Below are 115,343 nucleotides of genomic sequence, written 5' to 3'. Positions count from 1 at the left end.
CATGCGCTTGATCGATACCGCCGAGATGTATGGCAACGGGCGCTCCGAGCAACTGATCAGCCAGGCCATCGGCAGCGCGCAGCCGCCGTATCTGGTGTCGAAAGTATTGCCAAGCAACGCCAGCGCGCGCGGCATTGCGCGTGCCTGCGAAGCCAGCCTGCAACGGCTGGGCGTTCGCACGCTGGATCTGTATCTGCTGCATTGGCGTGGCGGCAGCGATCTGCGCGAAGTGGTCGATGCGTTCGAAGCCCTGCGCGATGCCGGCAAGATCCGCGACTGGGGCGTGTCGAATTTCGATGTCGAGGATATGCAGGAGCTGTGGGACATTGAGGGCGGACAGCATTGCCTGGTCAATCAGGTGCTGTACCACGCCGGCAGCTGCGGTATCGAATTCGATCTGCTGCCGTGGTGTGCACAGCATGAGGTCACGGTGATGGCGTATTCGCCGTTGGGAAGCCGCGCATTGCTGGATCACCCGGTGCTGCACGCCATTGGCGAACGACGTGGCGTGGCCGCAACTGCGGTGGCGTTGGCGTGGGCGATTCGCAGCGGCAAGGTCATCGCCATTCCCGAATCGGGAACACCCGCACACGTGCGTGCCAATGCAGCAGCGTGCACGTTGCAACTGGATGCCCAGGATCTTGCCGAGCTGGACCATGCATTTCCACCGCCAACGCGCAAACAGCCGCTGGATCTGCTGTAGCCACCTCACAACAGTCGGGCTCGTTAGATATGAGCACGTGCACTGCATCGGCACCTTGCGTGACACAGGCAACATCTCGCTGCGATGCATCGCAAATTTCTGGCTGCATGTGAGCATTCGTTCGCATGCAGACACGTGCAATTAACAGCGCCGCTCCCAAGCTCGTTGATCAGCCCGCATCCCAAGAGCGACTAACAAGCTACTGCGCAGCCGTCAGGCGGGCGCGGCCGGTGCTCTGAATCGGCATGTACCACTCGTACATTCCGGTTCTCCGCGCCGTCCGCATCACCTGACGAACGCTCGCTACCTGTTGTTGGTCGCTCTAGCCCGCCAGAGTGGAGTCCCATGCCCAAGTCCCCCAGCAAGCCCGCGCAAGTTCCTTCCATTGCTCCCGTCAGCGCAACACCCGAAACATTGCGCGGTACGGGCGATGAGTTGCATCAGAAAGCTGGTGGCACGCATCCGCAACTGACCACCAACCAGGGCATTCCGGTTGGCGACAACCAGAACTCGCTACGCGCAACGCCGCGCGGCCCGACGTTGCTGGAAGACTTCATTCTGCGCGAGAAGATCACCCACTTCGATCATGAACGCATTCCCGAGCGCATCGTGCATGCGCGCGGTAGCGCGGCGCACGGCTATTTCGAGCTGACCAAGTCGTTGAGCCAGTACACCACGGCCAAGATCTTCACCGAAGTCGGCGAAAAGACCCCGTTGTTCACGCGTTTTTCCACCGTCGCCGGCGGCGCCGGCTCGGTGGACACGCCGCGCGATGTGCGCGGATTCGCGGTGAAGTTCTACACCAAGGAAGGCAACTGGGATCTGGTGGGCAACAACATCCCGGTGTTCTTCATCCAGGATTCGATGAAGTTTCCGGACCTGATCCATGCGGTGAAGATGGAGCCGGATCGCGGTTTTCCGCAGGCCGCCAGCGCGCACGACACGTTCTGGGATTTCATCTCGCTGACGCCCGAATCGATGCACATGATCATGTGGGCGATGAGCGACCGCACGATTCCGCGCTCGCTGCGCATGATCGAAGGCTTCGGCATCCACAGCTTCCGTTTCCTCAACGAAAACGGCGACAGCACCTTCGTCAAATTCCATTGGCGTCCCAAGCTCGGCCTGCAGTCCACGATCTGGGATGAGGCAGTCAAGATCGCCGGTGCCGATCAGGATTTCCACCGTCGCGATCTGTTCGAGTCGATTCAAAGCGGCGATTTCCCCGAGTGGGAACTAGGCGTGCAGTTGTTCACCGAGGCCGAAGCGGAGGCATTCCCGTTCGACCATCTGGATTCGACCAAGGTCATTCCCGAAGAACTGGTACCGCTGCAAATCGTGGGCCGCATGGTGCTGGACCGCTGGCCGGACAACTTCTTCGCCGAGACCGAGCAGGTCGCTTACTGCCCGGCCAATATCGTGCCCGGCATCGACTTCAGCAACGATCCGCTGCTGCAGGGCCGCCTGTTCTCGTATCTGGACACGCAGCTGAGCCGCCTGGGTGGACCGAACTTCCACCAGATCCCGGTCAATGCGCCCAAGTGCCCGTTCGCCAACAACCAGCGCGACGGCCATATGCAGATGGGCGTCCCCAAGGGCCGTGTTGCCTACGAGCCCAGCTCGTTGCAGGCCGATGCGCCGCGTGAGGCGCTGCGTGGATTCCCCAGCCACGCAACACCGGCCGAAGACGGTGCCAAGGGCCGCGTGCGCGCAGCAAGCTTTGCCGATCACTACAGCCAGGCACGCATGTTCTTCCGTAGCCAGACCGCACCGGAACAGGCGCATATGGCATCGGCGCTGGTGTTCGAGTTGTCCAAGGTAGAGACCGCGCACGTGCGCGAAGCCATCGTCGGTCACCTGCGTCACATCGACCCGACGCTGGCACAGCGCGTGGCCGATGGCATGGGCATGACCACGTTGCCGCCGGCACCGCCGACTGCGGTCGCACCGACCGACATGCCGCTGTCGCCTGCCTTGCAGCTGATCGGCAAGATGAAGGACACCTTGCAGGGCCGCACGGTCGGCATCCTGATTCACGATGGCTCCGATGCAGCGACGATCAAGGCGGTGCGCAAGGCCGCCGAAGCCGCCGGTGCCACGGTCAAGATCGTTGCGCCAAAACTGGGCGGCGCCAAGCTCAGCGACGGCAAGCAACTGGCTGCCGATGGTCAATTGGCCGGCACACCTTCGGTGGTGTTCGATGCGGTGGCGGTGGTGTTGTCGTCGGAAGCTGCCAAGGCGCTGACACGCGAATCGGCGGCGCTGGATTTCGTCAGCAATGCGTGGGCGCATCTGAAGGCAATCGCCTTCGACGATGGCGCGCAGCTGCTGCTGAAGGCCGGCAATGTCGGCAAGGACGCTGGCGTGATCGCGGCGGCAGACACCAAGGCATTCATCACTGCCGCCAAGACCCGCCAGTGGGCACGCGAACCGAAGGTGCGCATGCTGGCGTAACCGCACTTGGTTGACGGATGCAGACTTGGGCGCTCGCGACGTTCTACACGTCGTTTTGCGCGCAAGTTGTTATGTGTATCGCGAAGAGGATGCCGTGCCGACGAAGTCGAGCCGGGTGGCAGCACGTTCTTGATCATGGACGCACAGAGCGTAAGGAACAACAATACGGCGGGTCAGAAAGGCTATGACACGGGCAAGAAGGTGTCGGGGATCAAGCGCCACATGCACTGGATACTCCAGGATTTCCGCCTACCGTTGCTGTGACCAAGGCGGAGGTCACTGATTGTAAAAGACTCGCTGGAAGCATTGAATCGCCGACAATCGGGTTTGGCGCGGGCTTTTCAACCAGTTAGAACTGGTGACGGAGAAACGCCATGTCGGGCGGATAATGCCCTGGCGCGCAGTGCATCCAAATACGCTCAACAGTGCGGACGTCTCGGAACCGCTGATTCCACAAGAACGGCGTTCAGAACATCCCATCCAAGTGCTATTTTCCACTAGTTCGGAGAAAAGCTACAGCTTACCCTCCATGGGCACGGGACGCATCGCTACTGTTCAAATGAGGAAACGTGATGGACACTTCTCGCCGTGCAAGAACACCTCGTTCTGTTATTTGCGATCTGGCCGCAACGACCACTCTGCTCATCGCCGCAGTCCTAACAGGTTGTGTGAGCGACTCAGCCCGGTCCATCGGTGCTACACGCCCGGAGTGTCTCGTTAACGAGGATCCCATATCGACTGCGCGTGACACAGGAATGTCCGCACGTGAGCGAGAATGCACCTTGCGTCAAGAATCTCAAGATCGAGCACAGGGTAAAGGCATGGAACTGCGATTTGATAGAAAGAGCGACTAGAGCATGTTATGAACTTTAGCCTTGTCACGCTAACGTATACGGATGAAGCCTCGTAAGCCATATCCGACCGATATTTCCGACGAAGAATGGGCCTTTGCTGTGCCGTATCTGACACTGATGGATGCGCAGGCACCGCAGCGCAAGTACGCGCTACGCGCGATGTTCAATGCACTGCGTTGGATCGCACGCGCCGGCGCACCGTGGCGATTGCTTCCCAACGATTTCCCGCCTTGGAAGGCGGTGTATCAGCAAACGCAACGCTGGCTACAGGCTGGCTGCTTTAAGGCCATGGTCAGCGATTTGCGCTCACTCCTGCGTGTGGCGCACGGGAAGAAAGGCCAGCCGAGCGCGGTCATTTTCGATGGCCGGACGCTGCAGTCCACCTGTGAAAGCGGACCGCGCGCCGATACGATGGCTACAAACGCAAGAAAGGGAGCAAGGTGCACATGGCGGTCGATACGCTGGGACACCTGCTCGCCGTCTAAGTCACGCCAGCCAATGAGCAAGAGCGCGCGCAGGTCCAATCGTTGGCTCAAGAGGTACAACACGCGACCGCTGAAACGATCAAGATCGCGTTTGTGGATCAAGGCTATACCAGCGAAGAACCGGCGCAGGCGGCCAAGGACGAAGGCATCGAGTTGCACGTGATCAAGCTTCAAGAAGCGAAGAAAGGCTTCGTCTTACTGCCGCGCCGATGGGTCGTCGAGCGCAGCTTCGGATGGGTCAATCGTTTCAGGCGGCTGGCACGCGACTATTAGGGAACCTCTGAACAACGCACCACAGATACGCGACACTACCCGCCTGATGTTGAGGAGTGATCCATGCAACTGACGTTCGGTGACGCTGAGGGCCTGGGCAAGCGCAAGCAGACCCGGCGCGAGATCTTTCTGGCCGAGATGGAGCAGGTGGTTCCGTGGCAGCAACTGCTCGGTCTGATCGCGCCGCACTATCCGGTATCGGGCCGGCCAGGTCGGCAGCCGTACGCACTGGCGACGATGTTGCGGATTCATCTGCTGCAGCAGTGGTATGCGCTGAGCGATCCGGCGATGGAAGAAGCACTGCACGAGATCCCGACCTTGCGGCGGTTTGCCCAGCTCGGTGGCTTGGACAACGTTCCGGACGAGACCACGATTCTCAACTTTCGGCGCCTGCTGGAGACCCATGGCCTTGCCGCGCGGATGCTGGAAGCGGTCAACGCGCATCTGGCGCGCAAGGGCCAGAGCCTGCGGTCGGGCACGATCGTCGATGCGACGCTGATCGCGGCGCCCAGTTCGACCAAGAATGCCGACAACGCGCGCGACCCTGAGATGCATCAGACCAAGAAGGGCAATCAGTGGTATTTCGGGATGAAGGCGCACATCGGCGTGGATGAATTTTCCGGGTTGGTGCACCACGTCCATTGCACAGCCGCCAACGTCGCCGATGTCACGGTGATGCACACGTTGCTGCATGGCAAAGAAGACAGCGTGTTCGGCGATAGCGGCTACACCGGTGCGGACAAACGCGAAGAACTGCAGGCCTGCAAGGCTGCATTCTTCATCGCCGCCAGGCCCTCGACGATGCAAGCCCTCGGCAACAAACGCGAGCGTGCTCGGGAAAGACGTTGGGAACACTTCAAGGCCAGCGTGCGCGCGAAGGTGGAGCATCCATTCCGGGTGATCAAGCGCCAGTTCGGCTACACCAAGGTCCGCTATCGCGGCCTGGCCAAGAACACCGCGCAGGTGCTGACCTTGTTTGCGCTATCGAACCTGTGGATGAAGCGAAAGCAGTTACTGCCGACGATGGGGAACGTGCGCCTGTAACCCGGGCAACACCCTGCAAACGCGCCGGAAACGGCAAAAAAATCGAGGATCTGAGCGCCGTCAGCCTGGTCGATGTGGTTAGGCTCATCCTCCGATGCCGTTGATCAGACCATCCCTAGCGATTGCCGGAAACCTTGGCCGGTTTGCACTTCGTTGTCTTCACGATTCTGATGCTTGGAAATGCAGCTACGCTCTTTCAAGGTTCATAACACGCTCTAGCGCATCACGTAACGATTAGGTAAACCACCTCCAATGGTAGACATCTAGCTACTGTCCCTTTCCCCTGCATACCAAGCTATACGCCTCCATGTAACTCTTATTGAGGCATGACACTAGTCCATCGACGACATCCGCGTTCACGGGCCACCGCATTTTAACCTTTTTTCCATTATCCATCGACATCTCTATGTAGCCATCTTTGACCGGCGGCAGTTCCGGCGAAGCAGGTACCGCATTTAGCTTTTTCTGTGCCGCTACCAGCGCGGATGCATCGTGCCGAAGGAATGCTACCGTTGCGTCAACATAGGGATTCCAGCCGGCAAGATCCTTTTCTGTGGGCTGTCTGGATGCCTCCATTAATGGAATCGCATCCTCATAATGCCCAGCAAAAGCCCGTAGCTGCCCCTCGTGCCAAAACAGCAGACTGGAACTATCGGAATGCACTTCTCGGTATTCTTTGATCAGGTCTGCAGCTGCGACCTCACACCCAGGCTTGGCAGCAACAGCGCGCCAACCACCACCACCGCTGCTTACATCTTGGTCGAATTTATCTTGCTCCAGAGCGAGCATTTTCACTTTATCAAAGCCACATTCCGCTGGCTGAGCCACTGCATCTTCTGAAATTAGAAGCGCCAAGGCTAGGGTGATCGACCTAATCATGTACATGAAAAGTCTCCTAAACTAGTACGAAACCTCGACTTCTTTATAGACGCATGAACTTGTAACAAGTGTCCCTTTACGGCTAACCATTTCCTCAAACTCTTGGCTTCTCTCGAATTGAGGGAGCCCAATTTGGTCATGCTGAACCAATGAAAAATCCATCGTCTGCGATTGCAGCATAATTGCAAATGCCGCAAGCATCGGAAACTCCTTAACCATGCTTTCAACAAATAGAAACTGTCCTCCAGGATTTATTTCAAGAAAATAGACGTCCCCTCTTGGATCCACAATAAGATCCACGCAACCGTATTTGAGATTAAATACTGCTATAAGCTGCCGGATACGCGCCTCAGTGGATGGATCGAGATAAACCGACTCCACCAAAGACTCATGACTACCGATACCGAATCTCCAATCGACAAATGCCCCTCCGTCGACTCGGCTGATTTTGGCGGCGAATATATAAGTTCCGATTACCGTGACACGCAGTTCGTACCGCTTCTCGATGTATCGCTGATATATCGCGGGGCAGACCTCAATTTGAGCTGACTCAATCTCTGCCGTTCCGTTCAAGACTGTCGTTGAAGCGATACGGTATGTTCGCTCTTCCGCGTGATGCCAGAAATATGGATTAAATGGCTTCACGGCGACCTTTCCCATTCGACGCACAAAGTTCGCCACCTCATCATAATGCGTTGAGATCAGCGTCTCCGGGACAAGAAAACCTAAGGCAGCCGCCGTGTCTAGTTGCAATGCCTTGCACTGAGTTTCATCTGCGAATGGATTACCAACCACAAAACTGGCAGCGGCACGAACAGATACCGCAAGGTTCAGATGACCAAACCTCAATTCATTTTCTACAAACTCAACCGCGTCTCTGTCAACGTCTTTTATCGGCGCATGCTTTACTATTCTACGGAACCAGACACTGTCCAATTCTTTCATCATCCTAGTTCCCATTCGAATGCAACCGGGCAACGCACCGGGCGTTAGGGATATCTGAGCATCCTCGGTCGCGCCCAGGCCATCCCATATAAAAACTTCTGCTCCTAGCTTGCGCATAGCCCAGGCGACCGCTACCGCATGATAATCCTCACTATTGCCATAGATCAGGTGCATTTCGATACGCACTCCTATGTTTTCTACGCTAATGAGGGGGCAGCGGCAGCTGCCCCCCCCTCCCACTAACCAGCATAAATCAGCCGAAATCGACCGAGACGTCGCCATCCGGCTGAACACGGATGGGGTTCGGAATACCGCCGCCCCCGCCGGTCAAGGTAGCATGCGAGGTGCCACCACCGCTGACTTCCACCAATTCATCTTCGGTCAGTACGCGGCTGTTCGCGTAGCAGACTGGTTTGATTTCCTTGTTGTGAGACATAGCACTTCTCCGATTGATTGTTAATGAATGATAATGACGGTCCTTTTCGCCACAAACGGCGCTTCCGCGCGGCACTACAATGTCCCAGCTTCCATGCAAGAACATTTCCATACCTAAACAGTTACAATCCCGCCCTTTTGACAGGTGCATACCTCCCTAACATGGCCACCTTCGATCTGAAGAACGCGATCGGCCATAGCCACCGTGCTCGGTCGATGAGAAATGATGATTCTTGAGATATCAAGTTGCCGTATAGCTCGATCAATTCGTGCCTCGCACGCCTGATCTAGCTGACTTGTCGCTTCATCCAGAATCAATATGCGCGGAGTACGGTAAAGCGCCCTAGCTAGAACTAGTCGTTGCCGCTGTCCACCAGAGAGCGATGAACCCATGTCTCCAACCAACGACTCGTAACCCATCGGCATTGCAACAATATCGTCGTGCAACTCAGCTAGTTTCGCGGCCGCTACGACCTTTTCTAGTGTCGCACCGCTATCGAAAAAGGCGATATTGTCAGCAATCGTTCCAGCGAACAATGAATCCTCCTGCATAACCGCACCAAGTAGGTCGCGGTACTCAGCCAAGCCATGTCTGCGGATGTCCATACCGTCTATCTCGACAGCGCCGTCGGTAGGCGTCAGCAACCCAAGCAAGAGTTTTACTAAAGTGCTTTTTCCAGACCCACTAACTCCAGTAATCGCCACCACCTCGCCCGGTTCAATCGCAAAGTTGAGGTTAGATAGGATTAATGGCTCGCTATCGGAGTAACGGAAGCCCAGATCTCGCACCGCAAGCGCATGTCTTTGATGCAGTTCCCCACTACGCCAACCTGGAGCATCTTCTTCTGCGTCACTAGAAACTATATCGGCAATTCGGTTACAGTGCATGCGAACCATCCGCAGCTCCACCACTTTGTCTATGAAGCTAATAGACTTTTGCGAAAAGTTGTCAGCGTACGCTAAAAACGCAACGATCGTACCGGCAGAGAGCTCACTGCTTATAATAAGATAGGCTCCAATTCCAATTAAAATTACGCGCTGCATTCCGAATACGAGCTGACTTACAGCTTGGAACGCAATCGTGACGCGCTGGGCTACCATCTCTCTATCGGCCATCTCTACGGTTGCATTACGCAGACGTATGGTTCGTTCGACCTGCTTGTTAGCTAACTTTATGGCCTTAATGCCCCTAACCGACTCCATCAATTCAGTCTGTTGGCGCGCACTAAATATTAGCTGCTCCTCGTTCGCCTGCCGCAGACGCTTATAGGAGGCAGCACGAAGTGCTCCATAGATAGCGAAAGCTGAAACGACAACGAGCGTAAGGGGTATGCTGTACAGAGCCATCATCAATAGCGATAGCCCCCCCAGAATCCCGTCCAATAAAGCAGTGACCAAGCTTCCCGTCAGCGTCGATTGAATGATGGCTGCGGAAGAAAACCGGCTTACAATATCGCCCATATGCCGTTTTTCGAAAAAATCTACAGGTAGACGCAGAAGGTGCGCAAAAAGATTCCCTATCCATTGCGATATTAACGAGGCTCCGATCCAGCTAATAACCCAAGCCCGAACTACCGCGATACCTGCCTGAAATATGACTAGAGCAGCAAACCCTACGGTGATAAGAAAAAGAAGATCCTTATCTTGCGTAACCAGGACGCTATCCATTACCCACTGAATCTGGAAAGGTAAAGTAAGTGCGAAAAGCTCAATGACAAGAGCCAACAGTATCAATTGCGTTAACGAACTTGCGATCCCGCGATGGCTACCAATAAGGCGCTGCCATGGAATTTTCGCAACTATTTTCTCTTTTTTAAAATCTTCGTTTGGGGCCAGTTCTAACAAGATTCCCGTGAAATGACGACTAGCCTCAGGCACCGTCATTTCAATACGTCCACGAGCTGGATCGTGCATTACCAATCGCTTGGAGTTCATCTCGCAGAGCACTACAAAATGGCTAAGATCCCAATGCAAGATACAGGGCTTCGGAGCTTCAGCGAGATAAGAGAGTTCACCTTTGACAGGCCGTGCGGTGAAACCCATTGAGTGCGCGATGGTCACAATTCTGGCTAAAGTGATGCCTTTCATCGAACTGCCAAAGCGCCTGCGCATAGCATGCAAGTCGATCTCGCTTCCGTGATAACCAGCAACCATAGCGAGGCAGGCCAAGCCGCATTCCGCCGCCTCCATCTGGTGTATCAACGGCACGGCGCGACGCCGCCCTAGACTTCTCCAGCTGAACTCAATCATTTTTGGACGCCCCATGTCCCGGTTCGCCCCAACGATGCACTGCTCCGTAGATAGGTTCAAATAGCCATTCGGCGAGTGTACGACGGTCAAGCTGTATGGACGCGTCGACGTCTAAGCCTGGCTTCAAGGGCAGTCTGCCAGTAGTTGATGCAGAAACGTACGGATACTCGAGGGATACCAATACGCGATAAGCCGCCGCCTTTGGAACCTCTACGCCGACCGCTCTAATATTTGCAGGGTCGATCGGTGTACTCGATATAGAGCGCACTACTCCTGCGTATTGCCCGACACGCTCATATGGAAAGGACTTGTAACGAAGCAAAACTTGCTGTCCAGCACGGACAAAGCCACCTGACTTGGGTGGCACCCATAGCTCTGCCAGTAATGGAGCCGTCGGTGGGTACAGGCTAAGCAAGGGCTGCCCAGCTTCAAGAGATTGGCCTGCGTTCGCGTATATGGGTCCAACGATGGCTTCAGCCGGGGCTTTAATAACCGCGTCGCGGGTTTCAGAATTTTCATAAATGGCTTGATCCACATCAGCCAGTTGCTTCTCTAAAACGATTTGTGAGGAGTTGGCCTCGGGAGATCGCTGTTGCTGAACGCTCCGAACCTCCGCCATGCTTCTTTCTATCAACAGGCGCTGCCGTGACAGATCTGCAATTTGCGCATTCACCTGCAAAACCGCGTCATGCTGTTGGGCTAATTGCATCTTGCTTATGACGCCGGAATCAGCTTGTTGCCACATCCGATAGATCTCTGTAGCGTCCCGCAGCCGCTGCTGTTGAATCTCCAATTGCGCCGAAATCTGCGCCTTTTGAGCCACAAGAGAAGATGCATGGAGGTTACTGTCTTTTTCTTGCAAAGCGCGGAGGCGCCGTTGCTCGCCTATTTCTTCCTGGATCCGCATGCGCTTGCTCAACAACTGCTTTTCAATCTCTAAGCTCGTATTCCCCCAGCGGACACTGGCGTGTGGCTTGACGACTTCTGCCAACGTCTCACCAGCCGAAACACGCTGCCCTTCATGGACTATCACTCGAACCAAAACTCCTGGAACCGGAGCAGGCACTGCTGTGATACCGCCATCGGGCACTAAGGAACCTCTGAACAACGCACCACAGATACGCGACACTACCCGCCTGATGTTGAGGAGTGATCCATGCAACTGACGTTCGGTGACGCTGAGGGCCTGGGCAAGCGCAAGCAGACCCGGCGCGAGATCTTTCTGGCCGAGATGGAGCAGGTGGTTCCGTGGCAGCAACTGCTCGGTCTGATCGCGCCGCACTATCCGGTATCGGGCCGGCCAGGTCGGCAGCCGTACGCACTGGCGACGATGTTGCGGATTCATCTGCTGCAGCAGTGGTATGCGCTGAGCGATCCGGCGATGGAAGAAGCACTGCACGAGATCCCGACCTTGCGGCGGTTTGCCCAGCTCGGTGGCTTGGACAACGTTCCGGACGAGACCACGATTCTCAACTTTCGGCGCCTGCTGGAGACCCATGGCCTTGCCGCGCGGATGCTGGAAGCGGTCAACGCGCATCTGGCGCGCAAGGGCCAGAGCCTGCGGTCGGGCACGATCGTCGATGCGACGCTGATCGCGGCGCCCAGTTCGACCAAGAATGCCGACAACGCGCGCGACCCTGAGATGCATCAGACCAAGAAGGGCAATCAGTGGTATTTCGGGATGAAGGCGCACATCGGCGTGGATGAATTTTCCGGGTTGGTGCACCACGTCCATTGCACAGCCGCCAACGTCGCCGATGTCACGGTGATGCACACGTTGCTGCATGGCAAAGAAGACAGCGTGTTCGGCGATAGCGGCTACACCGGTGCGGACAAACGCGAAGAACTGCAGGCCTGCAAGGCTGCATTCTTCATCGCCGCCAGGCCCTCGACGATGCAAGCCCTCGGCAACAAACGCGAGCGTGCTCGGGAAAGACGTTGGGAACACTTCAAGGCCAGCGTGCGCGCGAAGGTGGAGCATCCATTCCGGGTGATCAAGCGCCAGTTCGGCTACACCAAGGTCCGCTATCGCGGCCTGGCCAAGAACACCGCGCAGGTGCTGACCTTGTTTGCGCTATCGAACCTGTGGATGAAGCGAAAGCAGTTACTGCCGACGATGGGGAACGTGCGCCTGTAACCCGGGCAACACCCTGCAAACGCGCCGGAAACGGCAAAAAAATCGAGGATCTGAGCGCCGTCAGCCTGGTCGATGTGGTTAGGCTCATCCTCCGATGCCGTTGATCAGACCATCCCTAGGTATCCAGACACCGTTTCGTGCCTTACATAATGACCAAAGACTAAGAAAAGTATCGCCGCAAGTATGAAACAGCCGGATAGCACCAAAAACGCCCAGCCTATCCCCGGTGGACGAAGGATGATCGACCCTGCGGACTGGGATTGCCGGTGCTCATAGATTTCCTTTCGATAGAGGCTGTTCATCCTTGCTGTGTCCGTCTTATTCCGCAGCGCCACCCCATATGGCGAGCATTCTTACGGTACAGTCCGGTTTAAAAAAGTGATGTGTGTATCAAATTGAACATGAAGTGGATTACTTTATTTGTTCCCGGGGCTTTGCTGTAGAGCGAGGTCTGCAGCTATGCAGGTCCATGACGGCGTGCTTCTGGGCGTCTGTACGCAGGAGATGCACTGGCAAAAGCAGATTAAGGCGGTCCTGAAACGCACTGCTTTGCATCGTTGACGTGTAAGCGGTGCTATCAACCTGCAAACATGGAACGGCATATGCCAATTGCTGATGACAACTGCGCACACGCACCAGCTGCGCAGTTTTTTTATCAACCGCTTACAAGGCTTCGACAGGAAGCCGCTGCGCATTTACCAACGCACGATACTCGCGTGGCGTCATGCCGACCGCCAGCTTGAACTGCCGTGCGAAGGCGCTTTGATCGCTGAAACCGCAGGCATGCCCGATTTCGGTGAGGCTCTTGTTTCCGTGCAGCAGATGCATCGCCATCTGCAGGCGTAGCTTGGCCAGCACCTGTTGCGGGGTGAGTTGGAACACCTTGCGGAACGAGCGTTGCAGCTTGGACATCGAAAACCCGGTGATCTCCACCAGCGCCTGCATGCGCACGTTCTGCGCGTAGTTGGCGTTGAGGTACGCCAGCGCGAGCCGCAGTTTTTCGTACTGCGATTCGTGCCCGTCCTGCGGCCCCAGATCGCGCGAGATGCCGATGATGCCCTGCACCTTGCCGTCGACCAGCAGGGGACGTTTGCAGGTCAGGCACCAACCCGGTTCGCGGTTGGCGAACAGATGCAGCTCCAGCAGGTTGTCGATCACTTCCCCGGCCAGCACCTGCTCGTCCTGATTGGCGTAGTTGGCGCCCAGCCCGCTGGGATAGACCTCGGCAACGCGCTTGCCGATCAGTTCCTTGCGCGATTTCAGGCCCAGGCGCCGCAGCATGGTCTGGTTGACGTGGGTATAGCGGCCCTCGCGATCCTTGACGAAGAACAGCACGTCCGGCACCGCATCGAACAACGCTTCCAGATCGGCAGGATCGATGCTCTTCATGGAGGTCATGCGGGACTGGACTCGGGATCAGGAAAGACGCAGCTGGCGCTGACGCGCGCCACCGGTGCAGGCCGCAGCGCGTGCAGCGCCATGATACGCCGCGCGTCTCAGACGCCGGCGCACTGCGCTCAACGCGGGTTGTCCGCCACCTTGGACGCGGCCGGCGCAGCCTTGCTGTCCACCGCCGCTGCGGTGGGGTTGCCGATGCGATCCAGCGGCACCTGCTGCGCGCGCCAGCCACTGACCACCGCCGCACCGGACTGCGAGCCGACCTGCACCTGCAGGCGCGCACTGCCGCCGGGCGCGATGAACTCGACGGCGCAATCGCCGGCGGCCATGCAGCTGTCGGCGGCAAGCGGATCCACGAGCTGCCAGCCCTGCTCCATCACCGCCTGCGCAAACGCGCGGTAGCCCATGCCGGACTTCAGCGTGGCCGGCAGTGGCACAGCCGGATCGCTGGCCACCGCATCGGTGCCAACTGCGGCAGTCGCAGACACCGGCGCGCGCGCAGGCACGGCCGTGGGCCGCGATGCGGCATTCAGGGCAGGACTACAGACGAGGGCGAGCGCCCACAACGAGGGGCGGAACAAGGTGCGCATGCAAACGGTCCTTGCGATCCTGGCAGGGAGCTGAGGAAGTTAAAGAATCGCTATTTTGACATGGCTTGCGTGCACTGCGGCACTGCTGGCTCATGCTGGCATTCAGCCAGATGCGTCGATCCAGGCCATCTCCGTGCGCCGCAAGCGGACTCATCCAGGCGTGGACGCTGCCAGCACGCAACACCGCACCTGCGAACATCGTCTGACGGGCGAAGCGTGATTGCGCAGACCTCGGGTCGAACGCCGGACCAACCCCGGCATGGCCGGCACGGCGCAGAGTCGCCATCTCCGCAAGCGCATTGCATCATTGTGGTTTGATCGTGGAGTACCCGATGCCCGACACCACCTCCCCCGTCTATGCGGTCGGCCAGCTCTGGCGCTGCCGTGGGCGCACCGCGACGGAGACGCCGCTGCTGCTGATCAACCAGATCGATGTGCATCCCCACGGCGGCCAGATCCTGCACGTGAGCATCAGCGACATCCAGGTACGTCACACAGGATTGCCCGATGGGATCCTGGACGCGCTGCCGCACATCCCGGTGATCGCGCAGACCCTGGAGCGCAGCGCTGCCGAACATGTCGGCAATGCCGCGCCCAATCAGGATTACCTGCCGGGCTATGCAGAATGGAAGGCCGCCTTCGACGCCGGCAATGCCGGCTCGTTCGGCATCGCAGTGGCGGAGATCCTGCAGATCGTGGAAGGCCAGTTGGCCAAACGCGATCAGTTGCCGAACTGAGCAAACCGAACAACCGTGCGACCCGTATTAAAGGCCGGGGTCTCACGCGTCATCGCCGCACCAACCGGCACGCCGCTCCAGGCGGCGTGCCGGTCGCGACCTCACTGGCCGATATGCTGCTTCAGCCAGCTGTTGACGGTGTCGTGCCACAGCACGCTGTTGTCCGGCTTGAGCACCCAGTGGTTCTCGTCCGGGAAGTACAGGAACTTGGAGTCGATGCCCTTGCGCTGCAGCGCGGTGAACGCGGCCAGGCCCTGCTCGACCGGGATGCGGAAATCCTGCTGGCCGTGGATGACCAGCATCGGCACCTTCCACTTGTCCACGTGCAGCACCGGGTTGAACTTCTCGTAGCCGGCCGGGTTCTGCCACGGCGTGCCGCCGTTTTCCCATTCGCTGAACCACAGTTCCTCGGTGGCGTAGCCCATGGTGCGGTTGTCAAACACGCCATCGTGGTCGACCAGGCACTTCCACGGCTGATTCCAGTTGCCCGCCATCCAATAGACCATATAGCCGCCATAGCTGGCACCCAGCGCGCAGGCCTTGTCGCCGTTGAGGAAGCCGTACTGCTTCTGCGCGGCGGTCCAGCCCTTCTGCAGGTCTTCCAGCGGGCGGTCGCCCCAATGCTGGCTGATCGCATCGGTGAACTCCTGGCCGTAGCCGGTGGAGCCGTGGAAGTCGATCATCACCACCGCGTAGCCCTGCCCGGCGTAGGTCTGCGGATTCCAGCGGTTGCTCCAGCCATTGCCGAAGCTGCCCTGCGGGCCGCCGTGGATCAGGAACGCCACCGGATAGGTCTTGCCTTCCTGATAGTTGTAGGGCTTGACCACGTAGCCGTGCACGGTGTCGTTGTTCCAGCCCTTGAACTGGAACTGCTCGTAGTCGCCGAACTGCACATCCGGCAGCAGCTCGCCGGCGCTTTGGGTAATCGCACGCAGGCCCTGGGCTTGCACATCGCTGACAAACACCTGATCGCCGCTCTTCAACGAATTGCGTGTAAACGCCAACGTGTTGCCGGCCAGCGTCGGCGCATGCACGCTGCCCTCCCCCACCAGCCTGGTCGCCTCGCCGCTGGCAATATCGATCTTGAACAATGGGTGCTCGCCGAGGTCGTCGGCGCTGGTGTAGAGGCTGGCGCCGTCATCGCTCAACACGATCTCGCCGGCCGAGCGATCCCATTTTGGCGCGATTTCGCGGGTCTTGCCGCTGGCGACGTCCATCGCGATCAGGCCGAAGCGGTCGGCTTCGAAACCGGGGCGTTTCATTGCGCGGTAGTACAGCGTCTTGCCATCGGTGCTGAACACCGGGCCGGCATCCCAGGCCGGGTTGGACGCGGTCAGATTGACCGGTGCGGACTTGCCGGCCGCATCCAGCCGGTACAGGTCGAAGTTGGTCTGCCACGGCTCGTCGTTGCCGGTGGGCTTGGCAACGGCCTTTGCATTCTTGCCCGCCTCAGGACCATGCGGCTGCGGCACGCGCACGCTGGCCACCACGCTGCTGCCATCGGGCGACCAGGTGTAATCGTCATTGCCACCGAACGGCTTGGACGGCGCATCGCCGGCCAGCGTGGCGCTGATTGCCGAGGCACCGATCACGGCCTTGGCGCCGGCGGCAGGCAGGTCTGCGACGAACAGCGTGTTGCGGCGGCCGTCGTTCCAGGTGTCCCAATGCCGCACGAACAACTGGTCGTACACCACGCCGCTGGCCTTGGCGTTCTTGACGCTGGCGAGCTTGGTCTTGGTGCAGCCCAGATCCGAGCCGCAGTCCTGGAACACGCCGGCACTGAAGGCAATGCGCTTGCCATCGGGCGAGAGCTTGTAGCTGTCCACATCCACCGCAAACGCGGTGAGTTGCTGCGGGGTGCCGCCGGTCAGCGGTTGCGCGTACAGCTGCTGGGTGCCGGATCTGCTGCTGAGGAAATACACCGTCTTGCCATCCGGCGACAGCGCCGGGCTGTTGACGTTCCAGCCTTCCGGAGTCAGCCGCTTGGGCGGCGCTGCATCGCGGGTCCGCAGGTTGCGCATCCACAGGCCGGTGGCCGGCTTGCCGTTACTGCTCTTGGCCTGCCGCTTGGCGAACACCAGCACGCTGCCATCGGGGCTGAGCGTGGGTGCGGACACACGGTCCAACGCCACCATGTCGCGCACATCGAAACCGCGCGCGGCGGCAAGACTTGGCAAGGCGGCCAACAGACACAGGGGCAGCACGGCGTAACGAAGCTTCATCGAGAGTTCCCGCAACGGCAAAACGTCGATGGTAGGCGTTGCTGCAGCGCACGCGCAAAGGTAGGAGGTCATACGCCGCAGGCGCCGCACGTTGCCGCGTCCTGCAGGGGCGCAATGCGCGCCGTGCGCATTGCGCGGTTTGGCAATGGCGCACCACGCCACAGCGCAGGTCGCGCTCAGAACGTGAGTTTGGCCTGCAGCCCAACGGCCAGTGCGTTGTGCGTGCGGGTATAGGCGTAGGTTCCGGGGTTGACGATGTATTGCACGTCCGGACGCAGCATCAGCCACGGCGTGATCTGCGCGCTATAGGCGAGTTCGTAGAGCTCTTCGGCAGCGCTCAGGCCGGCCAGTGGCGAATCGGCCACCACGCCGGCATCGATCAACGCGACGCGGCGTGCATCGAGCAGCCGATGATTGATCCTGCCGGCCACATAGCCCAGCGCGATGCGGTCCTGCGTGCGTGCGCCGATGCCCTGGTACACCCCGCCGACCGAATACCAACGTGTCATCAGCGCACTGTCGTGGTCGCTGGCCATGTATTGGGCGAATCCGGTCAGGCCGATGCTGGCGTCCGCTCCCGGAGTGAACAGTTTCTGTTCGGCCAACAGATAGGCGCCGTCGCGTCCGGTGCTGCGGCTGGTGTCCAGCCCGCGCCTGGCGACAGTTGAGGAATCGTAGTAGCCACCGAACTTGTACACGCCCGGATAGCGCGAGGCGGCCGGCTTCCAGGTGAATTCGAGCGGGAAGATCGCACCGGTGGTGCCGCTGGCGAACGGCTTGAACGCGTAAGTGTCGCGGGCACCGAAACCCAGATTCGGATTGACCTGAAACCAGCCGGCATGCAGGTTGAGCTGCGGGGTCAGCTGCTGCGCGCCTTCGATGCCCCAGCGCGCGGCCGGGTAGTTGTACCAGCCACTGTTGGCCGAAAACGCCAGCGGATGCGCGCAGAATGCGGCATTGACGAAGTTCACCAACAGCGTGTGCGAGGCGAACTGGTTGCCCATCGCATAGAAGCCCAGTTTCAGATACGTCCTGCCCTGGTGGAAGCTGCGGTCGTAACTGAACTCGCTCAAGCGGGTGTACTGGCCTCCGTACACTTCCTGGATGGAGAAGCGATTGCCGACCAGGTCGGCGGAGGTGCTGCGGCCGCGGCGGTCGTTGATGGTGACATGCAGGCTGCCACCGTCCCAGCCGGCGAGTCTGGCCATGTCCAGATCCACGCCCACCCGCAGTTGCTGCGCATAGCGCGCACTGTTTTTCTCGTAGCCGCCGTCCACTACTCCGAACGTCTCGGACACGTAGTCGCCGCGAACGCTTACTCCGTGCTCGGCCCAGGCGGACCGACGCCCACCCCAATCGCCAGTCAGCGTGGTGTCGCCGGCGGCGACTGCGGTGGCCGGCAGTGCCAGCAGCAAGGCGTAGCCCAGCGCACTGCGGCGCGGGAAGAAATACAGACGATGCATTGTGGTTCTCTGATCAGGGCAGCGTGCACAGCCAGCGGTGGCGATGCATGGCGGTGAGGCCAAAGCGCCGCTGCGGTAACGGGACCGATGGCCGGATGCGCCAGGCACCCGGCCATCGGGTTGCAGTCAACAACGGCTGACAAACCAGTGCGCAGCCGTCAGGCGCGCGCTTGCTACGTTTGTTGGCCGCTCCAGGACCACGCCGACGCAGCTGGCGACGTGGTCCTGCGTGGGCGGTGTGTCAGCGCGCGTCAGGCAAGGTGTAGGCGATCACGTCATCGCCACGATCGGGCGACTGCCGCGCACCGCCGGCACTGATCACCACGTACTGTTTGCCGGTCTTGTGCGAGACGTAGGTCATCGGCCCGCCCTGGCTGCCGACCGGCAGGCGGCCCTTCCAGAGCTCCTTGCCGGTGGCACTGTCGAACGCGCGCAGGTAGTAGTCCTGGGTGCCGGCGATGAACACGAGCCCGCCCTGGGTGGACAGCGTGCCGCCCAGCGTCGGCATGCCGATCGGGATCGGCAGATGCATCTTGATGCCGAACGGGCCGGTGTCCTGCACCGTGCCGACTGGTACCTGCCAGGCGATGCTGCGTGTTTTGAGGTCGATCGCGCTGAGCGTGCCGTACGGCGGCGCCTGACACGGAATGCCCAGCGCCGACAGGAAGCGGTTCTTGTTGACCGCATACGGCGTGCCCTTCAGCGGCACCGCGCCCATGCCGGTATTGACTGCCTCGCCACCACCGGCCGCCTCGGCCTTGCGGGTGTCGGCAGGAATCATCTGCACCCACAAGCCCAGGCGCATGTCGTTGGCAAAGATGACGTCATGCACCGGGTCGGTCGACAGGCCTCCCCAGTTCATGCCGCCCAACGAACCGGGAAAGCTCAATGAGACATCGGTGCCCGGCGCGGTGTACAGGCCTTCATACCGCATCTGCTTGAACGCGATGCGGCACAGCATCTGGTCGATCGCAGTGGCGCCCCACATGTCCGATTCGGTCAGGTGCTTGGTGCCGATCTGCGGCATACCGACCGACAGCGGCTGGGTCGGCGCGTACTGCTCGTGTGCAATATCCGAGCCTTTCACCGGCACTTCCCTGACCTCGGTCAGTGGTTTGCCAGTGGCGCGATCGAGCACGTAGATCTGCCCGGCCTTGGTGCCGATGACCACAGCCGGGGTGTGGCTGCCGTCCTGGTTGGGGAAGTCGATCAGGCTGGGCTGCATCGGCAGGTCGAAGTCCCACAGATCGTTGTGCACGGTCTGGTAGACCCACTTCTCCGCACCGGTGGTGGCATCCAGCGCCAGCACCGAGGCGCCGTAACGGTGATCGAGCGCGGTGCGCTCGGCGCCGTACAGATCGGTCGACGGCCCGCCCAGCGGCAGGAACACGGTGTTCATCGCCGCGTCGTAGGACATCGGTGCCCACACGTTCGGCGTGCTGCGCACATAGCTGCTGCCGGCAGCCGGCGCCTGGCGATCGTGCGGATTGCCCGGGTCGAAGGCCCAGCGCTGCGCGCCGGTGACCACATCGAAGCCGCGCACCACGCCACCCGGCATGTCGGTCTGCACGTTGTCGGCCACGCGTCCGCCCACCACCACGGTTGTGCCGGCCACCAGTGGCGGCGAGGTCAGCTGGTAGAACGGATCAGGCGCGGCGCCCAGGCCGGCCTTGAGATCGACCTGACCGTTGCTGCCGAAGCCCTGGCAGAACGCACCGGTGTCCGCATCCACCGCGATCAGGCGGCCATCGATGGTGTTGGTGAACAGGCGGCGACGGCAGTTGGCATCCTGCGCCACCGTCACTGCGGCGATCGGCGAGGGATTGGCCACGCTCGGCGCCGGCAACGCGGCATCGGCGTCGAAGTAGCCCAGGCCACGGCAGCGCTGCCAGACCGACGAGGTCGCATTGATCTCGCGCCGCCACAGCTGTTTGCCGGTGCTGGCGTCGAGCGCGATCAGATTGTTGTGCGGTGTGCACAGGAATACCTTCTCGCCCACCTGCAGCGGGGTCAGCTGGTCTTCGGCACCGTTGCCGTCGCTGTGGGCGATCTCGCCGGTGTGGTAGGTCCAGGCGACCTGCAGCCGGTCGACGTTGCTGCGGTTGATCTGGTCGAGCGCAGCGAAGCGGCTGCCGCCATCGGTATTGCCGTAGGCGGACCAGTTTTGTTGCATGCTTCCAGGCGGCACCGCTGTCATGCCGGGCCCCGCGTTGCCTGCAACCGGCGGATGCGGCACGAACATGCCGCCGATACCGGCCAGTACCGCCAGCGCCAGCACCGTCGCCACGCCATAGGCTGTGCGCCCCGTCGGCAACGCCCGGCTACGCCGCAGCGCTGGCCATGCCAGCGCCACCAGCACAGCGAACACCGCAGGCAGCATCAGCCGCGAGATCAGCGGCCAGAAATCCAGCCCCGCATCCCACAGCGCCCATACCAGCGTCAGCACGAACGCGACGCCGTACAACAGCGCACCGGCCGGCCGACGCAGCACGATCAGCACACCGGCCACGGCGGTCGCCAGGCCCATCAGCAGGAAGTACCAGCTGCCGCCCAGGCTGGCCAACCTGGCGCCACCCAGCAGAAAGATCACACCCACCAGCGCGATCAGCATGCCCAGCACCAGCAGCAATGCCCGGCCCGGGACCGGCAACTTCGATTTCGTTTCCACGTTGCAACACCTCGATCAGGAGATTCCGCCCTGCATTGCGCCCGGCATTCCGATCTGGATGCTGCAAGGCGCTGGCAGGACGAGCAGTAGAGGCAGCATGACTGCCCACTTTCTGTCACTCCCCTCCCCGGCCCACGTACCTCTGGCGAGACCGGCACCGGCATGCCCGGCAGACTGACGGCATAGTGTCGCACCGCAACGGGTATTTATTACATATCTGAAGCGATTACCTGCGGAACACTGCAGTCCGCACAGGCGCGGACCGCAGCGGCTTTTGTGTGCGCAGTGCGCGTTGCGCGCATCAGAAGCGGTGCGACATCCCCACATACACCTGCGCGTCCGGGGTGCGGTCGTTGAGGCCGAAGTTGGCGCCCACATCCAGTTGCAACAGCGGGTTGATCAGATACGCAGCGGCGATGTCGGCCGAATACTGTTCGATGGTTTCGGCGGGGTCGCGATTGATCGAGGACCACACTTCCACCGCCATCGACAACTTCGCGGTAAGCGGATGCGCCAGGTTGATCGCATTGACGATGGCGACGTGGTTGCCGCTGCCATCGCTGTCGGCCAGCCAATCCACCTCCGGCCCGAGGGTCAGCGAGAAACTATTGGGCAACACGAAATTGATCGGCAACGCGACGCCGCCTTCCCACTCGTCGTTGCCCAGGCCGGTACGCGCGGTCGGTGCCTTGACGAACGGCAGCAACGCCACGCTGGCGGTGTCGCTTTCGTAGAAACGCGCCTTCATCCGTAGAAAGATATCGCCGCCGCCGCTCAGGCTGCTGCGTGCACCGGTAGCGCGATCGGTGGTTTTGATCTGCAGCTGCGGCGCCCAGTTGAGCTGCAGATCGATGCGGTCGCTGACGCCGTACTTGAGCGTGGGATTGGTGAAATAGGAGGTTTCGATGCGCGTGCCGGGCTGGCTGTCGCGGGTGTAGCTGCCGATATCGGTTTCCAGCTGCCAGGCGCCGGTTGGCACGGTGCAGGTGGAATTGGCCTTGGTCGGGCGATCGGTACACAGCGCCGCCTCGGTGGCGTCTTGTGCCTGTGCCTGCAGCGCCAGGCTGCACAGCACGCCGGTCAGTGCGATGGCCAGCAACGGTGCGCGTGGTGTGCGGGTGGAGCGCTTGGAGATAGCAGTCAGCATTGCAGTGGTTCCATGGCAAGACGCTGGACAGATCGTGTGAACGGTCAGCGTTAGGGAGGGGGAAATGCACGTGGAGGTAGAACGACTGCATGGCCGCCGAACGGACGACGTCCTGCCAATCGATCTTATAGGCGTCTGCAGGCCCGTAGGGGCCAACCATGACAAAAGCGACCGCAACCGCAAGCCGATGTTGCACAGCGTGATGTGAGTGGCACTTTCACTGCCGTCAAGCGCAGCGTCACGCAGTGCGAGAACTCGCGTCGCTGGGTGTCACCGGATCGATCGAGGCATGCAGTAGCCGTGGCGCACCATCCATGCGGGAGACGGCACGATACGGAGCAGCGGCATAAAGTCGCTATGCATGGCGCCTGTGTAGCGCGTAAAGCCAACGCAAAGACGACGGAAGACCGAAGCGGCGCATCTCGCCGCGCGTCCGGCGCAGCGGCACTGGATCGCAACGCCGCAACGAAAAACGGACACGCATCCAGCGATGCGTGTCCGTCGGGATGAGGCGTGCAAGCGCATGCCTCAATGCTGCATCACGCTCAGGCGGTCTGTTCGCCGCGCTTGCCGACGCGATACAGCAGCCAGCCGACCAGGGCCAGGATCGCCAGGCCAAACCACTGGTTGAGCTGCAAGCTGGCCGGCAACGCCAGCACATCGGCGCGACTGGAAAGCACGATCGGCACCGCGATGGCGATCCCCATCAACGCCTCGCCGGTGATCAGGCCGGCGGCGAACAGCACGCCCGGTCGATGCACACGGTCGCGGCCGTCTTCGTCGTCGGCGCGGATCTTGTGGAAGCGTTCCACCAGGTGCGCGATCAGGCCACCGATGAAGATCGGCACCATCAGCTCCAGCGGCAGATAGATACCGATCGCCGCGGCCAGTACCGGCACACGGAAGCGCTTGCCAGTCTTCTTCAACCACTCGTCCAGCGCGATGATCGCCGCGCCCACGCCGGCACCGATGGCGATCATCGCCCACGGCAGCTCGCCGCCGAACAAGCCCTTGGCGACCGAGGCCATCAGCGTGGCCTGCGGTGCAGCGAGCGAGTTGGGATGCTGCGGGGTGGCCGGGCCGATGCCGTACGCCTGCGCGAGCAGGTTCAGCACCGGCGCCATGATCAGCGCGCAGGAGAACGCACCGATGCCCAGCATCAGCTGCTGCTTCCATGGCGTGGCGCCGACCAGATAACCGGCTTTGAGATCCTGCAGATTGTCGCCGCCCACCGCCGCCGCGCAGCACACCACCGCACCGATCATGATCGCCGCCACCGCGCCCAGCGGCGCGCCGCCGATACCGGCCGGCACCAGACCGTCCTTGCCGAGCAGCAGCACCAGCACCGCCGAGGCGAACAGGATGGTGGAGATGGTGATGCCCGAAACAGGGTTGTTGGATGAGCCGATCAACCCGGCCAGATAACCTGACACCGACACGAACAGAAAGCCGGCCACGATCATGATGATGGTCATCGGGATCGACACGTGCCATTGCTGCACGATCGCCTGATACAGGCCCAGCAGCGGCAAGGTGCACAGCACCAACGCCACCAGCATCCACTTCATCGGCAGGTCGCGCTCGGTCTCGGCGACCACACCGCCACCGCTCTTGCGCGCGGCGGCAAAGCCGCTCTTGACGCCGGACAACAGCGACTTGCGCAGCGAGAACAAGGTCCACACGCCACCGATCAACATCGCGCCGACGCCGAGATAACGGATCTTCGCGCCCCAGATGGCGAATGCCGCGTCGGCCGCCGGTGCATCGATCAGGCTCTGCGCCAATGCCGGATCCGAGCCCATGAAGAATTGCTGATACAGCGGGATGGCGATATGCCAGGACAGGATGGCGCCAGACAACACCACGATGCCGACATTCAAGCCGACGATGTACCCCACGCCCAGCAGCGCCGGCGACAGGTTGGTGCCCAGATACCCCACCAGCCGGCTGCTGCCGAGGTAGGTGGCCTGCGCCCAGGTGTCCGGGATCACCCGCAGGCCGCTGGCCGCAGCCAGCTTGACCAGTGCGCCGATGGCACCGGAGATGGCCAGGATCTTCAGACCCGGACCGGGGTTTGCACCGGCCTTGAGCACTTCGGCCGCGGCCTTGCCTTCGGGGAACGGCAGCGGGTCTTCGACGATCATCGAGCGCCGCAACGGCACCGAGAACAGCACCCCGAGCAACCCGCCCATGCCGGCGATGCCGAGCACCCACCAGTATTTGAAGTCCGGCCAATAGCCCATGATCACCAGCGCGGGAATGGTGAAGATCACCCCCGCCGCGATCGACGACCCCGCCGAGGCACCGGTCTGGACGATATTGTTTTCCAGGATGGTGCCGCCGCCGAGCAAGCGCAGCACGCCCATCGAGACGACCGCTGCCGGAATGGCGGTGGCGATGGTCAGGCCGGCAAACAGGCCCAGATAGGCATTGGCGGCCGAAAGCACCACCGCCAGCACGATGGACAACACGACGGCACGAAAGGTGAGCTGGCGCGGTTGCGCGTCATGGCTCATGGGCAGTTCCCCTGTGGCAAAAAATCCGGACCACGCTAGCGCCTGTGCGCGGTTCCGTCCAGCTGCGTCGCGGCGTGACAGTGTGCCTGTTATGGCGGGTGGAGTAGGCGCGACGTTGCGCCGGGAGAGTCAGCAGCGCGCTGCACGATCGAATCGACCGCAGCACGCGCCTGGCTTGCAAGACGCGTACTGCAGTGACTGGTGGCTGCTTGCAAAAACGACCGCGTCTTGATCAGGCGAACGCGGCTGGCGATCGGCGGCGCATGGATCACTCGGATACCGGCGCGCTTGTGTTGCGTGCGCGCGCCGGTCTGATCGCAGTGCGCCTTACCGCATCACTGCAACTGCTCGCTCAACGCAGCGCTTCGGCAAACGCCAGGTAGGCCTCAATCACCTCCGGCAGCTCGGCGAACAACGCGTCAAGATCCACCGTGTCCATCAATGGCCCGCGCGCCGATTCCAGTGCCGCCGGAATGTCGCCGTCGTGCGCGCGCAGTGCGTCTGACACATGCACGGCCTGGGCAAGCAGCAGCGGCATCAACGCGCCTTCCGGTGCGGCGGCCGGGCGGACCTGATAAGCGATGGCTTGCTGGATCACCGCAGGCAACTGCCAGCGACGCACCAGCTCGGCGCCCACTTCCGGGTAACCAAACCCCAACTGCAGGGTTTCTTCGGCCGCATGACCGGCGGAGGAGGTGTCGTGATTGATGCGGCTGGCGTATTCCGGCGCGCCGGACTGGATCAGCAGCTCGCCGATGTTGTGCATCATGCCGCAGGTAAACGCGGTTTCCGGATCGAGCCCGTGCTGGCGCGCCAGCAAGCGGCAGATGCCGGCCACGCCGAAACTGTGCCGCCAGAAGGCGTTGAGATCGAAACTGGGGCCGGCATGAAACGCGCCGGTCATCGACGAGGCCAGCACCAGCGTGCGCAGCGTGTTGAAGCCCAACCGCATGGCCGCGTCTTCGACGCTGGTGGAATCGCGCAGGCCATGGAAGCGCGCCGAATTGGCCAGCCGCAACACCTTGGCGGCGATCACCGGATCGCGCTCGATGGTGTGCGCCAACACATCGATGTTGGTGTTCGGATCATCGAACTGACGAATCAGGTCCTGCGCCACCTTGGGCACCGTGGGCAAGGTATGTAACTGGTCAAACAAAACCTCCAACTTCATAATCGCCTCGTGGAAAAGGAATGGGTCAGCGCAACTGCGCCCGCCATGGTGTCGTACAGGCCGCTTGAAAGTCACTAGCCCGCTGCATGCCCCGGCGTGACCACGCCATCGCCATCACTGGGCGCCAAGCCACAGCGCCATTGGATTTTGCGCGCCTGCGCAGGGCGCTGCGCGTCGCGCATGGAACACTGCAACGCCACAGCGAACACAGCGCCATGCGGCGATGCTGGCAGCTGGGCAATGTGGTCGAGGACGGCCACAACTGCGGATGATGGATGCCGATAGACCTGGTCTGGAATCGTGACCGTAACGCGATGCCGGTGTTGATCGATTTACCGGCAAATACTCAATGAAAATCGCGCGAGGGCAGTTGCATTTCGCCGAGTAGCTCGCTGAGGTCGTACAGATCGCCGGCGATGAGATGCTCCACGCCGTCCACGCGTTCCCAGCGGCCACGCACCGCCATCAGGCGCGATTCCAGCAGTGCGCGGCGGCGGCGCAGCGCCAGGTGCGACCAGACGATGACGTTGATCATGCCGTGTTCGTCTTCCAGGGTGACGAAGATGGTGCCCTTGGCGGTGGCCGGGCGCTGGCGCTGGGTGACCAGGCCAGCGACATGCACGCCGCTGCCATGACGGCGGCCCTGCAGCTCGCGCAGGCCGAGGATGCGCCGCTGCGCCATCTGCGGGCGCAGCAGCGCCATCGGGTGCTGGCGCAGGCTCAGGCCGACCGAGCGGTAATCGGCCAGGATGTCTTCGCCTGCGCGCGGCGCCTCGAATTCCACCGGGCGCTCTTCGGGGCTACCAGGCAGCAGCGGCCGCCGCGCTTCCACGCCGGCCATCGCCCAGCGCGCGGCATTGCGATTGCCTACCATGCCTTGCAAGGCGCCAGCCTCGGCCAGGGCGAGTCGCGCTTTTTCGTCGAGTGCGGCGCGCAGGCATAGATCGCCGATATCGGCGAAGGCTCGCTGCACGCGTGCAGCGACAATGCGATCTGCCACCACTTCCGATAATCCAGCGACCTGGCGCATGCCCAGACGGATCGCCGGTTGTTCGCCGGGGTCTTCGTCGCTACACCATGGCCGGCCACCGACCAGCGTGTTGTCCCAGACGCTATGCAGCACATCCACCGGCAACACTTCCACGCGCGCACGCTCGGGGCTGCCGCGGCGCGCGTCCTGCACGATCTGGCTGGCCGAGTAAAAGCCCATTGGTTGCGCATTGAGCAGCCCGCAGGCGAAGGCTGCAGGTTCATGCCGTTTGAGCCAGCAACTGGCGTAGACAAGTTTGGCGAACGAGGCGGCGTGGCTTTGCGGGAAGCCGTAGGAGCCGAAGCCTTTGATCTGCTCGAAGATCTGGTCGATGAAGGTGGAGGCGTAGCCTTTGTTCTGCATGCGCTCGCGTACCCGTGCGCGGTGTTGTTCCATATCGCCGCCGCGACGCCAGGCGGCCATCGAACGGCGCAGATTGTCTGCCTCGCCCTCGGTGTAATCGGCCGCGTGCATCAGCAGCTCCATCACCTGCTCCTGAAATAGCGGAACACCGAGGGTCGGCCTGAGGATGTCTTCCACCTCCGGCGATGGATAGTTGACGGCTTCGCGACCCTGCCTGCGACGCAGATACGGATGCACCATATCGCCCTGGATGGGGCCGGGCCGCACGATCGCCACTTCGATCACCAGATCGTAGAACACCGCGGGCTTGAGCCGCGGCAGCATCGCCATCTGCGCGCGCGATTCGATCTGGAATACGCCCACGGTGTCGGCGCGCTGGATCATCTTGTAGGTCGGCGTGTCGTCGCCCGGCAGCGTGGCGATGCTGTAATCGCGCCCGCGGTGGCCGCGCACCAACTCCAATGTCTTGCGGATGCAGGTGAGCATGCCCAGCGCCAGGCAATCGACCTTGAGCAGCTTCATGGTTTCCAGATCGTCCTTGTCCCACTGGATGATGGTGCGATCGGCCATTGCCGCGTTTTCCACCGGCACCAGCAGCGACAAGGGTTCATCGGAGATGACGAAGCCGCCGACATGCTGGGACAGATGACGCGGGTGATCGCGCAGCTGTTCGGTCACCGCAAGAATCTTGTCGATGAGTGGATTGGCCAGATCGAATCCGGCCTCTTCGATGCGCTGCTCCATCGGCGTTTCGCCATTGCCCCAGCCATAGCAATTGGCCAATAGCGCGATCTGGTCTGGTGGCAGACCGAACGCCTTGGCCACGTCGCGCACCGCGCTCTTGCCGCGATAGCAGATCACCGTCGCCGCCAGCGCGGCGCGTTCGCGACCGTATTTGGTGTAGACGTATTGCAGCACTTCCTCGCGCCGCTCGTGCTCGAAATCGACGTCGATATCCGGTGGCTCGTCGCGTTTTTCTGACAGGAAGCGCGCCATCAACAAACGGGTTTCATCCGGATTGACTGCCGTGATGCCCAACGCATAACACACCGCTGAATTGGCCGAAGACCCACGGCCCTGGCACAGGATATGCCGCGAGCGTGCGAAATGCACCACATCGCGCACGGTGAGAAAGAAGGCCTCGTATTTCAGTTCGGCGATCAGCGCCAATTCTTTCTCGATGTCGTCGCGTATTTTCTCTGGCGTTCCATCCAGCCACCGCTCACGCATGCCTGTTTCGGTGAGCTGCCGCAGATAACTCGCCGGCGTATGTCCTTCCGGCACCAGTTCGCGCGGATAGGTGTATTCAAGCTTGGAAATATCGAAGGTACAGCGCTGGGCCAGGTCGACCGTGGCCTGCAACAGCGCATCCGGATAGATGTTGCCCAGGGCCCGGCGCGTGCGCAAATGGCGCTCGCCGTTGCGGAACAGGTGCGCGCCGCACTCGGCCAACGGCAAGCTGTGGCGGATGGCGGTCAAGGTGTCCTGCACGATGCGCTCGCGCCGCTGCGCCATATGCACATCGCCGCTGGCCAGTGCGGTCATGCCCAGCTGCTGCGCCAGCAACTGCAAGGCAAGCAACCGCGCGGCATCGTCCTGTTCGCGATGCAGTTCCACCGCAAGGAATGCACGCTCGGCGAAGACCTGTTGCAACCAGGCACCCTGCTCGGCCTGCGGCTGCGCGCCGGGCAACCACACCGCGAACACGCCGGGTGCGACATCGCGAAACTGCGCTTCCACCTCGGCACGCCCCAACCGATAGGTGCCCTTGCTTGCTGCACGGCGCGCGGTGGTGATCAGCGCGCACAGTTGCGGATAGCCGTGCGCGTTTTCCACCAGCAGCACAAAGCGGGTGCCATCGACCAGGGTGAATTCGCTGCCGACGATCAAGCGCACGCCGGTGGCGCGCGAGGCTTCCAGGCCGCGCACGATGCCGGCCAGCGAGCATTCGTCGGTGATGGCCAGTGCGCTGTAACCGCAGTGCTGCGCGCGTGCGAACAACTGCTCGGCACTGGAGGCGCCGCGCAGGAACGCGAAATCCGACAGGCAATGCAGTTCGGCATACGCGGGCAGGCCATCGGCAACCGCCGCATGGGTGATGTCGTCGTTGGCAGCGCGCAGACGTGCAGCCACGTTCCAGGCGCGTGGCATGCGCCCGCCGGGCGTGTCGCGGTCCACGCCGTCGACGGCGTCGTCCCAGCTCATGGGCGCACATCTTCAATATCGCGCTGCCACCCACCCGTCCTTCCAGTGCGCCGCAGATCGCCTCGTTGCAGATGCTCTTTCACTGCGTGGCATCGGGTGCTTGCGGCGCCGCTGCGATGACCAGCCCGGCAAACAGTGCTCCGATGCCGCAGGGGCATGCGTGGGATCATGCGAACCACCCATGCAGCATCCAGCCTTCGACACGGCCCGGCGCGGCAAATACCCAGGCCCGGCGTCCGCGTGCGGTCTCCACCACGTAGTAATCGCGACGCGCTTCATCGTCGTCCCACCAGCCGCTTTCCAATCGCTCCGGGCCGGAGACGATGCGTAACTGCGCATCGTGCAAGGGCACCGGCTGTGGCAACAACCAGGTAGGGCGCGGCGGGCGGGGTGGCGCATCGGTTTCGCGCACCGTATCGCCGATGGCGCGCCGCCATGCGCGTTCCGGGCGCGGGTCGTCGGCCGGCAGCACGCGATACACCGCCTCATCGCCGAGCCGCGCACGCAAGCGCTCGCGCAGCTGCGGCCACTCCACCGATTGCTGCGCACGCTGATCGAACAGATCGCGCATGGCCGGCACGAACGGCGGCAGTTGCCGCGCCAGCAGGCGCATCGCCACTACCGGGCGCGGAATCTCCACCCGCTCCAGCCGGTTGCGTGCAAGCTCGAACAACAGCGTGGGCGCACGCTCCGGCGTCAGCAGGCCGATCTCGACATCGGTGGCGCCTTGTTCGTGCTCCAGTCGCAGCAAGAACCGTTGCACGCCACCATCGCGAATGGACAGATACGTGCACAGATCGCCGATCAAGCGACGCAGCGGGAACAGCAGCGCCGGATGCATTTCCACCTCGTAGCCCAGTTCCACACGCTGGTCGAAATGATCTGGCGGTGCGTAACACTCCAAGGGGTCGTCGACCTGGCCGTAGAGGCGGTCCAGGTGATCGAGCAGTCCTGCACCGAAACGCCGGCGCAGCCCATCGCGCGGCAACGCACGCACCGCAGCCAGCGTACGCACACCCATGTGCTGCAGGCGCTCACCCACATCGTCAGGCAAGGCGGCACGGCGTACCGGCACTTTGTCGAGCGTGCTGTGCAAGGCCGGCAACTGCGTCACGACCATGCCATCGCGTAAGCCAGCCAGCACGCGCGCGGCGCGCGGTGTAGGCGCCAGTGCAAGCCGGTGCTGGAAGCCCAAGGCCTGCAGTTCATCGCGCAGGCGGCGCTCGAAACGTGGCCACGGACCGAACAACCGAAAACTGGCACCGGCTTCCAGCACGATGGCGCGCGACCATTGCTGGCTCACCAACGAACTATGCCGGTACGCCCACGCCGCGAGAAACCGCTGCGTGCGCGCCTCACTCTGCGCGTCGTAATCGATGGTGCGCACATTGGCCATCAGCGCATGCGCCGCCGATAGCCGCATGCCGGCTTTCAGACCGGCGGCAGACGCCGCTGCGTTGACCGAATGCAGGCTACGTAACTGCGCCGGCCCTTCGACCAGCACCAACGGCGCGTGCGGCTCTTCCAGACGCCGAAGGACGGCGTCCAGCGCCAGCTGCGGCAGCAGTATGCAGGCCCACAACATGCGCGCGCCTCAATGGGCCAGCCGCAACGGCTGCGAGGGGACCTGCCCACCGCGGCATTTGCGCACCTGCCAGGCATCACGCTCGGGCAGAAATTCCAGCCGCAAGGCGGCCGGCGATGCATTGACCGCATGCTTGCGGTCGCGCAGCGCGAATGCGCAGCAATTGCCGCTGTCGGCGGCGACTTGCAGCCGCCGCAACGCGCGCGCATCGCCGGTCTGCGGCCAGCCCAATACCGCCGCGCAGGCACCGCTGCGCAGGCATTGTTCGAACGCCCACAAGGCCTCGCGCGGCCCGGCCTGCACCACTTCCAGATGTTCCAGCACCACCCCGCCCGCCTGCCAGGCCGGTGCGTAGGGAATGAACGGCGGCGCCACGAGCACTACGCGGCTGCTGGCGCCGGTCATGCGTGCCAGCGTGGGCAACAACAATGCGATCTCGCCTACGCCGTGCGCGGGCAACAGCAATTCGGTCAGCGCCCGCCGCGGCCAGCCACCATCGGGCAGCAGCGCATCCAGTGCGGCATGCCCGGTGGATTCGCCGCCATGGACAATGGCCGTGCCATGACCTGCGCGCCACACCGTACGCGCGGCCAGCAGGGCGTCCAGCGGCAATGCGACTGCCGCGCTGCCGTCCTGCCTGATGCGCGCGGGCTCCTGGCTCATCTCAACCCTGCCGGATCAGACCGCAGTACAGCCCTTCGATCGCGAAGTCGGCATCGGCCGCCACCACGATCGGCGCATGCGCGCGGTTGCGCGGCAGCAAACGGAGACGCTCGGCACCGCGTTCCAAGCGTTTGATGGTGATTTCGCCATCCACACGTGCCACCACGATCTGCCCATCGCGCGCATCGTTGCTGCGATGCACGCCAACCAGATCGCCGTCCAGAATGCCGTCGTCGATCATCGAGTCGCCTTGCACCTGCAACAGATAATCCGGGCGCAGCGAGAACAGCGCGCGGTCCAGCCACAGCTGACGATCCAGCCCGATATCCGCCCCGATCGGCACACCGGCCGCCACCCGCCCCAGCACCGGCAAGGCCAGCACCGCATCGCGCGCCGGATCAGGCCTCATCCGGCCTGGCACCCGGATACCGCGCTTTTGATTGGGCAGCAGCTCGATCAACCCGGCCTCGGCCAGTGCCTGCACGTGCTTTTGCGCGGCATTGCGCGAGGCGAAGCCGAATGCCTGCGCAATCTCGGCCAGGCTGGGCGACACCCCTGCGCGGGCCTGTTCCTGCAGGAAGATCAGCACCGCCGCACGTTTGGGAGAGAGAGGTTCCATGGAAGAAAACGGCCAGCCGGGACTAGGTGTACATTTGTACACCCCTCGGTCGCAGCAGGCGAGATTGGCCGACTCAGCTTGCTGAGCCGATTCAGCGGGCGAGCTTGCGACAGACCGGGCACCGAGTTATAACTTACGTAATAACAAGGGGCGCCGCCATGAAACTCAAGATCACCTCCATCGGCAATTCCGCCGGCGTCATCCTGCCCAAGGAACTGCTGGCCCGCCTGCGCCTGGGCAAGGGCGACGAACTGTATGCGCTGGAAACGCCCGACGGCATCAAGCTGACCGCGTTCGACCCGACCCTGGCCGCGCAGATGGAGGTGGCCGAGCAGGTGATGCGCGAGGATCGGCAGGTGCTGCACAAGTTGGCCAAATGAACACGCGCATGGTCGTCTGGATCGAGCGCGCGCTTGCCTTGGCAATACACGAACGTCAGTTGAGCGAGCACGGTGGCGCAGCTGGCGTGCGTAATGAAGCCTTGCTGGATTCGGCGCTGGCGCGCCCGCAACAGTTGTTCTCCTACGGCGATCCCCCGCCCGACCTGGTGGAACTGACTGCGAGCCTGGCCTATGGGCTGGCACGCAATCACCCGTTTGTGGATGGCAACAAGCGCACCGCCCATGTCTGCTATCGCGTCTTTCTGGTGCTCAATGGTGCCGAGCTCATTGCCTCGCAGGAAGACAAGTACGTCGCCATGATGCAATTGGCCGATGGCGCGTGGAGCGAGAAGCAGTTTGCGCAGTGGCTACGGGCAAGGGTGCGCTTGCGTGACGACCGGCATATCCATGAGACACGACCCACCTATGGCTGAGCATCCCTCCGGCTGATAGCACTCTGCTTTGCGCTTGAGCCGTGCAGCCGTGCAGCGCGTTTCTACTTCCGTGATCAGCGGTCTCGTTGCACCGTGCACAGTGAAGAATGCAAGCAAGCAGGGCGTCAATATCGCTGAAGCCTGGGCGTGCAGCCGCTCACGCAACACTGGCCATCCCTGGCCGTGCCGCTGCTACGCAACGCGTTACGCTCGTTACGCAGTCTGTTGCGTCAGCTACGCTCAGTCCTTCGCATACACCACACCCAACTTGTCGATCTCGTCGCCGGCGCGGCCGGTGAAACCGGCGATATGCCAGCCGCTGGGCGCAGTCAGCGTATAGGTCTCGCTGCTCGGGGTGCCCACCTGCACGCTGCGGCCTTTGTTGGTGCGCAGGCTCAACGAAAATACGCGGGTGCGGTCGTTGTACTTGCCCACCGTGAATGTGGCCGAGGACAACGTTTCGTTGGCACCCAGCGACAACGTGGTCGCCTGCCCACCACTGCCGCCATGCGCGAGCAGCTTGCCGCTGTCCAGGATCACACCCAGGCCATCCAGGCGCGCGCCGCCGCGCAGGGTCACCCCGCTGAGCGGGCGACCGCCGGTGTTGCCAGCCAGATCGTTGAACGGAATGCCATGCGGGCCACCGAACTGGTCGCTGGTGCGCAGTCGATCGCCCACTGCCCAACCGAACTGGGCATGTAGCGGGTAGTGGTCGGACAAGGGCTTGCCGGCGCTGTCATAGAAGCCGCCGCCATCGAGCTGATAGCGGTTGGCTACCAGGGTCAGTTGCGGCGCATCGCGGTACAGGATCTTGTCGACCACTTCGCAGCTGTTGGTGGGTGGCGTGCCGCACAACAGCGGTGCGGCGCCGGCCGCCGGTGCTGTGCCCTTGATCAATTCCAGCCATGGATCGGTCAGGCCGTTGGAGGCGATCAGCTCGCGGATATTGTCGTCGCTGCGGGTGTAGCGCGTGTTGGAATCCATCATCACCAACACCGCGTTGCCGGACGACCAGGTCTGGATGAACTGCGAGAGCTGACCGATGTTGGCGCGGCGTGCGGACAGATCGCCCGCTTCGACACCGGCATTGGGATGCGCGTTGTAGACATCCAGCAACACGCCATCGGCCAGGCGTACACGCATGTAACTGAAACCCTTCGGGGTCAGGCAGTCGGTGCCGTTGCACTGATTCCACTTGATCCGCGTGAAGTCGCTGAAGGGATAGTTGCTGAGCGTATTGAGCCCGTCGCCGAAGGCGGCACCACCGCTGGTGGCGGTGCGGTACGGATGCGCATCGCCGGCGTACAGCGCGGCGTGGTAGTTGAAGTCTTCCTGCACATTGACCAGGCCGTAAGGTGCCAGTTTCGGCGCCAGCAGTGCGGTGTTGGTGGCCGGCGTTCCGCTGGACAGCCCTTCGGGCAGGCCGGCGACGTTGTAGGTCAGCACATCTAGGACGCCGACGTTTGTTTGCGCCTGGGCGATGCCGGCACAGGCAAGACTGAGAGTGATTCCGAGACTGACGAGAGTACGTAGCTGGTGGAGCATAAATCGCCTCTTGCAGTGATAAGAAACAGCGGCTGGCACGGTGGCCAGAGAAACGGCGCTCATGCGCCGATGCAACCACACGCGCCGGTCGTGGCCGGCGCGTGCAGCGTCATTCGCTCAGGTAATGCGGGTCGATTGCGGTGCCGATCAACGTGGCCAAGGCCGGCAGTGCGCAGTCGTACTCCGGTGTGGCGCTGCTGCAGCCGGGAATGAACACAGGCGACGAGGGCGGCGGCGCCTGTGGCGTCAGCACGCGGCGTTCGCGCAGTTGCGCCAGGGTCTGCGCGGTGTAGCGCAATCGGATCACGCGCTGCCCATCGGCACGGCGCCAACGTTCGAACACCAACGCGCCGCCGGGCACGGTCTGGTCGGGCTGGTAACCGGGCAACTGCCAATGCAGATCGAACATGCCGGCCAGCAAGGTCAGCGTGCCGTCGTGCCCGGATAGCACTACCAGCCGTGCATCGCCACCGATCGGCGTGGGGTGCGGTGCATTGCTGTTGCCGCTGGCATTGCCGTTGCTGTGAGTATCAGTGCCAGCGTCGGCAGTGCTGCCTTGCTGCAAGGTCGCCAGTAATCGTGCGGCCAGCGGCGAACTGGCCATGCGCGCCACCGTCGGCGCACGCAGACGCAGCGCGAACTCGGCCTGATGCGGTGCGAATGCGCGCAGCAGACTGGCCTCGTTCACGCCTTGCCACCCCAACGCGGCAAAGTCCTGGCCATCGGCCCAGCCCATCAGCAGGCTTTCGCTGATACCCGATGCAGATGGTGCCGGGCCTTCGACACCGGCGATTCCATCGTGGGCATCGCCCATGCGCGAGTGCACCGCATCCAGGCGTTGTTTGCCGGCACCGGCCTGCGCTGGACACGGCCGCTGCGCGCACTGCAGCAGCAGTTGCTGCAGGCTGTCGATCGCATCGTGTTGCGCCGCATTCCAGGCCGCAACATCTCCACCGACGCGGCCGGCGATGGCCGCACGCATCAATGCAGCGGCAGCTGGCTGCCGCAATGCCGGGGCACCGTCGAACAGGGGATCGGACGCGTCAGCGGCAACGTGGTGCACCGTGTTCGTGCACCCCGGCGTGAGCGTGCTTGCCAGTGCGCGTGCCGAGGCGATGGTGCGCTGGGTGCGATTGGCCCAGTAGTAGACGTTGGCGCAGCCATCGCCATCGAACACACCGAGCGGCGCGTAATGCGCGCGGTAATAGCTACCGAATAACGCCTCCAGACGTGCACCGTTTGCGGTCAGGTGCCCGGCCGGCACAGCGAAGCGTGGCCAGGGACGTGCGGAATAGCGGCCCAGCTGCTCCGGGCTGGACATCGCCGCACGCACGCCGTGGCGCTTGAGGATGACGACTTTTTCGAGCGTCTCCGGCGCCGCAGCAGCGGCATGCGCCACTTCCAACGCAGCCAGACCGGCAACGAACAGCACAAAGAAACACATACAGATACGAGGCAGTAATGACATGAGTGGTCTCAAAACGTGGTGCACCCACTGCATTGCGCGAGATCTCGCGCAATGCAGCTGGCAACAGCGCCAACGCGGGCGATGCTGCCTTGCATGCGGCGCCCTGCAGTAGGCGCCGAGTAGCGGCAGTGGCTGACGCCGACAACCGTGGAACGGCGATCAACGCAACTGCGCAGCTGTCAGGTGGGCGTGGCCGATGCAGGAGCGGCATGCACCGCTCCTACGCTCGAACCACAAGCGCACCGTCCGCAGCCAGCTGACGACTGCTCGCCAGGCGGTGTCAGCCACGCTCAAAAACGCGCGCGCATCCCCACCGACCAGGTGCGGCCGTAGTCGGTATAGCCGCCGAACAGGTGATCGCCGACGAACTGGCGCTGCACTTCGCCGGTGAGGTTGATCGCGTTGACGAATACCGACAGCGTGTCGTTGACCTTGTAGGCCACATTGGCATCCAGGCTGCCGAACTGGTCGCTGTTGAGCGTGGCCACATTGGCGGTGCCGACCGCGTTGAGAATGTCGTCGCTCCAGCTGTAGCTGACGCGCGCCATCAACGGCCCCTTCTCGTAGAACAGCACGGCGTTGTAGGTGTTCTTGGCTACACCTTCCAGGCTGTCGGTGAAGCTGTTGCTGCCGTCGTGATAGGTCGCCTTGCTGTCGGTCCAGGTGTAGTTGAGCTGCATGCCCAGGCCATCCAGCGGCGACGGCAGGCCAGTGAAGACCTGCTGATACGCCACTTCCACGCCCTGCACCATCGCCTTGCTGCCGTTGGTCTTGGACGACAGCAGATAGGTCTGACCTTCGTAGACCAGGTTGGACATCTGGGTCTGGATAAAGCTGGAAATATCCTTGTAGAACAACCCACCGGTCAGGGCCGAGGTGCCATCGATATACCACTCGAAGGTCAGGTCGTACTGCCATGCCTCGAATGGCTGCAACGCAGGATTGCCACCACTGGCGGTGAAGCGTTCGCCACTGGAATTGAAGGTGAGCTTGGACGACAGATCGGTGAGGTCCGGGCGCGTGATCACCTTGGCAGCGGAGGTGCGCAGCACCATGTCCTCGCGCACATCCCAGGCTGCGTTGAACGAGGGCAGCACGTTGGTGTAGCTGCGCTCGAAGTGCACCGGTTGCGCGCTGCCGTTGACATCGGCATGGCCATCGGTGGCCTGTTCGGTGCGCACCACGCGCGCACCGAGATTGCCGCGCAGCTCGCGGCCGGCCAGTTCGGTGCCGAAGTTGGTCATCGCGTAGGCCGAGGCGATCTTTTCCTGCACCTCATAGGAGTTCTGCAGGTCGGCGCTATTGGGGGTATTGCTGAGATCGGCGCTGGTTGGCCAATTGCCCCAAAACGTGGATTCGATCGGCGCCAGCCATTGCCGCGGCATGTTGCCGTTGGCATCGGCCAGCATGTCGCTCACCGGCAATGCAGTGAAATTGCTGCCCGGGAAGCGCACGCCGGCGATGCTGTTGAGCAGCAGGTCGGCACGGTCGTAAGTGCGCGAGCGCTGGCGATACTTGACGCCCAGCTTGAAGTCGCGGAAGAAGCCGCCGTCGAGCGCACGCTTGGCATCGAACTGCAGTGCGTCTTCCTTGTCGCGTGCGTCGATCTCGCGCCATTCCAGCCGGCGCCCTGCCACGGTGGCCGGGTTGGTTGGATCGAAGCCGTTGGTAAAGCTCCAATCGGGCACGTTGTCGCCGTCGGCTTGCGGCATGTCCACGCGCATCGACAGGTCGGTGCCGCTGCGCAGCCGGGTGCGCCGGATCGGGTCCGAATCGTAGCTGTGCGCCTGCGAGTGGAAGGCCACTGCGCCCAGCGTCCAGCGGTCGCCGCTCCAGGTGCTGGACAGGCGCGCACTGCGGTTGTCGTCGGTGATGCCGGAGGTCTCGCGCGAGATCTGTACTTGCCCGTTGCGGTAATCGAAACCGGTGATGCCGCCGTTTTCCACGCGCAGATTGCTCAGCTTGGCCAGGCTATCGAAGCCCACGCCCATGCTGTATTCATCGTAATGCACGGTCTGCTTGGCGTAGAGCAGATCGAGATTTGTCTCCCATTGCGCGCTGGGCTTCCACTGCAGCGAGGCGGCCACGCCGGTGCGTTCGCGCTCTTCCAGCTCCAGCGTCGGGCGCAGACCGGTGGGCACGTAAGTGGCGCCAGGCACACCCGGCACGCCGTTGCGGTAATAGTCCCAGCTCACCTCGTTGACGCGGTCCTGGCGCAGCGTGCGTTGCGCATACGCGCCTGAGATCAACATACCGAAGGTGCCTTCGGCGTTGACCCAGTTGAACAGGCCGGAGACGCGCGGATCGTTGGCCTGGGTGCGCTGGGCCTGGCTCGATTCCAGCGATACGTTGGTCAGCGTCTTGCCCAGTTCCAACGGGCGGAACGTGCGCACGTTGATGATGCCGCCGATCGCACCTTCGTCCAGATCGGCGGTGGGACTCTTGATCACATCCAGCCCGGAGACCAGTTCGGCCGGCAGCGTGTCGTAACGGAATTGCCGCCCGGTCTGGCCGGAGGTGCGCACATTCTCGTTGACCGCCATGGTCTGGCCGTTGAGCGTGGTGACCTGGAAGTTCGGGCCCAGGCCGCGCACGCGCACGTACACCCCTTCGCCGCGATCGCGCACGATCGACACGCCGGGCACGCGCTGCAGCGCTTCGGCCACGTTCTGCGCCGGCAGCTTGCCGATGTCTTCGGCAGCGATCACATCCACCACGCTGTCGGCGTAACGCTTCTGCCGCAATGCGGCGCTGAGGCTGCCGGCGTAACTGCCAAGCACCTGGATGCTGTCCAGTTCCTGCACCGGTGCGTCTGCGCGCGGCATTGGCGCCGTTGCGGTCGTTGCGACTGCCGCAGTTGCAGGAACCGCCTGCGGCATGCCGGGTGCTGGCTCGGCGGTTTCGATCGTCACCGTGGTCGCATTGAGATAGCGGTAACGCAGGCCGGTTCCATCGAGCAATTGCTGCAAGGCCTGCTCAGGTGCAATGCCGGCAGCGGTGGCGCGGGTCTGCGGGTTGCCGGCCACGCCTGCGGCATAGACAAACTGCAGCCCGGTCTGACGCGAGAGCGCATTGAGCGCGCGTGCCAGTGGCTGGGCAGGAATCGCATCGACCGCGATGGTGGCTGGAGCCGCCTGGGCGCCGGCAGTGCCGGCATGCAGGGCGAGAGCGATCGAAAGAAACAACGTACGGCGCATCGTGGAATCCAGTAGGGGAGGAAGCAATGCGCAACACCTCACGCGAGGCGGGATGCTGCGTTGTACCCGGACTACGAGGATCGACGGCGACGATCGGGCACCGTTTTTTGATGAATTTTCTGTGACACCTGCGGGGGTGCGAGCGCTGAGCGCGCGCAGGCGATGCACGCATCGATACGTCACTTGGCACCACGGCTATCGCGTAAGCGTGTCCTGCGTAGGCCGGCTGCGCACACGCAGAACTCCCGGCGCGCTGACCACGCGCAGGTTCGGCTGGCCGTCGAGGAAAGCACGCAGTGAAGCGATATCGTCGCCGCGCAGATTGCCGGTGAGCCGCAGCGCACCGGCGCCAGCGTCGTCGATCAACAAGCGCGTGCGATTGAGCCGATTGAAGTCTTCGGCCACCGTGGCCAACGGTGCGTCGCGGAACACGATGCGCCGCTTCCGCCAGGCATGCATCGTGGCCACCTCTTCGCTGGCGAGTTCGATCCGGCCAGTCGCATCGTCGATACGCGCGCTCTGCCCTGCCCCCAGATTGGCGAGCATCGGTCGCCCAGCGCGCTGCTCGTGCCACACATGTACACGGCCCTCGGCCACCTCGATACGTGCCTGACGCTGATACAAGGCAATGTCGAAGGTGGTGCCGATATCCTCCACCCGCAGATGGCCTGCGTGCACTTGCAAGGGGCGCCGATCCGGTGCGACCACAAAGCTGGCCTGGCCGCGCAACAGCTGCAGGTGACGGCTCCACGGCGTCATGGTGGCGCGCACGCTGCTTTGCGCATTCAGATGCACCACGCTGCGATCGGCCAACTGCACGCTGCGCTGCTCGCCGTGCACGGTGGCGTAGGTTTGCGTGCGCGGCCAGGCCCAGCCAGTCAGCACTGCCACCCCGCAGAGTGCTGCGGCAAGCCCCATGCTCCAGCGGCGCACGCGCGCACTGCGTTGGGCTGCGGAGCGGCGCGACTGGTCCGCATGTTGCGACGTCAATCGTGGCGGCAACGGCAGCGCGATCACGTTCCGCGCCACTGCATCAGTGCTCTTGCGCCGGTCGGCGTCGAGTAGAGCATCCACGTCCAGCTCCATGCCGCGCAATGCATCACCCAGTTCGCCAGACACGCGCAGCACGGCCATGTATTCGCGCACGTGCAGCGGCGATGCCGTCAGCCATTGCAGAAAGCTGGCCTGTTGCCCCGCATCCAGCGCCTGCATGCGTTGCAGCGCATGCCAATGCGCGGCCTCAGCGACAGCGCTGCGGCTTGGCACTGCAGACTTGCTCACCAGCTTTCTCCGCTGTCGGCCACTGCCCGTCTGCACGCCGACAACCCGCGCACCACGTGTTTCTTGACCATATGCGCAGACACCCCCATGCGCTCGGCGATCTGCTTGTAGCTCAGCCCATCGCGGTATTGCATCACCAATACCGCACAGGTGCGCTCCGGCAATGTCGCCAGCAAAGCCTGCAAGCGTTGCTGGCGCTGCTGCCGGTGCGCGGCGTCTTCCACGTCGTCGCCTGCGGCCAACACCTGCGAGAACTGCTCCATCTCTTCGATGCGCAGCGGCGCCTGTTTACGTCGCACGGCCTGCTCGCGCGCCAAGTTCAGCGCCACCGTATACAGATAGGCCTCGGGATTGGCGATCGCCTCACCCTGATCCTGATGCGCACGCAACAGGCGTAGATAGGTCTCCTGCACCAGATCCTCCGCCTCTTCTTTGGCACCACGGCGCACGAAAAAGCCACGCAGCACCGATCCATGCTGGGTGAACACCTGCGTCCACGCGCGGGCGGCGTTGGCTTTCATAGTGGGCGCTCCCCTTGCGCTGGGCCGGCTAGCCTGGCCAATGCAGGTGACACCACGATGACGCGCGGCTGCATGGCGTGCGCCCGCGCATGCAGCGTCGTGCCGCGCCGCTCCAACACGCGTGTCATCCACACAAGCGACGTCATGCGCAGCAAGCGCGCCCCGCTGCACGCGCAAGCATGTTGCGACATCGCTTACGTGTGAAAGATGCATCACCCACCTACACCACACCTTGACCAGGCAGGCATCAAGGTAAGCGTCCTCCTCTCAGCCATCGCCACGGGGTCCGCATGAATGCCACGCCCGCCACTGCCACTCATCTGGCGCCGGCCAACGCTACCACTGCTGCGCCGACCTACCCGGTCAACCTGCGCATCAACGGTCAGCCCTACCAATTACAGCTCGAAGCCTGGGTGAGCCTGCTCGACCTGTTACGCGACCGGCTCGATCTCACCGGCACCAAAAAAGGCTGCGACCACGGCCAGTGCGGCGCGTGCACCGTGCTGGTGGATGGTCGCCGCATCAATAGCTGCCTCACGCTTGCGGTCATGCAGGACGGGGCCGACATCACCACGGTCGAAGGCCTGGCCGATGGCGAACAACTGCATCCGTTGCAGCGCGCATTCATCGAAAACGATGCCTTCCAGTGCGGCTATTGCACGCCTGGGCAATTGTGTTCGGCTGTCGGCCTGATCAACGAAGGCAAGGCGCACGACCGCGATCAGGTGCGCGAATTGATGAGCGGCAATCTCTGCCGCTGCGGTGCCTATCCGCAGATCACCGATGCGGTGATGGAAGTGCTAGGCAAACCCAGCGACAGCAGCGAGAGCGCCACCACACCGTGGACGCCAGGGACGGTGCCGGCATGATTCCGCTTACCTATACGCGCCCGGACAACGTCGATGCGGCGCTCACTGCACTTGCAGTGCGCGGCAGCGACCCACAGCCGGTGCCTGCCGAAGCCCCCGTGCGTCTGATCGCCGGCGGCACCAATCTCACCGACCTGATGAAGTTGCAAGTGATGCGGCCCAGCCGCCTGGTCGATATCAACCGGCTGCCGCTGGACAGCATCAGCACGCAGCCCGATGGCGGACTGCGCTTGGGCGCGCTTGCGCGCAATGCCGACACCGCTTATCACCCGGAGGTGGAAACACGCTACCCCCTACTGAGCGCTGCGATTCTGGCCGGTGCTTCGCCGCAGATCCGCAATATGGCCAGCAATGGCGGCAACCTGTTGCAGCGCACGCGCTGCGTGTACTTCTACGATCATGCCACGCCGTGCAACAAGCGCGAGCCAGGCACGGGATGCTCGGCCATCGGCGGGCTGACCAAATATCACGCCATCCTGGGCGCCAGTGCGCACTGCATCGCCACGCATCCCTCGGATATGTGCACAGCCTTGGCGGCGCTGGATGCGGTCGTGCATGTGCAAGGCCCCAATGGCGAACGCGATATTCCCTTTGCGCAGTTCCATCGTTTGCCGGGCGATCACCCGGAGCTGGACAGCACCCTGGCGCCGGACGAGCTGATCGTGCACATCGATCTGCCCGATGCGCAGCGCTTCGCCGCGCATAGTGCTTATCTGAAAATTCGCGAGCGCCTGTCGTATGCCTTCGCGCTGGTCTCGGTGGCCGCAGCGCTGGAATTGGCAGAAGACGGCAGCATCCGCGAGGTGCGCGTTGCACTGGGCGGCGTGGCGCACAAGCCCTGGCGCAATCCCGAGGCCGAAGCACAGCTGGTGGGCAAGCCGGCCACGGCAGAGAGTTTCGGCAGCCTGGCCGATGCGTTGCTACAAGGCGCGCAATCGCAAGGCGAAAACGCCTTCAAACTGCCGCTGGCCCGCCGCGCGATCGTGCGTGCATTGGACGTCGCCCGCGAGGGCACCATCGACAACCGCGGGCGAACCAGCGCGCTGGAGGAATCGCCATGAACGCACGCAGCACCGATCTATCCAACAGCGACCTGACCCCACCGGTTGCCGACAGCGGCACCGGCTATCGCCCCACCGGCACCGGCGTCACCCGCATCGACGGGCGTGCCAAGGTCACCGGCCAGGCGCGCTATGCCGCCGAATGGCCGGTGCCGGATCTGGCCTATGGCGTGGTGGTCAACAGCAGCATCGCCAAGGGCGAGATCGTCGCCTTCCATCTCGCCGCCGCGCGTGCAGTGCCCGGCGTGCTGGAAATCGTCACCCATGAAAACCGCCCGCACATGCGCGGCATGGACCTGTTCTACAAGGACATGACCGCACCTGCCGGTTCGCCGTTCCGCCCCTTGTACGACAACAAGATCCTGTACAGCGGCCAGCCGATCGCGTTGGTAGTTGCCGACACCTTCGAAGCGGCGCGCCACGCGGCGCATCTGGTGGAAGTGGAGCTGCTGCAGGACCCGCACGAAACCAACCTGATGACCAATCTGGACCGTGCGCACAAACCCAAGGCCATGAAGGCCGGTTTCTCGCCGCCGCCCAAGGACAAGGGCGAGCCGGAGACCGCGTTCGTCAATGCCGCTGTCCAGGTCCAGGCCGACTATTACAGCGGCGTGGAGCACCACAATCCGATGGAGTTGTTCGCCTCCACCGTGATCCGCGAGGACGATGGCCACTTCACCATTTACGACAAGACCCAGGGCTCGCAGAACAGCCGTTGGTATGTCTCGCATGTGTTCGGTTTGAGCAAGCGCAAGGTCACTGTGCGCAACCCGTATGTGGGCGGTGCCTTCGGCTCCGGGCTGCGCCCGCAGTATCAATTGCCGCTTGCGGTGATGGCCTCGATCCTGCTGGACCGCTCGGTGCGCGTGGTGCTGACGCGGCAACAGATGTTCACCTTCGGCCATCGCCCGGAGACATTGCAGCGGCTCAAGCTCGGTGCAGACCGCGACGGTACCTTGCGTGCGATCTGGCACGAAGCCATTGCCGAAACCTCACGCATCGAGGATTACGTCGAGGTGGTGGTCAACTGGAGCGGGCAGCTGTACGCCTGTGACAACGTGCATCTGGGCTACAACCTGGTGAGCCTGGACCAATTCAGCCCGATGGACATGCGTGCACCCGGCGCCGCACATGGTGTGCATGCACTGGAAGTGGCGATGGACGAGTTGTCCTATGAACTCGGCATGGATCCGCTGGCGCTGCGCCTGAAGAATTACGCCGAGGTCAATCCGGCCGACGAAAAGCCTTTTTCCAGCAAGGCACTGCGCGCGTGCTACCAGCAAGGTGCCGATCGCTTCGGTTGGGCGCAGCGCCCGTTGCAACCGCGCGCGCGCAAGGAAGGCAATGAATGGGTCGGCTGGGGCATGGCCACCGGCCAATGGGATGCGATGCAGATGTTTGCGCGCGCGCACGCCGTGCTGCATGCCGATGGGCGGCTGGTGGTCAGCAGTGCGGCCAGCGATATCGGCACCGGCACCTACACGGTGATGGCGATGATCGCCGCCGAAGCGCTGGGCTTGCCGCTGGAACAGGTCACCTTTCAACTCGGCGATTCCACACTACCGGTCGCACCGATCGAAGGCGGCTCGTCGCATGTGACCACGGTGGGTTCGGCGGTGGATGGCGCATGCGGGAAACTGCGCGCGCGGCTGCTGCGGCTGGCGCAGGCGTTACCGAATTCGCGCTTTACCAAGGCCAAGCTGGACGAGGTGGTTTTCGCCGATGGCACGCTGGCATTGCGCGCCGATGCCGGTACCACCATCGCCTTGACCGCGCTGTTGCGTGCCGCTCAGCTGGAACAGATCGAAGACAAGTTCCTGCTGCTGCCCAATGTACTCAAGCAACGCAACTACACCCGCGCCACCCAGGGCGCGGTGTTCGTGGAAGTGCGCGTTGATGAAGAGCTGGGCACGGTGCGGGTGACCCGCGTGGTCAGTGCGATTGCGGCCGGGCGCATCCTCAACCCGATCACTGCGCGCAGCCAGATCGTCGGCGGCGTGGTCTGGGGCATCGGCCAGGCGCTGCATGAGCACACCCAGTCCGATCACCGTTTCGGCCGTTTCATGAATCACGATTTTGCGATGTATCACGTCTCTGCCAATGCCGACATCCACGACATCGATGTGATCTTCGCCGACGAGGACGACCGCATCGTCAGCAGCCTGGGCGCAAAAGGCGTGGGCGAAATCGGCCTGGTCGGCGTGTCGGCGGCGATCTGCAATGCGATCTTCCATGCCACCGGCAAGCGCATCCGCAGCACGCCGATGACGCCGGACAAGGTGATGGCGGACTGAGGCCTGCACCGCAGGTGCCCGTGCGCCCCTCAGGTGGAGCCATCTGCCTGAGGGCGGACGCGCCTGCAGCGTGTTATCGCTGCAGCGTCCGCGGCGACCGCTGGCGCAACAATCAGATCAGCCGCGTGTCCGTGGTGCCGAACCAGCGCAGACGGCGCGTCTAGCTGACTGGAAGATGTGTCTTCGGAGGATCGAGCGGCAGCGGCACGAAACCTGTGCCGCTAGCGGCCGACGCAGCGCGTCCAACAAACCATCACATGCACTCAGGTGCGCGTGGCCGCCATGAAGTGCGCACGGTCCTGCTGGGTGCGTCGGCGGATTTCCGCCAGTGCATCGCTTTCGGTCGCTTCCAGCATGGATTCGAACAGGCGCTGGAAGTGGTTGCGCATGGCCGTGCGCGCCGCCACCGGGTCGCGTTGCTGCAGGGCCTGCAAGATGGCGGTGTGCTCGTCCACGCGGGTGGCGCCGTCGTCGTGGCAGACCCGCGCGTACACCTCACGCACGCGCGGCAATTCGTTGCGCATGCGCCAGATCAACTGCACGCAATGCGCCACCACCGGGTTGCCGCTGATCCGCGCGATCGCCAGGTGGAATGCGCGGTCGTATTCGGCAGCGGCCGCATCGCTGAGCCCCGGCGCCGACAGCGCCTGGATCATGCCGCGCAATTCGTCCAGTTCCGCATCGGTGATGTGGCTGGCCGCCAATGCGGCCGCCTCCGCCTCGATCACCGCGCGCGCGGCGGTCAGCTCGAACGCGCTGACATCCGGCAACGCGCCCTCGTCCGAGGCCAGGCGTGGCTTGACGTACACGCCCGAGCCGATCTTGATCACGATGCGGCCCTGCGCCTCCAGTGCGATCTCGGCCTCGCGCACGGTCACCCGGCTGACGCCGAAGCGCTCGGCCAACTCGCGCTCGCCCGGCAGGCGCGAGCCGACCGGGAACTCGCCCGTGTCGATCAACGCGCGGATCTTGGCGGCAACGGAGTGGTACAGGCGGTTTTCGGACATCGGCGACTCAAACCCTCAAGGTGATCGGCCCGGCACGCGGGTGCCGGACAGGTGGCGCAGCAAAAGCCGCGCCGGTAAGCGACGCTAGAACCGGTAGCGCACCCCCAAATAATAGCGTCGCCCGTAAGTGTTGTACTCACGGAAGCTGCCGGGCACCGGCATGTCGGAGATGCGCGGCTCGTTGGTCAGGTTGGATGCCTCCAGCGACACCGACAGCTGCGCATTGAAGCGGTAGCTGGCACGCAGGTCCAGGGTGCCGCTGTCGCGCACGTAGCGGTTCTGCGCCGGGGCGCCGACGAACTTCTGGAAATACTCGGAGCGGTACTTGTAGATGGCCTGCAGGTCGACCGCGCCGATGGCGTAATACAGCTGGCTGGAGAACACGTGCCGCGACAGGCCGAAGATATTGGCCGGCGCGACGATGCCGCTGCTCACCAGGCCGGTTTCCGGATCGACCTGGTCGCCCAGGCGCAGATCCTGGGTCTTGTAGTTGGAATCGGCGTAGTTGTAGCTCAGCTTGACGCCCAGGCCGTCGAACGGCGCCGGCAGGTAGGAGAAGCGGTGGGTGCCGGTCAGCTCCAGCCCGGTGAGATCGCTCTTTTGCCGGGTGGTGACGTCCTGTACCACCGGCACCACCACCGACGTGCCGTCGATGACGAAGCGCTCGTCCACCACCGTGGGCACTGCGCCACCGGTGAACTGCTTGTAGTACACCGCGGCGCTGAGCAGGGAGTCGGCATTGGGATACCACTCCAGCGACACGTCCGCATTGGACGACAACAGCGGCCGCGTGCGCGGGTTGCCGGTGGCGGTGATGCTGCCGATCGCCTCGCCGACGCTATTGAATTCTGTCCCCGGTTCCAGGATGAAGGTGCGCCCGGCAGACAGCGCCACCAGATCCGGGCGCGCCATGGCCCGGTACAGCCCGAAGCGCAGCTGGGTCTGTTCGGTGAGGCCGATGTTGGCATTGAAGCTGGGCAGGAACACGCGGTTGGACGCACGCACCGTCTGCGCGGCGAAGCGCCCGGTTTCCACCAGCTGGATGGTGCCGTCAGGGTTGTCGACCACGTCCAGCTCGCCGCGCAATCCCACCGAGCTCACATCCGTGCGCACCCAGCGCACGCCCAGGTTGCCATCCAGCGGCAGCCCGAACAGCGTGCTGGCGAACTCGCCCATCACATACAGCGCGCGGGTCTTTTCTTCCACATCGGCGTCGGCGGTGCCGCGCGAGTCGGCATTGCGACCGGTGTCGTCCACGCCGGTGATGGCGCTAAACAGACAGCGGCTGTCGAAGGTGGCCCACTGCTGGATGGTGTTGCCGCTGGCGCCGGAGAGGAAATCCTCCTGCGGAAACGGTTGCCGGCAGGCCAGGTTGGCGGCGCGGATCGTGGCCGCATCGGTGACGTTGCGCTCGACGCGGTCGTCCAGGTCGCGGTAGGTCGCCTCGGACAGGCGCACGCCGCCCTTGATGGAGGTGAGCAGCCCGCTTTCCGGGGTGAAGGCGCCATCGAAACGCCAGGCCCGGATGGTGTGCGCGCGGCGCAACTCGTCGCGGCGCGCGCGCGCGGCCGCGCTGAAATTGTCCGGGTTGTTCAGGTCGAACGCAGGATCGACGACGATCCCCGGCACATCGCCGGCATAGGTATAGGTGTAGTCCACGCGTTGCCCGTTGATCCCGGGCACGCGGTTGCCGTTGATGTCGGTGGCGTTGGAGCGCAGCCGCATCAGGCGGTCGATCTCGCTGCGCTCGGTGCGCGAATACGACAGGTCGGTGGACAGCATCCAGGCCGCGTTCGGGCGCCATTCCACGCGTAGCCCGCCACCGCGATACTGCTCGTCGCGCACCTTGTAGTCGGTGGAGGACTCCACCGTGCTACTGCCGGTGTGGCCGAGCAAGGCGCCGTTGTCGCCCACCTGGCGGTTGTTGAGGTTGCGCAAGGTCTCGGAGAAATTGAGCTCGGCGCGGTCTTCGGTGACGGTGCGCTGCGAGTCCTGGTAATCCAGTGCCACATCCAGGCCGTCGAACGGCCGCCATTGCAGCGCGGCAAAGGCCGCGTCGCGTTGATCGTGTTCGCTGATCTGGCGGTATACGCGGCTGCCGGGCGCCAGATAATACGGCGTGCCCGCCCGCACCTGCGCCGGGGTTACGGCGGTGCAGTTGCGGCTGGCGCCCACCACTTCATTGGCGTTGCAGGCCGTCCAGGTGGAGCTGCTGCTCATCACTTCTTCCGGGTTGGTGCCCTCCAGCCGCTGCAGGCCGAGCGAGACCCCGAGTTTGCCGGCTCCGCGCAGGTCGAACTGGTCCAGGTAGCTGACGGTGCCGCGCCAACCCACGCCATCGGCGTCGCGCAACTTGCTGTCGCCATCGGCATAGGTCGCCCGCCCGTCCAGCTGCACACGGCGCTTGCCGAATTCCAGCGGCCGCACGGTCTGCATGTTGACCGTGCCGGCGATGCCGCCTTCGACGAAGTCGGCGCGCTGGGTCTTGTAGATCGCCACGGTGTTGATGAGTTCGGAGGGGAACTGGTTGAAGTTCACCGAGCGGTCGCCGCTGCCGTTGCTGGCCTCGCGCCCGTTGAAGGTGGCCGAGCCCAGGAACGGCCCCAGGCCACGGATGGAAATCTCCGAGGCGCCGCCTTTTTCGCGGTGCGTGGCCGCACCGGTGATGGTCTCGATCGCCTCGCCGATCGACAGCGCCGGCAGGTCGCCGATGTCCTCGGCCGACAGCACGTCGGCCACCACCGTCTGCTCGCGCTTGCCGTCGATGGACGACTGGATCGAGCTGCGGATGCCGGTGACCTTGACCTGGTCCAGCGTGGTGGGTGCTTGCTGCGGCGGCGCCTGGGCAGCATCGGTTTGCTGGGCAGCCGCTTGTGCACTTGCCAATACAAGGGCGCCCAGCAGCGCCTGAGCCAAGACGTTACGGCTAATTGGTCTAGATGATTGGACTATTTTTAAATACCACACAATTCCTCCTCCCAAAGGATGCCCGAAATCGGGCATTGCGGAGACTCCACGCGGATAAACGCCAAGTCAATCATTTCCTCGATTTGCCGAGCGGGCCACCTGATTAGGCCAATTTTGCGAAATAATTTGTGCGCACGCAGCATGACATCCGACGTTACACGCGCTTCAATAGCAAGCAACTGGACTACGATTTTGGTTTACGATCCAGCCTGCACTGTTACCCTCGGCCATCACCGACGCGCCAGCGTCCAGGAGCATCCCGATGCGATCCCCCGTCTCCCTTGCCTGCCTGTTGCTGCTATGTGCGCCTGCCTGGATCGGCTCGGCCCAGGCCACCGCGTACCTGGTGCACGACCAGAGCGAGTACGCCGTGGCGGCGGCCGCGCTGCGTGCCGGCGATCGCATCGTGCTGGCCGATGGGCAGTGGCGGGATTTCGCCATCGTGCTGCGCGGGCAAGGCACCGCCGAGCAGCCGATCACCCTCACCGCGCAAACGCCCGGCAAGGTGATCATCAGCGGCACCTCCGACCTGCGCATGGCCGGCACCTACCTGGTGGTGTCCAACCTGGTGTTCCGCGACGGCCACAGCCCGGGCGATGCGGTGCTGTCGTACCGCATCTCCAGCAAGGAACGCGCGCGCCACAGCCGCATCACCGGGGTGGTGGTGGACGGCTTCAGCAAGCCCACTCGCAGCGACTCGGACAACTGGGTGGCGCTGTACGACAGCGACAACCGCTTCGACCACAACCAGCTGGTCGGCAAGACCAATGCCGGCCCCACCCTGGTGGTGGTGCGCGACGCCACCCAGGGCCTGGACAACCGCCATCGCATCGACCACAACTGGTTCGGGCCACGCCCCAACCTGGGCGCCAATGGCGGCGAGACGCTACGCATCGGCACCAGCAGCGATGCCGACAGCGCCTCCAACTCGGTGGTGGACAACAACTGGTTCGAAGGCTGCGACGGCGAGGTGGAGGTGGTCTCCAACAAGTCCGGCGGCAACACCTACCGTGGCAATGTGTTCAAGCAGTCGCGCGGCGCGCTGGTGCTGCGGCATGGCGATGGCAACCTGGTCGAGCGCAACGTCTTCTTCGGCGACGGCAAGGCCGACACCGGCGGCATCCGCGTGATCAACCGCAAGCAGACCGTGCGCCACAACTATCTGGAAAACCTGGCCGGCGATGGCTATTCGTCAGCACTGAGCATCATGTACGGGGTGCCCAACTCGCCCGCCAACCGCTACGTGCAGGTGGACCAGGCGCGCATCGAGCGCAACACCTTCGTGACCGTCAACCAGCTGTTCTTCGGTGCCGGCATGGATGCCGAGCGCACCGCCGCACCGATCAACAGCCGCTTTGCCGGCAACCTGATCGTCGCCGCCAACGACCCGGTGCGCGTGCTGGGCGATCTCTCCGGCATTGCGTTTGCCAGCAACCTGCAAAGCCCGCTGGCCTCCACCCGCCTGCCCGGCGGCGTCAACAGCCGCCAGGTGACGATGACCCGCGCCAGCACCGGCTTGCTGGTGGCCGACAACGCCACTGGCGTCGGTGCCGACCCGGCGCTGAGCTACATCGCGCGCGCACAGGTGGGCGTGAGCTGGTACCCCAAGCAGGCGCCGCAAGCGGTGACCGACAGCGGCCGCCGCACGCGCGTGCGACCGGGCCCGGCCAGCCTGAGCGACGCCGTAGCGCAGGCCGGCCCCGGCGATCGCCTGCAACTGGATGCAGGGCGCTACCAGGTCGATGACATTCTCGACGTGGACCGCCCATTAACCTTGGAAGGCCCGCCACACGGCCGCGCGCGGATCCGCTTTTCGCAACCGGCGCTGTTCCAGATCGCACCCGGCGGCTCGCTCAGCCTGGCCCGGCTCGAGATCGACGGTCGCGCCGCGCCCGCGCGGCCGGGCAACGCGGTCATCCGCACCAAGCCCGGCACCGCCGTGGCGCAGTACCAGCTCACGCTGCGCGACACCCACCTGCATCATCTGGACGCGCACCCCGGCTTCGATGTCATCGCACTCGGCAAGGGCAGCCTGGCCGACCACATCCTGCTGGACCGGCTGCTGGTCGAGGACGTCTCCGGCCGGGTGCTGTCCGCGCACGCCGAGACCGACGACCGTGGCACCTACAACGTCGAACAGGTGACCGTGCGGCAGTCGCAGTTCCACCGCGTCGCCGGGCCGGTGCTGGACCTGTATCGCGGTGGCCGCGACGAAAGCACCTTCGGCCCGGTGCTGCAGGTGAGCGACTCGCACTTCGTGCAGGTCGGCCACCCTGCGGGTGCGTCGTTGCGCCTGCACGGCGTACAGCGCATTGCGCTGCGCAATAACCGGTTCCTCGACAGTGCCGCGATCCTGGCGCAGCACACCACCGGCACGCCCAACCTCATCGCCAGCGGCAACCAGTTCGTCGGCACTCCGGCGTTGCGCGCCGACGCAGCGGAGCCCCTGCTATGACCCGTTCCACCCGCCTGTTGCTGCTGGTCCTGGTCGGCGCCGGCAGCGCCCTGCCCTGCATCGCCGCCCCGTCACCTGCGGCCGAGCAAGCGGCGCAGCCGCAACAGCGCGCGACCGATGCCGCACCGGTGCTGGTGACCGCACAGCAATGGCGCGACATGGCCAGCGATGGCGCCAGGCTGCCGTTGTTCGCCCGCGAACAGGCGCGCGCCGAAGCCAGCGTGCGCGCGGCGATGAAGGCAGGCGTGGACGTGCCGGTGCCCAGGGATCCCGGCGGCGGCGCCAGCCACGAGCAGCACAAACGTAACTACCAGACCATCCAGGCGGCCGGCGCGCTGTACCGGCTCACCGGCGATCGCGCCTACGCCGACTACGCGCGCGACGTGCTGCTGGCTTACGCACGCCTGTATCCCACGCTGGGCACACACCCCGCCGGGCGCGGCCAGGTGCCGGGGCGGCTGTTCTGGCAATCCTTGAACGACTCGGTGTGGCTGGTCTACGCAAGCCAGGGCTACGACGCCATCCGCGACACGCTCAGCGCGCAGGACCGCGCCACCATCGACCGCGATGTGTTCGCGCGCATGGCGCACTTCCTGTGCGACGAAAGCGCCGACAACTTCGACAAGATCCACAACCACGCCACCTGGGCGGTGGCCGCAGTCGGCATGACCGGCTATGTGCTGCGCGATCAGGCGTTGGTGGACAAGGCGCTGCGCGGCAGCAAGCGCGATGGCAAGGCCGGCTTCCTGGCGCAGGTGGACCAGCTGTTCTCGCCGGACGGCTACTACGCCGAAGGCCCGTATTACCAACGCTATGCCCTGGCGCCGTTCGTGCTGTTCGCCAACGCGATCGCACGCAACCAGCCGCAGCAGCGCATCTTCCAGCGCCGCGACGGCGTGCTGCTCAAGGCCGTAAATAGCCTGGTGCAGAGCAGCTACGGCGGCTATTTCTTCCCGATCAACGACGCCATCCTCGACAAGGGCCTGGATACCGAAGAACTGGTGGCCGGCATCGGCATCGCCTACGCGCAGACCCACGATGCGCAGCTGCTGTCCATCGCACAACGCCAGCGCCGCGTGCTGCTCACGCCCGAAGGCCTGGCCGTGGCCAGCGCGCTCGCGCAGGGCCGCGCCCAACCGTTCGCCTTCGGCAGCGTGTTGCTGCGCGATGGCGCACAGGGCGACCAGGGCGCACTGGCGATCCTGCGCGGCGGCGGCGAAGACGGCCAGACGCTGGTGATGAAGAACACCTCGCAAGGCATGGGCCACGGCCATTTCGACAAGTTGAACTGGCTGTTCTACGACAACGGCCAGCGCGTGGTCACCGACTATGGCGCGGCGCGCTTCTTGAACGTGGAAGCCAAGGCCGGCGGCATCTATCTGCCGGAGAACACCAGCTGGGCCAAGCAGACCGTTGCGCACAACACGCTGGTGGTGAACGAGACCAGCCACTTCAACGGCGACTGGAAGGTGGGCGAGCAACATGCGCCGACGCAGCTGCTGTTCGCCAGCACTGCCGACACCCAGATCGTGTCGGCGCGCATGCAGCAGGCCTACGACGGGGTCAGCTTCACCCGCACCCAGGCGCTGCTGTCGCACCCGGAGCTGCGCCTGCCGGTGGTGGTCGACCTGCTGCGCGTCACCGCCAGCGCTCCGGCACGTTACGACCTGCCGCTGCACTTCAACGGGCAGATCATGCAGGTCGGCTTCACCGCAGAGCGCGCACTGACGCAACGTGTGGTGCTGGGCAAGGCCAACGGCTACCAGCATCTGTGGGTGGACGCCTCCAGCGACGCGAGCACCGACACGCGCAGCCTGAGCTGGCTGCTCGCCGGTCGTTTTTACAGCTACCGCTTCGGCAGCAGCGCGCCTGCGCGTGCGTTGCTGGTGGAAAGCGGCGCCAACGACCCGAACTTCAATCTGCGCCGCGAGCCAGCGCTGATCCAGCGCGTCGATGGGCAGGCCAATGTCAGCTTCTTCGGCGTGCTGGAACCGCATGGCGAATACAACGGCACTGCCGAATACGTGCATGGGGCCAACAGCCGCATCCGCGCCATCGAGCGCGTGCGCGGCGACGATGCCGAGGTGATCGTGCTCACCCTGGTCGGCGGCCAGCGCATCGCGCTGGCGGTGGCCGACGACGCCGATGCACAACGCAGCCACCAAGTACAGGCCGCCGGTCAGCGCTACAGCTGGCGCGGCGGCTACGCGCGCTTCGATCGCGCCGCAGGTGCGCAATGAGCACCGCCGCCACTTCCACCCGCACCGGCCCCGCGGGCAAGCGCTCGGCGGTGCGCTGGCTGATCGTGGCGCTGATCGCGGTGGCCACGGTGATCAACTACATCGACCGCAACGCGCTGGCGGTAATGTGGCCGGCGATCTCGCGCGACATCGGCGCCACCAAGGAAGACTACGCGCTGCTGGTCACCATCTTCATGCTGTTCTATGCCGCCGGGCAGTTCGTGTTCGGGCGGCTGTTCGACATCATCGGCACCCGGCTCGGCTTTGCCCTGTCCATCGCGGTGTGGTCACTCTCCATCGCGCTGCATGCGGTCACGCACTCCATCATGGCGTTCTCGGTAGTGCGCGCACTGCTGGGCATCAGCGAAGCCGGCGCCTGGCCGGGCGCGGTCAAGGCCAATGCGGAATGGTTTCCCGCGCGCGAGCGTGCGTTGGCGCAGGGCATCTTCAATGCCGGCGCCTCCATCGGCGCGATCGTCTCGGCGCCGCTGATCGCGCTGCTGTTCCTGTCGTTCGGCTGGAAGGGCACGTTCGTGCTGATCGGCGTGCTCGGCATGCTGTGGTTGCTGCCGTGGCTGGTGATCTACCGCGCCGGGCCGGACCGGCATCCCTGGGTCAACGCGGCCGAGCGTGCCTTGATCCTGGATGCGCCCGAGGCCGGCAGCGCGCCGCCGCCGGCCTACCTGCCCACGCTGCGCCAGCTGATGTCGCACCGGCAAAGCTGGGGGATCGTGCTGGCGCGGTTCTTCCTGGACCCGATCTGGTGGCTGTTCGTGTCGTGGCTGCCGATCTACCTGGCCGAGACCTTCCACTTCGACATCAAGCAGATCGGCGCGTTCGCCTGGGTGCCGTTCGTCGGCGCAATGCTGGGCAGCCTGTGCGGCGGCTGGCTGTCCGGGCGGCTGATCGCGGCCGGCTGGAGCGTGGACCGCGCGCGCAAATGGACCATCACCCTGGGCGGGGCCATCATGGCGCCGGCGCTGCTCGGCGCCGTGCAGGCGGCCGACCCGCGCATGGCGGTGCTGACGATTGCCGCGGTGCTGTTCGGCTTCCAGATCGCCATCGGCAATATCCAGACCCTGCCGGGCGATCTGTTCGCCGGTAAATCGGTCGGCTCGCTGGCCGGCATCGGCGGCATGGCCGCGGTGGCCGGCACCTTGATCACCACCTGGCTGGTCCCGGTGATGACCGCCACCTCGTATGCCCCGATGTTCATCCTGGTCGCCGCGCTGGTGCCGGCCTCGCTGGCCGCGCTGTGGCTGGTCACCGGCCGCATCCACCGACTCGACGCACCGGGCACCTGACCGTGCCCGCTGCCTTCTCCGTTTTCCCCACACCAACAGGACACACCCGCATGCACTTCCACGACAAGGTCGCCATCGTCACCGGCGGTGGCCGCGATATCGGCCGCGCCATCTCGCTCAAGCTGGCTGCGGCCGGCGCCAAGGTCTGCATCAACTACGCCAACGACGACGCCAGCGCGCGCGACACGCTGGCGCAGCTGCAGGCCGCCGGCGGCCAGGGCATCCTGCACCGCGCCGACGTCACCGATGCCACCGCCGTGGCCGGCCTGCTGACCGCCACCCGCACCGCATTCGGCCAGCACATCGATGTGCTGATCAACGTGGCCGGCGGCATGCTGGCGCGCAAGCCACTGGCCGACATCGACGAGGCCTTCTTCCATCAGGTGATGGACCTCAACCTCAAATCGGTCTACCTGACCACCCAGGCAGTGGCGCCGCATATGCGCGAGGGCGGCGCGATCGTCAATTTCGCCTCGCTTGCCGGGCGCGATGGCGGCGGACCGGGCGCAGCCATCTACGCCACCGCCAAGGCGGCGGTGATGACGTTCTCGCGCGCGATGGCCAAGGAACTGGGCCCGCGCGGCATCCGCGTCAACGCACTGTGCTGCGGCATGATCTCCACCCGCTTCCACGACGACTTCACCAAGCCGGAAGTGCGCGCCTTCGTCGCCAATGCCACCCCGCTGCGACGCGAAGGCCGCCCGGACGAAGCCGCCGATGCGGCGTTGTACCTGGCATCGGATGCGGCCAGCTTCATCAATGGCGCCAACCTGGACGTCAACGGCGGCGTGTTCTTTTCCTGATCGACAAAGGAGTCTTGCGCATGGCCTGGCGATGGATGATGACTGCGACACTGGGCGTCTTGCTGGCGGGCCCGGCCACTGCGCACCCGGCACCACGCTGGGTGCCGGCCTGGATCGCCTCGGCGACGCCGGACCGGCTCGACGGCGGCGCCGACACGCCGCTGCAATTTGCCGATGAAACGGTGCGCCAGGACATGCGCCTGGGCAGTGCGGCAGTGGCATTGCGCGTGCGCATCAGCAACGAGCTGGGCACCGCACCACTGACGATCGGTGCGGGCACCGCGCGCCTGCTGGGCGGCGCCGGGGACGCGCAACCGCTGCGCTTCGATGGACGCGCCAGCGTGACCGTGCCGCCCGGTGGCGTGCTGCTCAGCGACCCGGTGCCGCTGCGCGCGCCCGCATTGGGCGAGGTGGCGGTCAGCCTGTATTTCCCCACGCCGGCGCGTCCGGCAGTACGCCGCACTGCACTGCGGGTGGTCAAGGGCCAGGCCGAGGTGCCGGACAGCAAGGCGTTGGCGTATCGCCAGAACGTCATCTCCGCCCTTTACGTCCAACCGCCGCATCTCCGCCAGACCGTGGTGGTGGCGCTGGGCGATTCGATCACCGAAGGCGCCACCGCCACGCGCGGCGCCAATGGCGATTGGCCGGCCCTGTTGGCCAGGCGGCTGGAGCAGCGTTGCCCCGGCAGCGTGGTGGTGCTCAATGCCGGCATCAGCGGCAACAAGCTGCTCGACGATGGCCGCAGCCCCAGCGCGCTGGCGCGGCTGGATCGCGACGTGCTGGCGCTGCCCGGCGTGGACCAGGTGATCCTGTTCGAAGGCATCAACGACATCCGCCACAGCGGTCCGCCGGATGCGATTCCCGGCCGCAATGCCGCCGACATGGTGCTGGGGTATCGCCAGATCGTGACCCGGCTGCAGCAACACGGCATCGCCGTGATCGGCGCCACGCTGACGCCGTTCGGCAACTCCGATCGCTACGAGCCGGTGGCGGCGGCCACACGCCAGACGCTCAACGGTTTCATCCGCGATGGGCAGGCATTCGATGCGGTGATCGACTTCGACGCCGCGCTGCGCGACCCTGCCAGGCCGGAGTGGCTGCCCGCCGCACTGACCCGCGATTTCCTGCATCCCAACGATGCCGGGTATCAACGCATGGCCGCGTCGGTGGACCTGTCGTTGTTCTGCAAGGCCCGCTGAGCCGCCGGTCGCCACGCAGCGGCGCGCATGCGCCAGGCTGGCTGCCACGGTAATGCGGAGAGGTACCGCGCAAAGCGTGGCGCACCAGCTGGCGAGCCGTCAACGAAGGCTCTATGCCGCCGTGGCAGTTCGAGCGCCGCGCGGTGCGCGGTGCGCGGTGCGCCGCAATGATGTTGCGATCAACCGGCATCACCACCTTCGCGCCGTTGCATTGCTGCGGCACCGGCACCGGCACCGGCCACATCGTGAGCGTGGTCGGCATCGGCGGGCTTGGCCATCCGGGCATCACGTTCGCACGCGCAACGAGGTGCATGACCGGTTCGTGATCGATCTGCAGGCCTCTGCGTTGTCACCGCGCGGAAAGCGAAAGCAGTGTGGTTACCTGCGTCGCCCATCCTGTAGCGTGCACACACACTGCCACCCAAGAATCCTCACATGTCTCCACGCACGACGCGGCGCCAGCTGCTGGGTGGCGCCGCCGCGCTAGGCCTGCTCGCGCGCATTCCCACCGGCTGGGCGCTGCCGCCCGGGGCGGTGCGCACGCCTGCTTTCATCGACGCACTGATCGCGCGCATGAGCGTGGAAGAAAAAGCCGGCCAGCTCAGCCTGTTCAGCTCGGCGCAGCAGGATGGCAAGGCGATCGTCGCCAACCCGCTTGCACGCTCTGCCGATGGGGACGATCAGCTGGCTGCGGCCCGGGCCGGGCGGCTGACCGGGGTCTTCAATGGCTCCAACGTCCGCTGGCACCAGCAACTGCAGAAGGCAGCGCTGCAAAGCCGGCTGCGCATTCCGTTGCTGTTCGCCGCCGATGTGATCCATGGCTATACCACCGTCTTCCCGGTGCCGTTGGCCGAAGCGGCCAGCTTCGAGCCAGGCCTGGCACGGCGCACGGCGCGCGCAGCGGCCATGGAGGCCAGTGCGGTGGGTCTGGACTGGACCTTCGCGCCGATGGTGGACATCGCCCGCGATGCACGCTGGGGCCGTGGCGTCGAGGGCGCTGGCGAAGACGTGCTACTGGCGCGGCTGTTCGCACAGGCGCGGGTGCGCGGCTTCCAGGGCGATGCGGGATTGGCGAATCCTGATGCGATGGCAGCCTGTCCCAAGCATTTCGCCGCCTATGGCGCGGCTGAAGGCGGCCTGGATTACAACCGTGTGGATGTCTCCGAGCGGACGCTGCACGAGGTCTATTTCCCGCCGTTTCAGGCCGCTTTCGCTGCCGGCGCGGTCACGACCATGGCCGCATTCAACGAACTGTCGGGCATTCCGGCAACGGCCAACGCGTGGTTGCTGGATGGCGTGCTGCGGCAGGAGTGGGACTACGCGGGCCTGGTCGTGTCCGACTTCAGCGCCGACCAGGAACTGGTTGCGCACGGCGTTGCAGCCGACGACCGCGAGGCGGCCAGGCTGGCCTTCATGGCCGGGGTGGACATCAGCATGGAAAGCGGCCTGTATCTGCGCTACCTGCCTGCCCTGGTTGCCGCAGGCGAGGTGCCGATGGCACGGCTGGATGCCTCGGTGCGCCGCGTGCTGACGTTCAAGGCGGCGCTGGGGCTGTTCGACGATCCGTTCCGGCGCATCCGGCCCAGGCTCGCGCAGTCGCGTCAGCGCCGCGCCGAGACCCTGGCACTGGCGCGCGAAGCCGCATGTAAATCGGTGGTGTTGCTGAAGAACGAGGGCGAGCTGTTGCCATTGCGACGCAGCGGCCAGCGCATTGCGCTGATCGGGCCAATGGCGCGCGATTGGCTCAATCACGCCGGGCCGTGGAGCCTGTTCGATGAAGAGGACAACCGCAACACGCTGGCCGCTGCACTGTCGGGCGCGCTGGACGACCCCACTGCACTGCGCGTGGAGGACGGTTGCGGCTTCGATCAAGCGCTGCCGGGCGGCGTGCAGGCAGCCGTGGCAGCCGCTGGCAATGCCGATGTGGCGCTGCTGGCAATCGGTGAGCCGCTGAGCTATTCGGGCGAGGCGCAGTCGCGCACCGAGATCAGCATTCCCGAGTTACAACAGCAATTGCTGGCGGCCGTGATCGCCACCGGCACGCCGGTCGTGGTGCTGCTGAGCACCGGCCGTGCACTCGCGCTGGAAGGGCCGGTGCTCGCATGCGCGTCGATCCTGGTCAGCTGGTTCCTGGGTTCGGAGGCGAGCGCTGCAGTGGCCGACGTCCTGTTTGGCACGCGTGCGCCATCGGGCCGCTTGCCGGTGAGTTTTCCGCACGCGGCAGGCCAGGTGCCCTACTTCTACGCACACACCTCCAGCGGCCGCCCCAATCCGCAGCCGGATGTGCTGGAGCCGTATAAAACGCACTACCGAACGGTGCCCAACACCGCACTATTCCCCTTCGGCCACGGGTTGACCTATGGCCGCATCGAATACGGCGAGCTGCGCTTGAGCGATACGCGGATGACGGCGACCGGCAGCCTGCGCATCAGCGCGCGCATCTACAACCGCGGCACGCGCGATGCGGAAGAAGTGGCGCAGCTCTACATCCGCGACCGCAGCGCCAGCATCAGCCGCCCGGTGCGCGAGCTGAAGGATTTTCGCAAGCTTGCAGTGCCGGCAGGCGGCAGAGTGGCGGTGGAGTTCGTGCTGCGCCGTGAGGATCTGTTGTTTATCGGCCAGGCATTGCAGCCAACCGTGGAGCCTGGCGTGTTCGATGTGTGGGTGGCGCCTTCTGCTGAAGCGGCGGGCGTGTCTGCACGTTTTGAATTGATGGGCTGATTGAATTGATGGGCTGAGCGCTAGCCGCAACCGGAGTGGCTCAGCTCAGGGATGGATGTACGGCGTGTCTCGCTCGTGGTGAGGGTATCGCGCCTTCGGCCAGCTTGCTTGGGAACAGCCACATTGCGTTGAGGCTCACGCTCTCGGTGGTCTTGAGAGGTCATCGAACGGTGCGGATGCGTCGGTTTGGAGCGGATGATCTGCGGCTTGGCTGCGGGGCCCTTGCCCGCCCACCGTCGCGGGACACGCCGCAAGTACGTCCGTGTAGGCTCTTACGCGGCATCCATGCCGCGTAAGGTCCCGCGACGGTGGGCGGGCAAGGACCAGTCGGGATGGTCGGTGTGCAGGGTTGCCAGCAGTGCGTGTTGCGCGGCCGTGCGATGCGGTGCGGTCTGATCAGTTCCTTCGATCCGAGCTATTTCACGGCCCATTCCAGAGATCACTCCAGTGGTCGACGAAGGCGCGTATGGCCGACACGTTGCCGCCATCGCTGTAGCGTTCGAGGGCTTGTTAGATCCTTTTATTCTCCGCGCACTACTTGCGCCAGGAACGGCGCGGTCCGACTTTCACGATGCCGTGCAACCACATCAGGTGTACCAGCCACCACAACATTGCCGCCCGCACCACCGGCGCCAGGCCCCATGTCCAGCACCCAGTCGCTGCTGGCGGCCACGCGCATATCGTGTTCGACCACGATCACCGTATTGCCCACCGCCACCAGGCCTTGCAGCTGGCGCATCAAGGTGTCCACATCGGCCGGATGCAGGCCGGTGGTCGGCTCGTCCAGCACATAGACGGTGTCGCGCCGCTGTGCGCGTTGCAGTTCGGTGGCCAGCTTGATGCGCTGCGCCTCGCCACCGGAGAGTTCGGTGGCCGGCTGGCCAAGCCGCAGATAGCCCAGCCCTACTTCGCGCAACACCTGCAACGGACGCAGCACGCTGGCGTCTTCGGCAAAGAATGTGGCGGCTTGGTCCACCGTCATTTCCAACACCTGCGCGATGCTGTGGCCACGCAGTTCGATCTCCAGGGTCTTGGAGTTGTAGCGCGCGCCATGGCAGGTGGGGCACGGTGCGTAGACGCTGGGCATGAACAGCAATTCCACGTGCACCGAGCCTTCGCCTTCGCAGGTGGCGCAGCGGCCCTTGGCGACATTGAACGAAAACTGCCCCGGGCCGTAACGGCGGCGACGCGCGGCCGGCGTGGCGGCGAATAGCTTGCGTACCGGATCGAACAGGCCGGTGTAAGTGGCCAGATTCGAACGCGGTGTGCGGCCGATCGGTTTCTGGTCGACACGCACCAAGCGACGCACCTGATCGAGCCCACCGACGATCGCGCCACCCAGCGGCACCTGCGTGCCACGCTCCAGCGGATCGAGCGCCTCGTCTTCCTCTGCCTGCGTTTGCCCAAGATGGGCGGCCAGCAATTCCACCAGCGCCTGGCTCACCAACGACGACTTGCCCGAGCCGGACACACCGGTGACGGTGGTGAACACGCCCAGCGGCAAGTCGACATCCAACTCCCGCACATTGTTGCGGGTGACGCCGCGCAGCTGCAGCCACCCGGTGGCGTCGCGTGCATGGCTGTGCACCTGCGGCGGCGTGCCGAACAGATAGCGCCGCGTGGATGAGGCGTCCACCTGTTCCAATCCCGCAGGCGGGCCGCTGTAAAGCACCTGCCCACCATGCACGCCAGCAGCCGGGCCCACATCCACGATCCAGTCCGCATGGCGGATCACGTCCACCTCGTGTTCCACCACGAACACCGAATTGCCGGCAGCCTTGAGCTGATCCAACGCACCCAGCAACGCCTGCGCATCGGCTGGATGCAAGCCGGCCGAGGGTTCGTCCATCACATACACCACGCCGAACAATTGCGAGCGGATCTGCGTAGCCAGACGCAGGCGTTGCAGCTCGCCCGGCGACAACGTGGGTGTGCTGCGCTCCAGGCTGAGATAGCCCAGGCCCAATGCCTGCACCACGGCGATCCGCGCGCGTAGATCGGCAGCGATGCGTTGCGCGGCAATCGCTTGCTCGGGATGCGTGTCGGCCTGCGTACGTGTGTTACTGCGCTTGCGCTTGCCAGCATCGCCCTCGGCAGCCGGGAGCAACAACTGCGCCACTTCATCCAATGGCCTGCGCGACAGCTCGCCGATATCCAGCCCGGCAAAGGTCACCGACAACGCCTCGCGTCGCAGCCGCTTGCCATCGCACTGCGGGCACTGCGTGCTGATCAGATACTGCGCCACGCGCTTTTTCATCTGCGCGCTCTGGGTGGTGGCAAAGGTGTGCAGCACATAGCGCCGCGCACTGGTGAAGGTGCCCATGTAGCTGGGTTCTTCCTTGCGGCGCAGCGCGCGCTTGACCTCGTCCAGGCTGTAGCCGGCATACACCGGCACCACCGGTTGTTCGTCGGTGTAGAGAATCCAGTCGCGGGTTTTCTTCGGCAGCGTGCGCCACGGCACGTCGACGTCGTGGCCGAGCGTGGTGAGGATGTCGCGCTGGTTCTGCCCGTGCCAGGCACCGGGCCAGGCGGCCACTGCGCGATCGCGGATGCTCAGTGTGCGATCCAGTACCATGGTCGCTTCGGTGGCGTCGTAGATGCGCCCCAGGCCATGACAGGTGGGGCATGCACCGGCGGGAGTATTGGGCGAAAATCCGTCCGCATAGATAATCTCCTGCCCCGGCGGATAGTTGCCCGCACGCGAATACAGCATGCGCAAGGAATTGGAGATGGTGGTGACGCTGCCCACCGACGAGCGCGCACTCGGTGCGCCGCGCGCCTGCTGCAAGGCCACTGCCGGCGGCAGGCCTTCGATGGAATCCACTTCCGGCACGCCGACCTGGTCGATCAGGCGCCGCGCATACGGCGAAATGGAATCCAGATAGCGGCGTTGCGCCTCGGCAAAAATGGTGCCGAACGCCAGCGACGACTTGCCCGAGCCGGACACTCCGGTGAACACCACCAGTGCATCGCGCGGGATGTCCACATCCACGTTCTTGAGGTTGTGCTCGCGCGCACCGCGCACACGCACCAGGCCAGAGGACGACGAGATTGCGTTGGACATGACCACCAGACCGACGTTCGACAACGCACTAGCCTAGCGCGGCGCGCATGCAGCCGATGTCGTCGTCGCATCGTTTAGGTGTAGTCGAGTGCTTTAGGTCAACAGTCAACAGCCTGGTCGGTCGAGTGCGCGGTGCCCTCGCCGCTCGCGGGACACGCCGCAAGTACGTCCATGTAGGCTCGGTGGCGGCATCCATGCCGCCACACGGTCCCGCAATCGGCGAGGACACCGCACCAGAGAGTTGGTCGGTAGCTGAGTAAAAGCTGGTGGTCTCGCGAATCGCGGCTTGCTGGTGCGGGTAGCAGAACTACAGGTGAGCTATCGAGTCAGAAGCACGCTATGCATTGCTTTTAACCATACACACCCACCATCTCGACTGGTCCTTGCCCGCCCACCGTCGCGGGACCTTACGCGGCATGGATGCCGCGTAAGAGCCTTATCTGTTCGGAATCTGGCAGTTTAGGTGTCGAGAGCCGGCGTGGGCCACCGTGAGAGCCTGGATCTCAGCGATCGCCGTGTAGCTTGGTACCCACGCCGGATTCTCCCTTGATTCGCCCGAACAGTTGCCCGAGGTGACACTCGAAACGATAAGACTGGGCAGGCGAGGGAGCTCTCGACATTTCTAGCCTAGCGGAGATTTCCCATGAGCGGAATCGGGATCGATGTGTGCAAACACTCTCTTGACGTTGCGGTTTTTCGAGGCCAGACCCGTCAGTTCACCAACACCGCAGGCGGTCATCGGAAGCTTGTCGATTGGCTGAATACGCTGTCGGTGCGGCAGGTGGTGCTGGAGGCGACCGGGGGCTACGAGCTGGCAGCGCTGGATGCCTTGCATCACGCCGCATTGCCGGTGGCGCGCGTCAATGCGCAACGGGCACGCAACTTGGCCAACGGTTTGGGACTGGCCAAGACCGACCGGCTGGACGCCGCCATGTTGGCCTGCATGGCCGAGAAGATGGAGCTCCATCAGTATGTTCCACTGGAACCATGGCAGCGCGATCTGGGCGAGCATGTGCGTGCCCGTCGGCAACTGGTGGATCTGTTGAAAACAGCAAGGCAGCAGCTGCTGCAGGTTGCGGAAAAAGCGCTGCGCAAGCTGCTGCAGGGCAACGTGAACCAGCTTGTGCGCAGTGTGGCGCGGTTAGACAAACTGATCGCCGGGCAGCTGAAGACGCTACTCACCGAGCAACCGCACCTGGCTGCGTTGAAGACGCTCAAAGGGGTCGGTCCGGTGCTGCTGGCCGTGCTGGCGTGCCGGTTACCAGAGCTTGGGACGCTCAGCGGAAAGCAGATATCCCGATTGGTTGGCGTTGCCCCGCTCTCGCGCGACAGCGGCGCGATGCGAGGTAAACGGGGGATTGGCGGAGGCCGAGCCGACATCCGACAGGCGCTGTATATGGCGGCCATGTCCTCAGCTCGGCACGAGCCACGTCTGCGCGATTTTTACAGAGCGCTGCGGGCACGCGGCAAGGAGGGCAAGGTCGCCCTTGTGGCGGTGATGCGCAAGATGCTGGTCATCCTCAATGCGCGCGTGCGCGATGAAAGAGCCGCCATGCAGCCCGCCTGAGCGCATTTGACGGCCATGCGCAAACGCAAAAAAGCGTGCCGGCCAGCGGCCGGCACCTACCGATGAACGCGCCTGAAGGAAACCGCTCAAAGGTCGCGGGTTGAGGTCCTGATCAACACAGTTGCTACACGGACGTACTTGCGGCGTGTCCCGCGATGGTGGGCGGGCAAGGGCCCTGCAGCAAATCCGCAGATCAGGCGCGAACCAACGTGCCGATGACGCTACACGGACGTACTTGCGGCGTGTCCCGCGACGGTGGGCGGGCAAGGGCCCTGCAGCAAACCCGCAGATCAGCCGCGAACCAACGTGCCGATGACGCTACAAGGACGTACTTGCGGCGTGTCCCGCGATGGTGGGCCGGCAAGGACCCTGCAGCAAACCCGCAATCAGCCGCAAACCAACGTACCGATGACGCTACAAGGGCGTACTTGCGGCGTGCCCCGCGATGGTGGGACGGCAAGGGCCCTGCAGCAAACCCGCAGATCAGCCGCTCTACAACGCGATCACCCCAACGCATGCGCCGGCACCGGCTGCTCGCCGGTATCGGCCAATGCCTGCATGCGCGCCACCACGCCACTGAACAGCCGTGCGGTAGCCGCATCGCGCGTGCGGAAGATGGCTTCCAGCTCACCGTAGTACCACAGCGTGCCCTCACGCCCGGCAGTGAACACGTTGAAGATGTCCTGGCCCACGGCGGGGTTTTCCAGGTCCTGCACGATGGTGCGCGCGTTATAGAGCTTGTCGCAGCCCGATACCAATAGCGCGCGCTCCGGGGTCTTGCGCAGATGCTCCAGGTAGGCCAACTTGCGCTCGCGCCAATCGCGTTTGCGTGCGCGCTCGGTGTTGTCCACCTCGGCCTTGTCTTCGGCAGTGGCGTCGGTACACGCCATCACGATGTCGGCCACGGTATCGCCGAACTGCGCGCGGATCGAGGCCTCATGGCCGCCGCCGCAGTCTTCCACCACGTCGTGCAACAGCCCGGCAATGGCCTGCTCCTCATCGCCGCCGCATTCCAGCACCAGCGTGGACACGCCCAGCAAATGGCTCAGATACGGAATTTGCGTGCCCTTGCGCAGCTGCCCGGCATGGGCGATGCGCGCGTAATCCACAGCCAGGGCGTAACGTTCGGTGAGAGCGGTCATGGGGCGTCCGATGCGAGCGATGGCGCATTATCGCCGAGCGTGCCCAGACGCAGGGTGAGGACGCCGCGATGATGTGTGCAGGCTCAATGACACGCTGTTGCAGTCGATAACGCTAGAGTTTCCCCACGCCGCACGATTGCTCAGCCATGCCGCCCCTTCCCGTTTGCAATGCCTGCCGCGATGGCCAGGACTTCCCCACCGCCATCACCATGGCGTTCCAGCCCATCGTCGATGTGTCCACACGCACGGTCTATGCCGGCGAAGCGCTGGTGCGCGGCGTTAACGGCGAATCGGCCGGCAGCATCCTGGCCGCAGTGGATGAGCGCAACCGCTACGCCTTCGATCAGGCCTGCCGCATCAAGGCGATCGAATGCGCCGCGCAGATCGCACTGCCGGCCTTGTTGTCGATCAACTTCATGCCCAATGCGGTCTACAACCCCGAGCACTGCCTGCGCGCCACGCTCTCGGCCACCGAGCAATACGGCTGGCCGCTGGACGCCATCATTTTCGAAGTCAGCGAACAGGAGCACCTGGCCGAGCCGGCGCATCTGCTCGACATCATGCGCACCTATCAAGCGCGCGGCCTGAAGACCGCCATCGACGACTTCGGCGCCGGTTATTCCGGGCTCGGCCTGCTCGCCGACTTCCAGCCCGACCTGCTCAAGCTGGACATCGCGCTGGTGCGCGGCATCGACGCCGACCGCAGCCGCCAGTCAATCGTGCGCCACACCACCCGCATGTGCGAAGAACTCGGCATCGCCGTGATTGCCGAAGGCATCGAACACCCCGACGAATACCGCGCCTTGCGCGATATGGGTATCCACCTGCAACAAGGCTATCTGTTCGCCCGCCCGCAGATCAGTGTGTTGCCGCAGGTGCATTGGCCGGAGTAACTGCGCACAGGCGCCGGGATGCATTGAATTAGCGGGTCAATCCAACGTGCCAGCAAAAATCAAGACGGCAATCAAAACGCGGCAGCCAAGCGCTTACGAATCCCCAATCCCAATTCCCGAATCCCGGCGGCGCGCCAGATCCCATCGCCCCGCCAAACACCCCGCGACGCCAATCACACATACCGCGGAATCGGCCCCAGCTGCGGCGTCTGATCCGGCAACGCCACTTCCACCTCGTCCACATAGCACCAACCCCACCCTTCGGGCGGGTCGTAGCCTTCGATGATGGGGTGGTGTGTGGCGTGGTAATGCGCAGTGGCGTGTTTGTGCGGCGAATCATCGCAGCAGCCCACATGGCCGCAACTGCGGCACAGGCGCAGATGCACCCAGGTGCTGTCGATCGCCAAGCAGTCTTCGCAGCCACGCGCGCTCGGCGTGACCTCGGCAATCTGCCTGGTATGCGTGCAGTGATCACTCATGATGTGGCGGACTCCTGGGCGGCAGTGGCAAGTTCGGACTCCGGCACCGGGTTGGCCTGGTGCGCAAGGTACTGGTGAATCTGCGCCACCACTGCAGCGCCCTCGCCCACTGCGGCCGCCACACGCTTGACCGAGCCGGCGCGCACATCGCCGATGGCGAACACGCCCGGGCGATTGGTTTCCAGCGGCAGGCACGCCGGCACACCATCGCCGCGCGTGGTGCCGGTGATGACGAATCCGCGCGCATCGGTCTCCACGCACTGCTGCAACCAACCGGTGTTGGGGTCGGCACCGACAAACAGAAACAGATGCCGCAGTTCCACATGCGTGGTCTGCCGATCGGCGCGCGTGCGCAACACCGCCGCCTGCAGACCGCGCTCCGGGTCGCCTTCCAGTGCGGACACTTCGGTGCCGGTATGCAGTTGCACATTCGGCAACGCCCCGATGCGTTCGATCAGGTATTGCGACATCGACGATTCCAGGCCTTCGCCTCGAATGATCAGGTGCAGCTGCTTCACCCGCGGTGCCAGAAACGCCACCGCCTGGCCGGCCGAATTGCCACCGCCCACCAGCGCCACCACCCCGCCCTCGCACAGCCGCGCTTCCACCGGCGAGGCCCAGTACGAGACCCCGTGGCCTTCGAAACGGTCCAGTCCTTCGATTTCGGGGCGCCGGTACCGCGCACCTGAGGCGATCACCACGGTGCTGGCCAGCAGCTGCTTGCCATCGGCAAGATCCAGCTTCAGCGCACCGTCTTCGCGCCCGCATTCCAGCGTGCCGGCCTCGATCGGGATCGCCAGTTCGGCGCCGAATTTCAGCGCCTGGTTATAGGCGCGCCCGGCCAGGGCCTGGCCGGAAATCCCGGTCGGAAAACCCAGATAATTTTCGATGCGTGCCGATGCACCCGCCTGCCCGCCGATGGCACGCTGGTCCAGCACCATCACCGACAAGCCTTCGGAGGCGGCATACACCGCGGTGGCCAGGCCGGCCGGCCCGGCACCGACAATCGCCACGTCGTAGCGCTTGTCCGGGTCGATCTCCGGGGTCATGCCCAGGCAATGCGCGGCTTCGGTATCGCTGGGCTGGCGCAACACGCGCCCGCTGGGACACACCATCACCGGCAAATCGTGCTCCTGGATGCCCAACCGCTCGACCAACGCGCGGCCTTCCTCATCGGAGACATCCATCACCGTGTTGGGGTAGCCATTGCGGGTCAAAAAGCCCTGCAAACGGGTCAGATGCGGGTCGTCCGGTTCGCCGATCAACACCGACCCCGAGGCATCGCCTTCGATCAAACCCACGCGGCGCAGGATCAACGCGCGCATCACCACCTCGCCCACTTCCACCGAGCTGATCAATAAGGCGCGCAAATGTGCGGTGTCGAAGGGCAATGCCAGGCAACCTTCCGGCCCGGCGCGTCCGCCGGCCAGCGACGCGCGCCCGGCCAGTTGGCTCACCTCACCGGTGAACTGGCCTGGCGTATGCAAGGTGATGGGCTTTTCGTTACCCAACCCATCGCGGCGCACCACCTCGATGGCGCCTTGCAGCACCACCCACACCGGCGCATGCGCATCGCCGACCTCGAACACGGTCTCGCCCGCATCGAAACGCTGCGCCGGCCCGCTGGCAAAACGCCGCGTGATCGCCAATTGGCCCGAGTCCAGCTCGGGAAACATCTGATGGTGGCGGGTATCGGCCAGGGACATGGGATGGCGACGCTGAGGGGGACTGCATGCAAGCATGGCCAGCCGTGAGGGCGATGGCAATCACCCGAATGCGCAAGACCGGCGATGACACGCGGCACACGCGCACGCGAACAAGAGCTGCTGCCGTGCAAGGACATGCGCAGCGTTTGCGGAGGAACCGGGCCAGTGGCGCGCTACCGAACTCAACGCAGCAATCAACCGCAACCGTGCGCACTATCTCTGCGCCGGCTCCCAATGTGGGCCGTGCTGCCCGGCAGCCATGCGCTCGGCCGGGCGCACACGCAACACCACACTGATGCGCTCGCCCACCGCACGGGCCGTCTTGGGAATGCCGTGTTCGTGGGTGACTTGCGAGGCATGGCTCATTGCCAGCAGGCTCCCGGACGCCAGGTCCACACCCATCGCACGTGTGCTGCCGTCTTTTACCCGCAACTGCATCCGGCGCGGCGCGCCCAACGAGATCAAGGCAATCGGGTGCGGCGCCAGCAGCGTCTGTAGTTTGTCGTGATGCATTGCCACACTGTCGCGGCCATCGCGATACAGATTCAGCCCCACGGCGTTGTACGGCGCGGGCAGCACGGCCTGCACTGCCGCGAGCAGCGTGTGCAATGGCAACCCCGGCGGCAGCGGTGCATCCAGCCGATACGAGGCAAGCATGCGCGGCACCGCGACGATGCGGTCGTACATCTCGCGGTGTTGGCTGCGCCAGTCGGTTGCCTCACGCAATGCGGCGAAGCATTCCTGCGCCAGCGAAGGCGTCAGCAGCTGCGGCCAATAGCGCACGCCACCCTCGGCATCGTGCAGCACCTGCAAGGGCATGGAAGGAGCGTCGAACAGATCCATCTGCGTGATATGCGGGCGGTCTGCGCGATTTCAGCAGTACGGCTTTGAGTTCTTCTTTGGCAACCGCGTTGTGTGCAGACCAGCGAGCTCAACGATGCAGGCGCACGATGCCACGCGATCAGGCCCGACAGCTGTGCTACGGTCCGGCGCTGCATCCGCTTGGAACCTTCCGCATGCAGCATCGGTCGATCGCCTTGTCTCTTCTGCGCTGGCTGGCGCTGTTTGCCACCCTCGCCACGTCTGCCGGCATCGCTGCGCCACGCGTTGCAGACGCTGGCTTCCAGGCGGTGGACCCGTTTATCGGCACCGGTGGCGAAGGTCACACCTATCCCGGCGCCACGGTGCCGTTCGGCATGGTGCAGCTGAGCCCGGACACGCAGATCAAACCACGCAAGGAGGCCTATGGCTGGGCCGCCGGTTACCGGCATGACGACAGCACGATTGTCGGTTTCTCGCATACGCACTTTTCCGGCTCCGGGCATTCGGACCTGGGCGATATCTTGCTGATGCCGCAAACCGGCGAGGTCAAACTCGAACGCGGCGATATCGCTACACCCGGCAGCGGCTACACCGCGCAGTTCGACCATGCCAGCGAGCAGGCGCAGCCCGGGTATTACGCGGTGACGCTGAAAGACCGCGCTATCCGCGCCGAACTCACCGCCAGCACGCGCGTGGGCGTGCATCGCTATGCCTTCCCCAAGGGCAAGCCGGCGCACGTACTGGTAGACATGCGCACCAGCCTGTACGACTACCCAGGCAAGGTGCAGTGGTCGCGGCTGCGCGTGCGCGGCGATGGCACCGTCACCGGCTTTCGCGAAACCCGCGGCTGGGCGCCGGGCCGGCAGTTGTATTTCGCCATGCGTTTTTCGCGCCCGCTCACCGCCACGCAATTGCATGACACCGAGCAGGACATCCCGTACAAGGGCTTTCCGCCGCCGGGCGAGAAGAACCCCGCGCAGCGCGCACAGATCGAAGGCCGGCAACTGGTGGGCGTGTTCGATGTCGCAAACGACGGCACCCCGCTGGTGGTCACCGTGGCGCTGTCGCCGGTCAGCGAAGCTGGCGCCATCGCCAATCTGCAGGCCGAAGTACCCGACTTCGATTTCGACCGCGTACGCGCCGATGCACGCGCGCAATGGACGCAGGCGCTGTCGGCGATCGATGCGCAGGGCACGCCGCAACAACGCACCCAGCTCTACACCGCGCTGTATCACACCCTGCTCGGTCCCACACTCTTCATGGACAGCGATGGCCAGTACCGCGGGCCGGACAATGCCGTGCATCAGGCCAAGGGCTGGACCAACTACTCCACCTTCTCGCTGTGGGACACCTACCGCGCCCTGCATCCGCTGCTCACCTTGGTGCAACCGCCGCAACGCACTAGCGATGTAGTCAATTCCCTGCTCGCCTCGCGCCGCGAAAGCGCCTACGGCATCCTCCCCGTCTGGGCGTTCCACGGCCTGGAAACCTGGTGCATGATCGGCTACCACGCGGTGCCGGTGATTGCCGATGCCTACATGAAAGGCATCGGCGGCTTCGATGCCAACGAAGCGCTGGAGGCCATGGTCGCCAGCGCCAACTACGGCCCCTACGACGGTATCGCGCAGTACCGCGAGCTGGGCTATGTGCCCATCGACGAAGAAGGCGAAGCCGCCTCCAAGACGCTGGAATATGCCTTCGACGACTGGACCATCGCGCGCATGGCCGACAGGCTCGGCAAGCCCGCCATCGCCGCAGAATTCAGCAAGCGCGCCAGCAACTGGAAACACGCCTTCGATCCCGCTACTGGCTACATGCGCGCGCGCACCCGCGCCGGCAACTTCCGCGAACCGTTCGATCCATCCGCCAGCGGCTATGGCAGCGACTACACCGAAGGCAATGCCTGGCAGTACTCGTGGTACGTGCCGCAGGACGTCGCCGGGCTGGCAGCCGCGCATGGCGGCGACGACAAACTGCTGGCGCGCCTGGATGCGGTGTTCGATGCCAAGGTCGACCCCAAGGTGTTCGAGCACATGGAAGACATCACCGGCCTGATCGGCTGGTATGCGCACGGCAACGAGCCCAGCCACCATGTCGCCTATCTGTATGCCTACGCCGGCCAGCCCTGGCGCACCCAGGCGCGGCTGACCCAGATCATGGACAGCCAATACCACGCCGGCCCGGAAGGGCTGGCCGGCAACGATGACCTAGGCCAGATGTCGGCGTGGTACGTGTTCACCACGCTGGGTTTTTATCCGGTCGCGCCAGGCAGCAACCAATACATCATCGGACGCCCGTTCCTGCCGCACGTCACGCTCAACCTGCCCAACGGCAAGCGCTTCAGCGTGATCGCCGAGGGATTGAGCAAAACGCGCGCCTATATCGGCAGCGCTACCCTCAACGGCCAACCACTGACCCGCGCCTACCTCACCCACGAGCAGATTCAAGCCGGCGGCGAGCTGCGCTTTCGCATGCAGGCAACGCCGAATCAGCAATGGGCCACCGACCCCGCACAGCGGCCGTATTCGATGTCCACCCAGACGCACTGAGTCAGTAGTGGATGCCCATGCGCAATCCGCAGGCATCCCGCTCCACCACGGCCGGCAAGCTGCCGGCGCTGCCTGCGGCAATGCGCTGCACACTCCAGCAGGCCACCAAGGCATCCAGCACATCGTCCGGCTTGGCCAGCGCACGCGGCACGCGCTCCAGCAATGCGGCGACTTGCCTTGCGCCGTAGCACTGGCCCAGCAAGGCGGCTCGCTGTTGGTGGCCCGCACTGCTCTTCTTTCCCGCCGTCAGGCCCTGACCGCCAGCGAGCGCGGCGAACGACACTTCCGGGTGCACCTCGAATACGCGCTCCGCCCATACCGGATCGGCGCGCAAGGCGCTGTCCCAGTCGCGAATCTTCGACAGCAGCGCAAACGACTGCACGCCAAAGCCACGCTGCCCGTCGTGATCCAGCACCCGATGCAACGCAGAGGCTTCCACCTGCGTGCTTGCATGCAACATCCCGCGCAGCGGCGCGGCAAAGATGCTGCATGCGCGTCTGCCGCCCACAAAGCGCCGCGCCTGCGCATCCGCAGCGCGGGGCGCGTGCTCGCTCAAGCCGATCGGAATATCCACGCCGAGCACATCGATGTGGCGCAGTGCGCTCGCCAAGGCGCCAACTGTCGGATAACAGGCAAATTGCAGCCCATCGTCTGCCTCCCACACCGCCAACCAACCGCTGCCGGCGCCATCGATTCCCACACACTGCATTGCTGTTCTCCGGTCGTAATGTGCATGCACGGCGCTGCAGCCTCGCTCGCATGCGATCTGCCTGACGCGTTCACATCATGCACAACATTCTTTCACCCGCACGCATCGCGGTGGTTTCCAGACTGCTCTGCATCAGGCCGCAGCACGCTGCGGCCCTGCCATCCCCCAATGCAGGAGCCAGTGCATGTCCAGCACCAAGAACCAGTACGAAATGCAGAACCCGCTCACCCAATTTCCGCAGCCCAAATTCCCCGAGCAAACCCAGGAAGCGCCAGGCACCATCCATGCATTGCAGCCCAAGGCCGACCACGGCGAGCAGAGCTACCAGGGCTTCGGCCGCCTGAAGGGCCGCAAGGCGCTGATCACCGGCGCCGATTCGGGCATCGGCCGCGCCACCGCGATTGCCTACGCACGCGAAGGCGCCGACATCGTGCTGAACTACCTGCCGGAGGAGGAACAGGACGCGGCGGAGGTGGTGAAGTTGATCCGGGCCGAAGGCCGCACCGCCATCAGCATCCCGGGCGATCTCAAGGACGAAGCGTTCTGCAATGAACTGGTCGCACGCGCGGTCAAGGAACTTGGCGGGCTGGATCTGCTGGTCAACATCGCCGGCAAGCAGACCGCGGTGAAAGACATCGCCGACATCACCACCGAGCAGTTCGACGCCACCTACAGGACCAACGTCTACGCGATGTTCTGGCTATGCAAGGCGGCCATTCCGCATCTGCCGCCAGGTGCATCCATCATCAACACCGGCTCGATCCAGTCCTACCAGCCCTCGGCAACCCTGATCGACTACGCCTCCACCAAGGCCGCTATCGTCAACTTCACCAAGGGCCTGGCCCAGCAGGTTGCCGAAAAGGGCATCCGCGTCAACGCGGTCGCACCCGGCCCGGTGTGGACCCCACTGCAACCCAGCGGTGGCCAACCGCCGGAGAAGATTCCCGATTTCGGCTCGGAAACCCCGCTCAAGCGTGCTGGCCAGCCGGTGGAGATGGCGCCGCTGTATGTGATCCTGGCTTCGCAGGAATCCAGCTATGTCACTGGCGAAGTATTCGGTGCCACCGGTGGTCTGCTGCTGTCCTGAGCCAACAGGCTGTCCTGAGCCAACAGAAAGCGAGCTTCCGCCGTAGCGCCACCAGAACCTGGCCGATCGCTGCGCGCAGCGATCGGCAAGACTTGTCTAGTGGCGTTCTGATGCTGGCGGCTGCATCGACTGGCGATGCATCCGGAAGCCGGATGCGCAACGTAGGTCGACCGGTGAATCACCGCCGGCTTCCATCACACGAAAGCTCCCCTTCTCCCGCCGGGAGAAGGTGCCCGAAGGGCGGATGAGGGTACGCAATCTCCCACCAACACTGCGACCACCCTCCACGTTTACCGCGTCATCACCACCGTCTGGATCGCATGCGCCGGGATCTCCAACTCGCTCGATGCCTCGCCCACATACAGGTTGTAGCGGATCGCCACATCGCTGGCATTCATCACCACCGTCGCCAGTGAGCGATCGCGGTTCGCAAATGCAGTGGTCATCAGATTGCTACGGCTACTGGCCGCACTCACCCGCTGCGCACCCGGCCGGATGAATTTGGAAAAATGGCCGATATACCAATAGCTCGGCGTGTAAGTCACCTCACCCGTGCGCGTGTCGGCATGCACCGGTGCAAAGCAGTAATTGCCCACATGGTTGGGGCCGCCGTTTTGGTCGAGCAGGATGTTCCAGTCGGTCCACCCTACCGCTCCATGATTGAGGTCGTTGATGATGGCGGTGCCATAGCGCTCGCCATTGGGCCAGTACTGCAACTTGGCGGGGTCGAACTTTTCTACCGCCGCCTCGGTGAGCAGCAGATGCTTGTCCGGGTACGCCTGCGCCACCGCCGCCACGTTCTCCACCATCGGCGCGAACCCAGCCCAGGTCTCGTACCAATGAAAGCCCATGCCCCACGCATACTTGGCCGCTTCCGGGTCATCGAAGATCACATGCGCGCGGTGCACCATCATGTCGCGGTTGTGGTCCCATACGATGATCTTGCGATCGCCATAGCCGGCTTTTGCCATGGTGGGCCCGAGGTGGTTTTTGAGGAAATCGCGTTCTTCTTCCGCAGAAAACTGCATCGACTCCCAGGTCTGCACCGCCATCGGCTCGTTCTGCAAACTGATGCCCCAGATCGGAATGCCGGCTTTTTCGTAGGCCGCAATGAAGCGTGTGTAGTACGTGGCCCAGGCCTGCGCATACGCGGGCAATAGCTTGCCGCCCTTGAGCATGGTGTTGCTGTCTTTCATGAAGGCCGGCGCACTCCAGGGGCTGGCAAATGTCGTCAACTTGCCGCCGGCCGCTGCGATGGCCTGGCGCAACATCGGGATGCGATAGCGCTGATCGTGCTTGACCGAAAAGCTCTTCAGCGCCGCATCGCCCTCCTTGATGTAGGTGTAGCTGGCGCTGCTGAAATCGGAGCTATGGATGGTGGTGCGCGCCAGCGTGTAGCCGATGCCTTTTTGCGGATCGTAGTAGGCAGTGAGCAGTTCGCGCTGCGCACGCTTGGGCAGCCTGGCGAAGGTCTCCGCACTGGAATCGGTGATCGCCCCGCCAATGCCCAGCACTTCCTGAAAGCGGTGCTGCGGATTGACGAAGATGCTGTTCTCTTTCTCCGTCAACGCATGCCCGGTCTTGAGTGCCTCGACGGTGCTGACACGCATCTGCTGCGTTGCGCCTTGGGCGGTGGTGTAGACGCGTAGTGCGCCGGCGAGTGCTGCTGGCTGAGTAGCAGCATCCGCAACTGCGGCATCCACCACTTTCGATGCAGGTGTAGAGACAGATGATGTCGTCGATGTCGGCATCGGAATCGGCGTTACTGCGGTTGTTGCTGCACTTGTTGCTGCTGCACTTGTTGCTGCTGCACTTGTTGTTGCTGCACTTGTTGTTGCTGCAGTTGTTGTCGCTGTTGTTGCTGTTAATGCAGATGCAGATGCAGATGCCAACACCATTTCAGTCGCAGCGCCCCAGACCCCCAAAACCCCCACCATCGACCACGCAATCGTTCGCTTCACCGTGCACCCTCCCAGGTTGGTGAGCAAGCCTAACCGACCAACGCGCCGCAACATCGCACGAAAAACGAGCGCAACCATGCATCCTTCTACCACCGGACGCTCCCTTCTCCCCTCGGGAGAAGGTGGCCCGAAGGGCCGGATGAGGGTACGCCTGCACGGACTGGTGGCCAGCCCGTCAACCAACACAGCAACAGAGATGCCGACCAGGACAACACGTCCCCAACACCCGTAGTCACCACCGCCCGCGCGTTGCTCCCAGACACGCGCGCCAGTGGCACGCAAGCCAGCCCCTCTCGCTCAACAGGACAACAACTCAAATCGTCCGCGAGCCGACTACCGCGCAGCCCGCGATAACCGATCCAAAATCCCCGGCACTTCCACCCCAAGCTCACGCGCCAGAAACCCCACCGTCCCAATCCGTTTCGACAGCTGCTTCCCCGCCGCCGCATGCACAAACACCCCCCATAACGCAGCCGTCAACGCATCGCAGCCACGCGCGGCAAACCCGGCGATCAATCCCGCCAGCACATCGCCAGACCCGGACGTCCCCAACCCGGACGCACCACCGCGATGCACCCACAGCGCACCCTCCGGCCCGGCAATAAAACTGTCCGCGCCTTTGACAATCACCACACTGCGCAATTTCTTCGCATAGGTCAGCGCGTACGCGCCCGGCGCCGCTTCTATCGCTGCCTTGTCGTCTCCAGCCAACGCCGCCATCTCGCCCGCATGCGGCGTCAATACGAATGGCCGCCCAACCGGCGCACGCAAGCCGCCCGACAACGCTCCCGCATCCAGCACCAACGTGCAAACCGCTTTTTCAGCCGCGCGTTTCACCAACGCAGCGGTGGTCGCCGACGACGCCATCCCCGGCCCGATCACCGCCGCATCGCAGGCCTCCAATGCCGCATCCAGTGCACGATGCCCACGCGTAATTTCGCCCTGCCCGTTCTGCGCCAATCCCAGCACCAGGGCCTCCGGCACCGCCAACGCCATGCCGGGCGCCACGCTCGCAGCGGTGGCGATCTGCAACTTGCCCGCACCTGCGCGCAGTGCCGCCTCGCCGGCCAGCAGCGCCGCGCCCGGCACACGCATCGACCCACCCACGATCAATACGCGCCCACGTTGCTCCTTGTCGCCACCGGGCGATGGCAGCGGCAGCGCGCGCAATGCGGCGGCGCTGAGCGTGCGGACGCGTGCGATGGCCATCAGCGTGCTCCGGCCGGGCGGTCGGATTCGGTGGTCACCGGCTCATCGGCAAGCTCGGGCGAGACGAAGTTGGTCCGCACCAGGTGCAACGCCTGCCCCTCGCGGCCGGCCACGTATTCGGTGACACCGCAGTTGGGCACCTCGCCTTCGCGGTCGATGCCCAGAATCGTGGCCTCATCCATGCGTTCGGCCAGATAACGGAAACAATTGACGATCACCTGATGCCCCACGATCAATACGCGCGCGCCCACATGATTTCGCTGCAGATCGCCAACCACCGCGCGCAGCCGGAAGATCACATCGCACCAACTCTCGCCACCGGGAGGGCGGAAATAAAACTTGCCTACCAACTTGCGTTGCTCGGCCAGCTCCGGAAACGTCGCGAGGATGCCGGCCGTGGTGTAACGGTCGAGCACGCCGAACTCCTTCTCGCGCAGGCGCTCGTCGATGCTGAGCATATCGTCGCCGTGGCCCAGCGCGCGCACCACCGCTGTGGCGGTCTGGCGCGCACGCACATAGGGCGAACACAGCACCACCGTGGGCCGCTCGCGCTGCGGCAGACCCGACATCCACGTGCCCAACGCATGCGCCTGCCGCTCGCCCAACGCCGACAGCGGCACATCCGCATCGCGATGTTCCAGATCGATCACTGCATGGCCATGCGCCTCTGCCACATCGCGCGCCACGTTGCCCGAACTCTGCCCATGCCGCACCACCCACAACCGCTCGGGCCACTGGGTCGACACGCCAGCCACCGCACTTTTCTCACTCACATCCATCTCCTGCACAAATCAGCCCCACGTGTCGCACAACGCCCGTGAAAACGTGGTCGATCACCCATTGCCTGCAGGCGTTTCAGCAACACGCGCAACACAGCACACCGACAAGCAGGCACAACGGGGCAATAACGCCGCGCCGGTATACTGCAGCCCCCCGCCACCCTGCTGCCCATGTCCAACGTTCTGCTGTTGCGCACGGCGAAAGAGCGCGAAGAACTGCTGCTGGAAGAGGTGCTGGACGCCGCCGAGCAATGCATCGACGCCACCGGCCTGGGCGCCACCAGCTTCGAACTGATTGCCGAGCGTGCCAAGGTCAGCTGCGGCTGCCTGCTGCAGCGATTCGAAGACAAGGACGCGCTGGTGCGCGCCTTGCTGGAGCGCAACTACATGCGCGCCATCCGCCAGATGTGGCTGGTGGAACGCCCCGCCAACGTGCACGTGGTGGATTTCATCGCCGGCCTGCTCGAAGAATGGCTGCTGCAGGAAATCAACATCAAGCGCACCCGCATCGACCTGGAGCTGCACCTGGCCACCCTGCGCGACCCGGTGCTGGCCGCCTTCATGCGCAGGCAGAGCGCCTCGCTGATCGAGCACCTCAGCGCCCTGCTCAAACGCCTGCTACGCGGCCACGCCGACCCGGCCAGCAGCGAGCAGGAATTCCAGGCCCGCGTCTTCGCCGTGGCCGCCATGTGCGGCGGCCTGCACAACGTGATGACCAGCGGCATGGAACTCAACCGCATGCATCTGCAGTTGATCCTGCGCGAGAGTTTGTCTGGGATTTTGAAGTCTGCGCCGGTGTAGTTCGGAAAACCCGGCAGGGCATGCGTGGCCCGCCACTCCAACCAGCAACGCGTGGGATCACCTTTCAACTGCCGTACGATGCAGACGCCTCTGCAGACGCGCGGGCTCTTGCGGCCAAGAGCAGTTGAGTAACCAATGCGCAGGCGTCGTCGCCAACGCCGCTGGCAGCGCGCCAGAGCTCTGGCGGCAGCCGGGAACGGTCTGCGGTTGCCAGGTTCTGAAGATCTGCTGCCAGCGCAGCTGCCTCTTCTTCGGTCATCTCACCCCCGGGACCGGCCACCTCCCCCTTGTTCACCATGGCAACGGCCGCGTCCAGACATGCTTTGGTGACGCCCAACTCTTTCGCCCTGTCGGCCTTGCTGACACTCGTCTGCGACTGCGCTTGCAGGTACCGGTTCGCCAGATACTGCACGGCAGACAGCGTGCCCATCACCACGGCGTAGGCCAAGGCCGGCGCAAGCGTGACACCCGCATTCTTTTTCCAGGACACCTCCCCTTTTGCATATTCATATGCCGCCGCAGCGGGCGCATGCACCGCGTCCAGAACTGCGGCTTCGGCAGGCCCTGCGACCGCAGAGGTGGCAAAGCGCGCTGCCTGCAGCCCGGTGTTCGCAATGTGCACACCGATCGGCACGCGTGGGGCCTTGAGCCGCGCCGCACGCACGGGCGCACGCGACAGGTCTTGCTTCAATTGTGGATTGGCCTGCGGGTCGCCGCGTTGCGAGGAGTAACCCACCTCACGCGGGGCCTGCGCCTCGCGTTGATCGTGTCTTACCGCTCCGCGAGCCGTATAAGTCACTGGGATGGAACTCATTCCTCACCTCTTCTAACAGTTCACCAAAGTGGCTGCGTTCCACTGCGCTACGCAAGCGTTATTGCACTTGGACGCAAGACCGAAACAATAGACCGTGTGGCGACGTACATGCGTGGCAGAGCGCTCAGCCAGCAGACGATGCAGACGCTTCCGCAGACGCGCGAATTCGCGCAGCCGCAAGTAAGTTACTGACCAATGTATAGGCATCGTCGCCGACGCCACTGGCAGCGCTCCAGATTTCAGGAGGCAATCGGGAACGGTCTGCCGTTGCCAGGTGCGGAAGATCCATGGCCAGTGCAGTCCGCTCACCTTCGCTCATTTCAGGGGTGGGAGTCTCTGCGTCAGTCATGGTGACCATCTCGATGGCGGCATCCAGACATGCTTCCGTTGTTCCTAGCTCGGTCACCCTGGCTGCCTTTGTAACAGATGCCTGCGCTTGTGCTTGCAGATACCAGGCCGCCAGGCGTTCAACTGAATATGTAGCGCCCAATGCACTCAACGACGCCACAACAGGGAGACAGGCGACCATTGCATAGTTTTTCAAGTACGGATCATCTGTCGCGTAACCGTAAGCTGCCGCGAAAGGCGCCGATAATGCGTTCAAGCCGGTAGGAATGGGAATGGTGGAGATAGCTGCCAGTGTCGTGCCCGCATGCGCTACCTGCCTTCCAACGTTTGCAATCTGTACGCCGATGGGTACGTTTGGCTCTCTGAGACGCGCCTCACGCACTGGTGGCCGCCTTAGGTTTTCCGTCAATTGCGTGTTCTCATCGGGGTCTGTTCGCTCAGAGGAGGCGCCCACGCCACGCTCGGCTGGCATGTCCTGTTGATCGTGTCTTGCCCCTCTACGTGTTGCTGATGTCAAATTCACCGGGCGCATGCTTCACCTCTTCACCAGGTTGTCCAAGTCGCTAATGTTCCATTCGGACGTCAGTGCGTACAGCGAATAACCGAAAGATCGAAGCTTCTGGCGAAACAGACAAATCTGCACCTTGCAGAGTTACAAGATATCGGCGTGAGCACCACGCAATTGCATGACTCTGCGGCCACTCGCCTGAAGGGAGCATCTGACAGCGGCGTAGAAGGCAATCGTCAGGCAGACGGCAACGGCATCGTGAGGCCGCGGGTGTCTACAGATCGCAACGCGCGCTCACCATGCTGATGGTCACGCTTTCACACTCAAAGCAGTGCAACAGGCAACCGGCGCTTCGTGTCGTTGCAACGCCCTTCGCCGATCGATATCCCAGAGAATGGAGCCGCCTCCATCCTGATCGCCTCATTGGCCAGCATCGACGCGAGGACAGCAGATGGATTCCATCAGGCATCGCCCCACACTGCACGTGCCTGCAGGCGCTCATGCAACGTCCGGGTCTACGGGTGAGCGCACTGCAACCGTGTCGGCAGATCAACACCTGCCCTGCGCGCAGATCAGCGATGGGGCGCTGCAGGCATTGCCGCGGAAAAGACCACAAGGCGCTGCCATTCTCAAACGGTCACTCAGTGCGCCTGCGCTGACGGCAACACAGCGCCGAATGCTTGCCGAACTCGGGGCCGAAGGCAGTACGTGCCTGACGCCCGACGAAGCAGCGGTGCTGCGGGAGCTCAGTTTCCACACCCCGGCGACACCGCGCGACACGGTGCTGTTTACCGACCCCAACAAGGACCCCGACGATGTGGTCGCCTACACCATCGGCAAGCAACTGCAGGTAACGGGCTTTGTACGCCTCACCGACGTTGCGGTGACCTTGGGCGATGCCAGCGTGCGCGAGGAGCGCGCCCGGCTTGCAAAGGGCGTGTTCAACCGCCTGCACTTACCCGATGTGCGTGTCTCACGCGGGCAGGATTACCCGATGAGTACGAAACAGGCCAAGGACCATTCCAAATTCCTGACGGAAGGCGACGCATTGCGCGCAAAACCGACCGAAATTTGCGACAACAGTCTGCAAGCGCTGCAGGAGCGCCTGATGCAGGCACCGCAGGGGCTGAGCATGGTGGTGATTGCCGGCATGACCGACGCCCATGCACTGGTCGATGCGCATCCGGCGCTTGTGCGCGAGCGCGTCAAAAGCATCGCCATCATGGGGGGCGTCGAGCCGGCCAGGGATGTTGACGGCCATGTGCAGCCCGACGCACGCGCCTACAACAATGCGACAGACCTGGACGCGGCCCGTGGCCTGTACCGTAAGGCACAGCAACTGCGCATACCGTTGCGCATCGTCACCAAGGAAGCTGCCTACAAGACAGCGGTGTCGCCCTCGTTCTACGAAGGCCTGGCGAAGAGTCGGCATTCGGTGGGCAGGTATCTCGAAGACGTGCAGAAAAACGCCTTGAACGGCTTGTGGGACGGAATTCAGGCAGGGCTGCTTCCGGGCCTGGATCAGGCGTGGTTCTTTCGCACGTTCACCGCAGACGCACTACCGCAGGCAAACAGCCCACAGGATGGTGCAAACCAAGCCATGGCCTTCGATCAGGTCTGGCCGAAGGTCACCAAACTCAACTTGTACGACCCGTTGACGCTGCTGGCCTCGGTTCCCGGCGCGGCGGGCATGCTGTTCACGCCAAGGCCGATACACACCGATAGCTGCAGCGTTGTGGAGCTGGTGGGCGAACAGGAAGTCAAGCATCCAGAAAAGGCGAAGCTGTTGATGTCTGCATTGGCAAAAGTGGCGCTTGCTTCTGAAAAATGAAGGGCAAATCATTGCAGTTACACTTTGAGTCCGCGTTAGGAAAAATTGCCGAAGGCCGCCCCGGCGTGCCATTGGCGGTGCGCCTCACTGGCACCAATCGGTACGACTCGGTCGTGTTCGAGGAGTTGATTGATGCCTTGCCGCCAATTGGCGGCAAACCAGGGAGTCCGCGACGTTGGCTAGGCAGATTGCACGCCGACAAGGCTTACGACATCGCCCGCTGTCGCGCCTTCCTCAAGCAGCGCGGCATCATTGCGCGGATCGCACGCAAGGGGATTGAGCGCAACGACCGGTTGGGCCGTCATCGCTGGGTCGTCGAGCGCACCCATGCCTGGTTCGCAGGCCTGGGCAAACTGCGCATCCGCTTTGAACGCCGCATCGATCTCCACATGACGTTGCTCTTGCTTGCTTGCTTGCTCCATCATCTGTTGACGGCTTCTTCCTGGGTGTTGTTAACCGCCCTGAAAATAGAGATAAAGTCTCGCAAAATCCAGTTCGACTAAACGTTCTTTATTGCGAAGAGTTCTTCGCATTGCGGTGAGCATGGCTCCCGTGCGGGCATCATATTGTGCTGCGGCTGGGGAGCCGCGAAGATCTAGTTTTCCACCTCTTCAAAAACCAAACCGCCGTCACTCACACTGCGTGGTGCATGCCCACGCGGCTGCTCTGTGCGACTCACTCCTTAAGCGAACTAGAAACCAATGAAAAAATTATGCTCGATTTCCACTTGCCTCGTTGTACTGATGGGGTGCTCCACCATGTCCCTTGCACAGGCTGAAACCCATGGCAAAGGCCTCAAGCAGTCTTTGATGGTCCAGCCAGTCACCCCCATCTTTGGCACCACGAGCACCGGTGCCGGCGACCTACCCGCCAGTGTTGATCTGCGCGGCTTTGCCATTGAGCCCGGTGACCAGGGGCAAGTCAATTCCTGCGGATCCTGGGCCACGGCTCACACATTGGGCGGCTGGTACGCCAACGCAGGGAAGCAGGCAGTTAAACGATTTGCCCCCATGTATCTTTATAGCCAAGTAAATAATGGTGTCGATGAAGGTAGCACCATTGAAGCGAACCTGGATACAGCGCTTTCACAAGGAATCGACACGGAGCAGCATTATTCCTGGGGCAACTACGACTGGAAGCACAAACCAACCGCAGCCGACCGTGCCAGTGCGGCAAACCATCGAACGCCGTACAAGAAATACACTGTGATTTATTCGGGTAGCGGGAACGGAAAGGCCCCGCTGATCGAACAGATAAAACGAGCGCTAGCTGCATCAACACCGGTGGTGATCGGCTTCAACACCAGACAAGGCTTTAACGACCTAGGCGCCAACGAAGTGGACAACGACACTACCAGTCCGGTCGATGGTGGGCACGGCGTCGTAGCACTTGGCTATAATCAAAGCGGGCTGATTATCGAGAACAGTTGGGGCGAGAACTGGGGCTCTCGAGGCTTTGGCACGCTGTCTTGGGAAGTAGTTGGCAAGGATGTCTTCATAGCGGTAGTAGCTCATTAGAAGCCGCTAAAGGAAACATGATGAGGGCCGCGTCCGCCGCAAGTGCGGGCGCGGCCAACTTCCGGACGAAGGGTACCGCCTCAGTGCATCTGACTCCACTGCCAGCGTCAAACACTTGGAAATTCAATGCTCAGCGCTACAAACCAAGAACCGTTACCCCCCCTGAATATTGTTTCGCCAGCGGCAAAATTGCGACCACTCACCTACGGCAGCTGCATTCGGCACGATTGATGGCCCTAGACTATCTTTAGGGAACCTCTGAACAATGCGCGGCGTTGCGGGCGAACTTGGGATTTCGCTTTCTCGCAACGGTCGCCCATGCTAAAAATCAATCACTGGCACCTGATGAAGATTGCCTCAGGTGTCGAGGCTGTGGCGAGGTCGCCAAGCGCGACTTGCGAGAGGCCTGCATTGTCAATGCTGAGTATATTTTATAGAAACTTCACTAAATCAGGGGTTATTGGCCTGCTTCGCATCAGCTTATAGATTTGCGCACTTAAATAGCAGCAAGGCATAGGCAAAGGTATAGTGCGAGCCACATCCACTTGACATAATAACTATATACATTATGCCAATCCAAACCAATTATAGTGGGATCTACTCACAAAGCATGTTCAATACGCCCCGCGACCAAGATCGGTTTAATGCGGAAGTGAATGTGCATCTCGATCATCTCAACTCTCGAACAACTGGCAACCAGTTACTTGACAAGCTACAGCAGCTTAGTGGAAAAAGAGGACACAAGGTCACTATTCATGAGATCGCTCCCCCCGAAAATCCAGGTGCAGAGCCCGTTCTCTCACGGCACCAATTAGACGCTCATCCTGAGCTAAGCAGATTCAAAGATATTAGCGAGAAAGCCGGCCGTTCATATGCTCTGAAGAAGCCGGGAGGCGAAAAAAACCAGGGATCAAGTGTTGTTGTGTCATGGAGTGCCCGTCAGACGAGCATTGAACTGGACGACGATGGGGACCCAACCGATAAGGTGACCTCCAGTCCCATCGACAAAGTTTCAGTGTTGGGGCACGAATTGGTGCATGCAAAGCATATGATGGCTGGAACGTGGAAAGGCTCAGATGAAGACGAACGTGACCCAGACACTCCCACCGGAAAGGAAGAGTTGCGTGCTGTCGGCTTAGGAAAATACAAATATTCTCAGTCAGGCGAACCATCGGAAAATTCTATTCGAGCCGAGCACGGTTTACCAAAACGGGTTAGCTACCATCACAGTGGCTATAGAAGCGAGTGAATCACACGACGGCGCGACCTTTCGCCCACGCCATTTTGACGAGAGCACGTTGCGTGCTACCGGCTTCTGCAAAATGTAGGAATGCGCCACTTGATGGACCATGTTTAGCCGCTTCCGGATCTCTGCGCGACCCAAAGTGCAAGACCTGTGGCTGCATTCATCCTTCGCTAACGCTCAATGGCCACAGCGGCCCATCAAAGCCGCTGAAGCGCCAACTGATCCAGAATGGTGCGCATGGCGCCGGCCGCATCGAAGATGGCGCTGCCCAGCACGGGCAAGGTGCGGCGGTCCAGCCGATCGGCGTTGCCGGCAGCGATCACATCGCCATGGGCGGCGATGGTCAGCAGCAACTGATCCAGCGCATCTACTTGCTCCACGGTAATGCCGAAGGCAAACGCCTCAAGCGGCTTGTCATCCCCTGCCCGCCTGCGCGCACGGGGCGACGCCATCACTGGCCGGCTCATGCGACCTCCCCGGCGTCAGCACGTTCGCTGTCAGAAGCGTCGGGCTCCAGGCGCGCGGGCCACTGCACCTGTGCCAGTGCCTGAGTTACCTGCTCGGCCAGCAGCTCCAGGCAGCACGCCAGTTCGTCCAAGCGGATGGCTGGCTGCCGCAACTGCTCTTCGGCCTGCGTACGTGGCTGCGCCAAGCGCGCCAAAAATCGCATGTGGTCGCGCAGCTGCTGCAGGCGGTATTGCGCGCCTTCTGGCAGGTAGTAGCCCGGGTGTGACTGCGCATCTCGTACAACGTCCGACATGGCCTGCTCCTCATTCCATGGAATCAGCCCGCCCGCCGCAAAGCGACAGACGGGAAGTCGGGAGGCTCGAAACCGCAGACAGCCGGCGGGCGTATTCCCCTTGCGGGTGTTGTATTAGCCGCCCTCCCGACGCAGAGCATCACGTCGGTTGCACCCACAAAAGTTGCAGGCACAAAAAACCCACCGGTTTGTCGGAGGTGGGTACCGCTGTCTGCGGAGTTTCGAGGCTCCGTGCAGCAAGACTGCTACCGAAAAATTCCTACGTCAAGCATGGATAACGAACGCCGCTGCGAGCAGGGAAACGCATACCTAGCCAACGGCAACGAGGTTTCCTCGTCGGAGCTCAACCGACTCGTTGCCATCAGCCCGTGCCCAGCACATCGCAGATTCAATTGAACAAGAAAGCTGCCTGTGACTTCGTCACAGCACTGTTACCCGTCGGGACAAGTCCGTTATCGCGCATCCAACCAAGCCACTTACCTAAGATGTCCGGCGTGAAGCGCTCCTTCGCCTCATGCCAGTTGCCGCGAAACTCGCTGATCAACCACTCGTCATTGGGATGAAGCCCCCCGGCAAGCGCGTCGTTCCAGACCGCGTATAGCGTTGCGACAGCCTCCAGATCGTCCGTCTTACGCCCCTCAAATAGCGCGATAAGACGATCCAACTTCTTCTGAGCAGCGCCAAGTGCGGAAGCCGCTGTTTCGATAGAGCGACTGATGTTCGCCCCGATGTGATAGGAGACCTTTTCCTGCCCCGATTTGAGCACCTCGATCGAGGTCGAATACAGCCCTTCTTGAGCAGCACGCTCCTCCACTCGATAAATCGTCGTATCGAGCGGACCCGCAGCATGGCGACGATATCCATCCATCAGGCCCAAGCCCAGATGGGAATCAGCCAAGAACAGCAACTTCATATGTGCAACACGCCCAAAGGTGCGTTGTGACGCGAGTTTGGAAATCAGATAAGCACTGAAATCAACAGCCTGGGCGCGGGATTTCTTCTCGTTATTCAAGGCTTGGCCAATCAATGCATTAGCCAGATTCCCATGCACTTGGCGGGCCTCGCCGAGGCGGGCTTTGAGTTGGTCGCAGAGCGCCATCAGTTGATCGACCTTGGCGACGATGCGGTGTTGTTCGGCTAACGGTGGTATCGGGACGGGTATTTCTTTAAGGCGGGAGGATTTGATACCAGTGGCCGTCATACCTGTGGCTGCATCTGAAAGCTGCGCCTGAAAACCAGAAGACATCATTGTCAGCTTTAGGAATGGACCAGTGCCCAGCTCATGTAGTTGGAAGCAAATCACGCGCTGAGCTAGTGCAAACCGCTCAGCGATATCAATTATCGCCACGTTCCCCATTGGGGCTTCGGTTGTGAAAAGCATGTCTCCAACCCGTGGAAAGCCTCTTGTCATCCAAGACAAGTAGTCTGTGTCGGCAATGAACTCTTGAGGTTCTCTGCTTATGAATCCTGGCCGGACATTTTTGGCAGTAATGAGCGGTATGCCAGATGATGTTTTTGTAGGTGTCCTGCCCCGGTAGTCAATGAAGCGAGCAAGGTTGCCAAGCCGGCAGGACGCCCAACCGGCATGCAGCGTGAAGTAATAATCAGCTTCTGGAACATCTTCGCTTGCTGTCGTTCTAAGACCTTCTTCTAAGATGAGGCGCTCTTTTTCCTCCACAATCCGCTTCAGCAACTCGCTCGCCGGTTCATCACTGGAGTCTTGCGGCACCAGTTTGCCCATCACCGCCAGTTGCAGCAGGGTTTGCTTGAGTGCGTCGATGCTTGGTTCGGTGGTGAACAGCGTTTGGAAGTGCTCGGCCAGGCGCTGCCAGCTTTGCGCAAAATCCTCGGCATTGCGGGCCTGGGCCAGGCTGTCCAGAAGCGCCTGCACCAGTTGGGCGTGGGCGCTGTCGGCATCGGCTTGCCGGGCGTCCAGCCGGTCGCACAGGGCCATCAGCTCATCGACTTTGGCGACGATGCGGTGTTGTTCTGCGAGCGGGGGAAGAGGGAAAAAGGCTTGCCTCCCGTCTTCGGTTCCTAGCCTAGGCATTTTCATACCGTAGCTCCGAGCATTCACATAGCTGAGAAAGTACGGACTTTTCAGCACGCCCATGAAGTAGTGAGCTACAAAAGGACCGTAGCATCTGAAAGGAAGAATCTCAGTTGTGCAGAATCCGTCCTCGTCAGCCACCAGAACCTTATTGAGATATGGGCGTAGTTTTCCATAGAGGACATCGCCTTTAGTAAAACTGTTCTTGTCACTGAGTGAGTTGCGCTCTTTAAGAAAAAATTTCTGCAAAATTTTTGATGTGTCTTTTTCGATATCCTCCAGATCGAGTACCCAGGCATCCTCTGGAATTTCTTCTTTTTTGACAGTAATACCAAAGTTGGTGATTTCGCCAAGACGAGCCCACTCCCAGGTCACCGGAATTTCAAACGGCACCCCATCCGCGTTTATATCAGCGAGCAGCTTTTGTTTCTTAATCTTCCCCTCCGCCACCAACCGCGCCTTCTCCTCGGCAATCCGCTTAAGCAACTCACTGGCCGGCTCGTCACTTGGGTCTTGCGGCACCAGCTTGCCACGCACCGCCAGTTCCAGAATCAGCTCGCGCAGCTTCTTGATGCCATTGGGCGCGCCTGCCAGCAGCGGCAGATTGTCGGTAAGCAGCGCCGTCATACTCGGCGCTCCAGCGCTTCGGCCAGCACCGCCTTGAGCTGGCCGCGCAGCTCGCCAATCTCGCCTTGCAGGGCGGCGTAGTTGCGCAGCAGCCTGTCCGGGTCGTGGCTGATCTGCTCGCCCACATGCGGGTTCTTGCTGTCGAGGTTCCAGTTGCGGCTTTGCAGCTCTTCGAAGCTGACCTTCCAGGCGAATTCGTTTTCCTGCCGTGCGGCAAAGCCATTGGCCTCGCTCCCCCACCAGGCTTCCTCGACGGCGAACTCCTCGATGCGCATGGGCTTGGTCTTGGAGTAACTCTTGTATCCGGCCGGGTACTGGTGCTCGTAGAACCACACGTCCTTGGTGGACGTGCCCTTGGTGAAGAACAGCAGGTTGGTCTTGATGCCGGTGTAGGGGTTGAACACGCCATTGGGCAGGCGAACAACGGTGTGCAGGTTGCACTCGGTGAGCAGCTTTTCCTTGATGCGGCTCTTGATGCCTTCACCAAAGAGGAAGCCATCGGGCAGCACCACAGCCGCGCGGCCACCGTCCTTGAGCAGGTGCATGATCAGCACCAGGAACAGGTCGGCGGTTTCGCGGGTGCGGAAGGCGGCGGGAAAGTTGCTTTCGATGCCGTCTTCTTCCATGCCGCCAAACGGCGGGTTGGCGACAATGCACTCGACCCGCTCGCCTGGCCCCCAGCTGATCAGCGGGCGCGCCAGGGTGTTGTCGTGCTTGATCTGGCCGGGCACCTCGATGCCGTGCAGCACCATGTTGGTGGTGGCCAGCAGGTGCGGCAGCGGCTTCTTCTCCACGCCGAAGATGCTGGCCTGCAGGATGGCCTCGTCCTCGGCGGTGCGCACATAGCGCTGGCGCTTGTGCTCGATGGCGCAGGTGAGAAAGCCGCCGGTGCCACAGGCAGGGTCCATGACCTTTTCATGCAGCTTGGGGTCGACCATGCGCACCATGAACTCGGTAACCGGGCGCGGTGTGTAGAACTCGCCTGCGTTGCCGGCGCTCTGCAGGTCGCGCAGCAGCTGCTCGTACATGTCGCCGAACGCATGGCGCTCCTGCGCCTTGTTGAAGTCCACACCGCTCTGGATCTTGTTGAGCACCTGGCGGATCAGCTGCCCGGACTTCATGTAGTTGTAGGCGTCCTGGAACACATCGCGCACGACGAAGCCCAGCGGCTTGCTGTGGCGAGGTGTCAGGTCGCGTAGATTAGGAAACAGCTCAAGGTCGATGAAGTCTTTGAGATCCCCACCGGTCATGCCTTCCGGATTGGCTGCCCAGTTGCGCCAACGCAGCCGCTGCGGCAACGGCGAACGGTAGTCCTCGTGGATGAGCTCCCATTCCTGCTCACGGTCATCGAGAATCTTGAGGAACAACATCCACACCAGCTGGCCGATGCGCTGGGCGTCTCCGTCGACGCCGGAGTCCTTGCGCATGATGTCCTGGATGGATTTGATGGTGCTGCTGATCGACATCGTGTTACCTGTTGAATGATGCAAGTGCGTCCAGCCGCGTGAAGATCAACTCCTCGCGCTGGCGGTTGTTGTTGGAAGTAGCCTGAACGGCATAGGTGAAGTCGCGGTGGCGCAGGAGTTCGGCGATCCCCTCAGCGATATCCGCCTGCAAGGCCGCAGATGCCTGCGCAACTTCATCGCACAGGCTGGCGCGACCATCCACGACATTGAGGATGTCCTCGACATCCCGGCTGGCCAGTGGATCCCGGTTGCCGCGCCCCCGGTAGGCCTCCAGCTTGGTGCCCAGAAAATAGGCTGGAGCGACCACGCGAATCGTCACACCTGTCGGCAGTGCGTGATCGTACGCCTCACGCAGCGCATCGGCGTACCAGCGATTGCTGAATCCGAGGACGGCAGCGTCATCAGGCATGAAATCGACGATCAGCTCGCTGGCATGTTGATCGCGCAAGCGGGTACGGCAGACGACGTCGTCGTTGGGCGAGGTGCGAAAGCCCTTACCGGCCAGCACCTGCTGCAGGCGGTACCAACTGCCCAAGCCCATGACGTGCACGATCAAGTCGACGTCTTCGGTAAAGCGAACAGCTTCCCGGCTTACCGAGTCTGTCATCAGCAGACCGGTGGTGCAGCCGCCAACGAAGGCGACTTCCGGCAGCAGATCCGGCCCAAGCGCTTCGGCCACGCGTGCCAGCATGTGCTGCTGGATATCCCAGTTTCCAGGCGTGCCCATTACGGCACCTCCCGCAGGTATTGGGTCAGCACACTGCCGGCAAGCGCCGACTCACGCTCACGCCCCAGCCGGATCGCGTCCACCAGCGCCAGCATGGCGTACAGCTCCGCATCGCGACGTACGGCACGCGGCACGCTCTTGTAGAGCGGCTCCACGCGCTGGCCCTGCTCGCTGCCGTAGCCGTCCTCCCAGACGTAGATGTGTTCGCCTGCGGACAACAAGCGATCGACCAGCACGGGAGCTGCGTGTGCCGTGGGAATGCCGCGGACGATCGGGCCCGGGCGCGCCGGGAACACATACTTCAGCCCATTCATCACAAAGCCCAGCAGGGCGCGCGTGTTGGCGCGCGGGATGCCGCTGCCGCGCTCGGCCAGGACCAGCCCCACGTCGGCGCAACGCCGGAGCGCCTGACTGACTTCCGATTTGCTGATGCCGGTGGACTCCTCAAGGCCGCGCACGGAGAACGCGTCTTCGGCCAAGCCGCTCGCCTCCCCATCCTCCTGAGCCGCCGACATGGCCCAGCCGCGCCAGTCATCGGGAATGCCGAGCGCTGCTTTCTCGCCGCCCACAGGGACAGATTGCTGGCGCTCAAGGCTGACCAGCTTCAGCAAGAGCAGAATGTCTTGACTTTTCATGAGTAACGGAAGGGACCCGTCCCTCGTCCTGAAACAAAGGACAAGAATACTATGGAACGCAGGTCAGGCAACGTCCGCACTGCTGTATAGCTGGCTTTCCAGGTCAAGGATGGCCCGGTGGTAATTCGTCTTGCCGCCAAAGGCCGCCACAAGTTCGACCGGTGCTCCAAGGGTCCGAAACGGGTCAAGCTGCAGGATCCTGATGTCCTCGATGTGCTCCACCCCGGTGTCGGCGTACTTGTCCAACAAGCCTTCGAGTACCTGCCGCGCCTTGCCCTGATACCTGGCAAAGTAATTGCGCTTGCGCACACCCTCCGCTCGCTCCCTGCGCGACAGCGGCGGTTGATCGAAGGCCACGTGACAGATCAGATCGAACGGATCGAGTGACTGGCCGAGCTTCTTCTCGACCTCGCCGGCCAGCTCTTCCCATAACACGCCCTGCGTAGCCAGCTCATCGATGATGGCCTTCTTCTGCTGGGCATCGCTCCAGCGCCGCAGGAAGTCATCGAGCGACGCAAACTGGCGCAGGACGCGCTCGCGGGTGTAGTCGCGCAGCGACTCGGTGATGAGCTTGCCATCGGATCCGTAATACAGGACGCGCTCGGCCACGACCGATACCGGCAGTTTGTCGATGACGTATTTGATGCGCTTCGGCCCACCTTCACCTCCGGTGGTGACGTCATCACCGCCATCTGGAGGATCGCCGACCACACCGCCGTCGCCACCCTCGCCGCCCCCGATCTCAGGCGGTACCGGACTGTCATTGGGCGAGGGGTTGTAGATCACCTCCGGGTCTCCATCGAATGATGGATCAGCGAACAGTTCGGTCGCCTTCTTGAAATCCATGATGGTGAACCAGTACTTGCTGTAGTCCTCATTGATGCGCGTCCCGCGACCGATGATCTGCTTGAACTCGGTCATCGACCTGATGTGCTGATCCAGCACGATGAGCTTGCAGGTTTGCGCGTCAACGCCGGTCGTCATCAGCTTGCTGGTGGTCGCGATGACGGGGTAACGCATTTCCGGATTAATGAAATTGTCGAGTTCGGCTTTTCCCTCGTTGTCATCGCCGGTGATGCGCATGACGTACTTGCGATTTTCCGCGACACGCTGCGGATTGAGATTCACCAAAGCCTGGCGCATACGCTCGGCATGATCGATGTCGTCACAGAAAACAATGGTCTTCTGGAATGGACCGGTGGCAGTGAGGAATTCGGTGACTTTCTGCGCGACCAGATACGTCCGCGCTTCGACCACAAGCTGGCGATCCATATCCCGCAGGTTGTAGATACGATCTTCGATCAACTCGCCGTTTTTGTCGCGCATCCCTTTAGGTGGCCGCCAGCCCTGCAGATCGACATCGAAGTCAATGCGCACCACTTTGTACGGTGCCAGGAAGCCGTCATCGATGCCCTGTTTCAGCGTGTAGCTGTAGACGGGCTCTCCAAAGTAAGTACTGCTGGAGACTTCCTTGGTCTCCTTTGGCGTTGCGGTCAGGCCGATATGCGTGGCACCAGAGAAATACTCCAGGATCTCCCGCCACGCAGAATCCTCAGCCGCGCTGCCACGATGGCATTCATCGATGACGACAAGGTCAAAGAATTCCCGAGAGAACTGCTTGTAGATGTTCTTGACGTCCTCTACGCCGGTCACCGCTTGGTACAGGGACAGGTAGATTTCGTAGGACGTATCAATCTGGCGCTTGGTGATCTTGGTCATCGCCGCGCCGAACGGCTTGAAATCGTTGTTTTTTGTCTGATCGACCAAGATGTTGCGATCAGCCAGGAACAGGATGCGCTTCTTCTGGCGCGACTTCCAAAGCCGCCAGATGATCTGGAAAGCGGTATAGGTTTTGCCGGTTCCGGTGGCCATCACCAGCAGGATGCGGTTTTGACAATTGGCCACAGCTTCGATCGTTCGATTGATCGCATTGATCTGGTAGTAGCGCGGCGAGCGACTGCTGCCATCATCGTAGTACGGGGACTCGACCACCTGTCGCGCGTCCTCACCAAGCCCCTTCCAGAGGCAATAGCGACGCCACAGTTCCTCTGGCGAGGGAAACTGATCCAACGTCAGTTCGGATTCGACCTTGTCGCCGGTTGCGGTTCTATCGTGGAAAAGGAATCCGTCGCCATTGCTTGAGAACACAAACGGAACATCCAGCGCATCTGCATATCCCAGCGCCTGTTGCATGCCGGAACCAACGGCATGCCTGTTGTCCTTTGCCTCGATCACGGCCAAAGGAAGATTGACGCGGTGGTACAGCACGAAGTCGGCACGACGCGCCAACCCTCGGCTGTGCAGCTTGCCGCGAACGACGACACGCCCCTTGGTAAAAGCGACCTCTTCGCGCACCTGGAGATCCAGATCCCAGCCGGCAGCAACGATCGAAGGAATGATGAATTTCGTGCAGATATCGCGCTCGGTTAACGACGACTTGTCCATTCAATCCCCTGTGTCTCCACCTTCCCGCAATTGGCGACGCGCCCCAGGCACAGACGCCACTTATCGATTGACTCGCCGCCTAATGATAGTCGGCTTCACGCCGATGCCTGACCGCCAAGACGGTGACGACCTGATCGCTTTCAACCTCAAACAGCAGTACGTAGCCGCTGGCACCGAAGCCGATCACCAACTCCCGTAAAAACGGATCCGCCAACACCGCCTTGCGGCAGCTCAACGGGGACAGTTCAAGCACGGTGACGCCATCGCGGATGGTCTGCAGCGCGCGCTCGGCCGCGGTGAAGTCGCCTTCGGCACGCTGTAGCAGCCAGTCGTAAAGACGCGCGAGATCGTCGTGCGCTTCTTGAGTGAAGCGGACGGAAAATCCCACGTTGGCTTAGCCCTTGCGCGCCTGGTCCAGTTGGGACTGCAGCCCGGCCAGCACATCCTTCGCGTCGATGTACCGGTTGGATGCCTTGGCGCTGTCACGCGAGGCCAGCCCGCGCGCAATGAAGGCTTCCCGCTGCTGGCGCTGCTGCACCTGGGCACGCACGGAGTGCTCGACGAAGCTGGAAAGCGTCTCACCTTCCTGCAATACGGCCTCGGCCGCTTCGCGCAGCGCCGGGTCTACCCGGAGCGATGGAAGAGATGCGGATTTCATGGCAAGCCTCGTGCGTTGCAAGTGCAACGCATCATCGCAAGCGAGCGCCGGCGCTTCAATGTTTTCTTTGCAGACCTAAGCCAATGTCACTGCACGTATGCGACCAGTTGTGCTCGATGGCCTTGGCGCCATACCAGCGGCGGGTTTAGGGCGGGCAGCTTATTAGGCCTGGCCAGCTGGTGGTACCAGGGCAATTGTGCAAGCACCTCTTGCACAAATGATTCGTCCGGCCGGCCCGAGACAGACGTTCGCTCATCCAGTCGCCCGTAGATTTTTTGCATTTTTTAGATCAATGGCGCAGGCGTCAGCGGCACAGCCGGAGGCCCCAACACAAATCGCGCACGTTCTTGCCGCAGCATTTGATAAGGCGAGATAAAGCGCACACCAAGTCCTACACAGACATTGGGAATCTTGATCTTCCTTGTCGAATTGGCTGGCACTTCATGTGTCACCACGGTGTGGCCTGCAGCCAACGCGAATGCCACCAGCCAGTAGTCGGCAACCTGCAGAAATGTATTGACCGCCACAGGTTCATAGTGCTGGCCAGCGACCCATGCGCTGACTTGTGCAGCGGCGGCCAGCACCGCAGTGTCTGGCGGGAGGAAGAAAGCATCCCCACGTGCCTGTGCCCATACGGCCAGATCATCCTCACCGGCCTCTAGTTCTTCCCCAACTTGGCGGATGCTAAAAACACTTCCAGCCACATGTTTCATTATCAGCCAGTCCCAGAACGCCGGGCAGAAATCAAACCCGTATTGCAGGTTCTTGGCTTGGATGAAGACATTTGCATCCAGCAGATAGGCCATCAGGTTGGCAGTCCAAGCGAGCGACCAAGCTCGTTGAATGTTCCGGTCTTGGCAATTCCCAGCATCTGGAAGGCATCGCGATACAGGGTGCGCCCTTCGAGCGTACTCGCCACCAGCGAACGGGCAAACCGCTTCCCCACACGTGCAGTCGTCGTGCGATAAAAATCGCCACCACCACTGTTAGCAGCCTGGATGGCGGCCAACCTCGCCTGCTCGGCACGGAATGCCTGCCAGAAAGCATCACGCCCTAGGCGGCCTGCATCCAGCATCCGACGCAGCACGACCAGCGTGCTGACCTTGAACTCACGCGCTAGCCTTCGCAGCGCATCGTCCAGCACCTCATCCTCGCGCAATGCTGCGATGAACACAGGCAACGGCACCAGCAGCTCAGCTGCGACCTTATTGCACCAATCTTCGATGCCAGTGCCGGGCTGCGCGTGGCCTGCGGCCTCAACGCCAGAGTCGCTCAGCGCCGACTGCCCCAGCCAAAGATGCGCCAGCTCATGAGCCAACGTGAACATCTGCGCCGACTTGCTGTCGGCCCCGTTGATGAAGACCAGCGGCGCCAGCACATCAGCCAAGGCAAATCCGCGGAACTCCTCGGGATCCAAAACGCGGGTGTTGTTGTTGCCCACCACGCCGCTGATCATGACCAACACACCAAGCGCATCGGCTTGAACGACGAACAGCCGCAATGCCTCCGTCCAACTCGGGCACTCACGTCGCGCCTGCACACTGAAACCCAGCACCTGTCGCAGTTGTTCGGCAGCCCGATCTGGAGAAATGGAAATATCCAAGCTACCGACAAATGGCAATGGCCGCTGGCCGGTCACCAGCGCTTCATCGCGATACCACGCCTGCCTAGCTTGGCAGGCATATAGCGTGTCCAGCAGATCAGCGCTGGGCCGCGCAATGGCACGATCCCCGATGGTCCGGAAATCGGGAATTGGCAGGGGCTCCTCAGGAGGCCTCGGCAGGAAGAAATAGCCAACCGGGGCATGCGTTGCGCGTGCGTAGCTTTCAAGCTGGCGTAATGTTGGCTGCACATCGCCCGCCTCCCACTCCGGTAGCTTCGGAAAACGCCCTTCCAGCTCCACCGCATCCAATCCCGCGCGTTCGCGCGCCCAGCGAAGCAATTCAGGTTGGACGGCAACTCGGATCATGCAGGGAGTTTACCCAAGACGCACACAAGGCTCTACGCGCTAGTCAGCAAAGCCGTCAAGACGTAATTCGGTCAAGGTGTCCACACCGTTCTGCACCGTCTGTCGTTCAATCACGTCCAAGGAACGGCCGGTAGCATCCTTCCAGTCATCCCAGCCGTTGGACGAACGCCCCAGCAGCAATCCGGATGCAGCGCTGGGAGAACGAAACAAATAGTCGCTTTCGAATCGGATCTGCGCTCCTTGAATGGACAGCACTCCCTGCTGCTGCAGCTCCTGACGCATGGCGAGCATGCGATCGGGAACCGAGGCAACAGTCTCCAGACGGCCGGTAGAGCCCTTCAAGACCACCATTCCCTCGGTTGTGTACTCGCCCAGGCCTTCGGTCTCCGGGCCACGACAGTAATAACGCAGCTTCTGAGCGGCGGCAGTTGGTTGCAGCTTTCGCAACGGCTCGAAAATCGGGTAACCCAATGTTGCCAACAGCACCCGCAACGTCTGGTGGATTTCGCGGCAATCCGCTTCCATTGGCGCCGGCGTATGCGGCCTGCCACCGCCGGTCCCGTTGTGCAATTGGTAGCGCCCGGCCTCCTGGGCTTGCTGGATGGAGCACCACTCAAGATAGATCGCGTGTGTATTTGTCAGGCTCTGGGTCAGTGAAACTGCGACCACAGCACGGTTCCAGAAGTCCTTCTTGGCGTTGTGTTCCGACAAACGCTGCCGAAGCAGGCCGCTCTGTCCGATATAGGCCTGGTCGCGACCATTGGCCTCGTCCTCGCCAAACAGAAAATACACCCCCACCTGCTCGGACTCCGGCATCGCCAAAAAGTCAGCCATGAGGCTGCGTGGTACCTCAATCATCCGCACAATGCGCGTAGTGATCTCGGCAACACGCACACCCTGTGGATCCCCGGAAGGCAGAAAGATCTGGATGGTCTGCGGATGGCTGCTCATGCGGCGATATTCTCCATTTGGGCACGTACGTTGATCTTGTCGGTGTAGACCAATTCGCCGCGATTCCCCTGTACGCGCAGCGCTTGCTGAAATTGCTTGGCGAACGCATCCGGATGCGGCTTGCGATGAAAGAGTTGATTGAGCAACGCTGCGAACATCAGCCACCTTCCTTGCCATGGTGTCGACCTCGGGTACCGCAGATACGCCCCAGTTCCAACGATGGCGGCGGTGCCCAGCATGACACAGAGAAAAGCCCCGCTTACGCAGGGCTTTTTTTTTGTTACTCCAAACACATGCCTGCGATCAGGCGAACGGATCCTGCAGCACCATCGTGTGGTCACGATCCGGGCCGGTGGAAACGATGCTGATCGGGCAGCCGGCCAGTTCTTCCAGTGCGCGCAGGTAGGCGCGCGCGGCCACGGGCAGCTTGTCCCACTCGGTGATGCCGTGGGTGTTCTCGGTCCAGCCCGGGAACTCCAGGTACACCGGGGTGCACTCTTCCCAGCCCTGCGCGTCCAGCGGTGCGTATTCGGTGCGCTTGCCGCGGTATTCGTAGGCGATGCAGACCTTGAGCTTTTCCATGCCGTCGAGCACGTCGAGCTTGGTGATGCACAGGCCGGAGATGCCGTTGATGGCCACCGCCCGCTTGAGCGCAACGATGTCCATCCAGCCGCAACGACGCGGGCGGCCGGTGGAGGCGCCGTATTCGGCACCGCGGTCGCGGATGCCCTGGCCCACTTCGTCGTCCAGCTCGGTGGGGAACGGGCCGCCGCCCACGCGCGTGGCGTAGGCCTTGGCGATGCCGAGCACGTAGTCGATGGCGTCAGCGCCCACGCCGGTGCCGGCCAGTGCGCCGCCCACGGTGGTGTTGGAGCTGGTGACGTACGGGTAGGTGCCGTGGTCGATATCCAGCAACGCGCCCTGCGCGCCTTCGAACAGCACGCGCTTACCCTGCTTGCGCAGGTCGTGCAGGATGCCGGCCACATCCGACTTCATCGGCTGCACGTACTCGCCGAAGGCCAGCGCCTCGTCGAAGGTCTTCTGGAAATCCACCGCTTCCACACCCAGGTACTTGGTCAGCACGAAGTTGTGGTAATCCAGCGCGGTGCGCAGCAGTTCTTCCAGCTGCGGCGGGTAATGCAGGTCGGCGATGCGAATACCGCGACGCGCCACCTTGTCTTCGTACGCCGGGCCGATACCGCGGCCGGTGGTGCCGATGGCCTTGCCGCCGGCGGCCTTCTCGCGGGCCTGATCCAGGGCGATGTGGTACGGCATGATCAGCGGCGCGGCCGGGGAGATCTTCAGGCGCGAACGCACTTCCACACCGGCCGATTCCAGCTCGCCGATCTCCTTGATCAGCGCGGCCGGGGAGATCACCACGCCATTGCCGATCAGGCACAGCGCGTCATCGCGCAGGATGCCGGAGGGAATCAGATGCAAGACGGTCTTCTTGCCGTTGATGACCAGGGTGTGGCCGGCGTTATGGCCGCCCTGGAAGCGGACGACCGCACCGATTTCTTCGGTGAGCAGATCGACGATCTTGCCTTTGCCTTCATCGCCCCACTGGGCACCGAGCACGACAACTGACTGACCCATGACGGGGTGAACTCCTGAGTTTTGCTGCGGCCATCGGGGCCGCGGGATGGGACCGGTTCAAGGCTGGCGGCGACACCTGGCGCGCAGCTCCATCGGGGAGCGTTGCAATGGCGCGAAAGCCCTGACACGGAAAAAGCCGAACGGAGTGCTCTGGTTGGAGCGTGCCCGGCCGGCTTTTGTGCATTATCCGGGTTTCGGGTGGCAGGCACTACCCCTTGCGGGTGGCCGCTCCGGGATTGGTCAGATTGGGGCGCGCTGCGCGGCCGCCGGATGCTTAAAACGCGCTGAGAGCCCCAGCGGACCAACCCTACTGGGGGGCTGCAATCCGCTGTTCCTGTTGCCGATCGCCGCCTCCCTGGCCGCTTCTGTCGCAGCCGATGACGAGCTGGCAACCTAGAGCGGCTAACAAAACGACTGCGCTCACCGCCACCAGGCGGGCGCGGTCTGTGCTCGGCGCGGCATGTACCACTCGTACACTCCGGTTCTGAGCGCGCCGCCCGCACCCACCTGACGACCCCTCACTACGTTTTGTTAGCCACTCTTAGTGGCGCACGATCCACAGCGCGATCGCGCCCAGCACCAACGTGACGCCGCCAATGGCGCGCAGTTGGGTGGTGGGCAGGCTGAACAGTTGCTCGACCATGCGCTTCCAGGCGGTGGGCACGGCAAACAGCAGCAGGCCTTCGATGACGGCGATCAGGCATAACGCGGACAGAAACTCTTGCATCACCAACACCATCGCAACGTGGGAGATGCAGTGTGCCCGGTTCCGCAATCCAACAAGCCTCAGCACGTCGTAGGAGCGCACATGGGCGCGACTGGCATTACCGGGAAAGCGATCGCGCCCAGGCGCGCTCCTACAGAGGCTGGCGCTTACACGTGCGCTCTTGAGACATCGCGATGCGGCAGGCTCATGTCCCTTCGGCCGCGCCGGGGACACATACAAAAACGCCCGCAGTGCGCGGGCGTTTTTGTTTCAACGCGAAGCGCTCAACGAACGATCAACGATCGCTCTTGAGGTACTGCAGGAACGGGTCGTTCTTGTCCAGCACCACCACGCCATTGCCGTCGGTCATGGAGCCGCGATAGGCCTCCAGGCTGCGATAGAACGCGTAGAACGACGGATCCTTGGAGCCGGCCTGGCCGTAGATGCGGGCAGCGTCGGCGTCGCCTTCGCCGCGCAGCTTCTGGGCATCGCGCTCGGCGTCGGCCACGATCACGGTGGACTCGCGGTCGGCCTGGGCGCGGATGGTCAGGGCCTGCTCTTCGCCTTCGGCGCGCAGCTTGCTGGCTTCCTGCTTGCGCTGGGCGCGCATGCGTTCGTAGACGTCGGTGATCACCTGGCTGTCGGTCGGCAGGTCGATCTGCTTGATGCGCAGGTCGGTGATCTGCATGCCCAAGCCCTTGATGGCGCCGTTGATGCCCTTGAGCTGGTTGGCGATCAATTCGCTGCGGTCGCCGGAGACCAACTGCTGCAAGGTGCGCGAGTTGATCTGGTTGCGCAGCGAGTCGGTGATGATCGGGGCCAGGCGCGAATTGGCCACCGACTCCTCACCACCGGTGGCGCGGTAGAACGCACGCACATCGGAGATATAGCCGATGGCGAAGAAGTCCACGCTCACGTCTTTCTGCTCGGCGGTGAAGTAACGCGCCGGGGCGGTGTCCAGCACCTGAAAACGGCGATCGAACACGCGCACCGATTCCACCACCGGTAACTTGAAGTGCAGGCCGGGCTTGAGGTCGGCACGCACCACGCGGCCCAGGTTGAGCACCATGGCGGTCTGGTCTTCGCGGACCACGAACACCGAGCCCATCAGGGCCAGCAGCACGGCGACGATCAGGCCGATGACTAGCGAATTTTTCATTGTTCGGTTCCCTCACGGCCGGTCGGGCGCGGGCCGCGCTCCGGATTGCGGATGCCCTCGCTGCTGCCGCTGCTTTGCGGCGGGTTCAACAGCACATCCTGCGGCACCATCGACGGCATGCCGCCGTTGCCCGTATTGCCACTGCTGTTGGCGGGCTTGTTGAGGTCGGCCGGCAGCGGCACGTAGATGACCTGACGGCCATCGCTGCCGATCACCTTGCGGTTCTCCGACAGCACCTTCTGCACGGTTTCCAGCCACAGGCGCTTGCGCGTGACCTCCGGTGCGTTGGCGTACTGCTCCTGCAACAAGGTGAAGCGGTCGGCGTCGCCTTCGGCCTTGGAGACAGTCGCCTGCTTGTAGCCTTCGGCGCCGGTGCGGGTGCGTGCACCCTGGCCGCGTGCTTCGGGCACCACCTTGGCGGCGTAGGCCTGGGCTTCGTTGATCAGGCGCTCGCGCACCTGCTGGGCACCGTTGACCTCGTCGAAGGCCGGCTTCACTTCTTCCGGCGGGCGCGCGTCGGGCAAGGTCACGCCAGTCACCGACAGACCGGTGTTGTAGGCATCCAGCGCAGCCTGCAGACGGTCCTTGGACGCAATGGCCAGCGGGCCACGGTTGTTGAGCACGGTATTGAGGTCGGAGCGACCGACCTGCTCACGCACCGCACTTTGCGCAGCCTGCTCCAGCACCAGATCGGCATTGCGCGAACCGAACAGATACTTGCGCGGGTCGCTGATCTGGTACTGCACGTTGAGCGAGACGTTGACGATGTTCTCGTCGCGGGTCAGCACCGGCACCTGGTTGCTGAAGGTCTTGATCTCGGTGGCGTTGACCTTGCGCACCGACTCGACCGGCCACGGCAGCTTGAAGTTGGGGCCGGGCTGGAGGATGCGCGAGAACTGGCCGAAGCGCAGCACCACGCCACGCTGCTGCTCGCCGATGAGCTGGAAGCTGGAGAACAGCACCATCAGCACCACGGCGACCAGAATCCAGCGCCACACGCCGCCATCGAACAACTCTTTCAACGGGGCGGGCAGATTGCCCCAACCACCACCGTTGCCACCACCGCGCGGGCCCCAGGACCTGCGACGGTTGGGATCCGGGCCGTCTCCGCCCTTGTTGCCGGGTGTGTTCCAGGCCATGCACGCTCCATGATCGAGGGGCTGCGCGGGCCAGTCCCGCAGTGCCGCCGTGTTGTGTGATTCGATGATTCTACTAGATGGGGCAGACCCACCGTTTTGAAAGGCCCCAATTGGTGCATCGGCGGTTTAGCCGGTGGGGTGAATTAAGCCGGTGGCGGGGTGGCGGGCGGCTCGGGGCACGGTGTCGGCGCGATTTGGGGTCAAGCATCGGAGCGTGCGCGCTGGAGTTGGCAGAGGGTGATCAAGCTTTCGTGCCGCCACGATGTCCGAACGGCACCAGCAGCACAGCTGGCTTTGGCATCAACGCGAGGTGGGGCGTGGTTACCGCGATGACACGTTAGCTTGTGGTCCTGCGCAACGAAGACGCCAACTTCGCTCGCATCGCGCCAACGCACTTACGCAGTCGGCGGTTCGTCTTTCTGGTTGAACACACGCTCCATCACTTCCAGCAGTTCGTCTTCGGAGAACGGCTTGGTGATGTAGGCGCGAGCGCCTTGGCGCATGCCCCACATGCGGTCGGTGTCCTGGTCCTTGGTGGTCACCAGGATCACCGGAATGTGCTGGGTGGTCGGTTCGCGCTTGAGCGTGCGCGTGGCCTGAAATCCATTGAGGTTGGGCATGACCACATCCATCAACACCAGGTCCGGGAGCGAGGACTTGGCCGCTTCCACGCCGGCAGCGCCATCGGTTGCAGTGATGGTTTCGTGCCCCAGCTTCTCGACGATGCGCTGAATCCCCAGCAGCTGCGACGGCGAGTCGTCGACGATCAGAATGCGAGCCATGTGTTTCCCCTAGTGTGCGCGGCGAGTGTAGTGCGCCGGCCGTGCTTTCGGTAGCTGGGGCCAGGACAGGCGCTGGATGCTTGGCGAAGCTGTTGCGATGTGCGATTTGGCGGCACGTTGTTTTTCGTCGCGGGCCGCTGCTGGCGTACTACGTCAGATAGGGCACAGTTGGATTCAACAACCTCGCAGATGGTCGTTGGTTGATGCTTCGCTTTCTTGCCGTACCCTCACCCCAACCCCTCTCCCGGCGGGAGAGGGGCTTTGATTCCCTTCTCCCATCGAGAGAAGGTGGCGCGTAGCGCCGGATGAGGGTGCGGCCGGGATCAGAGGGCGCAGATCGTCATTAGCTGATGCATTGCTTACCTGCCGTACCCTCACCCCAACCCCCGCTAAGCGCCCCGGCCCGCGCTAGCAGCGCGGGCGCTCCAAGGCACGCGCGCCAGTGGCGCGCAAGCAGCGCCTTATCGCCCCGAAGGGAGAGGGGCTTTGATTCCCTTCTCCCTTCGGGAGAAGCTGGCGCGCAGCGCCGGATGAGGAGGGGCTTCATCTCGCTTGCGCTGTTTGGTCCAGCTCACACCGTCTCGCCGAACGCCTTGGCCAGATTGCGGTACGCCTTCTTCTGCGCATCGTCGGTGGGCGCCGGTGCAAGAATCTCCAGCTCCACGATCTGATCGCCCGGGGTGGTGCCGGGCAAGCCGCGGCCGCGCAGGCGCAACTTGCGGCCGGCGTCCGACTCGGCCGGCACCTTCAACTCCACCGACCCGCCCAGGGTCGGCACGCTGATGGTGGTGCCCAGCGCGGCCTGCCAGGGCGTGACCTGCAAGGTGTACAGGATGTTGCGCCCGTCCACCTCGAACTGCGGGTGCGCAGCGTATTCGATCTCCAGCAGCAAATTGCCGCCACCATTGCCCTGCCCGCTCAGGCGGATCACCTGGCCGGGCTGGACGCCCTTGGGCACGCGCACGTCCAGCTGCTTGCCGTTGATGGTGATGCGCACGCTGTCGCCCGCATACACCGCTTCCAGCGGCACCGCCAGCTTGGCGCGGGTGTCGCCACGCGTTTGCGGGCCGGGGCCTGCACCGGGCCCGGCACCCGGGCCACGCGGACGCCCGCCGCGCTGGCCGGCGAACAGGCTTTCGAAGAAATCGCTGAAGCCGCCACCGGCGCCGCCGTTGCCGAACACTTCCTCGTATTCGTAGCCCTGCCCGCCGTTGTAGTTGGGCGGGGCCTGGAACTCGTCGCCCGGGCGGAAACCCTGCGCCTTGAGCTGGTCGTAGGCCTTGCGCTTTTGCGGGTCGCGCAGCGCCTCGTAGGCTTCGTTGATGGCCTTGAACTTGTCTTCCGCGCCGGCTTCCTTGCTGACGTCGGGGTGGTACTTGCGGGCGAGTCGACGGTAGGCCGTCTTGATCTCCGCATCGCCCGCGCTCGGCTCGACGCCCAGCGTTGCGTAGTAATCCTTGAATTCCATCTAATCACCTCTGGAAAAAAACGGCCCGCAGCCAAGGCCACGAGCCAGTCATATCGCAGCCGGGCGGGCAACCGCACCTATTCTACGGTGCGGTTGCCGCCGGGGAGCGAAGCCGATGACTTCGCTCCAGGTTCGTCGCCTTACTGCACCGTGCCGCCGCTGGCGTCCTGGCCGTTGCCGACCTGGATACGGCGCGGGGTGGCTGCCGGGCGCTTGGGAATGCGAATTTCCAGCACGCCATTGTGTCCGGCTGCGGTGATGCCGTCCGGGTCGGCACTGTCGGGCAGCGCGAAGCGGCGGTGGAAGCTGCCGTAACGGCGCTCGATGCGCGAGAAACGCTCGGTCTCGGTGCTGGACTCGCTGTTGCGCTCGCCCTTGATCGACAGGATGCCCTTGTCCATCTGCACCTCGATCTGGCTCGGGTCGATGCCGGGCAGATCGGCGTACAACACGAAGTGATTGGGCTCTTCCTTGATGTCCACGCGCGGCACCCACTGGGCGGTCACCACCGCCGATTCGTCGGTGTCGCCGTTGTGCTCGAAGAAGCGGTCGAACACATGCTTGATTTCGTTTTGCAGGGCGTGGGTGGGCCACTGTGGATAACGAACGATGTTCATTGCGAGCCTCCATTAGGTTGGGTGAAGGGCCGGCCGCTCCGGCGTGCGCCATCGCGCCGGCCATGTGCGCGAGATAGGCGTCGCGTTGCGGATTTCAAGCGTGTTGACGCGCTTTTCCCTTGCCCTTTTCTAGAATTCGTTCAGCCACAGGAGCACATCGCATGACCATCCACGTTGGTGACCGCATTCCCGAAATCGTGCTCAAGCGCTTGCGTGAGGGGATCGAGGCAGTCGACACCCATACCTTGTTCGCAGACCGCAAGGTGCTGCTGTTCGCGGTGCCGGGCGCGTTCACCCCGACTTGTTCGGCCAAGCACCTGCCGGGCTATGTGGAGCACTTCGAGCAGTTCCGCAAACGCGGCATCGAAGTGCTGTGCACCGCCGTCAACGACCCGTTCGTGATGCAGGCCTGGGGGCGCAGCCAGCTGATCCCCGACGGCCTGCACATGCTGCCCGATGGCAATGCCGACCTGGCCCGCGCTCTGGGCCTGGAAGTGGATGCCAGCGGCTCGGGCATGGGCCTGCGCTCGCGTCGCTACGCGCTGTATGCCGACGATGCGGTGGTGAAAGCCCTGTTCGTCGAAGAACCCGGCGAATTCAAGGTGTCTGCAGCCGATTACGTGCTGCAACACCTGCCCGATTGATGCATTGATTCCCCCGCCCACTCAGAAGGAAAACGGCCAGCCATGTCTACCCAGCCAGCCAAGCAACTCCCCGCCGGTATCACCGACACCGCCACCTTGCGCACCCGCGCACGCCAGAGCATCGAAGACGGTGCCGTCACCGAGAGCTACCACGCCGACCGCGAGGCGGTGATCGACCTGCTCAACACCGCACTGGCCACCGAATACGTGTGCACGCTGCGCTACTACCGTCACTACTTCATGGCCAAGGGCATGCTTGCCGACGCGGTCAAGGGCGAGTTCCTGGAACACGCGCAGCAGGAACAAGCGCACGCGCACAAACTCGCCGAGCGCATCGTGCAACTGGGCGGCGAACCGGACCTCAACCCGGACACGCTGACCAAGCGTTCGCACGCCGAATACAAGGAAGGCACCGACCTGCGCGACATGGTGCGCGAGAACCTGATCGCCGAACGCATCGCCATCGACAGCTACCGCGAGATGATCGATTTCGTCGGCGACAAGGACACCACCACCAAGCGCATTCTCGAGAGCATCCTGGCCCAAGAAGAAGAGCATGCCGATGAGTTTGCCGACATGCTGGAAGGCTGGATCGGCGAGTGAGGTGATGGTGGTTGATGCGTCAGTGCACCGCAACCTACATTGATATCGCGTCGTAGCGTCGTTTGGGTGCGGTCAAAAGCTCAGGTCAAAAGCCTGGTTAGTCGAGGGCGCGGTGCCCTCGCCGCTTGCGGGACACGCCGCAAGTACGTCCATGTAGGCTCGGTGGCGGCATCCATGCCGCCACACGGTCCCGCAATCGGCGAGGACACCGCGCTAGACAGTTTGCCGGTTGTTTTATTGAAAACCCTGCACACCGACCATCTCGACTGGCCCTTGCCCGCCCACCCTCGCAGGACCTTACGCGGCATGGATGCCGCGTAAGAGCCTACATGGACGTACTTGCGGCGTGTCCTGCGATGGTGGGCGGGCAAGGGCCCTGCAGCAAACTCACAGCATCAAGAGCGCAGCGAGGACACCGCACCAGACAGGTTGCTGGCTGCTTTGTTAAAAACCATGCGTACCGATCAACTCGACTGGCCCTTGCCCGCCCACCGTCGCGGGACCTTACGCGGCATGGATGCCGCGTAAGAGCCTACACGGACGTACTTGCGGCGTGTCCCGCGATGGTGGGCGGGCAAGGGCCCTGCGGCCAAACCAAAGACCAGCTGCTCCTGAATCTCTGCTTCAACGCAACACCCGAAATCGCAACTGCGTCCAGGCACCGTCACTGGCCATCGCAGTGAGCGTGTGCGTGCCGACGTCTTCAAAATCGCGTTGAAATCCCTGCCGGCCATTGGTCTGTGCGATCCAGCGGCCGTCCAGCAACCAATCGATGCGCGCGTCGCTGCCCAATGCGCGTAGTTGCAAGCGCACCGGGCGCGCGGTGGCGTTGGCGCGTGCCAACGTGGCGCGATCGCTCAGGCCGTCGATGCGCAACACGCCACCACCGGTCATGCGCCCATCGGGCAGACAGTCCGGCGCGAGCGACGGCAACTGCGCGGCACTGCGTTCCCCTGCGCTAAGCCAGGGCGAGACCAGTGCCGGCCAACGCGCCAACGTGCGTGGCTCACGCTGATGCGCCTGGCTGCACTCTTGCGACAGCCGCTGACCGCTACGCGCATCCACATCGAAGTGCAGCTGGCCGCTCTGCCATAACCGCGCATCGCGTTCGGCGAAGGTGGGCGGTACTGCGCCATCGAGTGCGTACGCTTCGGCACGTCGCGCGCATTGTGCCGGTGGTGTGTGATCGGCCGCACCGCCGAGCGGCCAGCAGATCTCCAAGGCCTGCACATTGGCCGGCATCGGCACCGGCGCGCTATCGCCGGCACTGCGCGGCAACGCATCGATGACTTCGAACATCAGCGGCAACGCGGTGACCGCACCGTACTGGCCCGGCAGCGGCGTGCCATCCGGGCGCCCCACCCACACCCCGACCGTGTAACGGCGCGTACCGCCGATCGCCCACGCATCGCGGTAGCCGTAACTGGTGCCGGTCTTCCACGCCACGCCCGGGCGCGCGGCGGTGTCGAAGGTGCCGCTGCCATACCCGGGGCGCGGATTGCTTTGCAAAATCTCGCGCACGATCCAGGCCGCACCCGGCGACATCAGCCGGCGCTCGATGCGCGCATCTTCTGGCGTGTAGCGCACGTGCCCGGCAATCCCGCCGCGATTGAGCGCAGCAAATGCGCCCACCAGTTCCTGCAATTGCGCGCCGGTGCCGCCCAGAATCAATGCAAGCGACGGCGTACTGCCATGTGCAAACCGCAAACCGATCCCGGCATTGGACAGCCGCGCAGCAAACCGCGCCGGGCCGATACGATCGAGCAGATCCACCGCCGGCACGTTCAACGACAGCCGCAAGGCCGTCGCTGCGCTTACCGGCCCATTGAAGGCCGCATCGAAATTGCCGGGACGATAACTGCCAAAGCTCTGCGGCGCATCCACCAGCAGGCTTTCCGAATGGATCAACCCATCGTCCAGCGCCATGCCGTACAAAAATGGCTTGAGGGTGGAACCGGGGGAGCGCCAGGCCTGCACCATGTCCACATGCCCCAGCCGCTTGCGATCGCCGAAGCTGGCCGACCCTACGTACGCACGCGCCTCCATCGTGGCGTTGTCCACCACCAACAACGCCGCAGAGGTGCGCTCGGGCAGTTGCGAAAAATACGTCGCGACGCGTTCTTCCAGCGTGCGCTGCAGTTCAACATCCAGCGTGGTGACGATGCGCGCTGCACGTGGTTGCGCGCTGTGCAGACGCTGCGCCAGCAGGGCCGCATGCAAGGGCGGTTTGAGCGAACGCGTGACCACCGGCTCGATCCGCGCATCGTCCACCTGCGCGCGCGACCACACGCCCAGTTCCACCATGCGATCGAGCACCTTGTCGCGTGCGCGTTGCGCAGCTTCCGGATGGCGATCCGGGCGCAGGCGGCTTGGCGATTGCGGCAGCACCGCCAGCAATGCGGCCTCGGCCTGCGACAAGGCCTTGGCCGGTTTGCCCAGGTACGCCCAACTGGCCGCTTCCACACCTTCAATGGTGCCACCGTAGGGCGCGCGCTCCAGATACAACGTGAGAATCTCGCGCTTGCTCAAGTGCGCTTCCAGCTGCAGCGCGCGCAACAACTGCTTGGCCTTGCCCCACGGCGTGCGCGTATGCGGATCCAGGATGCGTGCCACCTGCATGGTCAGCGTCGAACCGCCGGAGACAATGCGCCCCTGCCCGATCCACTGCCCGCCAGCACGTAATAGCCCCCACGGATTGACGCCGGGGTGGCGCCAGAACCAGCGGTCTTCGTAATTCAGCAGCGCCTGCAGATACAGCGGCGACACGCTCTGCGGCGTGGCCGGATAGCGCCATACGCCATTGCGATCGGCGAATGCGCGCAGCGGGGTGCCATCGCGTGCGACCACCAGCGTGGAGGTGTCGCGGGATCTGGGTAGCGGCAGCGGGAAGGCCAGGTCCAGCAGCAGGATTGCCAGCAGTGCCGCCACCGTGCTCCAGCGCAACAGCGACCACCACCGGCGGCGCGGCGGGGGCGGTCGGAGCGCGTCGTCCTTGGTCGCCTCGCCCTGTGTCGTTGTGCTCATCGTCCTGTGGTGCCGCCTCAAGAATCCTGCAAAGCATGCAGCGGCAAACGGATTTCGGCCACTGTGCCGTGCGCGTCGCTACGCGCACGCAGCACCAGGCTACCGCCCTGCGCTTCCAGAATCTGCCGCGACAGCACCAGCCCGATGCCGGAACCACCGGGCTTGGTGGTGAAAAACGGCACGAACAGATTATCGCTGGTGGGTAGCCCCATACCTTCGTCGGCGATCTCGATGCGCGCACAGTTGCCATCGCGCTGCGCGCGTAGCCACACCGGGGCATCGCCACCGGCTTCGATCGCGTTGCGCAACAGATTGATCAACACCTGCTCGAGTTGGTCGGCATCGGCATGCACCTGCAGTGCGTGCTCCACGTCGATGTAGATGCGTGCATCGTCAAGCAGCCGCCGTACCCGCTCGCATACTTCTGCCAATGCGAGCGGTGCACAACAGGGTGCCGGCAACCGGGCCAGGCGGGCATATCCACCCAGGAAGCGCTGCAAGGCGGCACTGCGTTGTTCTATCACCGCCAGGCCGCCATGCAGATCGCGGTGGAGTTCGCCATCGAGTTCGGCCGGTAGCGGCGGCAGCATGCGCGCCAGCGTGTCGGCGATGGAGCCGATCGGTGCCAGCGAGTTGTTGATCTCATGACTCAACACGCGCAGCAAACGCCGAAATGCCTGCGCCTCTTCGTCGCGCAAGGCGCGCTCCATCGGTTGCAACACCAGCAGATGCCCGGCCTGACTGCGGCTGCGCAATGCGGCGTGACCGATCTGCCAACGCCCTTGCTGCCCTGGAAAGCGCTGCGCCTGGATGCTGCCCGAGGGCACTGCGAACAATCCGGCAAGACCGAGCGCATCGGCATGACGTCCCAGCAAAGACGCTGCAGTGTTTGCCAGCAGCCGCTCGCCGGCAGGATTGACCAGACGCAGCCGCCAGTCTTGTTCGAACGCGAACACCGCCCCGTCCAGCGCGGCCAAGGTCTTGCTCAGCAGTTGCAGGCTCTCGTGCGAGTCGCGTTGCTCGTCCTGCAGCCGCTGCGCCAGCGCATTGAAGCGCGCGAACAGCGTGGCGTCGTCGCCCGGCACTGACACTGCGCGCACGCTGTAGTCGCCTTCGCGCAATGCATCCAGCAGGCCGCCGAGCGTGCGCTGCCGGTGCCCCTCGCGTTGCTGACGCAGCTGGATGATCGCTGCGGTCAACAGCACGACACAAGCCAGCAGAATGGCCGCTTCGGTCAGCGCTGGCGTACCAACCAACAGCACCACCGTCAATGCAAGCAAGGCCGGAAGCGCCGGCCACAGTTGCCGCCAGCGCGACGGCTCAGTCGGCATCATCGCTGCGCAATCCATGCTTGCCCAGGCGCCGGTAGAGACTTTGCCGGGTAATGCCGAGCTGGTCGGCGGTGCGTTGCAGATTGCCCTGTTGCTCGGCCAGCGCCTTGCGCAGCAGCAGCGCTTCGGCCTGCTCCAGGGTCATGCGCTCGGGCAATGCAGCGTCGTTGGCCGATGGCGCGCGCAGGCGCAACGCGTCGGCGCCCAGTACCGCGCCCTCGACCAGCAGGGCAGCACGCTCCATCGTATGTGCCAGTTCGCGCACGTTGCCCTGCCACGGATATCCGAGCAGTGCATGTTCGGCATCGCGTGCCAGCGTGGGCAGCGTGCGTCGGTAGCGGGTGCAGGCAGCGGCGAGATAGTGGCGGGCCAGCGGCAGAATATCGTCGCGGCGCTCGCGTAGCGGCGGCACGCGCAGCTGGAAGGTATTGAGGCGATACAGCAGATCCTGACGAAACCGCCCTGCAGCGACTTCGGCATCCAGATCGGCGTTGGTCGCGGCAACGATACGCACATCCACACGCTGCGTGCGCGACGAACCCACACGCTCGAACTCACCGTCTTCGATTGCCCGCAACAGCTTGGCCTGTTGCTCCAGCGGCAAGTTGCCGATTTCATCCAGAAACAGGGTGCCGCCATCGGCCAGTTCGAAGCGCCCGCTGCGGTCCTGGCGCGCATCGGTGAAGGCGCCACGCACGTGACCGAACAACTCGGACTCGAACAAGGTTGCGGCCAGGCCGCCGATATTGACCTTGATCAAAGGCTGCGTGCGTCGTGCAGACCATTGATGCAGCAACTGCGCTACCAGACTCTTGCCGGTGCCGTTCTCACCGAGTAGCAATACGCCGACGTCGCTGTCGGCAATGCGCATCAGGTCTTCCAGCAACCGCCGCATCACCGCCGACTCGGCGATGAAGCCGCCGGCCGCATCCTGCAGTTGCAGCGCCTGTGCGTCGCTAAGCCGACGCTCGCTGCGACGGCTGCGGTCCAGCGCGATGCGGCTCTCCAGCACACTCAACACGCGGGCGTTTTGCCAGGGCTTTTCGACAAAATCCACCGCGCCCTGCTGCATGGCGGTGACCGCCAGCCCGACGCTGGCCCAAGCGGTCATTGCGATCACCGGCAGGCCCGGCCACTGCGCGGCGATATGCGCGATCAAGGTCAGGCCCTCCTCGCCTGACGTGGTGTCGCGGGTGTAGTTCATATCCACCAGCACCGCCGCAAACGCATCGCCGCGCAGGCAGCCGAGCGCGATCTCGGGCGATTCGGCACCGACCATGCCATAGCCGGCACTCTTGAGCAGCAGGCGCATGGCCTCGCGCACATCCGGCTGGTCGTCGACGACCAGGATGCGCGGCGGTGCGGGGGATCGAGTGGCCTCGTTCATGCGCAGAGTCTAGCGGCGGTTGCCTGCGCTGCGGATAAGCACTGCCAGCGCACAGTAAGGATCGACCGCTGCAACGCGGTGGACGCAGCTGCGGCGACGCGATTCCGATCGCGTGCGACATGACCATCACGGCCACACTTACAGGCTCTCATCATCACTCCAGCCGCAGTGCCTGCATGGGAGAGACCCATGCCGCGCGCAACGCCGGCACCAGCGCCGCGAGCAGGCCGGTCACCGCCAGCGTGACCAGCACGCCGCCGATCGCCAGCGGGTCGGCCACGCGCACTTCGAACAGAAAACGCTGCAGCAGCCGCGACAACGCCATCGCGATGCCCAAGCCGATGGCCAGGCCCACGCCCAGCTGCAGGCTCGCCTCACGCAGCACTTGCCGCAGCAAGCGCGCCGGTGGCGCACCCAACGCTGCACGCACACCAAATTCATGCTGGCGCGCAGCCACCGCCACCGCCATGACGGCGTACAGCCCCACCACCGCCAGCAACAGCGCCAGCCCGGCAAACAGACCGACCAGCAGCAGGTTGAGTTTCTGCTGGCTGGTGGTCGAGGCCACCAGTGCCTGCATCGGCTGCAGGTCGGCGATGGGCTGTTGCGGGGCAACCTCGGCGATGGCGGCACGCAATGCCTGCTCGTCCACACGCTGCGACGCTGCCTGCGTGCGCACCGCATAGGTCAATGCACCGAAGCTGCGCAGGATCTGATACATCGGCTCGCTCATCTGCGCGAGCGGTTGATAGACGATGGGTGGCGGCGGCGCGGCCGGCCCTTCCTGACGCACATCGCCGACCACGCCGACCACGCGCATGGCCACGCGCTGGTTGTTGCCATCGTCTTCCAGCATCACGGTCTTGCCGATCGCATCGTCTTGCAGATAGCGGCGCGCAAACGCCGCACTGACCACACACACCTTCTCAGACCCGGCAACGTCGCCGGCAGCGATGGCACGTCCGGCAAGCAACGGGACCTGGAACACCTCCAGAAATCCGGCAGTGACCAGGCGGTATTGCACATTGAACAAGGGCATGTCCGCCACCGACACGCTCCAGCTCAACTGCGTGGTCGTCGGGGGATTGCTCGATACCCCGGCGAGTGCGATCCCCGGCATCCGTTGCACACGCTCGACGATGCGGCGCGCCTGCTCCACCGCGTCGTCCCCCGTGGCATAGCGCTGCTTGACCGGTGCCAGCGTAAAGATCGTGGCTGCGCGACTTTCGAAGCCCATCGGCACCTGCGACAACTGCTGCAACGAGCGCGCGAACAACGCCGCTCCCACTAACAGGACGACCGCCATCGCCACCTGCACCACCACCAACGCACGGCCGAGCCGCCCGGCTTGCAGACTCCATCCGGCGCGGCCACCGCCAACTAGTTCCAGCACAAGATTGCGCCTGCGGCTGCGCGCGATCCCGAGCGCGGCCGCAAGCACAGCAGTGCCCGCGCCGGCCAGTAGCGCAAACAGCACACTGCCGCCGGTGAGCTGCGCACTGTCTCCGCGCAACCACATCACCGGCACCCAACTAGCCAGCAGGCGCAGGCCGACCCAGGCCAGCACCACGCCCCCGATGCTGCCGATCACACCGATCAACAGACCCTCGGCCAAGGCCGGCAGACTCAGCCGTACCAGCGGTGCGCCAAGTGCTGCGCGCACCGCGCTGTCGTGGCTGCGCCCCAATGCGCGCAGCAACATCAAGCTGGTCAGATTGACGGCGGCAATCAACAACACGCAGGTCGCCGCCGCAAAGAACAACCACAGCGTGTTGCCGCTGTTGGAGGCGTACAGGCTGTCTTTCAGCGGCAAAGCATTCGGCGGCTCGCGCTGCAGTTGCTGCAACCACTGCTCGCTCATGTTGGGGCTGGCACGCAGCAAGCGAGTGATGGCTGCTGCGGTTTGTGCCGAGACCTGTTCCAGCCGCACGCCCGGTTGCATGCGTCCGACGATGATCTCGTTGGTCGACAGATTGGTGGTAGTCAGATCCGGTTGCATGGTCTGGATCAAATCGAACGGATCGGCCCAGGGAAACTGGGCCGGCAATACCCCGACCACTGGCACTGCGCGTCCTTCCACCTGCAGCAGGCTGCCAATGGCTGCCGCGTCGCCACCGAAATACCGTTGCCAGAACGCATTGCTGAGAATCACCGCCTGCGGGCCGCCGGGGCGATTTTCCTGTGCATCGAAGTTGCGCCCCAATGCCATCGGCACGCCGAGCGTCTGCAAAAAGCCGCGGTCGGCACTGATCGAACGCGCAACTTCGGCGGTGTCGCCACGGGCGATGTTGATCGGCAGCGGGAAGCCGCGCAGCATGCCAGTCGACGATAGCCCGGGCAGTTTTTGCAGCGGCGCGTAGTAACCGGGACCGGCGACATTGCGACCACTCTCCGAGGGCCGGCCCAGGGTCACCAGCCGATCGGCCTGCGGAAACGGCAACGGCGCCAGCAGCGCCTGATCCAGCAACGCGAACACGGTGGTGGTGGTCGCCACACCCAGTGCCAGCGTCAGCCCGGCCAGCAGCAGATAGCCCGGCCGACGTAACAGGCCGCGCCAGGATTGCCAGGCCTCGCGCCACAGCAGTGCCGGCGCCATCACGGCGACAGCTCCGCTGCCAACGTCGGCAGCAGCGTGTCCTGCTTGTGGCGCATGCGTTCGAAGGTGTCTTCGTCGACGATGCGGCCGTCGAGCATATGCACGATGCGCTGCGCGCGTCGGGCGAACGCGGGATCGTGCGTCACCATGCAGAGCGTGGTGCCGCTTTGATTCAATTGTTCGAGCAACTGCATCACCGCCTCGCCGTTGCGCGTATCGAGATTGCCGGTGGGCTCGTCGGCCAGCAGAATGGACGGATCGCCCACCAAGGCGCGCGCCACCGCCACTCGCTGCTGCTGGCCTCCGGACAATTGGCCGGGATAATGGCGCTGGCGGTGGTTCATGCCCACCAGCTCCAATACTTCGCGCACACGCTGGCGGATCTGCGC

87 protein-coding genes, 2 other RNA genes and 3 pseudogenes (2 of these 92 only partly in view) are annotated in these 115,343 nt (G+C 63.3%); 32 read left to right on the top strand and 60 right to left on the bottom strand.

The window, feature by feature from the left end:
• The 6 genes and pseudogenes from NMB96_RS12460 to NMB96_RS12435 form a co-directional block, all read left to right on the top strand.
• Nucleotides 1–703, top strand: partial view of an aldo/keto reductase gene (locus NMB96_RS12460; protein WP_255084965.1) — the 3' portion only. Its footprint begins 152 nt before the window's first position; 703 of the gene's 855 nt are visible here — the last part of the coding sequence; its start codon lies beyond the left edge, outside the window; it ends in the stop codon at nucleotides 701–703.
• Nucleotides 704–948: 245 nt separating this feature from the next.
• Nucleotides 949–1,022: non-coding RNA, sX9 sRNA (locus tag NMB96_RS12455), on the top strand.
• Nucleotides 1,023–1,048: 26 nt separating this feature from the next.
• Nucleotides 1,049–3,157 (top strand): catalase, encoded by a 2,109-nt coding sequence (locus tag NMB96_RS12450; RefSeq protein ID WP_255084964.1) that lies wholly within the window; start codon nucleotides 1,049–1,051, stop codon nucleotides 3,155–3,157.
• 120 nt (nucleotides 3,158–3,277) lie between these two features.
• A pseudogene (locus NMB96_RS12445) lies at nucleotides 3,278–3,493 on the top strand (transposase); the annotation flags it as partial.
• Between the two features lie 560 nt (nucleotides 3,494–4,053).
• Nucleotides 4,054–4,766, top strand: a pseudogene (locus NMB96_RS12440) (IS5 family transposase); the annotation flags it as partial.
• Nucleotides 4,767–4,832: 66 nt separating this feature from the next.
• A complete protein-coding gene (locus tag NMB96_RS12435) occupies nucleotides 4,833–5,813 on the top strand; it encodes an IS5 family transposase (protein WP_183086593.1) in 981 nt (326 codons plus the stop codon).
• 267 nt (nucleotides 5,814–6,080) lie between these two features.
• Here the strand turns inward: NMB96_RS12435 and NMB96_RS12430 are convergent, their stop codons facing one another.
• From NMB96_RS12430 to NMB96_RS12410, 5 genes are all read right to left on the bottom strand, one after another.
• Nucleotides 6,081–6,698 (bottom strand): hypothetical protein, encoded by a 618-nt coding sequence (locus NMB96_RS12430; protein WP_043889019.1) that lies wholly within the window; start codon nucleotides 6,696–6,698, stop codon nucleotides 6,081–6,083.
• A 15-nt stretch (nucleotides 6,699–6,713) separates the two neighbouring features.
• Nucleotides 6,714–7,811 (bottom strand): ATP-grasp domain-containing protein, encoded by a 1,098-nt coding sequence (locus NMB96_RS12425; RefSeq protein WP_183086850.1) that lies wholly within the window; start codon nucleotides 7,809–7,811, stop codon nucleotides 6,714–6,716.
• A gap of 79 nt (nucleotides 7,812–7,890) precedes the next feature.
• A complete protein-coding gene (locus NMB96_RS12420) occupies nucleotides 7,891–8,073 on the bottom strand; it encodes a hypothetical protein (protein ID WP_023903084.1) in 183 nt (60 codons plus the stop codon).
• Between the two features lie 113 nt (nucleotides 8,074–8,186).
• On the bottom strand, nucleotides 8,187–10,322 hold the full coding sequence (locus NMB96_RS12415) for a peptidase domain-containing ABC transporter (protein WP_023903083.1): 2,136 nt from the start codon (nucleotides 10,320–10,322) through the stop codon (nucleotides 8,187–8,189).
• Nucleotides 10,315–11,313: a beta-barrel domain-containing protein gene (locus tag NMB96_RS12410; RefSeq protein WP_255084963.1), complete on the bottom strand. Its 999-nt coding sequence runs from the start codon at nucleotides 11,311–11,313 to the stop codon at nucleotides 10,315–10,317. The genes NMB96_RS12415 and NMB96_RS12410 overlap by 8 nt, the downstream gene beginning before the upstream one ends.
• A 165-nt stretch (nucleotides 11,314–11,478) precedes the next feature.
• Here NMB96_RS12410 and NMB96_RS12405 point away from each other — a divergent pair, with 165 nt between their 5' ends.
• The gene (locus NMB96_RS12405; protein ID WP_183086593.1) at nucleotides 11,479–12,459 is read left to right on the top strand and encodes an IS5 family transposase; all 981 of its coding nucleotides are present in this window, start codon (nucleotides 11,479–11,481) and stop codon (nucleotides 12,457–12,459) included.
• A gap of 663 nt (nucleotides 12,460–13,122) precedes the next feature.
• On the opposite strand, the gene NMB96_RS12400 is transcribed toward NMB96_RS12405, so the two are convergent.
• Complete coding sequence (locus NMB96_RS12400) at nucleotides 13,123–13,848, bottom strand: AraC family transcriptional regulator (protein WP_023903081.1); 726 nt, start codon at nucleotides 13,846–13,848, stop codon at nucleotides 13,123–13,125.
• A 128-nt stretch (nucleotides 13,849–13,976) separates the two neighbouring features.
• Nucleotides 13,977–14,447, bottom strand: a complete 471-nt coding sequence (locus NMB96_RS12395) for a hypothetical protein (RefSeq protein WP_023903079.1) — start codon at nucleotides 14,445–14,447, stop codon at nucleotides 13,977–13,979.
• 332 nt (nucleotides 14,448–14,779) lie between these two features.
• Between NMB96_RS12395 and NMB96_RS12390 the strand changes: the two genes are divergently transcribed.
• Nucleotides 14,780–15,184 (top strand): hypothetical protein, encoded by a 405-nt coding sequence (locus tag NMB96_RS12390; RefSeq protein WP_255084962.1) that lies wholly within the window; start codon nucleotides 14,780–14,782, stop codon nucleotides 15,182–15,184.
• A gap of 101 nt (nucleotides 15,185–15,285) precedes the next feature.
• On the opposite strand, the gene NMB96_RS12385 is transcribed toward NMB96_RS12390, so the two are convergent.
• The 10 genes from NMB96_RS12385 to lexA form a co-directional block, all read right to left on the bottom strand.
• Nucleotides 15,286–17,406: an alpha/beta hydrolase family protein gene (locus NMB96_RS12385; RefSeq protein ID WP_255084961.1), complete on the bottom strand. Its 2,121-nt coding sequence runs from the start codon at nucleotides 17,404–17,406 to the stop codon at nucleotides 15,286–15,288.
• 176 nt (nucleotides 17,407–17,582) lie between these two features.
• The gene (locus NMB96_RS12380) at nucleotides 17,583–18,869 is read right to left on the bottom strand and encodes a carbohydrate porin (protein WP_255084960.1); all 1,287 of its coding nucleotides are present in this window, start codon (nucleotides 18,867–18,869) and stop codon (nucleotides 17,583–17,585) included.
• A 241-nt stretch (nucleotides 18,870–19,110) separates the two neighbouring features.
• Nucleotides 19,111–21,537, bottom strand: a complete 2,427-nt coding sequence (locus tag NMB96_RS12375) for a glucose/quinate/shikimate family membrane-bound PQQ-dependent dehydrogenase (protein WP_255084959.1) — start codon at nucleotides 21,535–21,537, stop codon at nucleotides 19,111–19,113.
• A gap of 301 nt (nucleotides 21,538–21,838) precedes the next feature.
• Nucleotides 21,839–22,684: a transporter gene (locus NMB96_RS12370; RefSeq protein WP_425520889.1), complete on the bottom strand. Its 846-nt coding sequence runs from the start codon at nucleotides 22,682–22,684 to the stop codon at nucleotides 21,839–21,841.
• 545 nt (nucleotides 22,685–23,229) lie between these two features.
• The gene (locus NMB96_RS12365) at nucleotides 23,230–25,200 is read right to left on the bottom strand and encodes an OPT family oligopeptide transporter (RefSeq protein WP_255084958.1); all 1,971 of its coding nucleotides are present in this window, start codon (nucleotides 25,198–25,200) and stop codon (nucleotides 23,230–23,232) included.
• A 352-nt stretch (nucleotides 25,201–25,552) separates the two neighbouring features.
• A complete protein-coding gene (locus tag NMB96_RS12360; protein ID WP_043889015.1) occupies nucleotides 25,553–26,371 on the bottom strand; it encodes an HDOD domain-containing protein in 819 nt (272 codons plus the stop codon).
• Nucleotides 26,372–26,717: 346 nt separating this feature from the next.
• Nucleotides 26,718–29,969, bottom strand: a complete 3,252-nt coding sequence (locus tag NMB96_RS12355) for an error-prone DNA polymerase (protein ID WP_255084957.1) — start codon at nucleotides 29,967–29,969, stop codon at nucleotides 26,718–26,720.
• A 166-nt stretch (nucleotides 29,970–30,135) separates the two neighbouring features.
• Nucleotides 30,136–31,554: a Y-family DNA polymerase gene (locus NMB96_RS12350; protein ID WP_255084956.1), complete on the bottom strand. Its 1,419-nt coding sequence runs from the start codon at nucleotides 31,552–31,554 to the stop codon at nucleotides 30,136–30,138.
• A gap of 9 nt (nucleotides 31,555–31,563) precedes the next feature.
• Entirely contained in the window at nucleotides 31,564–32,217 is a 654-nt protein-coding gene (gene imuA, locus NMB96_RS12345; protein ID WP_023903067.1) for a translesion DNA synthesis-associated protein ImuA, read from the bottom strand.
• Between the two features lies 1 nt (nucleotide 32,218).
• Complete coding sequence (gene lexA / locus NMB96_RS12340; RefSeq protein WP_255084955.1) at nucleotides 32,219–32,836, bottom strand: transcriptional repressor LexA; 618 nt, start codon at nucleotides 32,834–32,836, stop codon at nucleotides 32,219–32,221.
• A 158-nt stretch (nucleotides 32,837–32,994) separates the two neighbouring features.
• Between lexA and NMB96_RS12335 the strand changes: the two genes are divergently transcribed.
• Together NMB96_RS12335 and NMB96_RS12330 are read left to right on the top strand one after the other, a co-directional pair.
• Nucleotides 32,995–33,216 carry an AbrB/MazE/SpoVT family DNA-binding domain-containing protein gene (locus NMB96_RS12335; protein ID WP_006450805.1) on the top strand — a complete coding sequence of 74 codons (222 nt, stop codon included), beginning with the start codon at nucleotides 32,995–32,997 and terminating at the stop codon, nucleotides 33,214–33,216.
• An 8-nt stretch (nucleotides 33,217–33,224) separates the two neighbouring features.
• Entirely contained in the window at nucleotides 33,225–33,650 is a 426-nt protein-coding gene (locus NMB96_RS12330) for a type II toxin-antitoxin system death-on-curing family toxin (protein WP_255084954.1), read from the top strand.
• A 240-nt stretch (nucleotides 33,651–33,890) separates the two neighbouring features.
• Here the strand turns inward: NMB96_RS12330 and NMB96_RS12325 are convergent, their stop codons facing one another.
• From NMB96_RS12325 to NMB96_RS12305, 5 genes are all read right to left on the bottom strand, one after another.
• Nucleotides 33,891–35,195 carry a jacalin-like lectin gene (locus tag NMB96_RS12325; protein ID WP_255084953.1) on the bottom strand — a complete coding sequence of 435 codons (1,305 nt, stop codon included), beginning with the start codon at nucleotides 35,193–35,195 and terminating at the stop codon, nucleotides 33,891–33,893.
• Nucleotides 35,196–35,304: 109 nt separating this feature from the next.
• The gene (locus NMB96_RS12320) at nucleotides 35,305–36,663 is read right to left on the bottom strand and encodes a histidine-type phosphatase (protein ID WP_425520888.1); all 1,359 of its coding nucleotides are present in this window, start codon (nucleotides 36,661–36,663) and stop codon (nucleotides 35,305–35,307) included.
• A gap of 290 nt (nucleotides 36,664–36,953) precedes the next feature.
• Nucleotides 36,954–39,860, bottom strand: a complete 2,907-nt coding sequence (locus NMB96_RS12315; RefSeq protein ID WP_255084952.1) for a TonB-dependent receptor — start codon at nucleotides 39,858–39,860, stop codon at nucleotides 36,954–36,956.
• Between the two features lie 195 nt (nucleotides 39,861–40,055).
• On the bottom strand, nucleotides 40,056–41,141 hold the full coding sequence (locus NMB96_RS12310; protein ID WP_349775754.1) for a FecR family protein: 1,086 nt from the start codon (nucleotides 41,139–41,141) through the stop codon (nucleotides 40,056–40,058).
• Entirely contained in the window at nucleotides 41,138–41,662 is a 525-nt protein-coding gene (locus tag NMB96_RS12305) for an RNA polymerase sigma factor (protein WP_023903059.1), read from the bottom strand. Before NMB96_RS12305 ends, NMB96_RS12310 begins: the two co-directional genes overlap by 4 nt.
• A 290-nt stretch (nucleotides 41,663–41,952) precedes the next feature.
• On the opposite strand from NMB96_RS12305, the gene NMB96_RS12300 reads away from it, so the two are divergent.
• Genes NMB96_RS12300 through NMB96_RS12290 form a run of 3 tightly spaced genes read left to right on the top strand, consistent with a single transcriptional unit; the run spans nucleotide 41,953 to nucleotide 45,886 of the window.
• Nucleotides 41,953–42,531 (top strand): (2Fe-2S)-binding protein, encoded by a 579-nt coding sequence (locus NMB96_RS12300; RefSeq protein WP_023903057.1) that lies wholly within the window; start codon nucleotides 41,953–41,955, stop codon nucleotides 42,529–42,531.
• Entirely contained in the window at nucleotides 42,504–43,592 is a 1,089-nt protein-coding gene (locus tag NMB96_RS12295; RefSeq protein ID WP_255084951.1) for an FAD binding domain-containing protein, read from the top strand. The genes NMB96_RS12300 and NMB96_RS12295 overlap by 28 nt, the downstream gene beginning before the upstream one ends.
• The gene (locus NMB96_RS12290; RefSeq protein WP_255084950.1) at nucleotides 43,589–45,886 is read left to right on the top strand and encodes a xanthine dehydrogenase family protein molybdopterin-binding subunit; all 2,298 of its coding nucleotides are present in this window, start codon (nucleotides 43,589–43,591) and stop codon (nucleotides 45,884–45,886) included. Before NMB96_RS12295 ends, NMB96_RS12290 begins: the two co-directional genes overlap by 4 nt.
• 263 nt (nucleotides 45,887–46,149) lie before the next feature.
• On the opposite strand, the gene NMB96_RS12285 is transcribed toward NMB96_RS12290, so the two are convergent.
• Both NMB96_RS12285 and NMB96_RS12280 read right to left on the bottom strand, forming a co-directional pair.
• Nucleotides 46,150–46,893 carry a FadR/GntR family transcriptional regulator gene (locus NMB96_RS12285; protein WP_023903054.1) on the bottom strand — a complete coding sequence of 248 codons (744 nt, stop codon included), beginning with the start codon at nucleotides 46,891–46,893 and terminating at the stop codon, nucleotides 46,150–46,152.
• Nucleotides 46,894–46,977: 84 nt separating this feature from the next.
• Entirely contained in the window at nucleotides 46,978–49,896 is a 2,919-nt protein-coding gene (locus NMB96_RS12280) for a TonB-dependent receptor (RefSeq protein ID WP_255084949.1), read from the bottom strand.
• Nucleotides 49,897–50,122: 226 nt separating this feature from the next.
• Here NMB96_RS12280 and NMB96_RS12275 point away from each other — a divergent pair, with 226 nt between their 5' ends.
• The 7 genes from NMB96_RS12275 (at nucleotide 50,123) to NMB96_RS12245 (ending at nucleotide 60,582) form a co-directional block, all read left to right on the top strand.
• Entirely contained in the window at nucleotides 50,123–52,315 is a 2,193-nt protein-coding gene (locus tag NMB96_RS12275; RefSeq protein ID WP_255084948.1) for a polysaccharide lyase 6 family protein, read from the top strand.
• On the top strand, nucleotides 52,312–54,555 hold the full coding sequence (locus NMB96_RS12270; protein ID WP_255084947.1) for an oligoalginate lyase: 2,244 nt from the start codon (nucleotides 52,312–52,314) through the stop codon (nucleotides 54,553–54,555). Before NMB96_RS12275 ends, NMB96_RS12270 begins: the two co-directional genes overlap by 4 nt.
• Complete coding sequence (locus NMB96_RS12265) at nucleotides 54,552–55,859, top strand: MFS transporter (protein ID WP_255084946.1); 1,308 nt, start codon at nucleotides 54,552–54,554, stop codon at nucleotides 55,857–55,859. The genes NMB96_RS12270 and NMB96_RS12265 overlap by 4 nt, the downstream gene beginning before the upstream one ends.
• Before the next feature lie 50 nt (nucleotides 55,860–55,909).
• Nucleotides 55,910–56,662, top strand: coding sequence for an SDR family NAD(P)-dependent oxidoreductase (locus NMB96_RS12260; protein WP_055819023.1), 753 nt, complete (start codon nucleotides 55,910–55,912; stop codon nucleotides 56,660–56,662).
• A gap of 20 nt (nucleotides 56,663–56,682) precedes the next feature.
• On the top strand, nucleotides 56,683–57,861 hold the full coding sequence (locus NMB96_RS12255) for an SGNH/GDSL hydrolase family protein (protein WP_023903048.1): 1,179 nt from the start codon (nucleotides 56,683–56,685) through the stop codon (nucleotides 57,859–57,861).
• A gap of 113 nt (nucleotides 57,862–57,974) precedes the next feature.
• On the top strand, nucleotides 57,975–58,187 hold the full coding sequence (locus tag NMB96_RS12250) for a hypothetical protein (RefSeq protein ID WP_255084945.1): 213 nt from the start codon (nucleotides 57,975–57,977) through the stop codon (nucleotides 58,185–58,187).
• A 109-nt stretch (nucleotides 58,188–58,296) separates the two neighbouring features.
• On the top strand, nucleotides 58,297–60,582 hold the full coding sequence (locus NMB96_RS12245; RefSeq protein WP_255084944.1) for a glycoside hydrolase family 3 N-terminal domain-containing protein: 2,286 nt from the start codon (nucleotides 58,297–58,299) through the stop codon (nucleotides 60,580–60,582).
• Nucleotides 60,583–61,102: 520 nt separating this feature from the next.
• On the opposite strand, the gene NMB96_RS12240 is transcribed toward NMB96_RS12245, so the two are convergent.
• On the bottom strand, nucleotides 61,103–63,646 hold the full coding sequence (locus NMB96_RS12240) for an excinuclease ABC subunit UvrA (RefSeq protein ID WP_043889702.1): 2,544 nt from the start codon (nucleotides 63,644–63,646) through the stop codon (nucleotides 61,103–61,105).
• A gap of 643 nt (nucleotides 63,647–64,289) precedes the next feature.
• On the opposite strand from NMB96_RS12240, the gene NMB96_RS12235 reads away from it, so the two are divergent.
• Entirely contained in the window at nucleotides 64,290–65,213 is a 924-nt protein-coding gene (locus NMB96_RS12235) for an IS110 family RNA-guided transposase (RefSeq protein WP_183086592.1), read from the top strand.
• A gap of 503 nt (nucleotides 65,214–65,716) precedes the next feature.
• Here the strand turns inward: NMB96_RS12235 and NMB96_RS12230 are convergent.
• A complete protein-coding gene (locus NMB96_RS12230; RefSeq protein WP_023903012.1) occupies nucleotides 65,717–66,355 on the bottom strand; it encodes an HD domain-containing protein in 639 nt (212 codons plus the stop codon).
• A 146-nt stretch (nucleotides 66,356–66,501) separates the two neighbouring features.
• On the opposite strand from NMB96_RS12230, the gene NMB96_RS12225 reads away from it, so the two are divergent.
• Nucleotides 66,502–67,248 carry an EAL domain-containing protein gene (locus NMB96_RS12225; RefSeq protein ID WP_023903011.1) on the top strand — a complete coding sequence of 249 codons (747 nt, stop codon included), beginning with the start codon at nucleotides 66,502–66,504 and terminating at the stop codon, nucleotides 67,246–67,248.
• Between the two features lie 173 nt (nucleotides 67,249–67,421).
• Here NMB96_RS12225 and NMB96_RS12220 read toward each other — a convergent pair whose 3' ends face one another.
• The 3 genes from NMB96_RS12220 to NMB96_RS12210 form a co-directional block, all read right to left on the bottom strand.
• Complete coding sequence (locus NMB96_RS12220) at nucleotides 67,422–67,727, bottom strand: UBP-type zinc finger domain-containing protein (RefSeq protein WP_023903010.1); 306 nt, start codon at nucleotides 67,725–67,727, stop codon at nucleotides 67,422–67,424.
• Entirely contained in the window at nucleotides 67,724–69,433 is a 1,710-nt protein-coding gene (locus tag NMB96_RS12215) for an FAD-dependent oxidoreductase (protein ID WP_043889003.1), read from the bottom strand. Before NMB96_RS12215 ends, NMB96_RS12220 begins: the two co-directional genes overlap by 4 nt.
• Nucleotides 69,434–69,646: 213 nt before the next feature.
• Nucleotides 69,647–70,276 carry an alpha-ketoglutarate-dependent dioxygenase AlkB gene (locus NMB96_RS12210; protein ID WP_023903008.1) on the bottom strand — a complete coding sequence of 210 codons (630 nt, stop codon included), beginning with the start codon at nucleotides 70,274–70,276 and terminating at the stop codon, nucleotides 69,647–69,649.
• Between the two features lie 173 nt (nucleotides 70,277–70,449).
• Here NMB96_RS12210 and NMB96_RS12205 point away from each other — a divergent pair, with 173 nt between their 5' ends.
• Nucleotides 70,450–72,804: a GH92 family glycosyl hydrolase gene (locus tag NMB96_RS12205; RefSeq protein ID WP_183086855.1), complete on the top strand. Its 2,355-nt coding sequence runs from the start codon at nucleotides 70,450–70,452 to the stop codon at nucleotides 72,802–72,804.
• Between the two features lies 1 nt (nucleotide 72,805).
• On the opposite strand, the gene NMB96_RS12200 is transcribed toward NMB96_RS12205, so the two are convergent.
• Nucleotides 72,806–73,513 carry a DUF429 domain-containing protein gene (locus NMB96_RS12200; protein ID WP_043889002.1) on the bottom strand — a complete coding sequence of 236 codons (708 nt, stop codon included), beginning with the start codon at nucleotides 73,511–73,513 and terminating at the stop codon, nucleotides 72,806–72,808.
• A gap of 184 nt (nucleotides 73,514–73,697) precedes the next feature.
• Between NMB96_RS12200 and NMB96_RS12195 the strand changes: the two genes are divergently transcribed.
• Nucleotides 73,698–74,600: an SDR family oxidoreductase gene (locus NMB96_RS12195; protein WP_023903005.1), complete on the top strand. Its 903-nt coding sequence runs from the start codon at nucleotides 73,698–73,700 to the stop codon at nucleotides 74,598–74,600.
• 290 nt (nucleotides 74,601–74,890) lie between these two features.
• On the opposite strand, the gene NMB96_RS12190 is transcribed toward NMB96_RS12195, so the two are convergent.
• From NMB96_RS12190 to NMB96_RS12180, 3 genes are all read right to left on the bottom strand, one after another.
• Nucleotides 74,891–76,351 (bottom strand): glycoside hydrolase family 30 protein, encoded by a 1,461-nt coding sequence (locus tag NMB96_RS12190; protein ID WP_255084943.1) that lies wholly within the window; start codon nucleotides 76,349–76,351, stop codon nucleotides 74,891–74,893.
• Between the two features lie 543 nt (nucleotides 76,352–76,894).
• On the bottom strand, nucleotides 76,895–77,770 hold the full coding sequence (locus NMB96_RS12185) for an NAD(P)H-hydrate dehydratase (protein ID WP_023903003.1): 876 nt from the start codon (nucleotides 77,768–77,770) through the stop codon (nucleotides 76,895–76,897).
• Complete coding sequence (locus NMB96_RS12180) at nucleotides 77,770–78,549, bottom strand: histidine phosphatase family protein (RefSeq protein ID WP_023903002.1); 780 nt, start codon at nucleotides 78,547–78,549, stop codon at nucleotides 77,770–77,772. The genes NMB96_RS12185 and NMB96_RS12180 overlap by 1 nt, the downstream gene beginning before the upstream one ends.
• Before the next feature lie 171 nt (nucleotides 78,550–78,720).
• On the opposite strand from NMB96_RS12180, the gene NMB96_RS12175 reads away from it, so the two are divergent.
• A complete protein-coding gene (locus NMB96_RS12175; protein ID WP_023903001.1) occupies nucleotides 78,721–79,350 on the top strand; it encodes a TetR/AcrR family transcriptional regulator in 630 nt (209 codons plus the stop codon).
• Between the two features lie 64 nt (nucleotides 79,351–79,414).
• Here NMB96_RS12175 and xopAV (NMB96_RS12170) read toward each other — a convergent pair whose 3' ends face one another.
• Both xopAV (NMB96_RS12170) and xopAV (NMB96_RS12165) read right to left on the bottom strand, forming a co-directional pair.
• A complete protein-coding gene (gene xopAV / locus NMB96_RS12170; protein WP_255084942.1) occupies nucleotides 79,415–80,164 on the bottom strand; it encodes a type III secretion system effector XopAV in 750 nt (249 codons plus the stop codon).
• Between the two features lie 124 nt (nucleotides 80,165–80,288).
• Complete coding sequence (xopAV, locus tag NMB96_RS12165; protein ID WP_152025508.1) at nucleotides 80,289–80,984, bottom strand: type III secretion system effector XopAV; 696 nt, start codon at nucleotides 80,982–80,984, stop codon at nucleotides 80,289–80,291.
• A 487-nt stretch (nucleotides 80,985–81,471) separates the two neighbouring features.
• Here xopAV (NMB96_RS12165) and xopQ point away from each other — a divergent pair, with 487 nt between their 5' ends.
• From xopQ to xopG, 4 genes and pseudogenes are all read left to right on the top strand, one after another.
• A complete protein-coding gene (gene xopQ / locus NMB96_RS12160; protein WP_023902998.1) occupies nucleotides 81,472–82,851 on the top strand; it encodes a type III secretion system effector XopQ in 1,380 nt (459 codons plus the stop codon).
• 56 nt (nucleotides 82,852–82,907) lie between these two features.
• A pseudogene (locus NMB96_RS12155) lies at nucleotides 82,908–83,354 on the top strand (transposase); the annotation flags it as partial.
• A gap of 240 nt (nucleotides 83,355–83,594) precedes the next feature.
• Entirely contained in the window at nucleotides 83,595–84,368 is a 774-nt protein-coding gene (locus tag NMB96_RS12150) for a C1 family peptidase (RefSeq protein WP_425520887.1), read from the top strand.
• A gap of 568 nt (nucleotides 84,369–84,936) precedes the next feature.
• Nucleotides 84,937–85,617 carry a XopG/HopH/AvrPtoH family type III secretion system effector gene (xopG, locus tag NMB96_RS12145; protein ID WP_084217840.1) on the top strand — a complete coding sequence of 227 codons (681 nt, stop codon included), beginning with the start codon at nucleotides 84,937–84,939 and terminating at the stop codon, nucleotides 85,615–85,617.
• A gap of 194 nt (nucleotides 85,618–85,811) precedes the next feature.
• Here the strand turns inward: xopG and NMB96_RS12140 are convergent, their stop codons facing one another.
• From NMB96_RS12140 to NMB96_RS12075, 14 genes are all read right to left on the bottom strand, one after another.
• A complete protein-coding gene (locus NMB96_RS12140; protein ID WP_023902995.1) occupies nucleotides 85,812–86,081 on the bottom strand; it encodes a hypothetical protein in 270 nt (89 codons plus the stop codon).
• Nucleotides 86,078–86,374, bottom strand: coding sequence for an XAC0095 family protein (locus NMB96_RS12135; RefSeq protein WP_023902994.1), 297 nt, complete (start codon nucleotides 86,372–86,374; stop codon nucleotides 86,078–86,080). The genes NMB96_RS12140 and NMB96_RS12135 overlap by 4 nt, the downstream gene beginning before the upstream one ends.
• A gap of 388 nt (nucleotides 86,375–86,762) precedes the next feature.
• Entirely contained in the window at nucleotides 86,763–89,051 is a 2,289-nt protein-coding gene (locus NMB96_RS12130) for a restriction endonuclease subunit S (protein ID WP_023902993.1), read from the bottom strand.
• A complete protein-coding gene (locus tag NMB96_RS12125) occupies nucleotides 89,048–90,517 on the bottom strand; it encodes a type I restriction-modification system subunit M (protein ID WP_255084940.1) in 1,470 nt (489 codons plus the stop codon). Before NMB96_RS12125 ends, NMB96_RS12130 begins: the two co-directional genes overlap by 4 nt.
• A 4-nt stretch (nucleotides 90,518–90,521) precedes the next feature.
• The gene (locus tag NMB96_RS12120) at nucleotides 90,522–91,244 is read right to left on the bottom strand and encodes a nucleotidyl transferase AbiEii/AbiGii toxin family protein (RefSeq protein ID WP_023902991.1); all 723 of its coding nucleotides are present in this window, start codon (nucleotides 91,242–91,244) and stop codon (nucleotides 90,522–90,524) included.
• Nucleotides 91,244–91,879, bottom strand: a complete 636-nt coding sequence (locus NMB96_RS12115) for a helix-turn-helix domain-containing protein (RefSeq protein ID WP_023902990.1) — start codon at nucleotides 91,877–91,879, stop codon at nucleotides 91,244–91,246. Before NMB96_RS12115 ends, NMB96_RS12120 begins: the two co-directional genes overlap by 1 nt.
• 63 nt (nucleotides 91,880–91,942) lie before the next feature.
• On the bottom strand, nucleotides 91,943–94,324 hold the full coding sequence (gene hsdR, locus NMB96_RS12110; RefSeq protein ID WP_255084939.1) for an EcoAI/FtnUII family type I restriction enzme subunit R: 2,382 nt from the start codon (nucleotides 94,322–94,324) through the stop codon (nucleotides 91,943–91,945).
• Nucleotides 94,325–94,403: 79 nt separating this feature from the next.
• Nucleotides 94,404–94,712 (bottom strand): type II toxin-antitoxin system RelE/ParE family toxin, encoded by a 309-nt coding sequence (locus NMB96_RS12105; RefSeq protein WP_255084938.1) that lies wholly within the window; start codon nucleotides 94,710–94,712, stop codon nucleotides 94,404–94,406.
• Between the two features lie 6 nt (nucleotides 94,713–94,718).
• Nucleotides 94,719–94,982: a YlcI/YnfO family protein gene (locus NMB96_RS12100; protein ID WP_255084937.1), complete on the bottom strand. Its 264-nt coding sequence runs from the start codon at nucleotides 94,980–94,982 to the stop codon at nucleotides 94,719–94,721.
• A gap of 284 nt (nucleotides 94,983–95,266) precedes the next feature.
• Entirely contained in the window at nucleotides 95,267–95,788 is a 522-nt protein-coding gene (locus NMB96_RS12095; protein ID WP_255084936.1) for a DUF4411 family protein, read from the bottom strand.
• Complete coding sequence (locus tag NMB96_RS12090) at nucleotides 95,788–96,951, bottom strand: ImmA/IrrE family metallo-endopeptidase (RefSeq protein ID WP_023902985.1); 1,164 nt, start codon at nucleotides 96,949–96,951, stop codon at nucleotides 95,788–95,790. Before NMB96_RS12090 ends, NMB96_RS12095 begins: the two co-directional genes overlap by 1 nt.
• Before the next feature lie 39 nt (nucleotides 96,952–96,990).
• Nucleotides 96,991–97,902 carry a GIY-YIG nuclease family protein gene (locus NMB96_RS12085; RefSeq protein ID WP_023902984.1) on the bottom strand — a complete coding sequence of 304 codons (912 nt, stop codon included), beginning with the start codon at nucleotides 97,900–97,902 and terminating at the stop codon, nucleotides 96,991–96,993.
• A complete protein-coding gene (locus NMB96_RS12080; protein WP_023902983.1) occupies nucleotides 97,899–98,060 on the bottom strand; it encodes a hypothetical protein in 162 nt (53 codons plus the stop codon). The genes NMB96_RS12085 and NMB96_RS12080 overlap by 4 nt, the downstream gene beginning before the upstream one ends.
• Before the next feature lie 145 nt (nucleotides 98,061–98,205).
• Nucleotides 98,206–99,498, bottom strand: coding sequence for an adenylosuccinate synthase (locus NMB96_RS12075; protein WP_104597714.1), 1,293 nt, complete (start codon nucleotides 99,496–99,498; stop codon nucleotides 98,206–98,208).
• 460 nt (nucleotides 99,499–99,958) lie between these two features.
• Between NMB96_RS12075 and NMB96_RS12070 the strand changes: the two genes are divergently transcribed.
• Nucleotides 99,959–100,035: non-coding RNA, sX9 sRNA (locus NMB96_RS12070), on the top strand.
• 4 nt (nucleotides 100,036–100,039) lie between these two features.
• Here NMB96_RS12070 and NMB96_RS12065 read toward each other — a convergent pair.
• The 6 genes from NMB96_RS12065 to NMB96_RS12040 form a co-directional block, all read right to left on the bottom strand.
• On the bottom strand, nucleotides 100,040–100,225 hold the full coding sequence (locus NMB96_RS12065; protein ID WP_238152943.1) for a DUF2065 domain-containing protein: 186 nt from the start codon (nucleotides 100,223–100,225) through the stop codon (nucleotides 100,040–100,042).
• A gap of 274 nt (nucleotides 100,226–100,499) precedes the next feature.
• Nucleotides 100,500–101,363: a protease modulator HflC gene (hflC, locus tag NMB96_RS12060; protein ID WP_023902980.1), complete on the bottom strand. Its 864-nt coding sequence runs from the start codon at nucleotides 101,361–101,363 to the stop codon at nucleotides 100,500–100,502.
• Nucleotides 101,360–102,502 (bottom strand): FtsH protease activity modulator HflK, encoded by a 1,143-nt coding sequence (gene hflK, locus NMB96_RS12055; RefSeq protein WP_115039970.1) that lies wholly within the window; start codon nucleotides 102,500–102,502, stop codon nucleotides 101,360–101,362. Before hflK ends, hflC begins: the two co-directional genes overlap by 4 nt.
• Before the next feature lie 395 nt (nucleotides 102,503–102,897).
• Nucleotides 102,898–103,284 carry a twitching motility response regulator PilH gene (gene pilH, locus NMB96_RS12050; RefSeq protein ID WP_023902978.1) on the bottom strand — a complete coding sequence of 129 codons (387 nt, stop codon included), beginning with the start codon at nucleotides 103,282–103,284 and terminating at the stop codon, nucleotides 102,898–102,900.
• 571 nt (nucleotides 103,285–103,855) lie between these two features.
• The gene (locus NMB96_RS12045; protein ID WP_023902977.1) at nucleotides 103,856–104,752 is read right to left on the bottom strand and encodes a DnaJ C-terminal domain-containing protein; all 897 of its coding nucleotides are present in this window, start codon (nucleotides 104,750–104,752) and stop codon (nucleotides 103,856–103,858) included.
• A 140-nt stretch (nucleotides 104,753–104,892) separates the two neighbouring features.
• Nucleotides 104,893–105,369, bottom strand: a complete 477-nt coding sequence (locus NMB96_RS12040) for an Hsp20/alpha crystallin family protein (protein WP_023902976.1) — start codon at nucleotides 105,367–105,369, stop codon at nucleotides 104,893–104,895.
• Nucleotides 105,370–105,530: 161 nt separating this feature from the next.
• Here NMB96_RS12040 and NMB96_RS12035 point away from each other — a divergent pair, with 161 nt between their 5' ends.
• A complete protein-coding gene (locus tag NMB96_RS12035) occupies nucleotides 105,531–106,013 on the top strand; it encodes a peroxiredoxin (protein WP_023902975.1) in 483 nt (160 codons plus the stop codon).
• A gap of 42 nt (nucleotides 106,014–106,055) precedes the next feature.
• Entirely contained in the window at nucleotides 106,056–106,616 is a 561-nt protein-coding gene (locus tag NMB96_RS12030) for a ferritin-like domain-containing protein (protein WP_023902974.1), read from the top strand.
• Between the two features lie 624 nt (nucleotides 106,617–107,240).
• Here NMB96_RS12030 and pbpC read toward each other — a convergent pair.
• The 5 genes from pbpC to NMB96_RS12005 form a co-directional block, all read right to left on the bottom strand.
• On the bottom strand, nucleotides 107,241–109,640 hold the full coding sequence (gene pbpC / locus NMB96_RS12025) for a penicillin-binding protein 1C (protein WP_425520886.1): 2,400 nt from the start codon (nucleotides 109,638–109,640) through the stop codon (nucleotides 107,241–107,243).
• Nucleotides 109,641–109,657: 17 nt separating this feature from the next.
• On the bottom strand, nucleotides 109,658–110,161 hold the full coding sequence (locus NMB96_RS12020) for a sensor histidine kinase (RefSeq protein WP_255086959.1): 504 nt from the start codon (nucleotides 110,159–110,161) through the stop codon (nucleotides 109,658–109,660).
• 799 nt (nucleotides 110,162–110,960) lie between these two features.
• Nucleotides 110,961–112,358 carry a sigma-54-dependent transcriptional regulator gene (locus tag NMB96_RS12015; RefSeq protein ID WP_255084935.1) on the bottom strand — a complete coding sequence of 466 codons (1,398 nt, stop codon included), beginning with the start codon at nucleotides 112,356–112,358 and terminating at the stop codon, nucleotides 110,961–110,963.
• Between the two features lie 154 nt (nucleotides 112,359–112,512).
• On the bottom strand, nucleotides 112,513–114,954 hold the full coding sequence (locus NMB96_RS12010; protein ID WP_255084934.1) for an ADOP family duplicated permease: 2,442 nt from the start codon (nucleotides 114,952–114,954) through the stop codon (nucleotides 112,513–112,515).
• Nucleotides 114,954–115,343: the 3' portion of an ABC transporter ATP-binding protein gene (locus tag NMB96_RS12005; RefSeq protein WP_023902969.1), read on the bottom strand. 378 nt of this gene lie beyond the right edge of the window; the window shows 390 of its 768 coding nt (coding positions 379–768); its start codon lies beyond the right edge, outside the window; it ends in the stop codon at nucleotides 114,954–114,956. The genes NMB96_RS12010 and NMB96_RS12005 overlap by 1 nt, the downstream gene beginning before the upstream one ends.

The sequence above is a fragment of the Xanthomonas hortorum genome, assembly GCF_024339125.1.
In the GTDB taxonomy this organism is placed as follows: Bacteria; Pseudomonadota; Gammaproteobacteria; order Xanthomonadales; family Xanthomonadaceae; genus Xanthomonas; species Xanthomonas hortorum.
This window is presented reverse-complemented; position numbering and strand designations above follow the sequence as displayed.

Bases quoted from the DNA above. Each gene is read 5' to 3' on its own strand.
- lexA (WP_255084955.1), bottom strand. From the start codon at position 32,836: ATGGAACCTCTCTCTCCCAAACGTGCGGCGGTGCTGATCTTCCTGCAG.
- NMB96_RS12120 (WP_023902991.1), bottom strand. From the start codon at position 91,244: ATGGGCACGCCTGGAAACTGGGATATCCAGCAGCACATGCTGGCACGC.
- NMB96_RS12015 (WP_255084935.1), bottom strand. From the start codon at position 112,358: ATGAACGAGGCCACTCGATCCCCCGCACCGCCGCGCATCCTGGTCGTC.
- NMB96_RS12405 (WP_183086593.1), top strand. From the start codon at position 11,479: ATGCAACTGACGTTCGGTGACGCTGAGGGCCTGGGCAAGCGCAAGCAG.
- imuA (WP_023903067.1), bottom strand. From the start codon at position 32,217: ATGAGCCAGGAGCCCGCGCGCATCAGGCAGGACGGCAGCGCGGCAGTC.
- NMB96_RS12250 (WP_255084945.1), top strand. From the start codon at position 57,975: ATGCCGCCGTGGCAGTTCGAGCGCCGCGCGGTGCGCGGTGCGCGGTGC.
- NMB96_RS12180 (WP_023903002.1), bottom strand. From the start codon at position 78,549: ATGGATGTGAGTGAGAAAAGTGCGGTGGCTGGCGTGTCGACCCAGTGG.
- xopQ (WP_023902998.1), top strand. From the start codon at position 81,472: ATGGATTCCATCAGGCATCGCCCCACACTGCACGTGCCTGCAGGCGCT.
- NMB96_RS12270 (WP_255084947.1), top strand. From the start codon at position 52,312: ATGACCCGTTCCACCCGCCTGTTGCTGCTGGTCCTGGTCGGCGCCGGC.
- NMB96_RS12355 (WP_255084957.1), bottom strand. From the start codon at position 29,969: ATGAGCTGGGACGACGCCGTCGACGGCGTGGACCGCGACACGCCCGGC.
- NMB96_RS12035 (WP_023902975.1), top strand. From the start codon at position 105,531: ATGACCATCCACGTTGGTGACCGCATTCCCGAAATCGTGCTCAAGCGC.
- NMB96_RS12045 (WP_023902977.1), bottom strand. From the start codon at position 104,752: ATGGAATTCAAGGATTACTACGCAACGCTGGGCGTCGAGCCGAGCGCG.
- NMB96_RS12300 (WP_023903057.1), top strand. From the start codon at position 41,953: ATGAATGCCACGCCCGCCACTGCCACTCATCTGGCGCCGGCCAACGCT.
- NMB96_RS12280 (WP_255084949.1), bottom strand. From the start codon at position 49,896: ATGCCCGATTTCGGGCATCCTTTGGGAGGAGGAATTGTGTGGTATTTA.
- NMB96_RS12210 (WP_023903008.1), bottom strand. From the start codon at position 70,276: ATGGATCTGTTCGACGCTCCTTCCATGCCCTTGCAGGTGCTGCACGAT.
- NMB96_RS12390 (WP_255084962.1), top strand. From the start codon at position 14,780: ATGCCCGACACCACCTCCCCCGTCTATGCGGTCGGCCAGCTCTGGCGC.
- NMB96_RS12130 (WP_023902993.1), bottom strand. From the start codon at position 89,051: ATGACGGCGCTGCTTACCGACAATCTGCCGCTGCTGGCAGGCGCGCCC.
- NMB96_RS12235 (WP_183086592.1), top strand. From the start codon at position 64,290: ATGAGCGGAATCGGGATCGATGTGTGCAAACACTCTCTTGACGTTGCG.
- NMB96_RS12395 (WP_023903079.1), bottom strand. From the start codon at position 14,447: ATGCGCACCTTGTTCCGCCCCTCGTTGTGGGCGCTCGCCCTCGTCTGT.
- NMB96_RS12320 (WP_425520888.1), bottom strand. From the start codon at position 36,663: ATGTCATTACTGCCTCGTATCTGTATGTGTTTCTTTGTGCTGTTCGTT.
- NMB96_RS12200 (WP_043889002.1), bottom strand. From the start codon at position 73,513: ATGCAGTGTGTGGGAATCGATGGCGCCGGCAGCGGTTGGTTGGCGGTG.
- NMB96_RS12240 (WP_043889702.1), bottom strand. From the start codon at position 63,646: ATGTCCAACGCAATCTCGTCGTCCTCTGGCCTGGTGCGTGTGCGCGGT.
- pbpC (WP_425520886.1), bottom strand. From the start codon at position 109,640: ATGAGCACAACGACACAGGGCGAGGCGACCAAGGACGACGCGCTCCGA.
- NMB96_RS12285 (WP_023903054.1), bottom strand. From the start codon at position 46,893: ATGTCCGAAAACCGCCTGTACCACTCCGTTGCCGCCAAGATCCGCGCG.
- NMB96_RS12085 (WP_023902984.1), bottom strand. From the start codon at position 97,902: ATGAGCAGCCATCCGCAGACCATCCAGATCTTTCTGCCTTCCGGGGAT.
- NMB96_RS12090 (WP_023902985.1), bottom strand. From the start codon at position 96,951: ATGATCCGAGTTGCCGTCCAACCTGAATTGCTTCGCTGGGCGCGCGAA.
- NMB96_RS12450 (WP_255084964.1), top strand. From the start codon at position 1,049: ATGCCCAAGTCCCCCAGCAAGCCCGCGCAAGTTCCTTCCATTGCTCCC.
- NMB96_RS12225 (WP_023903011.1), top strand. From the start codon at position 66,502: ATGCCGCCCCTTCCCGTTTGCAATGCCTGCCGCGATGGCCAGGACTTC.
- NMB96_RS12400 (WP_023903081.1), bottom strand. From the start codon at position 13,848: ATGAAGAGCATCGATCCTGCCGATCTGGAAGCGTTGTTCGATGCGGTG.
- NMB96_RS12195 (WP_023903005.1), top strand. From the start codon at position 73,698: ATGTCCAGCACCAAGAACCAGTACGAAATGCAGAACCCGCTCACCCAA.
- NMB96_RS12100 (WP_255084937.1), bottom strand. From the start codon at position 94,982: ATGAAATCCGCATCTCTTCCATCGCTCCGGGTAGACCCGGCGCTGCGC.
- NMB96_RS12330 (WP_255084954.1), top strand. From the start codon at position 33,225: ATGGTCGTCTGGATCGAGCGCGCGCTTGCCTTGGCAATACACGAACGT.
- NMB96_RS12220 (WP_023903010.1), bottom strand. From the start codon at position 67,727: ATGAGTGATCACTGCACGCATACCAGGCAGATTGCCGAGGTCACGCCG.
- NMB96_RS12290 (WP_255084950.1), top strand. From the start codon at position 43,589: ATGAACGCACGCAGCACCGATCTATCCAACAGCGACCTGACCCCACCG.
- NMB96_RS12255 (WP_023903048.1), top strand. From the start codon at position 56,683: ATGGCCTGGCGATGGATGATGACTGCGACACTGGGCGTCTTGCTGGCG.
- NMB96_RS12350 (WP_255084956.1), bottom strand. From the start codon at position 31,554: ATGTTGTGGGCCTGCATACTGCTGCCGCAGCTGGCGCTGGACGCCGTC.
- NMB96_RS12150 (WP_425520887.1), top strand. From the start codon at position 83,595: ATGGGGTGCTCCACCATGTCCCTTGCACAGGCTGAAACCCATGGCAAA.
- xopG (WP_084217840.1), top strand. From the start codon at position 84,937: ATGCCAATCCAAACCAATTATAGTGGGATCTACTCACAAAGCATGTTC.
- NMB96_RS12335 (WP_006450805.1), top strand. From the start codon at position 32,995: ATGAAACTCAAGATCACCTCCATCGGCAATTCCGCCGGCGTCATCCTG.
- xopAV (WP_152025508.1), bottom strand. From the start codon at position 80,984: ATGCCAGCCGAGCGTGGCGTGGGCGCCTCCTCTGAGCGAACAGACCCC.
- NMB96_RS12190 (WP_255084943.1), bottom strand. From the start codon at position 76,351: ATGCCGACATCGACGACATCATCTGTCTCTACACCTGCATCGAAAGTG.
- NMB96_RS12435 (WP_183086593.1), top strand. From the start codon at position 4,833: ATGCAACTGACGTTCGGTGACGCTGAGGGCCTGGGCAAGCGCAAGCAG.
- NMB96_RS12275 (WP_255084948.1), top strand. From the start codon at position 50,123: ATGCGATCCCCCGTCTCCCTTGCCTGCCTGTTGCTGCTATGTGCGCCT.
- NMB96_RS12125 (WP_255084940.1), bottom strand. From the start codon at position 90,517: ATGTCGATCAGCAGCACCATCAAATCCATCCAGGACATCATGCGCAAG.
- NMB96_RS12065 (WP_238152943.1), bottom strand. From the start codon at position 100,225: ATGCAAGAGTTTCTGTCCGCGTTATGCCTGATCGCCGTCATCGAAGGC.
- NMB96_RS12325 (WP_255084953.1), bottom strand. From the start codon at position 35,195: ATGCTCCACCAGCTACGTACTCTCGTCAGTCTCGGAATCACTCTCAGT.
- NMB96_RS12115 (WP_023902990.1), bottom strand. From the start codon at position 91,879: ATGAAAAGTCAAGACATTCTGCTCTTGCTGAAGCTGGTCAGCCTTGAG.
- NMB96_RS12260 (WP_055819023.1), top strand. From the start codon at position 55,910: ATGCACTTCCACGACAAGGTCGCCATCGTCACCGGCGGTGGCCGCGAT.
- NMB96_RS12040 (WP_023902976.1), bottom strand. From the start codon at position 105,369: ATGAACATCGTTCGTTATCCACAGTGGCCCACCCACGCCCTGCAAAAC.
- hsdR (WP_255084939.1), bottom strand. From the start codon at position 94,324: ATGGACAAGTCGTCGTTAACCGAGCGCGATATCTGCACGAAATTCATC.
- NMB96_RS12230 (WP_023903012.1), bottom strand. From the start codon at position 66,355: ATGACCGCTCTCACCGAACGTTACGCCCTGGCTGTGGATTACGCGCGC.
- NMB96_RS12415 (WP_023903083.1), bottom strand. From the start codon at position 10,322: ATGATTGAGTTCAGCTGGAGAAGTCTAGGGCGGCGTCGCGCCGTGCCG.
- NMB96_RS12305 (WP_023903059.1), bottom strand. From the start codon at position 41,662: ATGAAAGCCAACGCCGCCCGCGCGTGGACGCAGGTGTTCACCCAGCAT.
- xopAV (WP_255084942.1), bottom strand. From the start codon at position 80,164: ATGAGTTCCATCCCAGTGACTTATACGGCTCGCGGAGCGGTAAGACAC.
- NMB96_RS12080 (WP_023902983.1), bottom strand. From the start codon at position 98,060: ATGTTCGCAGCGTTGCTCAATCAACTCTTTCATCGCAAGCCGCATCCG.
- NMB96_RS12430 (WP_043889019.1), bottom strand. From the start codon at position 6,698: ATGTACATGATTAGGTCGATCACCCTAGCCTTGGCGCTTCTAATTTCA.
- NMB96_RS12245 (WP_255084944.1), top strand. From the start codon at position 58,297: ATGTCTCCACGCACGACGCGGCGCCAGCTGCTGGGTGGCGCCGCCGCG.
- NMB96_RS12185 (WP_023903003.1), bottom strand. From the start codon at position 77,770: ATGGCCATCGCACGCGTCCGCACGCTCAGCGCCGCCGCATTGCGCGCG.
- pilH (WP_023902978.1), bottom strand. From the start codon at position 103,284: ATGGCTCGCATTCTGATCGTCGACGACTCGCCGTCGCAGCTGCTGGGG.
- NMB96_RS12075 (WP_104597714.1), bottom strand. From the start codon at position 99,498: ATGGGTCAGTCAGTTGTCGTGCTCGGTGCCCAGTGGGGCGATGAAGGC.
- NMB96_RS12420 (WP_023903084.1), bottom strand. From the start codon at position 8,073: ATGTCTCACAACAAGGAAATCAAACCAGTCTGCTACGCGAACAGCCGC.
- NMB96_RS12425 (WP_183086850.1), bottom strand. From the start codon at position 7,811: ATGCACCTGATCTATGGCAATAGTGAGGATTATCATGCGGTAGCGGTC.
- NMB96_RS12215 (WP_043889003.1), bottom strand. From the start codon at position 69,433: ATGTCCCTGGCCGATACCCGCCACCATCAGATGTTTCCCGAGCTGGAC.
- NMB96_RS12370 (WP_425520889.1), bottom strand. From the start codon at position 22,684: ATGCTGACTGCTATCTCCAAGCGCTCCACCCGCACACCACGCGCACCG.
- NMB96_RS12315 (WP_255084952.1), bottom strand. From the start codon at position 39,860: ATGCGCCGTACGTTGTTTCTTTCGATCGCTCTCGCCCTGCATGCCGGC.
- NMB96_RS12140 (WP_023902995.1), bottom strand. From the start codon at position 86,081: ATGAGCCGGCCAGTGATGGCGTCGCCCCGTGCGCGCAGGCGGGCAGGG.
- hflK (WP_115039970.1), bottom strand. From the start codon at position 102,502: ATGGCCTGGAACACACCCGGCAACAAGGGCGGAGACGGCCCGGATCCC.
- NMB96_RS12135 (WP_023902994.1), bottom strand. From the start codon at position 86,374: ATGTCGGACGTTGTACGAGATGCGCAGTCACACCCGGGCTACTACCTG.
- hflC (WP_023902980.1), bottom strand. From the start codon at position 101,363: ATGAAAAATTCGCTAGTCATCGGCCTGATCGTCGCCGTGCTGCTGGCC.
- NMB96_RS12010 (WP_255084934.1), bottom strand. From the start codon at position 114,954: ATGGCGCCGGCACTGCTGTGGCGCGAGGCCTGGCAATCCTGGCGCGGC.
- NMB96_RS12205 (WP_183086855.1), top strand. From the start codon at position 70,450: ATGCAGCATCGGTCGATCGCCTTGTCTCTTCTGCGCTGGCTGGCGCTG.
- NMB96_RS12385 (WP_255084961.1), bottom strand. From the start codon at position 17,406: ATGAAGCTTCGTTACGCCGTGCTGCCCCTGTGTCTGTTGGCCGCCTTG.
- NMB96_RS12265 (WP_255084946.1), top strand. From the start codon at position 54,552: ATGAGCACCGCCGCCACTTCCACCCGCACCGGCCCCGCGGGCAAGCGC.
- NMB96_RS12365 (WP_255084958.1), bottom strand. From the start codon at position 25,200: ATGAGCCATGACGCGCAACCGCGCCAGCTCACCTTTCGTGCCGTCGTG.
- NMB96_RS12095 (WP_255084936.1), bottom strand. From the start codon at position 95,788: ATGGCCTATCTGCTGGATGCAAATGTCTTCATCCAAGCCAAGAACCTG.
- NMB96_RS12175 (WP_023903001.1), top strand. From the start codon at position 78,721: ATGTCCAACGTTCTGCTGTTGCGCACGGCGAAAGAGCGCGAAGAACTG.
- NMB96_RS12380 (WP_255084960.1), bottom strand. From the start codon at position 18,869: ATGCATCGTCTGTATTTCTTCCCGCGCCGCAGTGCGCTGGGCTACGCC.
- NMB96_RS12360 (WP_043889015.1), bottom strand. From the start codon at position 26,371: ATGAAGTTGGAGGTTTTGTTTGACCAGTTACATACCTTGCCCACGGTG.
- NMB96_RS12030 (WP_023902974.1), top strand. From the start codon at position 106,056: ATGTCTACCCAGCCAGCCAAGCAACTCCCCGCCGGTATCACCGACACC.